Below are 111075 nucleotides of genomic sequence, written 5' to 3'. Positions count from 1 at the left end.
GCTCCGATCGTAGAGTGCGCGAACGCCCTCGCCCACCGCATAGGCCAGATAGTACAAAACCGCTGTCTTCATCATGTCCAGAAGGAAGCCGGATGTCGTGATGATCGCCAGCCAGGTCAGGCCGGGGCCCAAAGCCGAAAGAACGCCCAGGACAACGGATACAACAAGTGGAACGAGCGGCGACAACCAGCCCTTACGCCCGATCCCCAGCAGAAATGTGATCACCAGCAATATCATGACGTCCGCCCCCTCGCGGATGGCGCGAGGCCAAGTATTGCGCCCAGCCGCCATCGCAAGAATGTCTAGCAGCGTCGGAAATACTTTCCAACCACTCCACTTGACCTGTAAATCGCGCCGGAGGGCGCGGCATCGGGCGGCTACCGCAGTGCCGCGTTCCCAGCGGGACATCAATGGCGACGCCTTGTGGCAGCCGCCAAGCCATGTTTTGCCTGCGGCTCTACGCGGCCAAGGCGGCCGTCACTTCAACCTCTGCCTCGACTCCGACCCCGGCAACCGGCGTCGTGCTGCCGGCGCTGTTGCCAACCACGTAGAGCCGACGGGCAGGATCATAGCTGATCGAGACATGTTCGCCCGGAGCAAGATCATGCAGCCGCGCACCGGGCACGAATCCGAATTTCGACCCGTCCGGCAGGGTCACGAAGCCGTCTTTCCTCCGCCGGCGGCCGCAGGATCGCGCTTCGGTCCGGATGCTGTTGCGGACGCCCAGGGGAAACAGGGTCCTGGTCGGAAAGCGCTTTGTCATGAACACTCCCCCCGGTGCTGCGCGACGGCATCTGGCCTCGCTTTACGAACGTCAACCGCAGGGTCGTGGAAAAGCCGGCCGCGCGCATCCCCCAAATGGGTGATTCCAGCGGCCGTTCAGGCCAGGCAACCTATTGGCCGAACTTGGGCCGGGCCGTTTCGATGGCGCTGCAGCCATTCCGGGAGTGGCCGCTTTCCGATCGGAAACAGATCGCCAGTAAACTTCAGCATTTCGCGCCTGACACCGCGGGGCTGGCGGGCGCAGGAACCGGCCGAGGCTCGCATAGTTCTTGCGCGGGCCCTTGACCCGCCACGCCTCGGCCCATTCGTCCGGCCCGCGAAACAACAGGCGCCCGAGATAGAGATCGGCGCCGCAATCATGCCGCACGCTCTGCGAGGCGCGCCCGTCAAGGCTGATGAATGCGGAGCCGTCGGCGCGGAGGACCGCAACGGCGTCCGTGCGCCTGTCCAGCCTGTAGCTGCGGCTCGCCGGCAGCGTGCGCTCGCCGATCTGGATGTCGCCGGTTTCCTCGAACGCATCCGCCGTCACGACAGCCTGCCCTGAAAACACGAAGCGTGTGCCGGCCAGGAAGTCGATCACCGTGCGGCGAACGCGCCAGGCGCCCATCAAGGCATCGTGCCTTGCCGGCGTATCTCCTTGTGCGGGGCCATCGTTCATGAAGACGTCCTATGGTCATCCACCAGCGTTCGCGGAATGGCGCGTCCGGCGGCTTTCACCGGGTGATGAAGAGTCAGGTCGCCGCCACTGCCCCGGAATGTCGCGAAGTGACCCGACAAGACTAGCAGATAATAATCGGCTCCGCGCCGTTTTCGACCCTCCAGCGGCGGCCGGCGCGCGCGGGTTCTACGTTACCTTCGTATCTGAAAAATTCACCAAGTACTGTTGGAAAATAAACTTCCGGTCCGCCTTTGAGCGCGGCCGTTCTGTCTGTATCTTTACCGTGAGGATTTCTGCTTTTGTTCTTTCATTGCCGGTTTCGCCAAACAACAGGGCGGCCGGGCGGAGGAAACACATGGCTCAGGTCGAGACGGCACCAGGCATCGCTCCCGCGCCGCTCCAGGCGGACCCCGCGAAAAAGCGTCTCGACTGCGACATCGTCATGGCCGGCGGCGTCACGTCGGGCATCATCTATCCCGGCGCGGTGGCAATGATCGCCAGGCGCTACGCCTTCCACTCCATCGGCGGCACGTCGGTGGGCGCTATCGCGGCCGCGATCACCGCGGCGGCGGAATATGGCCGCCGCACCAACCTCAACCCCGGTGCCTTCGGCGAACTCGAACAGATGCCGAAGGAGCTTGGCCAATACGCCGATGACGGCCACACGCGGCTCTTCCACCTGTTCACGGCCGAACCGGAGACCAGGCGGCTGCTGAGCCTGATAGGCCCCCTCTTCAGCGGCGGGAAAGGCCGCGCCGGGGCCCTGCTGTCGGCGTTGTCGTCATGGCAGATCGCGATCCCCACCGGCCTTGCCCTGTTCGCCGGCCTGGCCGCCGCGTTCGTGCTCGGCCAGGGCGGCCATGGGCTGCTCGCCCTGGCGGCCGGGGTCGCGGCGTTGGCGCTGGCGCTGGTCATCCTGACCGTGATGTTCGTGGTCATGCTGTACTGGGCGTGGCTGCCGGCATGGCGCGCGAATTTCTACGGCATCTGCACCGGCCTGTCCTCGCCGCGGCTCACTGCGCCGGCGGGAGCCAATCCCTTCGAGGGGCTGACACCGTGGATCCACCGCAAGGTCCAGTCCGCCGCCGGGCGGCCGCTCGACGACGTGCCGGTGACCTTCGGCGATCTGTGGAGCGCTCCCGATCCCGATGGGAAGAAAACCGAGCCTTGGGAAAACGGCACCGTCGTCAACCCCGCCAGTCCGCGCTCCATCGACCTTGTCATGGTTGCCAGCGACATCAGCCGCAACCGCTCCGCGCAGCTTCCTTTCCTGGAAACGCCCTCGACCCTCTATATCGAGAAGGCCGTGCTCAGCAGCTATTTTCCGTTGCCGATCGTCGAGTGGATGCTGAAAAATGCCGGTTCGCCCGAGAACAACGTTGAGCAGCGTGATGACGTGATCCGCTTGCCGAAACCGCAGGACCTGCCGATCGTCTTCGGCGCGCGGCTGTCGCTCAGCTTTCCGTTCCTGCTGGCCGCCCTGCCGCTGATGACGCCGGACTACGCCCACAAGCCCAAGGGCAAGCCATACCGGCTGCGCAGGGTGTGGTTCTCTGATGGCGGCCTGACCTCCAACTTCCCGGTGCATTTCTTCGACAGCCCGGTGCCGACGCGGCCGACCTTCTGCCTCAACCTGATCGACTACGAGGCCGACGTTCCCGTCCAGCACGGCGACAGCGATGCCGACATGACAGAGGAGGCGTCGCCCGATGCCGACCAGCCGGTGGCGCAGGCCCGCTCGGCCGAACGCGAGATTGCCAGCCGCCCGAAGATCGTGCCGCAAAGCGATCCAAAGCCCGGAGACGCGGTCTGGAAAATGGTCTCGATGGCGACCGGCAACAACATGACGCCCGCCCCCTTCACCTCCTTTGATGAATCGAAGGGCGCCGGGCTGCTTTCCTTCATCTTCACGCTGGTCAACACGGCCCGCTTCTGGAGCGACAACGAAATGGTCATCGCGCCCGGCATCCGCGAGCGCGTCGTCAACATCGCGCTACGGCCGGACGAAGGCGGCCTCAACCTCGACATGCCCGCCAACACGCTGGACGATCTCGACTATCGCGGCCGCGCCGCGGGGCTGTTGATCGCGGCACGGTTCGATCCGCTGGCGCCGGCCGACCCGAAGACCGGCAAGGCGAACGTCAACGTCTTCGCCAATCACCGCTGGGTGCGGTTCCGCAACTTCATGGCGTCGTTCGAGGACAGTTCACGGCGCTTCGCCGCCTCTCGGCGCAAATCCGACGCGGCGGCGGTCGAGCAGCACGAATCCGTCCTTGACACCATGATCGCGGGACAGGCCCCCGAAAAGATCGGTTATCCGGTCCTCGTCGCGGCACGCGATTTCTTCCGCCGCTCGATGGACGCGCTCGAACAGCTGGCGCTGACCATGGCGGCCGCGACGCGCGCCGACAAGGCCATCGCCTTCGACCAGGCGCGCGGCCCAGACGGCAAGAGCCCAAGGACCGCGGCACCCCGCCCCAGCATGCGCGCCAGGCTGCGCCCGCTCGCCAATGACGATCCGCGCGCCGAAATCGCCGATCTTCCCGACCAGCGATAGCAGCGGCGATCCGGCTTGCCCGCGCCAGCGCCGCCGCACCGCGCCCCGCCTGGCCTTGATTCACATCAAGGTGGCCCTGTGCCCGAACTGGCAGGGAAATTATATCAGGTGAGCCTCCCGAGGCACCCGCCATCCCAAGGGCGCGCATCGGCACTCGGATGCCCCCTTGCACAACAGGTCGCATCATCATGTACAAGCATCTGCTAATCGCCACCGACGGATCGGAACTGGCCGAGAAGGGCGTTGCCCATGGCCTCGAACTGGCCCGTGCTCTCGGCGCCGCTGTTACTTTCGTCAATGTCACCGAACCGTTCCCGATCCTTGCCTGGGGCGGCGCCATGGCCGGTTATGCCGCCGGGGACGAATTCGCCGCCTATGCGGAAAGCGCGCGGCAGTACGCCAAGGAGATGCTCGGCAAATGCGAGGCGTCCGCCGATGCCATGGGCGTTCACGCCAAGGTCCTTCATGTCGAAAACAGGAAGCCCGCCGAGGCGATCCTGGAACTTTCGCGGACCCATGGCTGCGACCTGATCGTCATGGCCTCGCACGGGCGCCAGGGTCTGGGAAAGTTGCTTTTGGGCAGCCAGACGGCGGAAGTGCTGTCCTACACCGAGATTCCGGTTCTGGTGGTTCGCTAGAAAGACCTGAGCGCGGCGGGCGGGAACCCATTCGCAAGATTGTCGGCGGATCGGATCGGCCTCCGCTATAGTCGGGGCCACCACCGAGCCTGAAAACCCTCCGGAGGCATGATGAGCCGCCTGCACGTTGAAAATCACCTTGTCTCGCGCATCGGCTGGCTGCGCGCGGCAGTTCTTGGGGCCAATGACGGAATCGTTTCGACGGCGAGCCTGATCGTGGGCGTGGCTTCGGCCGCTGGAGGCAGTTCGCAGGCGCTGGTCGCCGGCATCGCCGGGCTCGTGGCGGGCGCCATGTCGATGGCGGCCGGCGAGTATGTCTCGGTGAGTTCGCAGTCGGACACCGAGAATGCCGACCTCGCCCGCGAGCGGGAGGAGCTCAGGAGCGAGCCGGAGGCCGAACGCGAGGAACTGGCGCAGGTCTATGTCAAGCGCGGGCTGGAGCCGGGCCTTGCCCGCCAGGTGGCCGACCAACTGATGGCCAAGGATGCGCTGGCCGCGCACGCCCATGACGAACTGGGCATCAGCGAGATGACCACGGCGCGTCCGATCCAGGCAGCGCTGACCTCGGCGGCGAGTTTCAGTGTCGGCGCGGCGATGCCGCTGGCCATGGTGCTGGTTGCACCGCCCTCCATCCTGGTGCTGGCTGTTTCCGTCGCCTCGCTGCTTTTCCTCGCATTGCTTGGCGCCATCGGCGCCAAGGCGGGTGGCGCCAACATACTGCGGGCGACACTGCGCGTCACCTTCTGGGGCGCCTTCGCCATGGCCCTGACCGCCGGCATCGGTGCGCTGGTCGGCAAGGCCGTATAGGCCATCCGCCGGACCGGCCGACCAAAGGCGTTCGCAAGAGCCGGTTCCTGTAGTGAAGAGTATCGTCAACCGGTGGATATCGACTCCCGCATGACCGCATCAAGCCGACCCGACCTCAGCGATATCCATGCCGGCGACTGGGTCGATCGCCGGCTGCCTGCGGCGTGGCGGCCCTACACCAGGCTCGCGCGGCTGGACCGGCCCGTTGGCGTGTGGCTGACGCTGTTTCCCTGCCTTGCCGCGCTCATCCAGGCCTCGCATGGATTTCCAGCAGCCTGGCAATTGATCGTCTTCTGCCTCGGCGCCCTGCTGATGCGAAGCGCCGGCTCCACCGTCAACGATATCGCCGACCGCAACTTCGATGCGCATGTCGAACGCACCCGCTTCCGCCCCCTGGCCAGCGGCCAGCTCCGCACCCGCCAGGCCATCGGCTTTCTGGTTGCCGAACTGGCGCTCGCCGCCTCGCTGCTGTTCTTCCTCAGCCCCTATACGCGCCTGATCGCGCTCTGCGTGCTGCCGCTCGTCTTCATCTATCCGCTCTGCAAGCGCTTCACCCATTGGCCGCAGGCCGTGCTGGGCGCGGCGTTCAACTGGGGCATGCTGATGGCGTGGGCCGAGGTCACCGGCCACGTGCCTGTCGGAGCGGTCATCATGTGGATCGGCGCCATCGCCTGGCAGATCGGCTACGACACCGTCTATGCCTATGTGGATGTAAGGGATGACACCCGCCTCGGCCTGAAATCGACGGCGATCCTGTTCGGCCGGAACGGCAAGGCCTGGGTGGGCCTGTTCTACGCCCTCACCGTCGCGTCATGGTCGCTGGGCGGCTGGCTGTCGGGCATGTCACTGCCCTACGCCGCCGGAATGGTCGTCGTCGCCGCGCATCTCGCCTGGCAGACATGGCGTATCGACTTGCGGCGCCCGGAGCTGAACTTCCGACTCTTCCTGTCGAACATCCTGACCGGCGTGCTGCTGGCGGGCGCGGCACTGGCCGGGACATTGTAGGCCAGCGCACCTGTCGGCCCCTTAGCCTCTCAGCTCTCGTAGAGACCGCTTTCCACCGCCACGCGGCGATAGGCGGCGCCGGCCGTAAAGCCGCCGTCGATGAGGAAATCCTCGCCGGTGATGAAACTCGAATCCTCGCTGGCCAGGAACAGCACCAGCTTCGCCACTTCCTCCGGCGTGCCGCTGCGCTTCATCGGAGTCAAGTCGATCATCGGCTTCAGGTGCGGCGCGTTGGCGTTGAGCCCGGTGACGATCAGTCCGGGGCAGACGCTGTTCACCCGGATGCCCCAGTCGACATATTCCATCGCCGCCGTGCGGGTGAGCCCGCGCACGCCCCATTTGCTGGCCGTATAGGCCGGGTCGTAATGGCCGGAAAAGGCGCTGTTGGACGAGATGTTGACGATGCTGCCGCCGCCGTTTTCGCGCATCAGCGGGGCCGCCGCCTGGATGCCGAGGAAGGTGCCGGTAAGGTTGATGCCGATCAGCCGTTCCCAGGCATCGAGCGGCGTGTCGTTGAGCGACTTGCGGTTGATGATGCCGGCATTGTTGACGAGAACGTCCAGCCTGCCCTTCCAGCCGCGCACCGTCTCTATGGCGCCTTCCCAGGCCTGCTTGCTGGACACGTCAAGCGCCACGAACCGGGCCTCGTGCCCATCGGCGATAAGCGACTGCACCAACGCTTCGCCTTCCGCTTCCAGCACGTCGCAGACCAGTACGGCGGCGCCCGCCTGCGCCAGCAGCCGCGCCTCCGCCTCCCCCTGTCCACGGCTGGCGCCGGTGACAATGGCTACTCGACCTTCAAGACTTCTCATCTGCGTTTTCCTGCTGTCCGACAGAGCAATTCCAGGAAAAGTGTGAAGCGGTTTTCCGTCCGGAATTGCGTCAAAAAAGATGGTGCGGGTCAGGCCCGCGCCGCGATGGTGCGCTGCGTCTGGATGCCGAGCCCGGCGACGCCGAGCCGCATCGTCTGGCCGGCCTTGAGGAACAGCGGCGGCTTCTGGCCCAGACCGACGCCGGGCGGCGTGCCGGTGGCGATGATGTCGCCGGGCTCCAGCGTCATGAACTGGCTGATGTAGCTGACGAGATGGGCGACGCCGAAGATCATCGTCCTGGTCGAGCCGTTCTGCCGGCTGACGCCGTCGACTTCCAGCCAGAGGTCGATCGCCTGCGGGTCGGCGATCTCGTCACGCGTCACCAGCCACGGGCCGATCGGGCCGAACGTGTCGTGGCTCTTGCCCTTGGTCCATTGGCCGCCGCGCTCCGACTGGAAGGCGCGTTCGGACACGTCGTTGACCACGCAATAGCCGGCGACATGGCCAAGCGCCTCGGTCTCGTCGACATATTTGGCCCGCTTGCCGATGACCACGCCAAGCTCGACCTCCCAGTCGGTCTTTTGCGAGCCCCTGGGGATTTCGATGTCGTCATCGGGGCCGCACAACGCCGTCGTCGCCTTCATGAACAGGATCGGCTCGGCCGGCGGCTCCTTGCCGGTTTCCCTGGCATGGTCGGCATAGTTCAGCCCGACGCAGATCATCTTGCCGACCTTGCCGACGCAGGCGCCGATGCGCGGATTGCCCTCGACCAGAGGCAACGTCTCCGGATCGAGTGCGGCGAGCCGCGCCAGCGCCTCGTCGCCCAGCGCCTCGCCGGCAATGTCGGCGACCACGCCCGAGAGATCGCGCAGCAGGCCGTCCCCGTCGAGCAGGCCCGGTTTCTCCTGCCCGAGCGGGCCGAAACGCAGAAGCTTCATGTCATGTCCTTGCTGTCGGAACAGGCCGTCGGCCCATCCCCTGCCCGTGTCATTGGAAGTTGGTTCAGTAGAAATCCGGCGCCTTCTTCAGCGTCGCCCATTGCGGCCCGTCATGGCCGGCCACCACCAATGCGTCGGTCTTGGCCTGCACGGCGCGCAGCTTCTTCACCGAGCGCACGGAATCGATGGTCGAATGCAGCGCGCCCGGCAGCGCGCGCTCCTCCCAATGGTCGAGCGTGTCGGCGGCATCGACGGCCAGCAGCACCGACTGGCCGCTGGAGGTCCGCACCAGGATCGACTGGTGGCCGATCGTGTGGCCGGGCGAGCGGATCAGGATGATGGAGCCGTCTCCATAGAGATCGTAGAAATCGCCCCAGGCATCCTCGAGAATCAGCCACTTCAAATTGGGATTGTCGAAATCCTTGCGCACATAGGCGAGCACCGCGAACCAGTCCGGCGTGAAGGCATATTCATATTCGATGCGCTGCACGACATGGGTGGCGTTCGGGAAACGGCCGACGGCGCCGACATGGTCGAGATGCAAATGCGAAAGCACGACATGCTTGACGCTGTCGACGGAGAATCCGAGCTTTTCGATCTGCGCCACGCAGCCCTGCTCCGGCGTCAGCACCGGGGTGAAGAACTCCGCCACCTTGCCCCAATGGCCCTTGGCATCGGTGGCGCATTCCACCGGCGTGCCGCCGTCGATGATCACGTTCCCCTTGGGGTGGGTGATGAAATAGAAGGGAACCGGGATCTCGAAATCGGCATCGCCGCCCTGGTTGAGATAGATGTCGTGATACTTGCATTTCAGAATGCCGGTATCGAACATGTAGAGACGGATATCAGTCATCATTTCCTCCCGATCGGGTTTTCAGGCGCGCCTATAGCCAGCCAGCGTCGCATCGTCGACATCGGCCAGATTGACCACGATGTTGTCGGGCGTGCGTGTCGTCAGCCAGACCAGGTCCTCGGTCGTGCTCATATTGACCTCGACATGCGGCATGTGCGGCGGCACGAAGACGAAATCACCCTCCTCCATATCGAGATATTCCGCATAGTCGTCGCCGAAATAGATGCGGCCCTTGCCCTGCAGCACATAGCCGCCGGTCTCGGCCTCGCCATGGTGATGCGGCAGCGAGCGATAGCCCGGCTTGTTCGACACCTTGCCGAACCAGATTTTCGTCGCCGGCGTGTGCTGCGGGCTGACGCCGGAAATGCGCACCGCGCCGCCGGACTGGCCGGTGCCGGCATGTTCCTGATCCTTGCGGGTGACGACGGGGACAAGCTTCGCGCTCATGTCTGCTCCTTGTATTTCGGTCTTGGTGGGTTTCCGGTCCGCGACCGGAAGGTCACTTGATGAAAGGGTATTTCTTGCGGTCGATGGTCGAGGCCACGGCCAGGATGATGACGAGGCCCTTGACGATCTCCTGCGTGAAACTGCTGACCTCGGTGACATCCATGCCGTTGGACAGGATGGCAATGACGAGAACGCCGAGGATGGTGCGCTGCGGCCCGCCAATGCCGCCCGAAAGGGCCGTGCCGCCCATGACGATGGCCGCGATGGAATCGAGCAGCATGTTGGCGCCCGCGGCCGGCGTGCCCGCCCCGACCTGCGCGGTGAGCAGCACGCCGGCCATGCCGCAAAGCGCGCCGGACAGCATGAAGGCATAGACCTTGTAGCGATTGACCGGCACGCCGGAATTGGCGGCCACGATCTCACCGCCGCCAATGGCGAAGAGATAGCGACCAAGCACCGTCTTGAAGGCGATGAAGGCAAGCGCCGCCGCGCTCAGCAGCGCCACCAGGATGATGGTCGGTACGCCGGGAATGAGCTCCGAGTTGACGAAATTGGTGAGGCTGAGATCCATGAACATGATCGACGAGCCCCCGCAGATCATGTTGGCGATGCCCGACAGGATCGACAGCATGCCGAGCGTGACCAGGAAGGACGGCACTTTCAGCGAGATCAGCGTCACGCCATTGATCAGCCCGACGGCAATGCCCGTGCCGATGCCCGCCGCGATCGCCACCACCGGGCCTGCGGCGTCGATGGTAAGCGCGGCGACGATGCCCGAAAGCGTCACGATCGAGCCGACCGACAGGTCGATCGAGCCGATCATGATCACCATCGTTCCGGCCAGCGCCACCAGAAGCAGCACCGAGGACTGGCGGCCGATGTTCACCGCATTGTCGAAGGTGGCGAAGTTGGGATTCTGCAGCGCGAAGAAGACCACCAGCGCGAGGATGACCAGCACCGGATAGAGCGCGATCGCGTTCCTGGCGATCCATCGGCGCCATGCCGGCGAAGCGGTTGCGATTGTGGGTTGGGACACTTTGGCTTCCATCTGTTCACACCATGTGCGGCACGACGGCCGTCTCGGCGGGCTTGTCATGCGCGGGCGCGTTGATCTCGGCCGAGATCGAACCCGACCTCAGCGTGACGATGCGGTTGGAGAGGCCGATGATCTCCGGCAGATTGTCTGAGATCAGCACGATGGCGACGCCCTGCTTGGCCAGTTCGCGAAGGAGGATGTAGATCTCCTCCTTGGCGCCGACATCGAGGCCGCGGCCGGGATCGTCGAGCACGAACACCTTGATGCCGCGCGCCAGCCATTTGGCGAACACTACCTTCTGCGCATTGCCGCCCGAAAGATTGCGGATCTGCACGGCGCGGCCAGGCGTGCGCACGCGCAGCCTCTTGATCCAGCTGTCGGTGACCTCAGCCTGGCGGCGGCCCGACAGCACCGGCCATTTGCCGATGCGAAACGAGCGGATCGACGGCAGCGTCAGGTTCCACTCGATCGAATGCATGCCGATGACCCCAGCGATGTTGCGCTCGGCCGGCACGAAGCCGACATCGGCCGCCAGGGCATCCGCGCGCGATCCCGGCTTCAGCCGCTTTCCCTTCACGGAAATCTCGCCGCTGGCCGGCCGGATCGCGCCGGTAATGGCATTGCCCAGCACCGTCTTGCCCGAGCCGAGCACGCCGGCAATGCCGACGATCTCGCCGGCCTGCACCGACAGCGAGACATTGTGGAGTTGCCCAGGCACGTTGAGGGAGCGGACATCCAGCACGATCTCGCCGATATCCTCGCGCTGATCGGCCTCCTTGTAGTAACCCGCCGAGCGCGGCCGCCCGACGATCGCCTCGTGCAGCATGTCGGGCGTCGCCTCGCTCACCCGCCAATGACCGTTCACCGCGCCGTCCTTCAGCGCCGTGACATGGTCGCAGACGGCGAACACATCCGACAGACGGTGCGAGACCAGGATGATCGAGGCCTTGTCGCGCCAGCGCCGGATGGAGTTGAACAGGATCTGCGTCTCCTTCTCCGACAGCGCGCTGGTCGGTTCGTCCAGCAGCACGATCGGTTCGACCGGATAGATCCGACCGAGCGCGAAGGCCTTGGCGATCTCCACCAGTTGACGCTCGCCGAAGGCCAGATCGCCGGTCACCGCCATCGGGTCGATGGCGATGCCGAGATCGGCAAGCACATCGCGGGCCAGCGCCGCCATCGCTGCACTGCTAAGGATGCCCGCCCGCGCAAACCCCCGCTCGCGTCCAAGCAGCATGTTTTCATAAACGCGCAGATTGGCGATCAGCCCCTGCTCCTGGAACACGGTGGCGATGCCGGCGCGCGCGGCCGCCAACGGCGAACCCGGGTCGACGGTGGCGCCGTTGACCCTGAGTTCGCCGTCCGTCTGGAGGACGGTTCCATTGATGATCGAGATCAGCGTCGACTTGCCGGCGCCGTTCTCGCCGATCAGCCCCAGCACGCTGTGCCGCGCCAGCGTCAGGTCAACGGCGCGCAGCGCCGCCACCGGACCATAGTGCTTGCTGACACCGCTGAGCGCGAGTGCCGGAACGACCGTGTTCATGGCTTGGTCAATCAGGGCTTGGGTCAATCAGGGCTGGCTGCAATCGTACCGCCGATCAGGCCTTGACCGGCCCGGTCTTGTAATGCGCGGCGTAGAGCGCATCGACCTTGGAGAATTCGCCCTTGTCCTTCGCGCCGGCATAGGCGGCGTTGAGGCGCTCCTTGCCATCGGGGAACGGACCCCAATAGGTCTCGGGTTCGATGGCGGTGATCTTGTTTTGCGGATCCCAGGTCTCGGGGTTGAGCGTGCGGCTCATCAGAGCCCAGTCGAACGGCTTGGAGCCCTCGCCATAGATCGCCTTTTCGATGCCGCCGGCGTTTTCGGCCGTGGCGAGCGCCGAGCCGGTGAACAGGAGCCGCTCGCCCAGCGTCGGCTTCCAGCCATTGAGCGCGTCGAAGGCCAGCACCGCGGTGAAGCCCGCGCCATAGGGCGGCAGCGAGGTGTGCGTGGCCACCATCTGCTCGCCCTTGGCCACTTCGCGCAGGCCTTCCGGCAGGCCGTCGACACCCGACACCTTGACGTTCTTGAGGTTGCGCTCGCGCAGCACCGAGAGCACGCCCAGCGCCATGTTGTCGTTCTGCGCGAACACGCCCTTCATGTCGGGATGGGCGGTGACCATCGACAGCATCACCTTGCGGGCCTGCTCGCGGTCCCAGTTGGCATGCAGCCCGCCGACGATCTTGATGCCGGGGAATTGGGCGGCAGCCTGCATCAAGCCGGCCGTGCGGTATGAATCGGTCGGTGTCGCGAGACCGGCGATATGAACGATCTTGCCCTCGCCGCCGACGCTCTTGAACAGCGCCTTGGCCACTTCATAGGCGCCCTCGACCGAGTTCGGCGTGACGAAGGAGACGTAGAAATCGCCGATGTCCGGCGGCGTGAACCAGGCCGGCGATTCCCAGCTCGGCACGTAATGGATCGAATTGTCCTGGCAGAATTTCGCCACCGTCGGCAGCGAGCCGGCCGGCTCGACGCAGCCGATCAGCATCTTGGCCGAGCTCGCCGGCAGGCTGCGCACCTGCGACAGCTGGCGAGCGGTGTCGTTCTGGTGGAACAGCTCCTGCTTCTCGAGGCCGAGCGACTCGGCTGCGGCGCCAAAGGCGCGCGTCCACACCGACCAGTAGTCGTTCGACGGCGTCGATACCTGGTTGGCGATCTTGCCGCGAATGACGGTCGCGGCCTGCGCCATGCGCGTCACCGCCGGCGTCATCGCCAGCGAAATGCCGGCGGCGCCCATCAGCTTCATGAAGGTCCGGCGCCCCACGCCGTCCTCCAGCGCATGCAGGGTCGCAAGCATGTTCAGTTCCTTGTCGCTCATCAGGTTTCCTCCCGTTTGCAGAATTTCAATTAATTCTCACATTACGATAATTCATAATTTTTTTGATTGTCAAGCGGCACAATGAGAGCCTGCGGAGGCTCGCGTTCCGGCCAGGGCACACCAGCCATGATCAGAACTCGCGGCAAATCAGCCTTTTCATGGAATTATCGGGAGCTCCGGAATCAATCCGGCAGCTTTGCCAGCCTTTCACGATGCCGGCATCCCGGCGCTTGACAGCGCATATTTCAAACAATTATCGTATTATGATAAATTACAGGAGAAATGATGCTCGACGGGAAAGTAGCAGTGATCACCGGCGCGGCGCATCCGGCAGGCATCGGTTTTGCCGTCGCCAGTACATTCGCCGCCTCCGGCGCCCATGTGGTGATCGTCGACCTCGACCAGGCCGCCTGCGAACAGGCGGCGGCGACCATCGCCGCCGAAAAGCCGGCACAGGGCCTGCCGCGCGCCATCGGCATGGCGGCGGATGTTCGCGACAAGGCCGCGCTGCGCGACGTCGTCGCGATGGCCAAGGCACGCTTCGGCCGGCTCGACATCGTCGTCAACAATGCCGGCATCGCGCAGGCCCGGAAGGTGCTGGAGATATCGGACGAGGATTGGGAGGCGACGCTCGACATCAACCTGCGCGGCATGCTGAACATGGCCCAGGCGGCGATCCCCGCCATGGAGGATGGCGGCGCCATCATCTGCCTCGCCTCGATCGCGGCGCAACGCGGCGGCGGGCTGCTGGGCGGCCCGCACTACGCGGCGTCCAAGGGCGGCGTGCTGGCGCTGGCCAAAAGCATGGCGCGCGAGCTTGGCCCTCGCAACATCCGCGTCAACTGCGTCAACCCCGGCATCATCATCACCCAGATGAACGCCACCGCTTTCGACGAGCCGACGCAGCGCCTCTTCATCGAGGGCATCCCGCTCGGCCGCTTCGGCGCGCCGCGGGATGTCGCCAATGTCTGCCTGTTCCTGGCCTCGCCCTTGTCGGGCTACATCACCGGCAGCGCCATCGACATCAATGGCGGCATGCATATCCATTGATCTTGGCCATGATCATGGCGGGCCAAGCACGCCGCTTGGCGTTGTGAAGTTGACGCCCGGCGGCGGTGCTCCCATACACTGTCGTTACTGATTTGAAACTTTGGGGATATTTGCAGGCGGTTGCGGCACTTTCGCCGCCGGCCAGCGCAGCCGGGAGTTCGCTCTTCCTATGGACAGCCTTACGCGCATGGTCGCCATTTTCGACCTGTTTGACGGCGACCGCACGGCGCTGACCGTGGAGGAGATCGCCGCCGAGCTGAACTGCTCGGTGCCCACCGCCTATCGCTACTTGAAGACGCTGAGCTCCGCCGGCCTGATCGCGCCCGACATCCAGCGCGGCTTCACGCTGGGCTCCCGCATCATCCAGCTTGACCGCCAGATCCGCCTCAACGACCCGCTGCTGCACCGCGCCGGCGACGTGATGGACGACCTCATCACGCGGGTGAAGGGCAATTTGATGGTCTGCGCCTATTATGGCAAGAACGTCGTCTGCATCGCGCAGGCGTGGCCGGACCGCACCGTCTTGACCAGCTACGATCGCGGCCGCCCGATGCCGCTGCTGCGCGGCGCCGCCGGCAAGGCCATCCTCGCCCATCTGCCCGACCACCGGCTGCGCAGCCTGATGCTGGCCAATGCCGCCGAGATTTCCGCCGCCGGCCTCGGCAATGACTGGGCAAGCTTCCGCAAGACGTTGAAAGCGATCCGCCAGCAGGGCTATTCCTTCTCGGCCGGCGAGGTCGACAGCCGCAATGCCGGCATCGCCGCGCCCATCTTCAACACAGAAAAGCGCATCCTGGGCAGCCTCGTCATCGTCGTGCCCATCGCCGACCTCGCGCAGGACCAGATCCCCGTCATCGCCCGCCAGATCATCGACGGCGCCGGGGCGATTTCCGGCTAGACCACGCGCGTTCCCGTACCCTTCCCGCACGCGTCCCGCATTGGAGACGCCAACATCATTGACGGATCGGCTTCACTCGATTATAGAACCGATTAGTTCCAGAACTTATTGGTTCCATAAATGGCTGTTGAATTCTCCCTCGACCACACATTCGCGGCCCTCGCCGATCCGACCCGCCGGGCCATTCTTGCCCGGTTGCTCGACGGCGAGGCCTCGGTCGCCGAACTGGCGCAGCCCTTCGCGCTGACCGTGCGCGCCGTCTCCAAACATGTCGGCGTGCTCGAGCAGGCCGGCCTCGTCACCCGCAGCCGGGCGGCGCAAAAGCATCTCAGCCGCATCGAGCTTACGCCCCTGCGCGACATCGACCGCTGGCTGGACGATTACAGAAAGCTCTGGGAAGGCCGCTTCGACCGCATGGAGGATCTGTTGCGGCGCGAGGCGGACAAGACGCCATGAGCGCCTCCGGGCCCTTGGAGGCAGCCGCCGACCGCAGCTTCGCCATAGAGCGGACCTTCAACGCGCCGGTCGGACGTGTCTTCCGGCTGTGGACCGACCCGGCTCTGGTGGCGCGATGGTGGGGGATCAGGGACTGCACCATTCCCCATTGCGTGCTGGACGTGCGCGTCGGCGGCCGCTGGCGCATCGACATGCGCACGCCGAGCGGCGCGCTCTACCGCAATCAGGGCAGCTATCTCGAAGTCATCGAAAACCAGCAACTGAGCTACAGCGACGAGCCGGACCCCGAAATCCGCGAATGGGCCGGCAAGCCACCGGGGCAGAGCCGCCACACCGTCATCTTCACGCCCCAGGGCAAGCGAACCCATGTCCATTTCGAGGTGACGCTGGCCAGCCGCGCCGACCGCGAGCGCTTGCTGGCGCTGGGCATGCGCGGCGGCTGGACGCAGAGCTTCGACCGGCTGGAGCAGCTGATAGAGGGAGCCGACCATGCTGGCTGAGACCGCCCGAAGCCCGACGACGCAATCCGTCCTGTCGAGGGACGGAACGCCGATCGCCTTCGAGCGCCGGGGCTGGGGCCACCCGCTCATCCTCGTCGACGGCGCGCTCTGCTCGCGAACCATGGGGCCGAGCGGCCCGCTGGCCAAGGCGCTGGAAAACCATTTCACCGTTTTCCGCTACGACCGCCGTGGCCGTGGCGACAGCGGCGACGCCGCGCCCTACGCCGTCGAGCGCGAAGTCGAGGATATCGACGCCGTTTTGCAGGCCGCCGGCGGCGAGGCCTATGTCTGGGGCATGTCGTCGGGCGCCATGTTGGCGTTGATGGCAGCAAGCCGCCTGTCCGGCATCGCCAGGCTGGCACTCTACGAAGCGCCGCTGATCGTCGACGACAGCCGCGCGACCACGCAGGCCGACTGGGCGACGATCGCTGCCGCCGTCGCCGAGGGCCGGCGTGGCGATGCCGTGACAGCCTTCCTCAAATCGGTGGGCATGCCCAGCCTTCTGATCCTGTTCATGAAGCTGACGCCGATCTGGCCGAAGCTGAAGGCGGTGGCTGACACCTTGCCCCATGACGGCGACATGGTCGCCCGCGATCAACTGGGCAAGCCGCTGGACCCGGCACGCTGGGCCTCGATGACCACCCCCACGCTGGTGACCGATGGCGGCAAGAGCCCCGCCTGGATGCGGCATGGCAACAAGGCGCTGGCCGAAGCGCTTCCCAATGCAAGCTACCGGACGCTGCCCGGCCAGAATCATATGGTGAAGGCCGCCGCGCATGTGCCTGTGCTGACAGGCTTTTTCAACGGGCGGGACAGGCGCGCAGGGTGAACGCATCCGCGCCAGGAAAATCGCCAGACAGAAGGAAATCCAATCATGCGGCTTCGCCATATTCTCATCAAGGTGGACGACCAGGACAAGGCGCTTGCCTTCTACACCTCTGTCCTGGGTTTTGAGAAAAAGAACGACTATCCCGGCGGCCGCGCCCGATGGCTGACGGTCGTGGCGCCCGACGATGCCGACGGCGCCGAACTGGTGCTCGAACCCAACAGCGACGCGCCCGCGCGCGCCGCGCAGAAGGCGCTCCATGATGCCCATTTCCCGGCGGCGCTGATCACCACAAGCGATATCCACGGCGAGTTCGACCGTCTCACCGGGCTCGGTGTGAAATTCCTGGGGCCGCCACAGCGCATGGGGCCGGTAACCGCGGCCTTCTTCGACGACACGTGCGGCAATTTCATTGTCATGGCCGAGCCGTCCGGCTGACCAGTCTCGGGGCTGCAATCGCTGCTCGCCGCATCAAGCTTGCGAAGTCGCCACAGCCCATGGCATCTGTCCGACAAACGGACCGATCCCCAGCATGGCCCAACGACCACCACAGCCCGGCAGGCCGCCCGCCAGCAGGCCACTCACAGGCAAGCCGCCCGGCGTCAGCCTCAACCGCGCTCTGTCGAAGCTTGGCCTGTGCTCGCGCACGCAGGCGGAAGTGCTGATCGCGGAAGGGCGTGTGCGCGTCAATGGCAAGGTGATCGGCAATGCGGCCCTGCGCGTCGACCTCAACCGCGACCGCATCGTCGTCGACGGCGAACAGGTGATGGCCGAGCGCAAGGTCTATCTCATGCTCAACAAGCCGCGCGGGCTGGTCACCACCCGCGACGACCCGCAGCAGCGCGACACCGTCTATGCCTGCCTCGAAGGGCTCGATTTGCCCTTCGTCTCGCCGGTCGGCCGCCTCGACAAGGCAAGCGAAGGCCTGCTGCTGATGACCAACGACACGCGCTTCGCCAACCGGCTGATGGACCCGGCCTCGCACATGCCCAAGACCTATCACGTGCAAATCGGCTCGGTGCCCGACGAGCCGATGCTGGACAGGTTTCGCGCGGGCGTGACCGTCGACGGCGAGACACTGACCGCCAATTCGATCGGGCTGCTGCGAAGCGGCGGCCGCACCGCCTGGCTGGAGATCGTTCTGGACGAGGGCCGCAACCGCCACATCCGCCGCCTGCTCGCCGCCCACGGTATCGAGGTCAGGCGCCTCATCCGCATCGCCATCGGAAGCCTGCGGCTGGGCGACCTCGCCAAGGGCACGGCACGCCACCTGACGTTGGAGGAACTGGCGCTGCTGGGCGGTTGAATGGACAAAGGTAGCGCCATGTGGGCCATAGAACTCGACGTCGGCGTCAACCGTCCCGTCTTCCGGCTCTGACCTTCGCGTCAATTGGCGCACTTTGTATTAATCTTGCGACCTTACAGACTTGGCGTAGGATTTCGCCACCCCATCCACTCACCCGCAAACCATCAGCAAGACATGAGCGCCTCACTTCCCTTTCTCGGCTTTCCCGATCGCCTCGCCGATGGCGGCACGCCCCGTGCCGTGATCTTCGGAGCCGGTCACGGCACCACCTATCCCGGCAAGGACAGCAGCGGATATGCCTTGGCCGCGAACGCCATCCGCGACGCCAGCCAGGGCGATGCGGGGCTTGTCGGACACTGGGATTTCGATCTCGACGGCCCGCTGTTCGACGGCAAGCCGGTCAGTTGCATCGACGCCGGCGACCTTCCCACAATCATGCATGACAATGCCGGCAACCGGGCCCGGATAGAGGCGAAGACGCGCGAGATCCTGTCCTTGCACGCCGTGCCGATCCTGCTCGGCGGCGACGATTCCGTGCCCATTCCCTTCCTTGCCGGCTTTGCCGATCACGGGCCGGTCTGGATCCTGCAGATCGATGCCCATATCGACTGGCGCGACGAAGTGTATGGCGAACGCCTGGGGTACTCCAACCCGATGCGCCGGATCAGCGAGATGCCGCATATCGCCGGCATGGTGCAGGTCGGCATTCGTGGCGTCGGCAGCGCGCGCCTCAGCGAAATCGAAGCGGCGAGGCGCTATGGCAGCCACCTTGTCACCGCCCGCGAGGTCCACGCCCAGGGCGTCGAAGCAGCGCTGCGGCATATCCCGCAAGGGGCCCGCGTCGTCGTCACGCTCGACTGCGACGGCCTCGATCCCGGCATCATGCCGGGCGTTGCGGCGCGCTCGCCCGGGGGCCTCACCTACACGCAAGCGATCGACCTGATCGCGGGCCTCGGCAAGCGGGCGAAGATCGCGGGATTCGATTTGGTCGAGCTCTATCCTCCCGCCGACATTGACGGGGTCTCGGCGCTGACCGCCGCCCGCCTTGTCGTCAACGCGGTCGGCGCCATCGTCCGGCAGGCTTGAAACCTTCGCGGCGTCGACGGCATCTCGGCCTGTCAACTGGTCAAGCCCGCCACCGGTCAAGCGCAGGGTATCGCCGACGCAAGTCCGGCCGTGACGAAGGAGCTCAGGCCTTGTTGGTGATCCAGATGGTTGGCGCGCCAACCACGCCCGCGCCCTCCATCGCCTTCTTCAGGTCCGGGCTCTTGATGAAGGCCTGCGCGTCCGCGACGCTGGCGAAATCGTGGGTCACGGTGACGTCGTTGGGATTGTCAGCCGCTTGATAGACAACCTGGGCATTGACGCCCTTGGCTTTTTGCGTCGGCCCAAAAGCATCGTAGCCCTTGCGCCAGGCCTTGTAGTCGGACACGGTATGCCGCACGAACAACGTCGTCATATTCCATTCCTCCCAGGCTTGTTTTCTCGTTTCGCCCAGCATTCTCATGATGGGCGGTTCAGCCTATGCCTCGCCGGTGCGCTTGGCAAACCGGGATGCTCTGAGAGTGGGCCGGTCAGCCAGCCTTGCTGAAAACGACCGAGCCGTCATCCTTGCGAACTTCCACCGCGACAACACCGTCCTCAGCCTTTCGCGTGTCGAAGGTCGTCATGGCGTGGTCCCTCGCGGCCTTCTCGGCATCGAAGGGCGTCTTCTCCACAATGCCTGTTTTCCCATACCATATGACGGTGAAGGCCATGGCTGATCCCTGTGCTTTGCACCAGCATACAGGAGATCGGGGACGGCGTCCTATCTCTGGTTCCACTTGCGGATGACCGGCTCGCCCAGATCATGCTCATAGCCGAGCACGCTGATGCTGGTCGTATCCAGCACCAGCAGCGCGCCGCCTTCCGGCGGCAGCCCGACCCAGCGCGCGCCGAGCACGCGCAGGAAATGCGCGCTGGAGAAGATCAGGATGTTGCCGCCGGCGTCGCGCAATTGCCGGATGATATCATCCGCCCGCGCGCCGACATCGGCGGCGCTCTCGCCTTTCGGGCAGCCATCGCGAAACACGTTCCAACCCGGGCGCTCGGCCAGGATCTGCTTGGTCGTAAGCCCCTCATAGGCGCCGTAATCCCACTCCTGCAGGTCGTCTTTCTTGACACTTTGCGCGCCAAAGCCGGCGAGCACGCTGGTGTTGTAGGCGCGCTGCGACGGGCTCGACCACACCGCCGAGAACGACAGGCCCTTCAGCCGATCCGCCACGCCGCGCGCGGCCGCCTCGCCGGCTTGCGTCAACGGCATGTCGGTGCGGCCGGTGTGCTGGCCAGACAGGCTCCACGCCGTCTCGCCATGCCGAACCAGATGGATCTGTGGATATGCGCTGCTCATTGCTGGCCTTTCGCTGGTGAGTGTCCAGCCAAGCTGTAGCCGCCCGCGCCGTGCCGCGAAAGGGCGCAGCGTCAACAGCAGCGGCGCCAGGAAGCCCGTGCCGCGATGCGGTGGCGCCGCATGGACGAGGACGAGGCGGCACACGGATAGACGGGTGCACCCTGGCGCCTTGTTAGCCGCCGCGCTTGCCTTCAGTGTCGACGACTTCGCCGTCTTCCTTGGTGAACGCGCCGATCCGCGCATTGGGCAGGATGTCCAGCACCTTCTCCGATGGCCGCGCCAGCACCACGCCGAGCGGGCTGACCACGATCGGCCGGTTGATCAGGATCGGATGCGCCAGCATGAAATCAATTATCTCGTCGTCGGACCATTTCGGGTCGGCAAGGCCGAGTTCGCCATAGGGCGTGCCCTTCTCGCGCAGCAGCGCGCGCGGGGTGATCCCCATCGCCGCGATCAGCTCGACCAGTCTTTCACGCGACGGCGGCGTCTTCAGGTATTCGATCACCTCCGGCTCTTCGCCCGACTGCCTGATCATCGCCAGCGTGTTGCGCGACGTGCCGCAGGCCGGGTTGTGGTAGATGGTGATGGTCACGGCGCGGCCCTTTCTGTCGACATGGTTTTGCTGACGGCTGGACCCTGCTCGTACCAGCCCCGGCTGCGGTTGACGATCCACACCACCGACAGCATGACCGGGACCTCGATGAGGACGCCGACGACGGTGGCGAGTGCCGCGCCCGAATTCAGCCCGAACAGCGCGATCGCGGCGGCCACCGCAAGCTCGAAGAAATTGGACGCGCCGATGAGCGCCGATGGACCGGCCACGCAGTGCCGCTCGCCGGAAATGCGGTTGAGCAGGTAGGCAAGGCCGGAGTTGAAATAGACCTGGATCAGGATCGGCACCGCCAGCAGCGCGATCACCAGCGGCTGCGCGATGATCTGCTCGCCCTGGAACCCAAACAGCAGCACCAGCGTCGCCAGCAGGGCAAACAGCGACAGGGGCTGCATGGCGGCCAGCAGCGCATCGAGAGCCGCCTGCCCCCGTGCCGCCAGCAATCGGGCGCGGAGCAGTTGCGCGACGACCACCGGCAGGACGACGTAGAGCGCCACCGAAAGCGCCAGCGTGCCCCATGGCACGGTGATCGCCGACAGGCCGAGCAGCAGGCCGACGATGGGCGCGAAGGCGACGATCATGATGGCGTCGTTGAGCGCCACCTGCGACAGCGTGAAGTTGGGCTCGCCGCGCGTCAGGCTGGACCAGACGAACACCATCGCGGTGCAGGGTGCGGCGGCAAGGATGATCAGCCCGGCAATGTAGGACTCGACCTGCGCGGCCGGCAGCCACGGCCGGAACAGTAGGCCGACGAACAGCCAGCCCAGCAGCGCCATGGAAAACGGCTTTACCGCCCAGTTGATGAACAGCGTCACGCCGATGCCGCGCCAGTAGGTGCCGACGCTGGCCAGCGAAGCGAAGTCGACGCGCAGAAGCATCGGCACGATCATCAGCCAGATCAGCACCGCGACGGGAATGTTGACCCTGGCGATCTCGGCCGAAGCGATGGCGCCGAACAGGCCCGGCAGCAGATGGCCGAGCGCGACGCCCGCCACGATGCACAGCGCCACCCACACGGTCAGGTATTTCTCGACGAAGCCGATACCGGGCCGGGCCGCTTCGTTCGCGCTCGGAGCATGATCGGTCATGATGGCTTTCCTTGCCCGTCGCGGCTCAGCACTTGCAGGTCACCGCATCGATGACGGGCCGGCACAGCTCCGGCGCGCCGTTGCAGCAGTCTTCCATCAGGTAGGAGAGGAGGTCGCCGAAGCCGGTCATATCGGCGACGTAGCGCACGATCCTGCCGTCGCGTTCGGGGCGGATCAGTCCGGCATGGACCAGCACCTTGAGATGCGCCGACATGGTGTTCTGCACCGTATCCAGCCGCGTCGCGATCTCACCCGCCGGAATGCCCGGCGGACCGGCCCGCACCAGCAGCCGGAAGACATCCAGCCTTGTCTCCTGCCCCAAGGCGGCCAGCGAGTTGAGCGTGTCTTTCTTATCCATATATCCGAATCCTTGGATTTATGGATAGGTTTATATCTCCTTCGCGACGATCCGTAAAGCTCGATCTCCGGGCGACGTCACCCCCTCAGCATGGGATCGAGAACAGGCAGGCTAACGATCGAGGCCATGGCGATGAGGCTGTAGCAGGTCCAGCGAAAACCGCGTTCGCTTGTACGGCCAAACAGCCGCGAGCCGAGATAGAGGCCTGCGCCGTAGAGCGGCCCTGTCACAAACGCCAGGACGATGACGGGCCGCGTGATCAGGCCGCCGCCCAGATAGCTTGCCATGGTCAGCGCGGTAGACACCCCGAAATACAGGACAATGTTGGCGCGCACGACCTCGCCATTGCTTGCGCCGCCGAGCCAGTATGCCACCACCGGCGGGCCGCCGACCTGGGCCGCGCCGGAAAAGAAGCCGGAGAGCCCGCCGACCCCGATCGTCAGCGGCAAGGCGGGGCGGCCATGGTAGCGCCAGCCCGACATCAGCAGGCCGAGCAGCAAGGCGACGAGCACGACAATGATCCAGCGCAGCGCCAGCGGGTCCATCCGGGTCAGCGCATAGGTTCCGAGAGGGACGCCGACCAGCGCGCCGAGCGTCATCGTGCCGACGCTGCGCCTGTCGGCCATCAGCCAGGCCTTGGGCAGCAAGCCAAGCGCGGCAACCGCATCGATGATCAACAGCAATGGCGCCGTCGATTGCGGCCCGATGATCGAGCTTGCGAGCGGCATGAAGATCAAGGCCGCGCCGAAGCCCGAGAAACCGCGCGCCAGGCCGGCGATGAAGGCCACCACCAGAAGGAAAAGGATTGCATTGCCGGACTGGCCGGCGACCGACAGATCGGTCATGCTCGTGGCCCACCCGGATCGATGGTCCCGCGGCACTGCGCCGGCTGGCTGATGTCGTTGGCATGATCGGCGCGGATCATTGCGGCTCTCCGGTGATGGACACGGCGACCTTAACGCAGCATTCTCACAGCTCGACACCGAACAATTGCCGGGTGACACTGCAAAAATGCACGATATCGACTGGAACGATTTGCGCCATGTGCTGGCATTGTCCCGTGAAGGATCCTTCGCGGCCGCCGGCCGCCGGCTGGGACTCGATCCGACGACGGTTGCGCGTCGCCTGCGGGCGATCGAAAGCCAGATGGGCACACGCCTCTTCGAGCGCGGCGCCGAAGGCGAGATGCGGCCAACGCAGTCCGGAGAGATCGCGGCCCGGCGGGCGGAAGCCGTGGAGGCCGAGATCGGCGGGTTGACCTTGGCGGTAAAGGGCGCCGACAGCGAGGTCAGCGGTACCGTGCGCATCTCCGCCGTGCCGATCCTGATCAACCGCGTGCTCATTCCCGCTATTTCGGACCTTGCCGCCCGCCACCCAGGATTGCGGCTGGAACTCATAGCGGAATCCCGCGATGTCAGTCTGACCCGGCGCGAAGCCGATATCGCGCTGCGGCTGGCGCGGCCCGGCGAGGAAAGCGGCAGCCGGGTCATCGCCCGGCGCATCGGCATGCTCGCCTACGCCGCCTATGCCTCAAAGCCGGAGCCCGACCTCCCATGGCTGACCTATGAAGACGGTATGGCGCACCTGCCCCAGGCGCGCTGGATTGCCGGGGTCGCCGGCAAGGACGGCTACGCCCCGGTCTTCCTCAACGATGCCGAAGCGCTGCTGCAAGCGGTCCTCGCCGGGCTTGGCCGCTCGCTGCTGCCCTGCATCGTCGCCGATCAGATGGCAAATCTGATCAGCGTGCCCGTCGACGGCCATTCGTTTCCAGCGCGCGAGCTGTGGCTGCTCACCCACCCCGACCTTCGCCACCTCGCGCGCATCGCGGCGGTCATCGCCTGGATTGAAGCGACGATCACCCGACTAGAGGTCGCCGGTCCCGCGGCCAGCCAGATCCCTAGGCCGCCTTCCTGACCTCGATGGTCAGGTGTGACAGCGAGCGGAAGCGGGACAGGCGCGCGCGGTAGTAATCCTCGCCGCGCCGCGTTGGCGTGATCACCGAGACGATGGCGCCGAGATGGCCCGGCCCGAGCCGCCACAGATGCAGGTCGGCCAGCTCGTCGCCTTCGCTTTCTATGGTACGTCGCAGATTGTCGGCCATGCCACGGTCCGGGTTCATGTCGAGCAGCACGGCGCTGGTGTCGCGGATCAGCCCGAGCGCCCAGCTGGCGATGACCACCGCGCCGATGATGCCGGCCAGCGGATCCATCCACAGCCAGCCGAAGGCGCTGGCCAGTATCAGCCCGACGATGACCAGCACGGACACGGCCGCGTCGGCGACGACATGGATGACGGCGGCGCGCATGTTGTTGTCGCGGGCGGCCTTGCCGTGGGCGTGCTCATGCTCCTCGAAGAGCAGCGGATAGCTGTGGCCGCCAATGGTGACATTGGCCTCGAAGGCATGTGGCTCCGGAATCTCCGCGATGGATTCCAGACCGTCCCCAATATCCTTGAAGGCGAAGGTCTGCCGCGCACCATCCGGCCGCACGGTTTCGACCGAGACACTTGACGCCATGAGTGCGGGCCCGGATTGCGCGCGCAGCCGGAAACGCGGCGGCACGCCGTCCTCGAAGACCTCCAGCAGCACATCGCCATCCGCCGCGGCGATGATGCGCGTTTCGTCATGCCCATGCTCATTGGCGTGGCTGTGGCCGTGCCCATGGCTGTGCCCATGCCCATGCGCGTGCCCGTGCCCGTGCCCCTGATCGTGATCGTGATCGTGATGACCGCCGCCGCTGAGCAGCCAGGCGCTGGCGATGTTGACGGCGAGACCAAGGCAGGCAACGGGGATCGCCTCGGCGAAATGGATGGGCACCGGCGCATAAAGACGCACAACGGATTCATAGCCGATCAGCAAAGCGATCATCGCCAGGATGATGGCGCTGGTGAAGCCGGCGAGGTCGCCGAGCTTGCCGGTGCCGAAGGTGAAGCGCGGGTCCGCGGCATGCCTGCGCGCATAGGTGTAGGCAAGCGCCGCCAGCAGAAGCGCGCCGGCATGGGTGCTCATATGCAACCCGTCGGCGACCAGCGCGATAGAGCCGAACACGAGCCCGCCGATGATCTCGGCCACCATCATGGCCGCGCAGAGCCAGATCACCGCCCAGGTCCTGCGCTCGCTCTTGCTATGCTCCTCGCCAAGGAACATGTGGCTGTGGATGGCGGCTGTGCTCATGGCGGAACTCACTTCACATAGGTGCGGATGACATCGAGCAGCTGGTCGACGGCCTCATTGTTCAGCGCGCCGGGAAAACGCTCGGCATCGACGAGATGCGTGCGTGCATGATCCTCGATCACCTCGCCCATCAGCCCGGTCATCGCGCCGCGCGCCCCGGCGAGCAGATGCATCACCGTCTCGCAGCCGGCCTCGCTGTCGAGCGCCCGCTCGATCGCCTCGACCTGCCCCTTGATGCGGCGCACCCGCGCCAGGAGTTTCTGCTTCTCACGGATCGTGTGCGTCATGAGGCCAACTTAGCATACCCCCCTACCCTATGAAAGGCATGTTAAAGGCGGCGCGGACATTGCGGGATTTCCGAGCAGGCAAGGGGTGGCCACGTCCGCGAACCGGATAGACAGGTGGCTGAATGGACCAGTCGCATGGGGAGCAAACCCACAAGGCTCCGACCAACCCAGCGGGAATTACCGTCAAAGCTCTCTTAGCGTCGTGAGCGGACCAATCCCGCCGAGGACGCACTCGGTAACGCTCCAGGCGCCTACGAATGTATCGCGGTGGCAAACAAGTAAATGACGAGCGTCAGCGCCTGGAGATAGTGAATAGTCATGGCGCCTAGGTGCAAGCGAGGGCGCCATAAATCAACCAGGTGACGAAAATAATTCTTTGGAGAGCGACACGATGCTCATCCGAGGCAATCGACGACATCCAGTCAAACATCGTCCTGCGTCGCATCTCGGAGCAGCTGCAACGCGGCGGCATCGACGGCGTGGGCCGGGCACCACCGGCCTTCCGCCAAAGCCTGCAACAGCAGGCGTGGTGGCGTGAAGCCTTTCGTCGCGGCTTAGTCGCTTTCGACGGTGACGTTGATGAAGTCGCGATAGACCTCGACGTGGATCAGGGGCGTGCCATTCAGAATTGCCCGCCTGGCGGCATCCGTGAAAGTTCCGTTGTTCAGCATGCGCTCCAGCCTTGCGCGGTTACCCTTGTCGAGAAAGAAAGAGTCGCCCTCGTCCTCGTCGTCCCCCTTGCCGTAGACATAGAGGTTGGCGCGATCCTGACGAATAATGGCGGCGGCGCTCGTCAATCGTTCGCCCGCCGAGTTGAAATGGTCGGCCGCGCTCAGGCGCGCCGTGTAGCTTTCGATAGGGGCGGCAACTGCGGCGCCAGACGCGGCAAACAAGATGGCGGCGGTCAAATACAGCGGTTTCATGATTCCATCCCAAAGTGCAAAAACCGATCATGTAGACGGCAGTTCAGGAGATGTCGACGGCGACGGATTGCAACCATTCATGCTCCAGCGCATGGCGCGGGAATTCGATAGACGACGGAGACATATTTCGCATTCGAACGGCGCGCGACGACGGAGCCGCCGAGGCGTTCGGCAATCCGCCTGCTCGCGGCGTTCTCCACGGCCACTGGATATTCGAAGTGGGAGGGCTGGAGGTTTTCCGAGGCCCAGGCCGCCACGGCGGCGACGGCCTCGCGGCCAAAGCCCTGCCCGTGGACATCTTCCCTGATCCATATCCCCAGTTCCGGTGCCTCCGTCCGGGCGCGATGAAGGCCGACAAGGCCAAGACATCGGCCATCCGCCAGGCAGCGCACGACGAAATGCAGGTCGGTTCCGTCATCGATCGACGGCAGCCACGTCAGCCACACCTGCGCAAACGCCTCTGCCGACGACGGCACCTCCCACGACATCCAGCGGGTGATCGCCGGCGTGATGCAGGCCAGCACCTCATCGGCATCGGCAGCCGTGAACAGCCTCATGACCGAACGAGCGGATTTGATGCTGACCGCACGCGCGTCCCAATCACGCCCGACATCATGCATGGCGCCGCCCTAGCGTTGCACGGAGACGATCAGGATCATCGGCCGTTCCTTCTCGACATCGAGTTCCGGCTGTTTCCTGATCTGCTCTTCGGTCGGCCGCCACTCCACCACGCGGTCGATGCGGAAGCCGGTGCCGATCAGCGTGTTCAGCGTCGTGCCGATGGTGCGGTGGTGTTTGATCACGCCCTTGGCCAGCCAGTCGGTGCGGCGCTCGCCTTCCACCGAATAGCCGTCGATCGGCCAGGTCTGGCGCCCGGTCTCGTCCAGCGCCCAGCCTGGATTGCTCGGCGCCATGTAGATCGGATGCTCGATGGTGAAGACGAAGCGGCTGCCGGGCACCAGCGCGTCATGCACCACCCGCATCAGCCGGGCGAAATCCTCGACGTAGTGGAAGGTCAGCGAACTGTAGGCGAAATCGAAGGAACCGGCTGGCAGCACCAGCGTGTCGAGATCGGCGATGGCGTAGGACACGGCTGGATTGTCCGTCTCCTTGCGCGCCCGCGCCAGCATGTTCTCTGAGAGGTCGAGGCCAACCACGCTTTGCGCGCCCTGCCCCGCCGCCCAGCGGCAGAACCAGCCGAACCCGCAGCCGAGATCGACGACGCGCTTGCCCGCGAGTTCCGGCAAGAGCGCTGTGATCGCCGGCCATTCGGCCGCGCCGTCCAGCCCGTAGAGCGAGCGCGGCAGCTGGCCATAGCCCTCGTAGAAATCAGCCTGATCGTAGATATTCTGTGCCATTTGTCTTCATCCATTGTGTTCGCGGATGGACGAGGCGGAAACGCCGAAAACCTCGTCCGTGACCGGCGAGGCTGCAAGCGCTGCTTATTCCTGTGTAAGCCTGATCCGAACCGGGATCATGCCTCAAAGCCAGCGTGCCCGCATCCCGCCTGTTGGGATGCCGGCCGCCTGGGCGACGATGTGGGTGTCGTGTTCGCGCATGGGACGGAAACAACAACAGAACCGGTGCGCCGTCAACCAGCCCCCCTCACATCGGGCGCTTGTCGCCGAGCTTGCGAGGGGTGCGCGGTGGCGTGGCGGTGGTCTTGTGCGCGGCGGCGATGCGCAGGATGCGCTCGAAGCGGCTTTCCTCGGGCGCCATGACCTTCGGGGCAGTTTTCGGGGCGAGCGGCTTCGGGACGAATGCACTCATGGATCGATCTCCTTGCCGGCTGTCCGCCGTGGTGGCGCGCCGGGACATTGCCCCGGCGGTATTTCTTGAAAGCCCTGTTCTACGAACCCTAGTGCTGCGATTCAGGGCAGGCCCGGCCTTCGCAGGCCGGCCTCACCTGAATCCGGTTAGTAGCCGCCCATGCCGCCGCCACCGCCGCCCGCTGGTGCCGCATCCTTCGGCGGAACGTCGGTGATCATGGCTTCCGCGGTGATCAAAAGGGCCGCGATCGAGCCGGCGTCCTGCAGTGCGGTGCGCACCACTTTCGCGGGATCGACGATGCCTGCCTTGATCATGTCGACATAGACCTCGTTCTGGGCGTCGAAACCCTGATTGTGATCCTTGCTGTCGGTGAGCTTGCCGACGACGATCGAGCCTTCAACGCCGGAATTCTCGGCGATCTGGCGGATCGGCGCTTCCAGCGCGCGCAGCACGATGGAAATGCCGGCGGTGACATCGGCATTGGCGCCGGTCAGGCCGGCAAGCGCCGACCTTGCGCGCAGCAGGGCCACGCCGCCGCCGGGCACGATGCCTTCTTCAACGGCCGCGCGCGTTGCGTTCAGCGCGTCGTCGATGCGGTCCTTCTTTTCCTTTACTTCCGACTCGGTGACGCCGCCGACGCGAATGACGGCAACGCCGCCCGAAAGCTTGGCGAGACGTTCCTGCAGCTTTTCCTTGTCGTAGTCGGAGGTCGTCTCCTCGATCTGGCCCTTGATCTGGGCGACGCGCGCCTGGATGGTCGCCTTGGTGCCGGCGCCGTCGATGATCGTGGTGGTGTCCTTCTCGATCAGCACGCGCTTGGCGCGGCCGAGCATCTCGATGGTGACGTTTTCAAGCTTGATGCCGAGATCCTCGGAGATCATCTGGCCGGCGGTCAGCACGGCGATGTCTTCCAGCATCGCCTTGCGGCGATCGCCGAAGCCCGGCGCCTTGACGGCCGCGACCTTGAGGCCGCCGCGCAGCTTGTTGACGACCAGCGTGGCCAGGGCCTCGCCTTCGACATCCTCGGAGATGATCAGGAGCGGCCTGCCGCTCTGCACCACCGCTTCGAGGATCGGCAGCATCGCCTGCAGATTGCCGAGCTTCTTCTCGTGGATCAGCACATAGGGCTCTTCCAGCTCGACGCGCATCTTGTCGGCGTTGGTGACGAAATAGGGCGAGAGATAGCCGCGGTCGAACTGCATGCCTTCGACGACGTCGAGTTCGGTCTCGGCGGTCTTGGCCTCCTCGACGGTGATGACGCCGTCATTGCCGACCTTGTCCATCGCCTTGGCGATCATCTCGCCGACGGTGGCGTCGCCATTGGCGGCGATGGTGCCGACCTGGGCGATTTCGGCCGACGACTTGACCTTCTTGGCCTTGGCCTTGATTTCTCCGACGACGGCGGCGACGGCCTGGTCGATGCCGCGCTTGAGGTCCATCGGGTTCATGCCGGCGGCGACCAGCTTGGCGCCTTCGCGCAGGATCGAGGCGGCCAGCACGGTTGCCGTGGTGGTGCCGTCACCGGCGAGGTCGTTGGTCTTCGAGGCCACTTCGCGCACCATCTGCGCGCCCATGTTCTCGAACTTGTCGGCAAGCTCGATTTCCTTGGCGACGGTGACGCCGTCCTTGGTGATGCGCGGCGCGCCATAGGCCTTGTCGATGATGACGTTGCGGCCCTTGGGGCCGAGCGTGACCTTCACCGCGTTGGTGAGGATCTCGACGCCGCGCAACATGCGGTCGCGCGCGTCGGTGGAGAATTTGATTTCCTTGGCAGACATGGTGTTTTCAATCCCGTTTTTGTGGTTGGGCCCGTTCATATGGAGCGGACCGCTCGCGGGAGCCTGGCAAAAGCCGGCTCCCTGGAAGATCAGGCGGCCTTCTTGGCTTCGACGGTCTTCTCGATGATGCCCATGATGTCGGCTTCCTTCATGATCAGAAGGTCTTCGCCGTCGATCTTGACCTCGGTGCCCGACCATTTGCCGAACAGGATGAAGTCGCCGGCCTTCACGTCGAGCGGCACAAGCGCGCCGTTTTCGTCACGTGCGCCGGGGCCGACGGCGATGACTTCGCCTTCTTGCGGCTTTTCCTTGGCATTGTCGGGAATGATGATGCCGCCCTTGGATTTGGTATCACCTTCAGCGCGACGAATGACGACGCGGTCGTGGAGTGGCCGAAATTTCATGAGGTCTTCTTTCTGGGGCCGGCACAGGCGGCCACGCCCTCCGTATATAGGCGCATTGGCACTCGATAGATAGGAGTGCCAAAAATTATTCCCGACCGGGTTTAAATATTTCAAAGTATTTTGTCGGCGCGACGATTCCTGATATTTACCAAAATCCAAATATTGCGAAAATTGAATTTTCCACGATAAGCCCCTATTTATAGGAAAAGTTCGTTTTCACAAATTCAAGCACAAGGGAGATTTCGCCAATGGCCGAAGGCAATCCGAGTATCATGGAAAAAGCTGAAGCCCGCTTCGCGGACAAGCAGAAGAAGACGGCCGAGCGCAACAAGGCGACCGCCGAATACATGTCCGAGGCAAGGGCCCGGGAGATCAAGACCGCGAAGCTGAGGGAATTGCGGCTGGCCAAGGAAGAGGCCGACCGCGTCGCGGAAGCCCTGAACCCGACGCCGAAGAAGAAGCGGGTGACCAAGAAGGCCGCCGCGATGGAGGCGAAATCATGAGCCTGACCTTCCCCAACACCAGCCGCAGCTATGACTCTGCCGGCAAGCGCATCCGCTTCGTCGGCCATGACGGCATGTTCCAGATTTCCTTCTCGGTCGCCGCCGACGCCATGTCGAAGATGCAGCCGGGAACCGCCGCCAACGAGGCCGGCTATCTCGCCGCCTTCGACACGTCGAGCCGCTCCATCCACGACGTGGCCAGCAAGGCCTACGCCCGCACCCGCAAGAGCATGTATGTGCTGACAGCCGACGATTTCGGCTAGCAGCCGATCGACCCCTTGAGCTAAGCAATCGCTACAACTCGAGGGGGGCCGTGGAATTGGCGTCTGCAATCATCAAGGCGCGCGCGGCAAGGCCCAGGCGCTACACCGGCGGCTGCCTTTGCGGCGCCGTGCGTTTCGAGGCGATCGGCCCGGTCGAAGCGCCGCACACCTGCTCATGCCGCACGTGCCAGCGCCACACCGGCGCCTTGACCGCCGCCTGGGTGGAATTGCCCAGCTATAGCGTGACATGGACCGGGACAGGCGGCATGCCCTCCGTCTACCGGTCATCCGAATTTTCGAGCCGCGCTTTTTGTCGCGCCTGCGGCAGCACGATCGGCGCCATCGACGACAAGCCCGTCATTGCCTTGCTGCTGGGCATCTTCGACAAGCCGACCGCCAGGGAATTGATGCCCGCCTATCACTCATACCGGGGCGGACGGCCGAAATGGTGGCATGTCGAGGCGACCACCGAGTAGCCGCGGCCAATCGCGTTTGGCTCAGATTGTGAACACGGTCCGCCGCCTGCTGTCGTCCCTGGGCCAGGCCTGTCCCACCTGCGACAGCGGAACGACCGTGGACGCGATCTCAAAACCGCCGGGAATGGTGGCCTGCAGAAGACCGCCGACGGCCAGGACCAGCCGTTCAAGCGGGATGCTGCCAATGCCGCTGCCCATCAGTTCGATCGCCGAGGACCGCAGCGCCGCACTTGGCAAGGTGATGTCGGCGCCGCTCATCGAGCCAACCTGGACATAGCGGATCGGCGTCGCACCTTTGCCATGGCGCGCGCCAGCAGCGATCAGGCGTTCAGCACTCTTGCCCCACAGGTAATCGATCACCACGTCCACTCCCTCGGCGAACTGCTCCTTCAAGGCGGCATCCAATGCCGCGTCGTCATCGCCCAGCGCAATCGTCACGTCGGCGCCAAGTGCAGGCAGGGATTTCAGCGCCTCCGCGTTGCGGGCGACGGCAATCACCTTGCCGGCTCCCAGATATCTGGCGATCTGGATGGCGAGCCGGCCCGACGTTCCCGTTGCACCGTTCACAACAACGCTTTCGCCCGCCCTCAATTTTGCCCGCTCCGTGTAGGCAGCCCAGGATGACATGCCGGGGTTGGCGATCGCCGCCGCCGAGACATCGTCAAGCTGGTCGGGCAGCGCGAGGCACCGCGTCGCCGGGACGACCGCCTTTTCCGCCATGCTGCCATAGGGCGCGCGCGGCATGAGGAAATAGACGCGGCGGCCATCCTCCAGCCGCCCTGTCCCGTCGATGCCGACGACGAACGGAAAAGTTCCGGAGGAACTGTAATGCGTGCCGGAGGCCCGGCTCTTGACGACCTGGCTGATGGCGGCGGCCGTCACCGTGACGATGCATTCGCCCTCGCCCGCAACCGGATCGCTGAACGTGCCATAAACCGGCGGCTGCCCGGCCGCCTGGACGATTGCTGCTTTCATCGGATGGGTTTCCTTCGGATTATTATGTGCTAAATACACATATATCGAGGTGGATCATGGCGTCAACAAAAACAGTGCAAAATACACATATTAGTGACCAGTTGCGCAAACTGCACGGCGCGTTGCTCGACATTGTCGGCATCATGAACCGGCCGCAGCGCGATGAATTCCTGATCGAGGCAGCCGGCATCCGCCTCGATCGGGCGCTGTTTCCACTGCTCGTCGGGGTGGAACGCTTCGGCCCGATCGGCGTGGTCGAGCTCGCCGACCGCGTCGGCCGCGACTACACCACCGTCAGCCGCCAGGTGGCGAAGCTCGAAAGCCTGGGCCTGGCCGAGCGCAAGCCCGGCGCCGACCGGCGCGTGCGCGAAGCCGTCATCACCCCAAAGGGCAAGGCGATGACCGACCTCGTCGATGCCGCCCGCGACCGGATCGGGCGGGGCATCTTCGAAAGCTGGGACGCCCGAGACATCGACGAGCTGGTGCGGCTGATGCGGAAATTCGCCGACGATTTCACCAACCTTCCGGCGGACCCGTCAGCCGAGGCGTAGGCTGCTCAGGCAGAAGCGCCGTCATCCGCCCGATTGCCGGGGTGGGCGCGTTCCCGCGCGGCGGCCACATGCTCCAGTATATGATCGGGCGCGTCTTCCGAAACGCCTCCCTTCAGCCCTTCCGCCGCGCCGCGGGCCGCTTCTTCGGCACGCGGAAACATGATCGCCTCATAGGCGGCGACCGCCTGGCGCCAGTCGCCGCCTTGCGCCAGCGCCATGGCAAGGTCGGCACCGTCGGCCATCGCCGTGTTGGCGCCTTCGCCGCCGAAGGGCGACATCAGATGCGCGGCGTCGCCAATCAGCGTTACGCCCGGCCGGTTGGCCCAGCGATGGCCGACCGGCAGCGCATACATCGGCCTGACGGCCAGCAGCTTCGCCTCGGTGATCAGGGCACGCAATCCCGGCGCGAAATCGGCGAAATGACCCGCTATTTCCTGCCTGGTGCGATCGGGATCGGCGGCGTCGAGCTTGAGTGCGCTCTCCGGCGCCCGCAGCGCCGCGTAGACACGGATATGGGCATTGGAACTGCGCTGGCCGACCAACGTGCGCGACCTGCCCTTGGCGAACATCTTGCCGTGCCCGACCAGCGCGGCAAGCGCGGGATGCCGGCCATCGGCATCGTCGATGCCCAGTTCCGTGAAGATAACGCCTTCATAATGCGGCACCGCATCGGAGACGAGCGGCCGCACCCGCGACCACGCGCCATCGGCGCCAACCACGAGATCGAACGGCTCGTTTTCTCCCCCATTGGCGAACACGGCATAGCGGCCATCGTCCAGTGGCCGCACGGCCTCGACCTTCTGCCCCCAGCGCACCGTGCCCCGCGGCAGCGCGTCGAGAAACAGCTGGCGCAGCTGGGTGCGGTCGATCTCCGGCCGCTCGCCCTCCGGATCATGGTCGGAGAACAGCAATTTGCCCTCGGGGCTATAGACCTTGCCGTCCTGGTCCTCATAGCGCGCGACATTGCGAAAGACATTCTCCAGGCCGGCAAGGCGCAGCGCCCGCAGGCCGGTGTCGGCGTGCATGTCGAGCGAGCCGCCCTGCGGCCGGGCCAGCGCATGCTCGTCGCGCTCGAACACTGTCGAAGGAATGCCATGGAGTTGCAGGATACGAGCCAGCGTCAGGCCGCCTGGCCCGCCGCCGATGATGGCTGTCGATGGGATTGCGGTTGTGGGTCGTTGCGACATGGTCGCCTCCTGTGCTACAAATTACATAGGGGTCTATACATCTAGATAGGACCCAATGCAAATACTCCGGCAACAGTTAAATAGGCAACTATGCAAATAGACGAAACATCCGAGCCCTGGCAGCCCCGGGCAATGCCGGCCATGCTCATCGCCACCGCCGCGCGCTTCCTGTCGCGCATCGCCGACACGCGGTTCCGCGAACTCGGCATCAGCGTCAGCCAGTTGCCGGTGCTCGCCGCCCTGAAGGATGGCGCCCGCCTGTCGCAGAAGGAGCTGACGCGGCTGGCCGGCGTCGAGCAGCCAAGCATGGCGCAGCTTCTCGCCCGCATGGAGCGCGACGGCCTGATCCGCCGCGACCCGGATCCCGCCGACGGCAGAAGCAGCCTGATCTCGCTCAGCGAACACGCTATCGACAGGATCGAGCCGGCGCGTGCCGTGCTGGCCAGGGGCAACAGCGAAGCGCTGACCGGATTCAGTGAAAGCGAGGTGGAGACGCTGGCCGCACTGCTTCACCGCGTCATCGAGAATGCCCGCGCCGGCAGCGACGCGCCACCATGCCACGATGGCGCCGCATCGGCCGAAACGGGGCCGAAGTCCGAATAACGGTCCAGCCAGCGATCAAGTCTTGCGATCGGCCTTTTCGCGCCGCTTGATATCCCGCACGTTCATCTGCACGACCATGTTGTCGGCATCGCGCGTGCTCAAGCCGACCATCACCCGGTGCTTGAGCACGGCGGGCTGGCCGGTGAACACATCGACGATGGTCCAGCTGTGCTCTTGCTCCCTGCGCAGTGCGTATCGGTTTGGCATCGTGGCGTCCTGGTTGGTTCGGCCTCTTGGGGGCAGGCCCGCACGATTGGCGTCAGGCCTGCAACATGAAGAACACAGCGGCAAGGACGATGACCGTCCAGACGACGATGGAGAATTTCAGGGCAAAGCCGGCATGCTCGGCCAGAAGCGCGCGCATGCGGTCAGCCATCCATCCCGGCCGGGCCGGCGCCGCGGCAGCGACCGGCGCCTTCACGCCGAGTTTTCCAAAAACAGGCAGCAGCGATGGCTCACGCAAGAAATACCTCGGATGTCGGGAAAGGCCGGAACGGCTCCGGCCATCTCAATAACACCTTTTCTCGAATGCCCTGCATGCCAAATGAAAATGACCGCGCCGGCGAACGGCGCCGGTATGCGGTCAGCCTCAAGCGGCGGCGGCGCGGCGGCCTTTCGGACGGGTGTCCGGCTTGAAGATGCGGAACGTGTTGCGGCCCGCCGCCTTGGCGGCATAAAGCGCCGTGTCGGCCTTCATGAACAGGTCGCACATGGCACCCGCATCGACAAAGGCGACGCCGATCGAGGCGCCGAGCTTCAGCGAATGGCCACGGACATTCACCGGCTCGGCCATGGCGTCGATAGCGCCGCGCGCCAGGTCCGAAACCGCGCCACGGTCGAGATGCGGCCCGAGCAGCACGGCGAACTCATCGCCGCCGACGCGGGCGACCAGGTCGGCCCCCTGGCAGACAGCGCCAAGGCGCGCGGCGGCTTCCTTCAGGCAGTCGTCGCCGACGACATGCCCGTAAGTGTCATTGACCGCCTTGAACCCATCGAGATCGATCAAAAGCAGTGCCCCGACCGTGCCCGGCCCCGCCTGTTCGGCTTGCGACAGGCGCGCCTGGAACTGGCCGCGATTGGCAAGCCCGGTCATCACGTCGAATTCCGCCAGGTAGCGCATCCGGTCCGACAGGATCTTTTCCTCGGTAATGTCCTGCTTCATGCCGAAGATGCGCACGGGCACGCCATCCTCGCATTCGACGGTGGCGGTAATGCGGATCCAGCGGTTGCGGCCGGCAAAGGTGGTGATTTCGCAGTCGAGCGCGAAACCGCTGCGCTCCTCGATCGCCCGGCTGCGCATCACCTCCAGCGCCTTGCGGCACTCCGGCGGATAGCAGGCCAGCGTCCGCTGGCGGTCGGGAAGCGCGCCGCGCGGCAGGTCGAACAGATCATAGACCACATCGGTCCAGTGCAGCGTCTCGTCGGGCAGGCTGCATTCCCACACGCCGATGCGCGCGGCGGCGGAGGCGCGGTCGAAGATCTTGCGGCTGTGCGCCAGCGAAACGGCCTGTTCGCGTATCATCTCGGCCTGTGCCGACAGTTCGCCCTTCAGCCGCGCGATGATGGCGGCATCACGCTGGCGGGCAGGCTCGGATACGCCCTCGGCGCCCGAAGCGCCTCCGCGCAAGCGCGACGCGTTCGGCCGCGCGGGGCCCTTTGGGCTGTACGGCATGTAAGGCATGTCCAGGCTCTGTCTGTCGCCGCCTTGCTTGGCGCGGCAAAAGCCACATTCGCCCGGAAGCGATTAATATTTTCTGATGGGCCGATGGGCTTACCAGGAATTGATGGGGACGCGCTGCTTACCTCGGGTTATGGCGGCGTGTCTCAACCACTCTTCTCCCGTCTCCGCCCGATCTCATCAGCCACCAGTTCCTGCAGCTGCCACAGATTGCGGTCGCGGATGCCGAGGTCTTCGAGGTGGCGGATTGTCTCGAACAGATATTGCGCGCCGGAACCCCAATGCCCCACGGCCCGGGCCAGCGTAGCGGCGATCGCCGGCTTGTCCAGCCGGACGTAGCGCGGGCTGGCCGGATTGACGACGAAGCCAAGCGCACGCGACACGCCGCCTTGCGTCCTCACCCGCAGCCAGCGCGGCACGTTGACGGCGGGCAGGATGGTCATCTCGCGGCGCAGCAGCGCGTCGAGATTATCCGCCACCGGCGCCGCGATCTCGAACACCATGCCTTGGCACTGGCCGCCCCGATCGAGCGCCATCATCAGGCCGGGCTGCTCGACCGTGCCCCGGTAGCGCTTCACGGTGAAGCAGAACGACCGGTGCCAGCCCGCCGCCACCGCCTTCTCACCGCCCCGGACTTCACCCACCGGATTCCACAGCAGCGAGCCATAGGCGAACAGCTTCAGCGGCCCGGGTGGCGCGGAGGCCAGCACCTCGCCGCGCACGCGGACATAATCGGCGTCGGTCATGTGGATCATGCCCGGCGTCGGCCCGGCATCCTCGACGACGCGCAGCGTGCGGGCGACAAGTTCCTCGGTCAGCGCCATCGGCGCCCTGCGCCGGCTAATCTTGATGTCGTCGCTCATCGGATTCACCGGCCCTTCATTGCTTCGACAGGTGGAAGATGAACATCGAGAACAGCTCGGACTGGCTCGAGATTTTCAGCTTCTGGTGGATGTTCTTGCGGTGGTTCTTCACCGTCCCCTCGGCGATGTTCAGTGCATCGGCGATGGCCGCGCTCGAATGTCCGCGAAGGATCAGCGAGGTGATCTCGATCTCGCGCGGCGTCAGCACGCCGCCAGTCATCCTGTTCAGCGTCGCGTTCATCGGATCGACCGGTTCGCCCTCGCTCTCGCCGGTGCCCAGGCGCGCATGGCTCCAGTTGCGTTCGACCAGCAGGCGGATCACCGGTTCGGCGTCGTGGATGATCTTGAGGTCGCGCCTTCCGAAGGCGGGCGATTCCATGGGACGGGTGAAACTGATGACGATGGCCGTGCTGCCCGCGGGCCGACACACGATGCCGACCTCGTCGCGTATTTTGGTCAGGCCGTAATGCCGGCGAAAATATTCCGAACTGTAGAACTGGTCCGGCGCCATCCGCCGCAACTGCCGGACCCCGATGGCCTTGGGGTCCGTCGCCGCCCGATAGAAAGGGTCGAGCAGATAGGGTCCGTTCGCATAGGCGGTGATCACGACCGCGGCGCGCACGGGATCGATGTTGTGGTAGAGGCAGACAGGCTTTTCCGTGCCGGAATAGGCGAAGATCATCACGATATCGAGGTCGATGATCGCCTTAAGCGCCTCCTCGATACGCTGCGGGAAGTCCGGCGTGCCGACCTCCTGGATGGCCGCGGCAATCTTCCTGTTCCATGGCGCGAAGCCTGTCGTCACCGCGATCCTCCCTTCCTTCGGAAGCACTTTGCGCCCCTGGCCAGGGCCATGGCAATTTTCCTGCCCGTCTGTCCCTAACGGGATATTTTGTTGCGTGAAGCCCACGCCTAGCCTCAGGGGCGAAAATACTGGGGCGGGCATAGATGTCGACTGTCAATGAAGCCGGCGCGACCTTCGCGTCTGGTCTGGAAAAGCTTGGTGCCAGGGCCGTGCATATCGGCATGATGGACCCGGCCGGCGAATTTCGCGACAAGCTGGTTTCCGCCGACAAGGCGGTGAAGCTCGCCGCCAAGGGCTATCCGTTCTGCGAGGTCCTGTATTTCTGGGACATCGCCGAAAAGACCTTCATCGACGGCGCCTTCATCGACCGGCCGGCGGTCCTCGATGCAGCCAGCCTGCGCAAATATCCGTTTGCCGAGGATGCCGCGCTCTGCATCGCCGATTTCTCCGGCGATTTCGGCAAGCGCTCGCCGCGCAATCTGTGCAGCCGGCTTATCGCCGAGGCGGCGGAGCTTGGCTTCGACGTGTTCTCCGCCTTCGAATACGAGTTCTTCCTGTTCGACGAGACGCCCGAAAGCCTGCGCGCCAAGGACTATCGCGACCTCGTTTATTTCGCGCAGGGCAACCGCACCTATTCGCTGCAGACATCAGCCATCCATGGCGACCTCCTGCAGGGCCTGCACGACACCATGACGACGATGGGGATCGGCCTCGACGCCATCCACACCGAGCTTGGTCCCGGCTGTTTCGAGGCGCCGCTGACCTACGCCAAGGGCCTGAAATCCCCCGACGATGCGGCCCTCTTCAAGAATTTCGCCAAGGGGTATTTCTCCCGCCACGACCTGACCGCCGGCTTCATGTCAAAACTGTCACCGGCTCTGCCTGGCCAGTCCGGCCACCTGCATGTCTCGATGCGCGACAAGCAGGGCAATGCGGTGTTCGCCGATCCCGGCGCGCCGGATGGCATAAGCCGGCTCGGGCGTCATTTCATCGGCGGCCTGGTGACGCTGATGCCCGAACTGCTGGCCATGTGCGCCCACACCGTCAACGCCTACAAGCGCCTGGTGCCCGGCGCCTGGGCGCCGACCTCAGCCAATTGGGGCGTCCAGAACCGCACGGCGGCGGTGCGCGTCATCAATGACGAGCCGGAATCCACCCGGGTCGAGTTCCGCGTGCCCTCGGCCGACGCCAACCCCTATCTGGCGCTGGCGCTGTGCATCGGCGCCGGCCTCCATGGCATCCGCAACGAGATCGAGCCGCCGGCCGGCAGCGGCGAGAACTTCTATGCCGCGACGCCCTCGCCGGAGGCCGCCTTTCCGTCCGATCTCGGCCAGGCGACGGAGCGGCTCAACGCGAGCGCCGTCGCCCGCGAGATCTTCGGCGACGACTTCATCGACAGCTTCGTCACCGGGCGGCGCTTCGAATTCGGCGAGTACCAGAAACAGGTAAGCGAATGGGAGATCCGGCGATATCTCGGCATCGTCTGATCGGAGAATTTTGGGCTGATAAAGAGAAAGGGAACAGGCAAATGAAAAAACAAACAGCAGACATCACGGCACGGGCGGGCGTCGATCGCCGCGCGGTGCTGAAGGGCATGGGCGGCCTTGGGCTGGCGGCCGCCGGCGCCGGCATCTTCGGCATGCCGAAAGGCGCGTCCGCCGCCGACAGCCTCAACTACATGTGCTGGGAAGGCTACAACGCGCCCTCGATCCTGGAGCCGTTCCAGAAACAGAAGGACGTCTCGATCTCCGTCGACCTGATCACCGATTCCGCTGGCGGCTTCGCCAAGCTCGCCGCCGGCGCGTCGAAGGATTTCGACCTCGTCTCGTCCGACAGCCCGTGGATCGCGCGCATGGGGCCGGCCGGCATCTGCCGCTACATCGACGACAAGGATTTCGCCGACCAGTACGCCGAATTCTACCCGCAGTTCCGCGCGCCTTTCGCGCCGCTGCGGTTCGAAGGCAAGGCAACCGGCCTGCCGACGCGCTGGGGCTGGGTCGGACCGACCGTGAACACCAAGTTCGACAAGCTCGAGACCTGGTCGAGCTACGCGCCGGTGTTCGACGCCGCCTACAAGGACAAGATCTGCCTGCTCGACTGGGGTGACTGGCCGATCATGCCGCTGGCGCTCTATGCCGGCGTCGACCCCTATGTCCCGCTCGACCAGGCCGCACTCGATGAGGTGCGCAAGGTGCTGCGCGCCGCCTTCAAGAACACCCGCGCCATCGTCGCCGACCTGGCTATCGCCCAGAAGGGCCTGATCGACGGCTCGTTCCGGGCGCTGATCGGCGGCGGCACCTACGCAACCTCGTCGCTGCGCATGAAGGGCCACGACTACATCCAGTCGATCGTGCCCGAGCCCAGGAACGGCCTCAAGCAGGGCATCATCTGGATGGAGGCGACGGGCCTGATCGAGAACGGCCGCGACTCCAAGGTCGCCGCCGACTTCCTGAAATACATCGTCTCGCCGGAAGTGGCCAAGCAGCTGTCGATCACCGAGGCCACCTGCAACCTCGTGCCGAACGCCAAGGCCGAGGCGCTGTTCTCGGACGCCGAGAAGAAGGCGCTGCAGATGGACTATATGTGGACGGCCTGGGACAACAGCCATTTCCACACCGTCGCGCCCAACATCGACGACATGCTGGCCATCTGGCAGGAAGAACTGGCCGCGCGCTAAGCGTCGCCTGCAAGGCCCGCGCGTTCCGGCGCGCGGGCTCCATGATCATTTCACCCACATTCAGGGCGGGCGAGTTTTGACAACCGCAATCATCAACGCGCCAATCATCAATGCACCAATCATCAATGCATATGGCATCGTCAAGGATTATGGCTCCATGCGGGCCCTGCACGGCGTGTCGCTCGACATCGGCGCCGGCGAATTCGTGGCGCTGGTGGGCCCGTCCGGCTGCGGCAAGACCACGCTCCTGAAGATCCTAGCCGGCTTCGAGGACCCGACCGCCGGCGTGCTGGAAATCCAGGGCCAGGATATGCAGGGCGTGCCGGCCGCCAAGCGGCCGACGCGCATGGTGTTCCAGAAGCTGGCGCTGTTCCCGCACAAGACCGTCTCGGACAACATCGGCTTTCCGCTCAAGCTGCAGAAGGTGGCCAAGGCCGAGATGGACCAGCGCATATCGGCCATGCTCGATCTCATGCATCTCAAGCGCGAGTACCTGAACAGATATCCCGTCCAGCTTTCCGGTGGCGAGCAGCAGCGCGTGGCGCTTGCCCGCGCGCTGATCTCGCGCCCGAGCGTGTTGCTGCTCGATGAGCCGATGAGCGCGCTCGACGCCAAGCTGAAGAAATCGCTGCAGGCCGAATTGAAGAAGCTGCACCGCGAACTCGGCACCAGCTTCGTCCTCGTCACCCATGATCTCGAGGAAGCCATGATGCTGGCCGACCGCATCTGCGTCATGCGCGCCGGCGAAGTGGTGCAACTGGGCACGCCCTCCGACATCTACTACCGGCCCGCCAACATGTTCGTCGCCGGCTTCATCGGCGAGACCAATTTCCTGCCGGTCGCCGTCTCACGCGACGGCGGCGAGACCAAGGTCACCTCCCCGCTCATAGGCGACGACGCCGCGGTCATCGCCGCCGAACAGGTCTCTCCCTTCCTGGGCAGCAGCCAGACAGCCCTGCTGGTGCGTCCCGAAACCATCCGCTTCGTCACCGGCGCGGCCGAGCCAGGCGAATGGGTGCTGAACAGCACCGTCGAGGAATATTTCATCAAGGGCGCCTCGACGCAGTATCGCGTGCGCGTGCCGGGCCTGGACAAGGCCGTGGTCATGGACCTCGCCGGATCGCTCGAGCTGCCGGCAAAAGTGTCCGACAGCGTCAGGATCGGCTTCCATCCCACCCGCTGCTTCCTGCTTTCGGAGTGAGCCGTGCGAACCGATAGCAAGCGCTGGGGTGATCCGGTTCTGGTGGCAACGGTGGCGCCGCTCACCATCGTCATGCTTTTGTTCTTCATCATTCCGCTGGTGATGACCGTGGTGCTGTCGTTCCAGACGACGCAGTTCTATCGCCTGTCCTGGACCTGGGACCTGAAAATCTGGACCGAGGTGTTCTCCAAGCCGCATTACTGGACGATCATGGCGCGAACCGTCGCCATGGCGCTGGTCTGCGTGGTCGTCTGCGTGCTCATCGCCTTCCCCGCCGCCTATGCGCTGGCGACCAGGCTCCGGGCCTACAATGCGCAGATCCAGATCCTGATCATCTTCGCCTTCCTGACCGACGCTGTGCTGAAGACCTTCGGCTGGATCCTGGTGCTGGACAAGAGCGGCGTCGCCAACTGGCTGCTGGCGCATCTGGGCCTCGGTCCGGAAGCCCTCAACCTCCTGTTCACGCCCACCGGCACGATGATCGGCATGGTCTATGGCCTGGTCGTCTATCCGATGTTCACCATCTACCTGTCGCTGGCGCGCATCGACCGCGATCTCGTTCTGGCCGCCTATGATTCCGGCGCGTCGCGGCTGCGCGCCTTCTTCGAGGTAACGCTGCCGCTCGCCCGCCCCGGCCTCTATTGTGGCGCGGTGCTGGTCTTCGTGCTCAGCCTGGGCGCCTTCCTCGAGCCCAAGGTCCTGGGCGGCGGCACGGCGCCGCTGGCTTCGGAACTGATCCGCCAGAGTTTCGAGACGCGGGTCAACTGGCCGCTGGGTGCGGCGCTGACGCTGGTGCTGATCGTCATCGGCGCGCTGTCGCTGGCGCTCGCCGCCGCCGTGCTGATGCGCGGTACCAGCGGGAGGGCTGTCCAATGATCCCCGAACGGCTGAAGGACAGGTTCGTCGACGTCTTCCTCGTCGGCACCGTGGCGCTGCTGATCCTCTTCTTCTACGTGCCGATCGTCACGCTGGTGGTGTTTTCCTTCACCAGCAGCCGGGTGCTGACCTTCCCGATCGAAGGCTTCTCGCTCGAATGGTATGGCGAACTGTTCCGCAAGCCCGATTTCCTGCCGGCGGTCGCCAATTCGGCGATCGTCGCCGCCATCTCGACGATCTGCGCCACCGTGCTCGGCTCGGCCGGCGCGGTGGCCTGGATCCGCTATCGCTTCCGCTTCCAGAACATTTTTCGGGCCATCAGCTTCCTGCCGCTGCTGTTTCCGCAGCTGCTGCTGGGCGTGGTGATGCTGCTATGGTTCTCGGTGCTCGGCAACTGGCTGGGCTTCTCGACCGGCTTGGCGACGGTGATCATCGGCCACATCGTCTACATCACCCCCTTCGCGCTGGTGATCGTGGCCGTGCAGGTCCATGGCTTCGACGAGACGCTGGAGGACGCCGCGCGCGACGCCGGCGCCACCGGCTGGGAAGTTTTTCGCGAGATCACCTTCCCGCTGCTGTGGCCGGGCATCCTCTCGGCCGCGACCTTTGCCTTCCTGCTGTCCTGGGGCAATTTCTACGTCTCCTATTCGCTGGCCGGCACGGCGCGGACGCTGCCGATCTTCGTCTACAGCGGCATCGCCGTCGGCTCCTCGCCGATCTATCCGGCGCTGGCGACGCTCAACTTCATCCCGGCGCTGGTCCTGGTGTTCCTGGCCGATTTCCTGCGACGCCGGGCGCTCAAGCGACAGAAGCTGGTAACCGCCTGATTTCCTGTCAATTCCCCAAGCCAATCCAAGGTAATGATCCCATGACCGCTTTCACCCCGGCCGTCTCCGCCAACTGGAGCTTTCCGACCTCCGTGCGCTTCGGCAATGGCCGCATCGGCGAACTGGCTGACATCGTGCGTGAGCTCGGCGCGAAGCGGCCGCTGGTCGTCACCGACGATGGCCTGAAGTCGCTCTTTCCGGTGCAGCGCACGCTTGACGTGCTGAAGGCGGGCGGGCTGGACGCCGGCTTCTTCCACAACGTCAAGCCGAACCCGACCGGCGGCAATGTCGAAGACGGCGTGGCCTTCCTGAAGCTCGGCCAGCACGATCTCGTCATCGCCATTGGCGGCGGCAGCGCGCTCGACGCCGCCAAGGCCATCGCGCTGATGGCGACGCAGTCCATCGCCATGTGGGATCTCGAGGATATCGGCGACAACTGGAAGCGCGCCGACACCTCCCGCCTAATTCCCGTCATCGCCATACCGACGACCGCCGGCACCGGCTCCGAACTCGGCCGCGCCTCGGTCATCACCAACGAGGCTGAGAAGCGCAAGGTCATCGTCTTCCACCCGCGCATGATGCCGGATGTGGTTCTGATGGACCCGGAACTGACCACCGGCCTGCCCGCCCACATCACCGCCGCCACCGGCATGGACGCGCTGTCGCACGCCCTCGAAGCCTATTGCGCGCCGAGCTTCCATCCCATGGCCGAGGGCATCGCGCTAAACGCCCTGCAGCTGATCAAGACCTGGCTGCCCATCGCCGTGGAAGATGGCAAGAACATCGAAGCCCGGGCGCAGATGCTGATCGCATCCGGCATGGGCTGCGTCGCCCTGCAGAAGGGCCTCGGCGCGATCCACGCGCTCGCCCATCCGCTCGGCGCGCTGCACGACACCCATCACGGCCTGCTCAACGCCGTGCTGATGCCCTATGTGGTGGAGGCCAACGCCCCGGTGCTGCAGGAAAAACTGGCGCTGCTCGCGCGCTTCCTCGACCTGCCGACCCATGATGCGCGGGCGGTGGTCGACTGGATCATCGACCTGCGCAAGCGCCTGAACATCCCCGCCACGCTGCCAGGCATCGGCCTGACCGAGATCGACGAAGACCGCGTCGCCACGATGGGCGAGACCGACCCCAGCGCCGGCGGCAACCCCATCAAGCTCGACCGCGAGAAGCTGCGGACAATCCTGCGGGCTGCGATTGCGGGGTAAGCCGGTAGCAGCGCATTGCTCGAAGGCTTGACGGGGCGTCGCGCTGAAATCGCGGCGCCGCACGCTCTTAGGTCTTCGTCGCCACGCTGGTTCGTTCTTTGTTCTTTGCCGAACACACGTAAGAACGCTAAGCTCTGCGGATGAGCGTTAGTCCGAAACCACTTGCAAAGAAAACCAGAGCCATAGCGTCGTCAGGCGCAAGCCAGCGCGACAATTTTTCCGACCCCACCAAGCGACTGCTGGCCCAGCGTGTCGGTTGGCTATGCTCCAATCCGGATTGCACGAAACCTACGGTGGGACCGCAAAAAGGCGGTCCCGGCACCATGAACGTTGGGATCGCTGCGCACATAACAGCCGCGTCTGATGGTTTCGCCCGGTATGACGCCCGTCTGACACGGGAAGAACGAAAAGCGCCAAACAACGGCATATGGCTATGTAGCGACCATGCCCACCAGATTGACCACGACGAAAAGGCATTTCCGGTTGAATTGCTCCACAAATGGAAGAAGGAGGCGGAGGAGCGGGCGTTTGACCAGCTGCTAACGGGTGGTGGTCGCGCTCGCGTAGAGTCTATGGGCACCGAGCTTGCGGAGGCCCTTGAGTATATTCGCCAGCAGCTTGGCATTCCGCAGGGTGAAGACTTGCCCGCCCTGGTGGAGAGAGCACGTTCTGCCGCACAACTTCACATCGAGACGTTTGCCCACCAGGGTCCCGCGCATGCGGTATCGCTTTCTTTGACGGCCGCCTCGTCGCGAGGAAAATCATTCACCCACGTTGAGATGGCAGCAGCGCTCCGGTCCTGTGGCATTCTGGAACTTGTGGCCGAACCGGGTCAGGGCAAGTCGACCACATTGATTCAGGTCGGTGCCAAATTACTGGAAAGCGGTCCTGTGCCGCTGTTGGTCCCGCTTGCCGAAGTCATCCCGAGTGCGGACGACCTCTTTTCATGGATAGCTGGCCGCCAAGTTTTTGCAGGCGTGAGATCCGAGCACCTGAAGTTTCTCGCGGCACACGGCGAGTTGGCATTCCTGTTGGATGGCTGGAACGAGGTGACACCGGCTGCCCGGCTGGCTCTCATCAGAACCCTTCGGACCCTTCGGCGTGAATTCCCGCTTCTAGTCGTTTGCATAACCACGCGCCCTCAGGCTGTAGCGGTACCGTTTGTGGCTCGGACAATTCACATTGAGACGCTCTCCGACGAGTTGCAGGAAGAACTGGCCTCCCAACATGGAAGTGTCGGGCAGGATTTGCTTGATCGCGTTCGCAGAACGTCGGGCGTTCGGGACCTTGCCCGGGTGCCTTTTTATCTTCAGGCTCTCCTGCATGTAGGAGATGCCGGTGCCTTGCCTACAACCAAGGAAGGCACGATTTCGCTGCTGGTGGAGCAGCACGAGGATATTCCCGAACGAGAGGAGCAACTACGACAAACCATGCTGGGGCAGCACCGTCGTTATTTGGGTGACTTGGCCGTCTCTATGATGCGAGCGCGGACGACGGCGCTGGATGAGACGGCAGCCCGACAATCCCTGCGGATAACCAACACGAATTTATTGATGGAAGGGCTGGTTCAGAACGCCCCGGAACCTGCGAGCATCCTCGAGACCCTTGTCGCCACGCACGTCTTGGTTCATGGCGAAGGCGAGACGTACTCATTTCAGCACCAACAGTTCCAAGAGTGGTATGCCGCCGGGCATGTCGCGGCAATGATGTGTGGGCTTCCCAAGGAGGCCGGGATCGACAGCGCCTTTGCCCAAGAAATTCTGAACGACCGCATGTGGGAAGAGGCAATTCTGTTCGCCTGTGAGCGGCTGGCTGCGGATGAACTTGGTGTCGCCATAGTGGGACAGGTGGCGAGGCTCGCGATATCGGTGGGACCGATGCTCGCAGCTGAAATCGTGTACCGGTCAGGCGATGCCGTTTGGGACTTGGTGGCGCCCGACGTGGAGACTTTTGCACGTGCATGGCACCAGGCCAATCACGTGGATTTGGCTGTCGGATTCATGATGAAGACTGGCCGGGGTGCTTTTGCCGACTTGGTTTGGCCGCTAGTTTCCAACTCAAGCGAACAGATCCAAAGCGAGGCCCTCCACATGGGCGATCGTATCCGGCCGTCTGTCTTCGGGACCCACCTGCGGGACGATTACGAGCATCTGGAGGAGCGGGTGCGGGGAAGGCTCGTCTCCGGCCTCATCTTCGGGGGCGGCATTGAAGGTCTCGAGGTCGCGTCCGACCTCGCAAAGAGAGACCCTAGCGTGGCCGTAAAATCAGAGGCGATTGAGGCCCTACTTTTTCGTGGCGCCACCAGACAGGCGAGTTCGGTACTCGATGGCGCGGATGTTGAGGTTTGGCGGCGGGTTGCCGAACAAGACTATTTCGATGGGCTAACCGCACCTCATGTCTTTAGCCGCCTGAAAGAGCTGCAGGAAGAGGATGCCAATTCCAACCGCAACCCGGCCCGTAACCTCCATCGCGTTGCCCGCAGGGCGGAAATTTCGGGGGATGTCACAGACCTCGCTGCAATCCTCCGTGACGAAAATCTCGACCTCCGCGCAGACCACATCGCAGCCGCATTCCATCAGGCGAATAGCGTGTTTCCCGACGTCGTTGCGGCAGCGATGAAGGAACGGATTTTGGCCGGCTTGTCGTTGCCCTTCCGGGTCCAAGGACATCTTTCTCCGCAACCAGTCAGCGAGGAAGCGGCCTTATCGAAAATGGTCGCTGGCAGTCAGAAAATCGACGAGCAGACGAGCGGTGCTCTCTTCCTCGTGGGTTCGAGCATTATTACCGGGATGATAGGCGACTTTCTCGCGCTGAAGCGGAAGGTCTATGTGAGCGGCAGGCCTTCGTCATTCGACTGCGCACCTCTGGGGCTACTTCGGGACAAAATCTCCGGGACGCGCCCGGAAGCGTTTGTAGAAGCAATCGTGTCGTTTTCAGCCAACCAAGAATATCGCGACATTGAGGCCCTCGCCAACCTCATAACCGTGCACGGCAAACACGGAACGAACGAGAGACTGGACGACGTTTCGGTCGAAAGCCGTCGCAGGCTCGTTCAGACGTTGAACGGGTGGGCGGCTTGTCTGCTGAGTTCGGGCCCGCCTTCTCGGCACGACATGGCCGAAGTCGTGGATGCCATGCGGCGAGTACCTGACCCATCGCAAATGAAATGGGTCTCAACATTCCTGCATGAAGACCTTCAGCAGCGGGACGCTCTCAAGGCGTCGGCCAAGGACGGTCGCAACCAAGCGGCGCTTAACGAGTGGCGCATCAGCCATGCCCTGTCGTACCGGCAGGCGCTCTACGAAATTGGCTCAGACGAGGCGTATGAAGTCGCAAAATCGCTCTTGCGGCATCCGGAGTTTGGCCACGACGCAGCTATTGCGCTCCGGCTCATCGCAATGCCTGCCCTCCTGGAGCAGAGATCCAATGTCTGGCCTGATCTGGATCGCGCTCAGACCGCACGTGAAAGGCGATCAAGCCAGCCTGATCTGTCGTTTGATGCCGCAGAGAGCATGCTGGAAGTAGCGGAAGAGTTGGCAGCGGGCGAACCACCTTTTGGGCGCGCTGTGGCGGTGGCTGCGATCGCGGTGGTGATGCCGCACAAAGCTCGGCCAGAGTTAATGGCGAAACTTGCCGGTTTCGAGGTGATGTCACACATCAAGCTCGACCTCTTTAACGGGATGATTGTCGGCGGACTTGTCCCCTCGGCCGACTTAGTCCTTCAGGAATTTCGCAAGGTGTTGGCTGACAAGGATAACAGGTGGTGGGATGACCAGACCTCCTACGCGGTGTTGAGTTGGCTGAAAGTGTTTCCGAACACCGATCGTCCGGTCTCCGTTTTTGACGCTTTGTGTCTCATTCCCGAAAAGAACATTTCGAGATGGCGGATCAGGGATATCCTGCCTCAACTGAGGCTCCTCGACGATGAAACCAGAGCGGGCATCCTGCGTGAGTTTGCCGTGAGATATCCAACGTTGCTGTCGGAGCATGGGTGGTTCGACCAGGTGCGAAAGCTAGGATTCCGCCCAGCAATTGACTTGCTTCTGCAGGGGGTGGAAGGCGATCTCGGCAAGGGCTTCGACCTCAGCGCGGGTCACTTCTTATTACCTGAACAACTTGCCTACGCCATGGCGGAGGGCGACCTTCCCTATGCTTTCGAGAAGCTGGCTGCAGCGCGCTCCGAGGGCGCAAAGGCGCTGGTTTTCTCGGTCATTTTGAAGACCTCTTCTGTAGAGGGACTAATCGCCGCCACTGAGTCCCCGGTGGGTCGGCAGACCGTACGCCGACAGGGAGAGCGCGGTGTACAGGACATGATTTATGCCAAAGAGCCTCACAGAGCTGATGGCACGTCCTATGAGCTTAGGCCGCGCAATGCTTCTGAGGTTAGGAAGCGACTGTTTGCGTTGACCATCTCTCCCGACAAGGATCAGGCGGCGTTCGCCGTGGATTACCTGACTCGCATCGACGCGCTGCGAAAGGACCATGGCGCAGTTGAGGATGAGCCTAGGCATCCTGATATCGGGAGTGGGCGGCCGTGGCCACTAAGGCGAAGGTGAACTGACCCCAATGCAGACCTCGTCATGAGATCAGCGGACCGGCAGCTTTCGGGACGGAGCACCTGGTCGCTGAACGACCGACCTGCGGCCCAAAGCCTACTCCCCCACCCCACCAGCCCTTGACGAAAATCCGCACGCCTGTTTGAGACTGAGCTTGAGACTGGGGCAAATGCGGACATTTGCGCCGTGGGGAGACAAGCCGGCGATGGCCAACCTTTGAAGCGCTTCTTTCACCTGCTCGCCGCCGTCATCCTGGCATCCGCCCTCACTGGCTGCACCAGCGTTTCCTATTACGCGCAGTCGATCGAGGGCCATGTGCGGCTCATGGCGGCGCGGAAGAGTGTCGGGGGGCTGATCAACGATCCTTCGACGCCCAAGGCTTTGCGCGCCAAGCTGACGTCGGCCAGCGCCATACGCCGCTTTGCCACGGATGAGCTGGCGCTGCCCGACAACTCAAGCTACCGCTCCTATGTCGATGTCGGCCGGGACGATGTGACCTACGCCGTCTTCGCCGCGCCGCAATTCGCGCTCGCGCCGGTGACATGGTGCTTTCCGGTTTTCGGCTGCGTTCCCTACCGGGGGTATTTTTCGCTGAAAGCCGCGGCCAAAACCGCCGCCGAACTGCGTGGAAAGGGGCTGGACGTCTATGTGTCGGGCATCACCGCCTATTCGACGCTGGGCTGGTTCAGCGACCCATTGCTCAGCACCATGCTGCGCCAGGACGACACCTCTATCGCCAGCCTCGTCTTCCATGAGCTGGCGCATCAGAAGATCTATGTGAACGGAGATTCCGCCTTCAACGAGGCGTTCGCGGTTTCCGTCGAGACCACCGGCACCAGGAAATGGCTGCGCGCAACGGGAAACCGCGCCGGGTTGCGCCGCTACGAGGCCGACCGCCAGCGCAGCGCGGATTTTCTCGCGCTAGTGGCGAAAACGCGCGACGAGTTGGGCCAGGTCTATGGCAGTCCGCGCAGCGCCGAGACGATGGCGGCCGCGAAGGCAGCCACGATCGACAGGCTGCGTGCGCGCTACCGGCACATGCGCGACAACAGATGGGCGGGATACCGGGGATATGACGGCTGGTTCGACAGCCCGATCAACAACGCAAAGCTCGCCGCGACCGCCGTCTACGGCGAACAGGTTCCGGCGTTCCTACGCCTGCACGAATTGTGCGGAGGCGATTATCCCAGGTTCTATGCCGCCGTGCGCAGGATCGCGGCCCTGCCCCAGCCTTCGCGCGCCGAGGCGCTGAAGACGGCGACTACGTGTGATGGACACTGACGAGCAAGCAGCCCGCCGCACCGGCCCAACCGGGCAATGGCGGCTCGGGCGGTCAATCGCATAGGGCGCTCTCCGTCCCGGCTTCGCCGAGCCACCCCGCCCCACCTTCGGCGGGGGCGAGGAAAAGCCAGCCATTCGGGTTCATGGCGCCTTGTGCCGCTATCCTCCGGCAAGGCGCGGAAGCAGGAAGATTTCCGCGCCTTTTGGCAATTCCTTCGACCAGGTGTCGCGATAGATCGTCCCGTCGATGGCGACGGCGATGCCGCGGTCGAGCAGCGGCGCGAGGCCGGGATACTGTTCAGCCAGCTTCCTGAACAGCTCCCTGATGTCCTTGGCCTCCACCTCGACCTTGTCCTTGCCGCCGGCAAGCTGGCCGAGCGCGCCCCAGAGCGTGACTTCGACCATCGGCGCGCCCCTGCCCTAGCGTCCCCGTTCCGCCTCGATCGCCGCCAGGATGCGCGGCGGCGACATCGGAATATGCGTCATGCGCACGCCGGCCGCGTTCGAAACCGCATTGGCGATCGCCGCCAGCGGCGGCACGATCGACGTCTCGCCGACGCCGCGCACGCCATAGGGGTGGTTGGGGTTGGGAATCTCGAGGATCTGCGTGTCGATCATCGGCAGGTCGGAGCAGACCGGGATGCGGTAGTCGAGGAAGCCCGCGTTCTGCAGGCGTCCGTCCTTGCCGTAGATATACTCCTCGTTGAGCGCCCAGCCGATGCCTTGCGCCGCGCCGCCCTGGTACTGGCCCTCGACATAGGTCGGGTGCACCGCCTTGCCGGCATCCTGCACCACGGTGTAGCGGATCACCCTGGTCGAGCCGGTCTCCGGGTCGACCTCGATGTCGCATATATGGGTGGCGAAGGAGACGCCGGCGCCGTCGGCGACAAGCTCGCTGTGGCCGGCGATAGGCCCCCCGGTCTTGCCGGATTCAAGCGCGATCTCCTTCAGCGACAGCTTGCCGAGATTGCCGTGCTTCTCGCCCTTGGCGACCGCATGGCCCTGTTCCCAGACCACCTCGTCGACGGAAATGTCCCACATCTGCGCGGCGCGCTCGCGCAGGATCTTGATCGCGTTGCGCGCCGCCGAGATCGTCGCCATCGAGGAGGAGAAGGTGCCGCGGCTGCCATCGGTCATGTCGTTGTAGCCCAGGCTCGACGTGTCCGCGACGATGGCCTTGACCTGCGAATAGTCGATGCCGAGCTCCTCCGCCGCGACCAGCGACAGTGACGCGCGCGAACCGCCGACATCGACCGTGCCGACCGCCAGAGAGACCGAGCCGTCCATGCCGATGTTCAGGTCGGTGCAGGTCTGGCCGCCGAAATTGAACCAGAAGCCGCAGGCCATGCCCCTGCCCTGGTTCTTGCCGAGAGGCGCCTTCATGTGCGGATGATTCTTGGCCGCCTCCAGTGTCGGGCCGATGCCGATCGGCCCATAGACCGGGCCGTAGGACGACCTTGTGCCTTCCTGGGCGGCGTTCCTGATGCGGAACTCGACCGGGTCCATGCCGATCTCCTTGGCCAGCTCGTCGACAGCACTTTCCACCGCGAACGCCGCCATCGGCGCCGAGGGCGCGCGATAGGCCGCCGTCTTCGGCCGGTTGACCAGCACCTCGTAGCCGACCGTCTTGACGTTATCGAGCTTGTAGCAGGCGAAGGCCGTCATGGCGCCGACCTCGGCCCAGCTGCCGGCATAGGGGCCGCTCGAGTAGCGCAGGGTCGCCTCGGCGGCGGTGATGGTGCCGTCCTTGCGGGCGCCGATCTTGACGTCGATCGAGGTGGCGCTGGTCGGGCCCGAGGCGCGGAACACCTCGTCGCGGGTCATCACCAGCTTCACCGGGCGCCCGGCCTTGCGCGACAGGGCAAGCGCCACCGGTTCGGCCCAGACATGGGTCTTGCCGCCAAAGCCGCCGCCGATCTCCGAGGAGGTCACGCGCAGCTTCGAGGCTTCCATGCCCAGCAGCTGGGCGCAGTGCTGGCGGTAGACGAAATGGCCCTGCGTGCAGACCCAGAGATCGGCGGTGCCGTCTGACGAGACGCTCGCCACGCAGGCATGCGGCTCGATATAGCCCTGGTGCGTCTGCTCGGTCTTGAAGGAGCGCTCGACGATGAAATCGGCTTGGCCGAAACCCTGGTGGACATCGCCATGGCCGAACTGGCTGCGCTTGGTGACGTTGGAGGGCTTTACCGGCTTTTCCTCGAGCCCTTCGGTGAAGATGGCGTCGTTGATGAGCGGGGCGTGGTGCCGCATCGCCTCGTCGACATCGGTGACATGCGGCAGAAGCTCGTAGTCGACCTCGATCAGCTTCAGCGCCTGCCTGGCCGTGCGGGCATCGACAGCGGCCACCGCGGCCACCGCATGGCCGTCATAGAGCGCCTTGGCGCGCGCCATGCAATTGTCGAGGATGTCGTACATGGCGGCATCGCCATTGGTGAGGTCGGGCAGGTCGGCGGCCGTTATCACGGCCTTCACGCCGCTCAGCTTTTCCGCCTTCGACGTGTCGATGCTCCTGATTTTCGCGTGCGCGTGCGGGCTTCTCAAGATCCGCCCGACCAGCTGGCCGGCCATGTTGAAGTCGGCGCCGTAGCGGGCGCGGCCCGTCACCTTGTCGATGCCGTCCGGGCGGATCGGGCGCGTGCCGACGGATGCGAATTTACGCCCGGAAAAACGCGGATCGAAATTCATCTTCAGGCTCCCTTCATCACATGTGCCGCGTCCTGGACGGCGCGCACGATCTTGTCATAGCCGGTGCAGCGGCACAGGTTCCCCGCCAGGCCGAAGCGGATCTCCTCCTCGGTCGGGTCGGGGTTCTTGGCAAGAAGATCCTTGGCCGCGATCAGGAAGCCCGGCGTGCAGATGCCGCATTGCAGGGCCGCGTGTTCGAGGAATTTCTGCTGCAGCGGGTGCAGCTTTTCGCCATGCGCCATGCCCTCGACGGTCTCGACGCGCCGGCCCTCGGCCTCGGCGCCGAGCACCAGGCACGAACAGACCAGCCGGTCGTCGAGGATGATGCTGCAAGCGCCGCAGTCGCCAGTGCCGCAGCCCTCCTTGGCGCCCGTCAGCCCCAGGCGGTCGCGCAGCACGTCGAGCAGCGTCTCGTCAGGCTGGCAGAGATATTCGATGGCGTCGCCATTGATCGTCGTGGAAACCGCTATACCAGCCATCATTTGCCTCCTGCGCGTGCATAGGCGGTCGTCGCGGCCCGCTTGGCCAGCACGCCCGCAACCTTCCGTCTGAAATCGATGGTGCCCCGCTTGTCGTCGATGGGGCGGCAGGCGCCGGAGCAGACCTTGGCGAGCCGCTCGAGAGCCGCCTCGTCCAGCGTCCTGCCGACAAGGGCCTCGGCGGCCTCCTCGACCAGAAGCACGGTGGGCGCGGCCGCACCCAGCGCCACGCGGGCGGCCGTGATCACGCCATGCGCGTCGAGCGTCAGGTTCACGCCGGCGCTGACGACCGCGATGTCCATCTCGGTGCGCGGAATGAAGCGCAGATAGGCATCGCCCGAACGCGGCGCACGGTTGTCGAGCAGGATCGCCTCGATGATCTCGCCCTTGGCCAGCGACGTCCTGCCCGGCGCGGTCGGCACGCTTTCCACGGCGATCGTGCGCTTGCCCGCCGGCCCGACGACCACCGCGCGCGCGCCCGCCGCAACCAGCGCCGGGACGCTGTCGGCGGCCGGCGAGGCGTTGCAGAGATTGCCTGTGATGGTGCAGCGTCCCTGCACCTGCTTGGAGCCGATCAGCTTGGCCGCTTCGACGACGCCGGGCCATGCTTTGCGCAGGGCCGCGTTCTCGCCCAGGGCGGCGCAGGGCACCGCGGCGCCGATGCTGAAGCCGTCGGCCGTTTCCCGGATCTGGCTCAAGCCTTCGATCGCCTTGATGTCGACGATCAGGTCTGGTTCCACAAACCCGCCCTTCATCCTGACCAGGAGGTCGCTGCCCCCGGCGAGAATGGCGGATGTGCCGGCCGATCCGGCCAGCAGGCCAACGGCATCTTCGATTGAAAGCGGACGTATGTAACGCATCGTCTCCCCTTGTAGGCCATAGCGATTTCGCCGACCGTTATAAACAATCACCTCATAAAGGCCATCCGGTTACTTGGCCAAGGCGATTGGGCCAAGCACCCGGCCGGAGCGACCCGCAATCGGTCATCGCGCTTGCCGAGACCGCCTCTCGAAAGGGAACCGACCTCGCCTTTGGGAGTGGGTCAGATCTTCACGAACCGATAGACGAACCGATCGGTCTCGCCCTTGATCGAGGGATCGAACACCTTGACCGAGTGCGAATCGTCGGTCTTCGCGAGAATGCTGCTTTGCGCGTCCAGTACGAAGCCGGCCGCCTCCACCTCCTCGCGGACGGAAGCAGGGTCGATCCGATGCAGCGACTGGGTGTCGCTCGTTCCTGTCCCGGCGGCGGCGGCGTGGTCGACGATGACGTAGGAACCGCCGGGCTTCAGCCGCTCATGCACGGCGCGATTGAACCGGGCCGCCGTCGCGCCCTTCTTCTGCATCAGCGCGGTGTGGAGATCGTGGTAGAACAGGTGCAGCCACAGCACATCCGCTGGCTGCGTGACCTCCGGCATTGCCACGAGGTCCGCCGAGACGGCCTCGACGTTCTCTCGGCCGGGCTCCTTCGCGAGCGTCCGCATGAGGCCGACCGGATCGTTCTTGAAGTCGGCGACTTCGGCGGGCACGAAGCTGTAGACGCGTCCTTTTGGTCCAACGATGTCGGAGAAGAGGCGCGTCCAGCCCCCTTCGCCCGGGTAAACGTCAATGACGGTGGAACCCGCTTCCACACGTGCGAACTTGATCAACTCGGATAGCTTGGATTGGTCGTACATCAGAAATCTCCCTAAGGTTGGATATACCACGAGCGGGCGGTCTGGATGTTCTTCTCGATGCTCATGGGAATGTCTCCATTGCGCAAGGATCGCATCGCGCTCGATCCGATCCGTGCATCGTGGCCTTGCCGGTTGGCATGTCGTGTCCGTCAGTCGAACTTGACCAGGTCCTTGAAGATCAGCCGACCCCAGCTGTTGCCGCGCGCCTGGACCAGCAGTCCGCCTTCCGACAGCCCGCCAAGTTTGATCGGCGAGAAACCGAGCTTTTCCGCGAGCGCACCAATGTCCGCCGCGGCGGCGTCATCGTCGCTCGCCAGGAACACGACTCTCCTGCCGCCATGCACGGCCGGGTCCTGGTCAAGGACGGCGGCGCCCAGATGGTTGAAGCCCTTGACCAGCCTCGCACCCGGAAAAGCCTGCGCGATGAACCTGGAAGAAGGTTGTCCTCCCAGTGTCTCGGGAGGCACGCCGTAGGCATTGGTCACATCGACGATGGTCTTCCCCTGCCAGGTGGCGAGCGCCTTCGCGACCTCCGCGTGCGCCTCGAAACGGACAGCCAGGAAGATGATGTCGGCCTTGACGGCTTCCGCCAGCGTTTTGGGAATGATCGTGGGTCCGATCGCGGCCGCGTCGGCTGCAAAGCTTTCAGGGTCGCGCGTGGTCGCGACGGACACGTCGATGCCCTTGCGGGCAAACGCCTTGGCCAGGGCCTTGCCGATATTGCCGAAGCCGATGATTGCGTATCTCATATGTATTCTCCTTGGGTTGTCGTGCCCTGCGACGCTCCGAACGATCAAATGGAGCGCCCGGACGGGTGTCGTGGGTCAGAGTTGCGCCAGGCCGCCATCGACGGCGACCTCGCTGGCGGTCATGAAGCTGCTGTCCGGCGAGGCGAGGAAGGCGGCCACCGCCGCGATCTCCGCGGGATCGGCCATGCGCTGCAGCGGAGTCATTGAGGCGAAGACCTTCTGGCCCTCCTCGCCCAGCGCTTCCTTCGCGAGTTCGGTCGCCGTCGCCCCGGGCGACAACACGTTGACCCTGATGCCGGTGCCCTTCAGGTCCGCCGCCCAGGTCCGCGCGAGATTGCGCACCGCCGCCTTGCTCGCGCTGTAGGCGGTGAATCCAGGGGCGCCCGTGGTGCCGGCGCTCGACCCGGTCAGGATGATCGAACCGCCCGGCCCCATCAGCGGCAACGCCTTCTGGACCGTGAAGATCGTGCCTTTCACATTGGTGTCGAAGGTTTCGTCAATGTGCCCGGCGGTGATCTGGCCGAGCGGAAGCGGACTTCCCGCCCCGGCATTGGCGAAGACGACATCGAGGCTTCCGCGCTCGGCCTTCACGGCCGCGTAGAGCCGGTCGAGGTCGGCCTCATCCGAGACCGAGCCCTTCACCGCGCGGGCATTGTGCCCGAGGTCCGCCACGGCGACGTCGAGTGCTTCCTGGCGGCGGCCGAAGATGAAGACGAAAGCGCCTTCCTCGACAAAGCGCTTTGCCGCCGCGCGGCCTATGCCGGTGGCGCCGCCGGTGATGACGGCGGTCTTTCCATTCAGTCTGGTCATGACGTGCATCCTTCCAGGCTCGCGCCTTGGTCATTCGGGAACGCCCCGAGACGATCAAGATGGGTCCGCCGGGGTCAGGCGTTGAGTGAGGAAGCACGCACACCGGTGGTGCGAAATCGATCCGGCGTGGCTATAACCGCGCCCACGACGATAAGGTTCCGCCGGCCGGACCTCGCTCGTCGACGAGGGAAGTGATGGTCGCCTTGTTCTGTTGTACGATATGTAAGGGCCTTGGAAGGCGCACCGCGCGGTGCGGGATTGCACCATGATCGACTGGGCACCATGATCGACTGGGATGACGTTCGCCACTTTCTCGCCGTGGCACGCGGAGGCTCGGTGCGCGCCGCCGCCAAGAGCCTCGGCGTCAATCACGCGACCGTGCTGCGGCGCATCGCCCAGCTCGAGGACCGCCTCGGCGCGCACATGTTCGAAAAGCTGCCTTCGGGCTACCGCCTCACGGCCGCGGGCGAGGAGGTCCTTGAGCTCGCGGAACAGATGGAAGCGTCGTCGCACCAGTTGGAGACGCGCGTCCTGGGGCGCGACCAGGGCGTGCGCGGGCTGCTGCGCGTGACGCTGGCGCCGCCGCTCGCGACACACCTGCTGATGCCCGACTTCGCCGATTTCGCGCGTCTGCATCCAGACATCGAGATGGAAATCCTGTCGTCCGGCGAGCTGGCAAATCTGACCAACCGAGAGGCCGACGTCGCGATCCGCGTCGTCTACGACCGCAAGACCCTGCCGCTCAATCTTCATGGCCTGAAGGGACCGGAGCTGTTCGGCGGCGTCTACATGTCGCGCGATCGGCTGGCCGCGTGGCGTGCGGGCGCGCCCGATCCCATCCGGTGGATCGTCATAAGCGTCCACGGCATCCCGGACTGGGCCAGCGAGGGCGAGGTTCGCGCCACCGGGGTTCCATTCCGGACCACGGACAGCGAGGCGCAGATCGCCGCTGTCCGGCAAGGGCTCGGTATGACGACGCTGCCGTGCTTCATCGGCGATGCCGACCCCCTGCTTGCCAGGGTGCCGGGCACCGACCTGCACATGTATGGGACGGTCTGGCTTCTCACGCAGGGAGAGACGCGCAAGACGAAGCGCGTGCGGCTGTTCACCGAGTTCGTATCCCGCAGGCTAGCCGCATACGCGCCGCTTCTCGCGGGACTGTCCTGATCGCGGGACGTCGGTGTGGCGGCCGCCGGCCAGATGATGGAATGGCGGTTTCAGGAGCAAGGAACCCTTGGCGCGAACAGCGGCGGAGCCTGCAAGTACAACTGGCTGAGCGTGTTGCCGTCAATCCCGGTGCAAGAGCAGCCTATGAGGCACGACCGAATTGCATAGCCAGCGACCCACAATGTGATAGGATGGCTCATGTTTTTCGACCGGGCGTGAATTCCGGTCGACCTTCCTGCCGAGTGATGGCTCGCTTCGCGAGCTTTCGGCCCTTGAGGGCCAATTTCATGGCATCCGTTTCAGCATCCCATCTGGAAGCGGCCAGCACACTCGCGGTGGTCGTTGCATCGAACGAACCGCTTCTGTCCTGACCGATGATCTCAGGGTCATTGTTGTCAGTGCTTCTTTTTGCCGGGCCTTCCAGATCGATCCCGCGACCGTTTCAGGCAAATTGCTTTCGGAGATCGGCGCGGGCGAATGGGATATGCCCAAGCTGAACTCGTTGCTGAAGGCAACCGCCTCGGGCAGCGCGAACATCGAGGCTTACGAGATCGACCTGAAGCGGGCGAACCAGAAGACCCGCCAGTTGGTCGTCAACGCGCGCGTGCTCGAAGACGGCGATCCCGACCGGGTTCGCCTCCTGCTGGCTGTAACCGACGTCACCGATGCTCGCGCGGACGCCCGTCAAAAGGACGATCTCATTCGCGACAAGGCAATGCTGATCCAGGAAGTGCAGCACCGGGTCGCCAACAGCTTGCAGATAATCGCGAGCGTGCTGATGCAAAGCGCGCGCAGGGTCCAGTCCGAAGAGGCTCGCGGCCATCTGCATGACGCCCATAACAGGGTCATGTCTATCGCGGCCGTGCAGCGGCACCTCGCCCAGTCCGGCGCGGAGAACGTTTCCCTGCGGACTTATTTTACGCAGTTGAGTGAAAGCCTTGGCGCGTCGATGATCTCGGACAGGAACCGGCTTTCAATCGTCGTTTCCGTCGACGACAGCGTGGTGAAGTCGGACATTTCGATCAGCTTGGGACTGATCGTCACGGAACTGGTGATCAACGCACTCAAGCACGCCTTTCCACGGGAGCGGTCCGGAAAGATCTCGGTCGACTACCGTTCGCACGGTGAGGACTGGACCCTGTCGGTCCGCGATGACGGGATCGGCATGGGCGACAGCGCCTCGAAGGCCGGCCTTGGCACCGGCATCGTCGAGGCGCTTGCCAGGAACTTGCAAAGTGACATCAGCGTCACCGACGCGGATCCCGGAACGCTTGTGTCTGTTACGCACATTGCCGACGTCATCGACAATGTACCGGCGGCAGCATAGCCAGATGACCGATGCACAATTCGGTCCCGCGCGGTCCGGAGACATCGCGGCGAACCGAAAGGCCGTTATTCTGATCGTCGAGGACAACGCCATCATCAGGATGGGCGCGGTCGATCTCGTCGTCCATGCCGGTTACGTGGCGCTTGAGGCCAGCAACGCCGAGGAAGCAATTCGGCTGCTGGAGGCACGAACGGACATCGTTCTTGTGTTCACGGACGTCGGCATACCGGGCACGATGGACGGCATCAAATTGGCCCACTACATCCGTAACAGATGGCCGCCGGTCAAGCTGATCGTCTCCTCCGGCCTGTCAGTCATCGAAAAAGGCCAGCTACCTGAAGGAAGTCACTTTTTTCCCAAGCCCTATAGCGACGGCACGATTGTCGAACAGCTGCGCCGGATGCTGTAACCGATTGACACGCGCCAGGAATCCCAGCGTCTGGCGCATTCTCGGCATATGATCTCGGGCTTCACATCCAGTTGAATGGATTGGATGGAACAAAGTACGGGTCGAAGCCGTAGTGTGGGACTGCCGAGGGGAACATCCGGATGAGCAACGGCGCGGTTCTGATCGTCGAGGATGAGCAGCTCATCTTGCTCGACATCGAGTCGGCGCTGGAAGAAGCCGGCTTCGAAGTCGTGGCAGCCTCAAATGCCGCCCAGGCCCTGGCGGCCTTCGACGCCGAGCCGGGCAAGTTCAGGGGCCTCGTCACCGACATACGCCTGGGGGCGGGCAAATCCGGCTGGGAAGTTGCACGGCATCTGCGCCAGGCCAACCCGACAATACCGGTGATCTACATGAGCGGCGATAGCGCCATCCACTGGGGCGCCGAGGGTGTTCCGGAAAGCATCATGATTACAAAGCCCTTCTTCCTGCCGCAGATTATCACCGCCTTGTCGACGCTGATGAATCAGCAGCATCCCGACAACAGCTGACTTCCCACACTTGGTGATGCCGCGTGCCGACCGCTACATGATGGCCTTTGCGGACCGACCCTTTGCCGACCGACCCTAGGCCGCACGAGGCGCTTGCACCAAAACGTAACCCGCCTGCCGGGATAGCTTCCTGGGTGCGGGGCAACCTCCAGGTGGCCGCATCGGATGTCTGCTTTTGGGCGGCGGCAAGATTGGCCGATACGTCCAAGTTGGGGCGCAAAACCACACTCTTGCCGCCAATCACCGCCCCGGCGCCGCGCTCTGTTCGCTGCGCCGCCAGGCGGCGGGCGAGATGCCGACGGAGCGTTTGAACTCGCGGCCGAAATGATAGACGTCGCAGAAGCCGCAGGCTTCCGCGACCTCGGCCAGCGGCTGCTCGCCCTGCACCAGCATCGACTGCGCCTGCATCAGGCGCTCGCGCATCAGCCATTGGTGCGGGCTGGTGCGCAGGTGCTTCTGGAACAGCCGCCGCATCTGCGAGGCGCCGAGGCCGGTGATGCCGGCAAGGTCGGCGGCCGTCCAGGCGAAGCCCGGCTCGGCGCGCATCGCGTCGAGCGCTGACGCCAGCGGCTTGGGCAGATCGTCATTGCCGGCGCCGTTCACGGCGCGGTCGACCATCAGCAGGAATTCGGCCACCAGCTGGTTGAGCCGCAGGTCGAGACCGGCGTCGCGCCGCCGCAGCGCCGCGAACAGCCGCTCGAACCAGGGCGCGGGACTGGCGGCTTCGATGAAGGCGGCGCGCGGCATGCCCTCGCCGAACAGCTTGCGCCGCAGGATCGCCGGGTCGGGTCCGTCGAGCCGGAACCACAGCAGCGTCCAGGGGTCGGCGGGATCGGCGGAATGCACATGCGGCGCCTCGTTGGCCATCCACACCAGCTGGTTGGGACGTATGTCCAGCCGCTGCCCGAGCGTCTCCACATGGCCCCTCCCCGACACGCAGTAGAGTATGTCCTGGCCAGGGTGAAACGCCCGTTCGATGCGGTAGTCGCGCGCCGCCGCCACCTTGCCGGCGCGCAGCACGCTGAATGCCGTGCGCGTCCATCCGGCCGCCGGCACATAGTGGAAACTTTCGAAGAACGCGGACTTTTCCATGATGCGCGTTTTATACAAAACAACCGCCCACCTGTCCATTTTGTTCACCGCCAGGGGCCGCTATTGTCGCTTTCAACAGGCCGGGGTTTTCGGCGGGCAATAGCCGGAACCCCTTGATATCATGGGCTTTCGCGGCGCTCGGCGCTGGCGGCGGCCCTGTTCGCGAAGGGAGGCGGAACAATGCTCGCGATGACCAGGAATGAAGCGGAAATCTACGCCCGCGACGGATACATCATCCGTCGGGGTCTGCTCAGCGTGCCGGAGGTGGAGGACTTCCGCGATCACGCCCGCAGGCAGCTCGAGGAAGAAAACAAGAGCGGCGCGGTGATGGCCAAGGGCGACAAGGAGGGCAAGACCACTCTCCTCAAGATGTGGACCAAGGCCGAGGACGACAAATACGGCCTTCTGGCCCGCGACGAGCGCATGGTCGACCTGGCCGAGGACGCGGTCGGCAAGCCGATCTACCTCTACAGCCACAAGATGACCATGAAGCAGCCCAACGAGGGCGGCGCCTGGGAATGGCACCAGGATTTCGGCTACTGGTACAATTACGGCTGCCTGGCGCCCGAGATGATGAGCATCTATGTCGCGCTCGACAAGGCGACCCGAGAGAATGGCTGCCTGCAGGTGCTGAAGGGCACGCACAAGCTCGGCCGTCTCAACCACATCCGCGAGAACGACCAGACCAATGTCGAGCAGGAGCACCTTGAAGCGGCGCTGAAGCGCTACGAGCACGTATATGTCGAGATGGAAGCCGGCGACGCGCTGATCTTCGACGGCAACCTGCTACACCGGTCCGACGCCAACCGTTCCGACACGTATCGCTGGGGCTACATCTGTTCCTATAACGCCGTCGAGAACGCGCCGTTCAAGAAGGTTCGCGAATACGGAAATTTCGACGAGTTGCGCAAGGTTCCGGCCGGCTCGTTCCGCAAGGCGTCCTGACGCGGCCAACAACGGCGTGGGCGGCGACGCCCACGTCCCGGTCATCATCCGCGGAAGCCGCGCGCTCTCGAAGATCATGACCGAACAGGGAGATAGAGCCCGATCCTGAATCAGTTTGGGATGGCTCTGAAAGCATCGGCCGGGCGGGAGCTCAGCTCGGTCGATGAAACGAAAGAGTGGCCGCGCTGGTGAGGACCGGCGGGCCACGCTCAGGGAGGATATTGCATGGCCCATGCGGTCAGGACCGGCGCGCGCGCGCCAGCCACCGACCGATTCACGCTGGCGCGGCTTTTGCGGGCGCGCGAGGCAGGTGTGTTCATCGCCCTGCTCGTGCTTTGCCTGTTCCTGTCCTTCGCCACCGATGGATTCCTGACATCGCTGAACCTGCTCAATGTCGGGCGCCAGATCTCCCTGCTCGGGATCATGGCGGTCGGCATGACGTTCGTTTTGATCGCGGGCGAGGTCGACCTGTCGGTCGGCTCGACCTACGCGTTTTCCGGTCTCGCCACCGGCATGCTGATCATCGCCGGCTGGGCGCTGCTGCCCGCCATCGGCGTCGGCCTTCTCACCGGCGTCGCCATCGGCCTCATCAACGGCGTGCTCTCCACCTATGGCCGCCTGCCCTCGCTGATCGCCACGCTCGGCATGCTCTCCATCGTGCGGGGTGCTGCCCTCATCCTGACCAACGGCCAGCCGGTGACGGTCAATCTGCGCAACGGCGCGCTGCCCGAAGTGCTGCAGACCTTCTCCTTCATGGGCCAGGGCTATCTGTTCAGCATCATCCCCATGCAGCTGGTGTTCTTCGTCGTCATCGCCGTCATGGCCTGGCTGGTGCTGTCCTTCTCCAATTTCGGCTTCCGCGTCTATGCCGTCGGCGGCAGCGCCAAGGCGGCGCGCGTTTCCGGCATTTCCGTCAACAAGGTCAAGATCGCGGCCTTCATCCTGATGGGCGTGCTGGCCGCCTTCGCCGGCATACTCAGCATGGCCTTCCTGCCGAGCGGCCAAGCCGGACGCACCGGCGTCGGCCTGGAGCTCGACGTCATCGCCGCCACCATCGTCGGCGGCGCCTCGCTGTCGGGCGGCGAAGGCACCATCCTCGGCACTATCCTTGGCGTGCTCATCATCGGCGTCATGCGCAACGGCCTCGTCCTTATGGGCGTGTCGCCCTTCGTGCAGGAGCTGATGATCGGCCTCGTCATCATCATCGCCGTCGGCATCGACAAATGGAGCACGCGCCGCACGGGCTGATTCCAAAACCTGAACAACCAGAACCAAAAGGGAGGACTATCCATGAACATCAGACACGTCATTCTGGCGGCGGCCATCGGCCTGCTTCCGCTCTCGGCGCATGCCGAATCCAAGCTTGCGGACTTCGCGCTTGCGCCGCGCATCAAGGCCAAGATCGACGCGGGCCAGCCGCTCGACATCTACGTTTCCTACCATGACGTCTCCAACGAATTCGCGCCCTTCATGAAGGCCGGCGTCGAGCGTGCCGCTAAGGACGACAAGGTCGGCGCCCAGTTCATCGGCCCGGTCGGCGCCGATGCCGACGGCCAGATCTCGGAGATCGAAACGCTGATGGGCAAGATGGACGGCCTGGCGATCTCCTCGGTCTCGACCGACGCGCTGGCCCCGGTGATCGATCGCGTCATCGCCGCCGGCATCCCGGTCGTGACCTTCAACACCGACAACCCCGAGAGCAAGCGCCTCGCCTTCGCCGGCCAGGACCTCGTCCAGTCCGGCCGCGAGGCCGGCAAGCTGATGTCGAAAGTGCTGGGCGGCAAGGGCAAGGTGATGATCACCACCATCGACGCCGCCGCGCAGTGGTCGCTCGACCGCGAAAAGGGCGCGCGCGAGGCGCTGAAGGCCGAGCCCGGCATCGAGGTGGTGTCGACGCTCAACACCGGCACCGACCCGCAGAAGATCTATTCGGCGATCGAGAACGCCATGCTTGCCAACCCGTCGATCACGGGCGTGCTGTCGCTGGAGTGCTGCTCGACGCCCGCCGCCGGCACCTGGGTGGAGCGCAACAAGGCCGCCGACAAGGTCAAGGTGGTGGGCTTCGACCTGCTCGACCAGACCGTGCAGCTGGTGCAGGACGGCAATGTCGACGCCACGATCGACCAGGCACCGGAGAAGCAGGGTTTTGCCGCCGTCGACCTGCTGGTGAAATTCCTCAAGGGCCAGCCGATCGACAATGTCGATACCGGCGTCGGCATCTACACCAAGGAAAACATCGCCGAGGTCGTCAAGAAGAAGTAACAGCCAGCTTGGCACGGCCGCCGGTTCCCCATGAGCCGGCGGCCGCTTGCACCAGACGGCGAGCCCCATACAGCCAGCCCCAGACAGCCAGCAATGACAAAGCAACAGTCCCCTGCCCCCATCGTCGAGATTTCCGGACTGACCAAGCGGTTTCCCGGCGTGCTGGCGCTCGACCGCATTTCCGTGGCGTTCCGGCCGGGCGAAGTGCATGCCGTGATCGGCGAGAACGGCGCCGGCAAGTCCACGCTGATGAACATACTGGCAGGCGACCTGCAGCCCGATGGCGGCGAGATACGCATCGACGGCAGGCCGGCCACCATCGCCTCGCCGCTGGCCAGCCGCGCCGCCGGCATCACCGTCGTCTACCAGGAACTGGCGCTCTGCCCGACGCTGACCATCGCCGAAAACATCATGATGTCCGACATGGCCGGGCGCCCCGTCGTGTCGCTGGTGCCGCGCGACGAGATGCGCCGCGAGGCGCGCTCGGCACTCACCCGCCTCGGCATGGGCACGCTCGATCCCGACACCAAGGTCTCGCGCCTGTCCGTGGCCGAGATGCAGCTTGTCGAGATCGCCGGCGCCATCCGCCAGCGCGCCCGCGTGCTGGTGCTCGACGAACCCAATTCAGCGCTTTCCAAGCGTGAAAGCGACCGCCTGTTCGAGATCGTCAAGCAGTTGCGCGCCGATGGCGTCACCGTCATCTATGTCTCGCACCACCTCAAGGAAGTGCTGGACCTTGCCGACCGTATCACCGTGATGCGCGATGGCCGTACCATCGAGACCATGGACAATGACGGCCTGTCGGAAGACCGGCTGATCCGCGCCATGGTCGGCCGCGAGCTCGACACCGCGGCGCAGTGGTCGCTGCGGGCCGAGGCCCGCTCGCATGAAGCACCCGTCGTGCTCGCCGTCGAAAGGCTGAGTGCTCCGGGCCTGGACGAACTGAGCTTTCACGCCCGCGCCGGCGAAATCCTCGGCATTGGCGGCCTGCCGGATTCCGGCAAGGACATGCTGGGCGAGGCACTGTTCGGCCTGTGCGGCCGAGGTGGCCGCGTCACCATCGACGGCAAGGAATTGCGCGGCGGCGACCCGCGGGCCTCGATCCGCAACGGCATGGCGCTGGTGCCGGCCGACCGTCGCGGCGCCGGCGCGCTCTTGACCATGAGCGTCGCCAACAATGTCGTCTCCGCCTCGCTGCCGCGCTTCTCCATGGCGGGCTTCATGCGGCGCGCCGCCGTCCGCCGCGAGGCGCGCGCGCAGGTCGCACGGCTCGATGCGCGCATTTCACATCTTGGCCAGAAACTGGGCACGCTTTCGGGCGGCAACCAGCAGAAGATCATCCTCGGCCGCAGCCTCGTCACCAACCCGCGCGTGCTGGTCCTGCACGAGCCGACGCGCGGCGTCGATGTTGGCGCCAAGGCCGAGATCTACGCCATCCTGCGCGGCATCGCCGGCGAAGGCGTGGCGGTGCTGATAATCTCGTCGGAGATTCCCGAATTGATCATGAACGCCGAACGCGTACTGGTGCTGCGCAATGGCCGCGTTTCCGGCGAACTGACCGGAGCCGGCATCAACGAGGAAGCGATCCTGGCGCGCGCCATGGCGTCCTGAACGAGGGATTGATGAATAAACCCGACACCGCACCCAAAATTACCATCGTCGGCAGCTTCGCCGTCGGCCTGACCATCCGCGCGCCGAAACTGCCGATCTTTGGCGAGACCATGCTCGGCACCGATTTCGACATGGGCGCCGGCGGCAAGGGCTCGAACCAGGCGGTGGCGACCTCCCGTCTCGGCGCCAGCTCCTCCCTGGTCGCCATCATCGGCACCGACAAGCTGGCCGGCATCGCCACCGACCTCTATGCCGCCGAGGGCGTCGATGCGAGCCTTGTGACCACGAGGACGGAGCGCGCCACCGGCGTCGGCTTCATCATCCTGAACGACAAGGGCGAGAACTTCATCGTCCTCGACATGGGCGCCAACGAACTGATGGACGCGGCCGTCGTCGACAGCGCCGACCAGCGCATCGCGCAAAGCGATGTGGTGATGACGGTGCTGGAAGTGCCGACCGCCGCCGCCGCGCGCGCCATGGAGCTTGGCCGCAAGCATGGCGCCCGCACCATCCTCAATCCGGCTCCGGCGCGCCAGCTTCCCGACGCGATCTTCGCCAATGTCGACTATCTCACCCCCAACGAGAGTGAATTGCGCATCCTGCTCGGCCTGCCCGCCGACGATCCGCGCTCCTCGCGCGAACTGGCCGGCGAACTGCGCCGCCGCGGCGTGCGCAACGTCGTGGTGACGCTCGGCCGCAGCGGCGCGCTGGTCCTCACCGACGAACTCGACGTGATGGTGCCCGCCGTGCCGGTCGACGTGGTCGACACGACCGGCGCCGGCGACGCGTTCAACTCCGGCTTCGCCGTGGCGTTGGCCGAAGGCCGCGACATCGTCGATGCAGTGCGCTTCGGCGTCGTCTGCGGCTCGATCGCCTGCACGAGGCTCGGCGTCATTCCCGGCCTGCCCGAGCGGGCCCAAGCCGACGCGCTGTTCGCAAAAGCTCTCGAGACAACATGGGCCCCCAAGGCAAAACAAAAGGAAACGACATGAACCGTAACCGGCTGCTCAACGCGGAACTGTCGCACGCCATCGCCTCGATGGGCCATGGCGATCTGATGATCGTGTGCGACGCGGGCTTTCCGATCCCGTCGAGCGCCTGGCGCATCGACCTCGCCATTTCGCCGGACGTGCCGGACCTGGAAACCGTGCTCGGCCCGATCGCGGCGAACCTGATCGCCGAGCGCGTCGGCTATGCAGACACGCTGCCGGTGCACAATGCGCCGCTGCTGGCGAAACTGAAGCGGCTGTTCCCCGACGCCGATTTCGAGACCACCACGCACGAGACCATCCTCGGCGAGATGGCGAAGAAGGCCAAGGTCATCGTGCGCACCGGCGCCTTCGATCCCTGGGGCAACATCCTGCTTTACTCCGGCGTCGACGTGCCGGCATGGTTCTCCAAGCCCGGCGTCGTCGCGCCCGACTACTACGCGAAGAAGCTGAAGGGCTGACATGCCGCGCATCTTCGACTTCGGCGGCCGCGAGGTCGAACGCTCGGTGACGGTCGCCAGCCTGCGCGCGCTGAAGGGCAGCGGCCGCCATGTCGCGCAGGTGACCGCCGAGACGGCTGACGAAGCGGCGGCGGCGGAAGCCGCAGGGATCGAGATGGTCGTGTGCCGCGCCGTCAACGTCGCGCGGGTGCGGGAAGGGTCGCGCCGCGTCTTCGTCACCGCCGCCCTCGGCTTCGCCGACGCGGTGACATCGGACGAGGTCCTGCGCACCGCCTTCACAGCCATCACCACCGGCGCCGACGCCGTCATTACCGGGCGCGGCCATGACACGGTGCGCATGCTCGCCAACGAACAGATCCCGGTGATGGGCCATCTCGGCTTCGTGCCGCGCAAATCCACCTGGGTCGGCGGCATCCGCGCCGTCGGCAAGACCGCCGACGAAGCGCTCGAACTCCTGGACCGCTTCCGCCGGCTGGAAGACGCCGGCGCCTTCGCCGTCGAATGCGAGATCATTCCCGCCAAAGTGATGGCCGAGATCAACCGACGCACCGGCCTTGTCACCGTGTCGCTGGGTTCAGGTCCAGCGGCGGACGTGGTGTTCCTGTTCACCTCCGACATAACAGGCGAAAGCGCCCGCCTGCCCCGCCATGCCCGCGCCTGGGGCGATCTGGCCGCACTCCACAAGGCAGTGCGCGACGCCCGCGTTGAAGCCCTGTCGGGCTTCCGCAAGGAGGTCGCGGGCGGCAGTTATCCGGACAATGCCGAGGTCGCCGGCATCGCCGATACCGAGTTGGAACAATTTCGCGCGCGGCTGGAAGCCGGCGAAGGCGACAAGCCTTGAGCTAGCGGAATGGGCGTCCCACATCCGATCTCCCCCTTGTGGGGGTGAGGCGTGGTCCGCGCAGCGGACGGAAGGCCAAGTGCTTGGCTTTCCGACAAGGGGCGCTGTCCCGCTAACGTCTCAGTTGATCGCCAGCACTACGACACCACCGCCGCCGGCATCACCAGCCCTTCCAGCAACGCATCGCGAAACAGCGCGATCGGGCGGCTCAGCCGTCCTGCCGGCGGACGGTGCAGCATCCAGGCGCGCACCCGCGGCTTGAAATCCGCGCAGTCGATGATCTCCACCGCATCCCGCCAGGGACTGTTGGCGAAGGCCCCCGGCGTGACGAGGCCGATGCCGTGGCCGCGCGCCACCAGCGGCATTCTGAGGTCCGCGCTCAGCGCCTCGACCCCGACCTGGAAGGGCAGCCGCGCCGCTTCCAGCGTCTGGCGGATGAAGGCACGGAAGCCACAGCCATTCTCGTTCATCACCCAGGGAAAGCGCGAAAGCGTGGCGAGATCGGCAGGCTTCGGCACGCCGAGACCGGGTGCCGCGATCAGCAGCACCGACTGCAGGCCGAGATCCTCGCTTGCCAACTCGTCGGGCGGCTTGACGCCATCGGCAAGGCACACCGCGACCGCGTCGAGTTCGCTGCGCACCGCCTGCTCCACCAGCCTTGGCGACCAACCGGATCTGATGCGAAGGGTGAGTTGCGGAAACGCGGCGCGCAGCCGGTCGAGCGGCAGCGCAAGGGCGGTATCCGACAGATAGGGCATGATGCCCAGCCGGAACTCGCCGCTCAACTCGCCTTGCGGCGACACGCCGGCCTTCAGGTCCTCAATCGAACGCAGCACGCGGCGGCCATGCTCATAAGCCTGGCGCCCGGACGCGGTCGGCTTCAAGGGCTTCGACTGGCGGTCGAGCAGCGCGGTCGCCAGCCCGTCCTCAAGGTTCTGGATACGGCGGGTCACGCCGGGCTGGGTCAGATTGAGCCTCGCGGAGGCGCCAACGATGGAGCCGGTTTCCACCACGGCGATGAAGGCCTCGAGATCATGGATATTCATGCGTATCTCGCATAATCATTATAGAATTGATTGAATTGTAGCATGATAACCCTTCGGCATAAAGTCCCAATCCAATATGCAAGAGGACTATCATGACCGACACCAATGACGGCCAGTTGGCCGAGCGGCTGCCCGCCGGCACCATCACCGGCCCGCGGACGCTGTTGTTTGCCGCCTCGGTCGGCATCATCGTCACCAATTTGTTCGCGCCGCAGACGCTGGTCGGATTGATCGGCCCGTCGCTGGGCGCGGATGCGGCGAGCGGCGGGCTGGTCGCAATGGCCACCTTGCTCGGCTATGCCGCCGGCCTGTTCTTTCTCGTGCCGCTGTCCGACCTCGCGGAAAACCGCGCGCTGATCATGCGCATGCTCCTGACCGCCGCCCTTGCGGCCGTCGTCGCCGCCTTCGCGCCCACCACCGCTTCGCTGCTCATCGTCCTCTTCATCCTCGGCGCGGCCTGCTCGGCCATCCAGATTCTCGTCCCCATCGCCGCTTCCATGGCACCGCCCGGCCAGGATGGCCGCGTCATCGGCGATGTCATGAGCGGGCTGATGGTCGGCATCCTGCTGGCGCGGCCGTTGGCCAGCCTCATCGCCGACGCCTGGGGCTGGCGCGCCTTCTACGGCGCCAGCGCATCGGCACTCGTCCTGCTCACCATCGTTCTCGCCCTCACCTTGCCGAAGCGGCAGCCCACGGCGAAGTCGGGATACCCGGCCCTGATCGCCTCGCTCCTCCAGTTGCTGCGCGACGAGCCCGTGCTGCGGCGTCGCGCGCTGACGGCAAGCCTTGTCATGGCGGCGTTCAGCCTGTTCTGGACTTCGGTGGCGCTGCGTCTCGCCCAGCCACCCTTCGACCTCGGCCAGCGCGGCATCGCGCTGTTCGCTCTGGTCGGTGCGGGCGGTGCTGTCGTGACGCCGCTTTTCGGCCGCGCCGGCGACCGGGGCTGGACAGGACCTGCGACCATCGCCTGCCATCTTGTGCTCATCGGCGCGCTGGCGCTCGCCGCATGGGCGGGCGCCGCCGTCTCCACAACCTCATGGTGGCCGCTAGTGCTGATGGGCGTCAGTGCCGTGCTGCTCGACATCGGCGTCACCGGCGACCAGACGCTGGGACGCCGCGCCATCAACCTGCTGCAGCCCAAGGCGCGCGGCCGCCTCAACGGCCTGTTCGTCGGCATCTTCTTCATCGGCGGCGCCATTGGATCGATGCTGGCCGGCATTGCCTGGACATGGGCCGGCTGGCCGGCGATCTGCGCGATCGGCGCTGGTTTCGGCGTCGCCGCTTTGCTGGTGGACTGGATCGCAGGCCCGTCAGCGTCGAGACCCGGGTGAAACGGGTGGAATGTCAGGCCGGCTCCAGTTCCTGGAACTGCTTGCCCCAATCGCGCATGCTTAACAGCACGGGCGCCAGCGAATGACCAAGGTCTGTCAACGCGTATTCCACCTTGGGCGGCACTTCCGGAAAGATCGTGCGGCTGATGATACCGTCGGCTTCCAGTTCCCGCAGTTGAAGCGTGATCATCCGGGCGGTCGCGGACGGTGTCAGCCGGCACAGCGCGTTGAAGCGCAATTTGCCTTCCAGCAGATGGAACAACAGCACAGGCTTCCACACGCCGCCCATGACCGACAGCGTCGCCTCCACCGCGCAGCCCGTGCGGCCAGCCTTGCGGCGCCGAGGACGGATCTCGACACTATCATTCATGATAGTACATGCTCCATTTGTGCGTATTGTGCCTGATCGAACAATGCTCCAAATGCGTCGGTATCGCAACAAGGATCGGCGTGATGCAGAGCTACAGGACAACCGGCGAAATCAACCCAATCCTGACGCTGGTCGAGGGCCCTGACCCTGTCGCCGGGGCGAACGAACTGCTGATCGACATCAAGGCCGCGTCCCTCAACTACCGCGACCTGATCGTCGCCCAGAACAACAAGGGCGTTCTGCCGCTCTCCGATGGCGCCGGAATCGTGTCCGCGATCGGCAAGGGAACACAAGGCTTCGCGATCGGCGACCGGGTCGTCATCGGCTTCATGCCAGGCTGGGTGGAGGGAGAATTTTCCGCCGCCAAACAGGCGACATCACTGGGTGGTGCAACCGTCGACGGAGTCCTGGCGCAGCGCATCGCCGTGCCGGCCAACGCGGTGGTCCGCATTCCCGAAACGATGACGTTCGAAGAGGCATCCACGCTTCCCTGCGCAGGCGTCACCGCATGGTCGGCGCTGTTCGAGCGTCGCCCGATCCAGCCGGGCGAAACGGTGCTCCTGCTTGGAACCGGCGGCGTTTCGATTTTCGCGCTCCAGCTTGCCAAGCTGGCTGGTGCGCGCGTCATCATCACCTCGAGTTCAGACGAAAAGCTTGCGCGCGCACGCACGCTCGGCGCCGACCATGTCGTCAACTACCGAACCAACCCGGATTGGGTGAGCGAGGTCCTTGGCTTGACGGGTGGACTGGGTGTCGACCTCGCGGTCGACGTCGCCGGTCCCAAAACCCTCAACGACACGCTGAAGGCAACCCGGCATGGCGGCAGGATATCGCTGATGGGAGTGTTGACCGGGTTCGCGGGTCCGATAGACACCGGTTCCATCCTGAACAAGCGGATCACCCTGCAGGGCATTTACGTCGGGTCGGTGGCCGCGCTCAGGGCGTTGTGCGGCACCGGCATCAAGCCTCAGGTCGATGAGGTCTTCCCCTTCGAGAGAGCGGAAGCCGCCTATGAAAGCCTGCGCGCCGCCGGGCATTTTGGGAAGCTTGTCATCAGGGTTGGATGACAGGTTCAACCGACCGGATGGACGACCTGCCAGCCTCTACTTGGCCAGGTCCTGCTGAATGATCTGCGCGGAGCCTGGAACAAGCTGGCCGGCATGGTCGTAGCGCAGCACCACCGTCCAGTTGAAGACGCTGCCCGGCCATTTGCCATCCGGCAGCAGCGCGTCGGGATCGGCGCCGAACGCACGCAGCAGTTTCGCCAGTTCGCCATGATGCCAGGCGATCAGGATGGACTTGCCGTGCTGTTCGCTGGCCAGCGCCTCGAACAGCGGTTTGACGTCCTTGTCGGCGAACCTCTGGTCGATCGGCAAGTTGAGCGCCTGCGACAGCGGCGTCAGCGTCAGGCGCTCGCGCGCGCTGTTCCTGGAATCGGCGCTCGCCACCAGCATATCCGGGCGAAACGGCACGCCGTTCAGCACCAGATGCTGGAAATAGCCGACATAGGCCTGCGCATGCGCCTGCCCTTGCGGCGACAGCTCCGGGCCGCTGTCCGGTTTTTCGCCATGGCGAATGATAACCACGGTCGCATCCGCGAGCCCGCTGGTATCAAGGCTTTTCGCTTGCGCGGGCAGCATGGTTGCCAGCAGGCAGAAAATACCGACGACAACAGCTTTCATGGCAGATCCTTCCGATCCGGAATGGCGATTGATGTGGCGCCATGAATCCAGACCTTGGCGGCGCAAAAGAGGCAGTGTGGCCTGCTGGTCAGGAAATCTTAAACGGCGGCGGTGCAATGATCTCGGACGATGTTCACCCGGCTGGGATGGAGCCTGTCGCATGGCAAATCTCGAGACGCGTCGCCTGGATCGGGATGGCGTTGAGGACCGCTCGTCCGGCCGCCTCGGCAGGGCCTTGGCGCTTGTCCGTCAGCGAGGCCTGCTGGAGCCGGTCAGGCTGGTCCGCCGGCATGGCGTGAGCGCGAGCGTCGGCTTTGTCATGCGCAATCTCCGCCATTTGCTGGCCGACCATCTCGCGCGCAAATGGGACCGCCAACACGGCGTCGACACCGCCGGTTCGATCCAGCTCGACGCGCTCGATGTCGTCGGCCCGCATCGCGCCAAGGGCAACGAGGCCGTCTGCACCTCGCCGAAATCCTTCGACTTCATCATGAAGTCCCTGCCGCATGATCTTCAAAACCATACATTCATCGACATCGGCTCGGGAAAATCGCGCACACTTCTGCTGGCCTCGCGCTATAAGTTTCAGAACATCATCGGCGTGGAGTTCGCGCGCGAACTCGTCGAAATCGCCTGGGGCAACATAGCGACCTTCAGGGATGCGTCGCAAAAATGCCGGGCGTTGAGCGTCGTCCAGGCGGATGCCGCGGCTTATGAATTTCCCGAAACGCCGCTGGTCGTCTATTTCTACAATCCGTTTTCCAGCGAGGTCTTCGAGATCGTGCTGAATAACCTCGTCTCGTCGCTCGCGCGGCATCCACGCGACTGCTTCATCGTCTACGGCAGTTCGAGCCATCGCGCCATCGACTGGGCACGGCCGGCGATCCGCGGCACCGGGATGTTCACCGAGCTTTCCGTACCGCCAATGCCCGGCTTCCTCGATGCGGTCCGGACCATCGACTACGCGGTGTTCCGGGTCCGAGCCTAGCGTCCGCCCCTCGCCCTGCGCACGAAACGCGCGACGGTCCGCGCGGCGAATGGCGTGCCGGCGGTGAAGCGCATCAGCGGGCCGTAACTGCCGACGGCGCTGGCGCCGACGAAATGCAGGCCGGGAATGCTGGATTCGAGCCCAGCCGACAGGATCGGCATCCTGTGCCTGCGTGCGACCTTGGTCAGCATGTCCTGGGAAAACAGTCCGAGCCTGGCGATATCGATCTCGTAGCCCGTGCCCAAGAACACATGGTCGTATACGGCCGAGCCCTTCTCGAACCGCAATTCGACGCCATTGTCCCTGGCGGCGGCGCTGACGATCCTGCTGCCGGCCTTGATCCTGATGCCGTCGAAATCCGGCCGCAGCCAGCCCGTCGCGCCGGCGCCCAGGCTGCGCCTGTTCAGCCCGGCCCGGGCAACTTCCGGAAAATGGTGCACGAAGCCAGGAACCTCGACCAGCCAGGAGATCGGGAACGGTCCGACCCTGGACGGCGACGCCAGCCGCTCCGACAGGAAATCGCGCAAGCTCCAGGCCTGTTTTCCCGACAGTGCCCGATGCCCCAGCCAATGGATGTCGCCACGGCAGACCAGTTCGACATCGGCGCCGCTTCGCTTGAGGAACACGGCGGTCTCGCAGGCGCTCTGCCCGCGCCCGATGACGGCGACCCGTTTGCCGGCAAACGCGTCGAAGCCGGTATGCCCGCTGGCATGGCTGACCAGATCGCCGGGAATGCCCTTGAAGACATCCGGTATCATCTGCTGGTTCGTCAAGCCGGTGGCGACGACGACGCGCCTTGCACGAATGCCATCGCCGTCGGCAAGGGCAACGCGAAACCCGCCATCAGCCGTCTCGACCCGGCTCACCATGCGCGGATCGAGGTCAGGCACGGCCTGCGCCTGGATCCACAGCCCATATTTGACGAAATCCTCGAGCATCAAGGGCTGCTCCGGCGAGATGCCGAGCTTGGCCGCATAGGAGTCGAGCGACAGCGGCCCCTTGTCGTGGCCGATATAGGTGGCATGCCAGGGGGAGCGCAGCCGCATGCCACCCGGCATGTGGTCGCGCCAGAACGACATCGCGCCGCCGATGGTTCGCGTCTCGACGCCTGCCGCCTTGAGCGCCGAAGCCACGCCCAGCCCGTAGGGCCCGGCGCCGATCACCGCCACTTCGCAATCGGTCCTGGGCATGGCAGCGGTCATGTCTTGAGGTCTCGCGGGCCTGTTTTGTCGAGCGCCTGATCGCGACTGTCGGCCGGTCGGGCACCCTGCCGTCCTAAACGCCGCCAAGTTAACAATGCGCAAATGAGGCGCGTTCCTGCGGCAAGCCGGTAGATTAACCGGCACTGTCGGTTAACAGAGCAATTCAGGGAAAGTGTAAAACGGTTTTCCGCCCGCAATTGCGTCCAAACGAGATTGATCGGTTGGGCGTTTCCGCGAAACACCCGGCCGATCAACTTTCAGCGGATTCGAAGTATACGGCGCGTCAGAACGCGCCATGCCGTCAATGGTATGTCGATCAAACCCGGTACGGGATCGCCGGCCGAAAATGTCGCCCATGCCCTCACCGTGCCAAACGCGCGCAAATAGGCCGGGATGTTCAGCCGGCCGCCCGTGATCAGCTTGCCCGCCGCGACAACATCGCGAACCAGATACATCCAGGATGTGTTCGGCCGCGCCGAGACGGCTTCGACCCTCCCGCCCGACCGGACAGCCCAGAGCATGGCGCCAAGATCGACGCCGGCGGCGGCGGCCAGGCCAAACCATGTCCAGGGCCGTGGATTGACGTCGAGTATCTTCATCGAGCCGTCGCGGGCGTCACGCTTGAATTCAATCTCGACCAGCCCGTGATGACCGATCGAACCTAGAATTCGGCGCGCGGCCTCGACCAGTTGCGGTTCGTCGACGATTTCGACGAAGGTGCTGGTATAGCCGAAGTCGACGGGAAACTGCCGCGTGCGCCGCGCGGTGAATTCCGCCACCGGCGCGCCCCGGTTCCACAGCCCGGCATAGGAAAACTGGCTCTCACCGCCTCCCGGTATCATTTCCTGAACGACGACATTCTCGATGCCGACCTGCCCGGTTGCCCATCTGTAGGCGCCCAGGAACGCTTCCTGATTGTCGGCGCGAACCGCCTTGGCACGGGCAAAACGGCTGCGCCCGCCCATGTTCGGCTTCAGCACGACGGGAAAGCGAAGTTCGGCGCTGGCGGCCTGCTCCAGCGAGGCAAGTTCATAGGTCAACGGCACGGCAAGACCCAGTTCGCGGGCCCGGCGGTAGAGCAACGGCTTCTCGCAAACCCATTTCAGCCGCTCCCATGGCGGCAGCACCACGTCGAATACACCAGACAATTGGTCGATGGCCTGCGATACAAGGCGAACTTCGGCGTCGCCACTGGGGATCAGGACAAAGCCCTGCAATCCATGGGTCGCGGCCATGTCGAGCAGGAAGGCAATGGCGCCGTCTTCCCTCGGCCCGGGCCAGTGAATGGTTCGATGCGCGTAACGCGAAAAGCGCGGCAAGGGCGTGTCGGAACTGACCAGCCAGACAGGCACTTTCCGGCCGCCAAGGCTCCGGGCCAGGGCCAGCGTGCCATGCGCCCCGCCAAGAATAACCACCCCGGCGGGCCGGCTCGAAACAGGATCGTCCATCTCTAACTGGGGAAGCATCTGTCAATTCCGGCAATCAGCACTCAGTGGCAGGTTTCCCGAGGGTGCCGATTGACTGGCCCGCAAAATATAAGCGGCATCTAATCAAGTAAGCTGCCCGTCACTGATAATCTTTATGGTCCAGCCGTGGCATGGAAAACTGGGGAGCACAACCTCCCGCCAACAACATCCGGCAATGCCCGAATGGATGCAAGCTTAGCCGAACAGCGTCCTTGCCGGTACAACCTCTCGCGCCAATGCTTCGGCGTGGTGAACAAATTCCCATCTTCCGCCGCCCTTTGTACCCTGCTCGGGAATTGTGCGGTCCAGCAGCGCGAAACGGTGGACAGCGGCACGCCAATCGCCCAAGCTGACCTTGGGGGAGACGGCAGCCTTGCCGATCCATGACAGATAGCCGGATTGGACCATCGTGACCAAAGGCTGGAAACTGTACGACAAGCGATTGGCCTGGGCCTTGGTCGCGCCGGCACTGCTGTTGCTGCTCCTGCTTCTGCTGCTGCCGATCGCGATGATGACGGTCTACACCTTCTTCACCTTCGTCACGGCCGGCGTCGAGCAGGCTACGCTGACCTTCGACAACTGGAAGGAATTCCTCACCGACAGCTACTATCACGGCTTCCTTTTGAAGACCGTGCGCGTCGGCGCCATCACGGCGGTGATCTGCGGGGTCGTCGGTTATTTCCCGGCCTATTTCATCTGGGCCACGACCTTCAAGCACAAATGGCTGCTGTTGCTGCTGCTCATCGTGCCGTTCTGGATCAGCTTCACCATCCGCACATTTTCCTGGATCCACATCCTCGGCGAACAGGGGCTGATCAATGTCGTGCTGATAAGGCTCGGCGTCATCAACGAGCCGCTGCCGATGCTCTACACCGAGGGCGCCGTCATCATGGGGCTGCTGCATTTCCTGCTGCCCTACATGATCCTCAACGTCTATGTCAGCCTCGAAAGCATCGACCGCACGCTGATCGCCGCCGCACGTTCCATGGGCTGCACCAGCGCCCAGGCTTTTCGCGAAGTGACCCTGCCGCTGTCGCTGCCGGGGCTCGGCGCCGGGCTGCTGCTCTGCTTCGTGCTTGCCGCCGGCAGCTATGTCACGCCGCAGCTCCTGGGAGGCAGCCGCGACGCACTGTTCGGCAACCTGATCTACGACACCATCATGAGCCAGCTGAACTGGCCGATGGGCGCCACGCTGTCCATCGTGCTGTTCGTCCTGCTCGGCTTGGTCGCCGCCGCCTATAGCCGCTACATGGGCCTGTCCCAGATCATGAAGGGCCTGAGTGCATGAAGGATTTGGGTGCATGACGGCTCGGCGCCACGACCGCGAGGGCAGATGGGCCTGGCGGCTGACCGGCTTCGTCACTGTCTGCGTCTACATCTTCATGTTCGCGCCGATCATCGCCACGATCGTGCTCTCCTTCAACGATTCCATGTTCGGCGGCTTTCCGATGACCGGCGTCAGCCTGCGCTGGTATGCCAAGCTGTTGACCAACGAGCCGGTGCTCGCCGCTTTCCAGACATCGATGTGGATCGCCCTGGTGACCGCCGCGGTGACGACACTGATCGGCATCATGACGGCCTTCGCGCTGGTCCGCTTCGAATTCGCCGGCAAGCAGGCGATCAACACGCTGGTCATCCTGCCGGCGCTAGTCCCGGAGACCATCCTCGGCGTCGGCCTGCTGGTGATGATCAAGTCGATCGACCAGCCGCGCTCGATGCTGCTGCTGATCCTCGGCCATATCCTGCTGACCCTGCCCTATGTGGTGCTGATCGTTCAGGCGCGCATGGTCGGCATCAAGCGCTCCTATGAGGAAGCAGCACTTTCGCTCGGCGCGTCGCGGCTGTCGACTTTCCGCGAGATCACGCTGCCGCTGCTCATCCCCGCCGTGCTGGCCAGCGTGCTGCTCGCCTTCACCATCTCCTTCGACAACACTTCGGCCAGCCTGTTCTGGCGCCCGGCCGGCGTCGAGACCATGCCGACGCAGATCCTGTCGATGCTGAAGATCTCGATCAGCCCTGAAGTGAATGCGCTTGGCACCGTCATGATCCTGGTGACGGTCGGCATTCCCTTGATAGGCGGGCTCATCCTGCAAAGCCTCACCCGGTTCAGAAAAAAAGCAACGTGAAATGGGAGAACTGCAATGAAACTGACCAACACAAAACGGCTTGAGCGGCTTGGCGAACGTTACGCCAACGGCGACATCAGCCGGCGCTCTTTCCTGAGCCTGACCGCGGCGGCGGCCGCCGCCACCGGGTTGTCCATGCCCTGGATGGGACGCGCGCTGGCCGCCGTCTCGGAAGTGCGCTTCGACGGCTGGGGCGGCGTGGTGCAGGAAGCCATCGATAAATACGCCTTCCAGCCCTATACGGCGAAATCCGGCATCAAGGTCGTGCAGGGCACGTTCGGCGACGAGGACGAGATCATCACCAAGATCAAGACCTCGAAGCCCGGCGACTTCCAGGTCATCCATTCTTCCGGCGTCAACTACTACATCAAATACGTCAATGCCGGCTTCAACTCGGAGATCAACGAGGCCAACATTCCCAACATGGCGAATGTGCTGGCCGCCATGATCGACCCGTTCCGCAAGATCACGCCGAAACTGTCGGCCGTGCCCTACGATTACGGCACCACCGGCATCGCCTACAACACCAAGGTGATCACGCCCGACGAGGCCAAGGAAAAGGGCGCCAACCTGCTCACCGACAAGAAATATGCCGGCAAGATCGGCGGCTATGCCGACATGACGACGCGCGTCTGGTACGCCGCGCTGCAGACCAAGCAGGACCCCAACAACATCCAGGACATGGATGCGGTGTGGGCCAAGGTGCGCGAGACCCGCGACCTCGCCAAGAAGTTCTGGAGCTCCGGCGCCGAACTGATGGACCTGTTGTCGAGGAACGAGATCGTGGTGACCGACGCATGGTCGGGCCGCGTCGCCGCCCTTCAGCAGCAGGGCCAGCCGATCGGCTATCTCGATCCTGCGGGGTCCTATGCCTGGATGGAGGACATGCTGATCCTCAAGGGCTCGCCGATGGCGGAGTGCGAGGAGCTGATCAACTTCATGCTCGATCCGGCGACCTCGATCGCGGTTGCCGAAGGCCAGAACTATCCGCCGTCGCTCGACCCGACCAAGGTGAAGCTGACCGACAAGATCGCCGCCCTGCCCGCCTTCGACCCGACCGGGTCGATGAAGTCGCTGACCTACGCCGATCCGCTCTACTGGGCAAAGAACGAGGACGCCTGGAACAAGCAGTGGGACAGGGTGTCCAAAGGTGCATGACGGCAAGCTCCACGAACCCCGGCCGGCAGCGGCCGGGGTTGAACGCGGCGAGCTTGCCCAGGGCATGGAGTCCGCGGGCATGCCGGCGGTCGAGTTTCGCGACATCGACATCTTCTACGGCAAGTTCGCGGCGGTGCGGAACTTCTCGCTGGCGATCGGCAAGGGCAGCTTCGTCACGCTGCTCGGACCTTCCGGCTGCGGCAAGACCACGATCCTGCGCTCGATCGCCGGCCTCGTCGATATTTCCAGCGGCCAGATCTCGATCGGCGGCAGGCGCGTCGACGATATCCCGATCTACAAGCGCAACATCGGCCTTGTCTTCCAGAACTATGCGCTGTTCCCGCACAAGAACGTCTTCGACAACGTCGCCTTCGGCCTGAAATACCGCGACGTGCCGAAACCCGAGATCGTCAGGCGGGTCGGCAAGGCGCTGGAGATGGTGCGGCTTCCCGGCAGCGAGAAGAAGCTGCCCTCGCAGCTTTCCGGTGGCCAGCAGCAGCGCATCGCGCTCGCCCGCGCCATCGTCTTCGAGCCGGAAGTGCTGCTGCTGGACGAGCCCTTGTCGGCGCTCGACGCCAACATGCGCGAGGACATGCGCGTCGAAATCAAGAAGATCCAGAAAGAGACTGGAATCACGGCGATCTTCGTCACGCATGACCAGGAGGAGGCCCTCTCCATGTCCGACCGCATCGTGGTGATGAATGCCGGGGTGGTCGAGCAGATCGGCACGCCCGGAGAGGTCTACGAACGGCCGGCCACCGCCTTCGTCGCCAATTTCCTCGGCAAGGCCAACATGCTGCCGGGCAGCGTCACCGCCATGGACGGCGCGATGGCGACGATCGCCCTTGCCACCGGCTCCACCGTCAGGGCGGCTTCCCCCAAGCCGCTTTCGCCGGGCAGCGCCGTCACCGTCGTCGTGCGCCCGCGGAAGCTGACGGTCGGCGCGGCCGCCATCGCCAACCGGCTGGCGGGACGCATCGTCTCGACCTCCTATCTCGGCGGCAACGCTGTCTACGAGATCGACATTGGCGGCAACACGCCGGTGCGTGCCAACACGCTCATCGACGGCCAGCCGCTGCGCGAGGGCGAAGCGGTGGATGTCGGCTTCGATCCCAAGGGATGCGTGCTTCTCGATGCGCAGGGCGTGCGGATCGAATCCTGAGTCGTGCGCTCACGCCTCGGCTCAAGGAAGGAGCTCCGTCTCGACTGGACCAAGACGGAGCCCCAATGCATGTCGCCCAAAGTTGCGCGGCGGTTTTGGGAGATGACATGCATGAAGAGTGAGGCTTTCGCCTTGAGATAGGGCCTGGCCGGCAAACACACCCCCTGCGGAACCGGCCAGGCGCGGAAGCCGGCCCTCCCAGGAGAAGCCGGCATCCGTTCGTTTTCGGGCGCGACGCCCGGAACGGTCAGGCGACTATTCGCGTTCGCCGGTGAAATTCAGCAGCAGCTGGAAGATGTTGATGAAGTTCAGGTACAGCGAGAAGGCGCCGAACACGGCGAGCTTCTGGCGCGATTCCCCGTCGAAGTTCTCGGCATACTGTTCCTTGATCGTCTGCGTATCCCAGGCGGTCAGGCCGACGAACACGGCGATGCCGATCACCGAGATGGCGAATTGCAGCGCGGTCGAGCCGAGGAAGATGTTGACGATGCTTGCGATCACCACGCCGATCAGGCCCATGATCAGGAACGACGAGAACTGCGTCAGGTCGCGCTTGGTCGTGTAGCCATAGAGGCTGGTGGCGCCGAACATGGTGGCGGTGATGAAGAAAGTGCGCGCGATGCTGGTTCCGGTGAACACCAGGAACACCGAGGCCAGCGACAGGCCCATGACCGCGCAGAAGGCCCAGAACATCAGCTGCGCGCTGGACGCCGACATGGTCTGCATCTTGAACGAGAACAGCATGACGAAGGCAAGCGGCGCCAGCATCACCACCCACTTCAGCGGGCTGGAGAAGATGGGCACGTAGAGCGCCGGCGTCGAAGACACCATGAAGGCGACGAGGCCGGTGACCACGAGGCCAAGGCCCATGTAGTTGTAGACGCGCAGCATGTGCTGGCGCAGGCCCTCGTCGAAGACGGCTCCTGTCTGGACGCCAGCGCCCATGCGGTAACCCAGGTTCGGGGCATTCATTCGGTTTCTCCTTTGCGTATTCAGTAAAGTGTCTTGGCGAGCGTTTCGGCGGCGCGGTCGAGGTCGTGGACATCGCTTCGCGCCACCACCGCGTAGGCGACCTCGCCGATCTGGAAATAGGCCGAGGATATGTCGCCCGAGGGCGCGATGGCCGGCTTGACCACGTCGAAGGTTCCCGGCCGGATCGCGAACAGCGACACCAGGCCCATGTCCTTCGTATCCACCGCCATCTCGACGCTGGGGCCGAAGCGCGACGGATAGATCTGCACGTCGCGCACCGTCCAGTCCTTGGGCAGCGACGGCATGACGATGGCGGTCGCGGCTCGGATCTCGCCGGCATTGTAGTTGGGCGCTTCCGTCTGCGAGGCCATGCTTTCGCGCATGATCGTCGTCTTGTGGGCGCGGATCGCATCCTCCAGATAGGCGGGCGGCTGCGGCGAGGCGACGACCTTGGTCACCGACATCGGCCCGACAATGCCGTTGGCCAGCCAGCCGGCGGCAACGAAGGCGGCGACCGCCGCCGCGCGCTGCAGCACGCCGAAGAACCGGCCCCGCGCCAGTCCGCGCTCCAGCCGCCGCGCGGCATCCGCCGTCGCCGGCCGCGCCGTGCCCCTGGAGCCGGCAAGCGCCACGCGCAACTCGTCGCGGGTCCTGAGATCCGACATCACGCGCGCCGCAGCTTCCGGACGGGCCGACAGGAATGCCTCCACCTCGATGCGGCGGGTGACGTCCAGCTGGTCGTCGACATAGGCGTCGAGGTCGGTATCGGTGACGGGATCGATAACTCCGGTCATGACGGGCCTCCAACGATCCTGAGGTGGTTTTTTCCCTGCGACGGCCTGGCGTTTTCCATCTCCCGCAGTGCCGCGCGCGCCCTGCCGATGCGCGACATCAGCGTGCCCAGCGGCACGCCGGTGGCGTCCGCCGCCTGCTGGTAGGAAAGACCGTCGATCGCCACGAGATGCAGCGCCGAGCGCTGTTCTTCCGGCAGGTTCAGGAACGCGTCGCGCACCTGCGCCAGCCGCACTGAATGTTCCTGCGGCGCGGGCGAGCTTGTATCGGCAAGGTATCCCGCCTGCTCGTTGCGCGCCGCTTCCGACCGCTTCGAGCGCGTGCGGTCGATGAAGGTGTTGTGGACGATCGACAGGAGCCATGCCCGCAGGTTTCCGCCGGAGCGGAACGTGCCGCGCCGCTCATAGGCGCGCACCAGCGCGTCGTGGACGAGGTCCTCCGCATCGACGCTGTCGCGCGTCAGCGACCGCGCATAGCGGCGCAGCGACCCGAGCTGTCCTATGATGTCAAAGCGTGGCACCGACCGTTTCATGTCCTGTTTACGGACCGAGATGGGATTTTAATCCCCGCCACGCCAGATTTTTTTGAAAGGTATCGATCGGCCGGCAGCGCGCTCAGCGAGCCACCCGGAGTGCTGGGATAGCGCCAACGCCGCGGGGCGCGTCGAGATTCAGGTCAGGCCGAGCCGAAAATATCGGCGCGCCCTAGAACCAGCCCCGAAGCTTGAACCACACCAACGGCAGGATGCCGCTGATCACGATCAGCGCCAGGCCGTATGGGTAGCCGTAGGTCCAGTCATACTCCGGCATGTACTTGAAATTCATGCCGTAGATGCCGGCGATCAGTGTCGGCGGAATGCCAACGATCGAGACGATGGTCAGGATCTTGAAGATGTCGTTCTGGGCGATGCCGATCAGCCCGACCATGGCGTCGAGCAGGAACTGCACCTTGTCGGAGAGGTGGACCTCGTAGTCGTCGAGCGACGTGATATCCAGCTTCAGGCCGTTCATGCGCGCGTTGACCTGGTCATCGCCCCAGTCCGCCGTCATGCCGCAGGCGAAATCGATGGCGCGCCCCAGCGCCAGCAGCGCATCGCGTTTTTCCGACAGGTGGTCGCCCATGCGGCCGACCTGGCGCAACTGGGCACGGATGAGCTTGTTGGAGCGGATCGCCTTGTGGCCCTTGGTGTCCGGCACGTGGAAGGCGGTCGTCGACAGCGTGCGCAGTTCGCCGGCCGTCTGTTCGAGAGCGTCGGCGAGGCGGTCGACCATCCCCTCGCAAAGCTCGACGAACACTTCGAGGCTCGTCGCCGGCCGATGGCCGGCCTCGGCAAAGCGCCCGGCGACCAGATCGAAAGCCGGCAGCACGCCGAAGCGCACGGTAATGAGACGTTGACGCGACAGCACGAAGCCGATCGGCGCCATCTGAAGCGCGCCATCGACATGCGTGACCATCGGCATGCTCATCGACAGCACGCCGTCGCGCGCCTTGAGCCGGCTGGTGCTTTCGATCTCGCTGAGCGCCGCGCGGCTGGGCACGGCGACGCCGGCCAGTTTCTCGACCTTGGCGATCTCGGCGGGATCGGGGTCGCTGAGATCGAGCCAGATCGCTTTCGCTTGCGAAACCTTGCCTTGCGGGTAGACGCTCAACATTGCGGGGATGCCATCATCGGAGGGGCGTGCTTATCATGCCGTCGCCGCGTGGGCGCGTGTGGTGACGGGACGTGTTCTGTCAACCTATCGCGCAGCCGTGATCCATCAAGCGCTCGGCCGCCATTTTGTCCCAGTTGGCCAGGATGTAGAAACCCGGCCTGCCGTCGGCCAGTTCGGCGCCGACGACCACGACATTGACCCGGTACATGGCGCTGCGCGCCCTGGGCAGGCCGGAGGCGATGAGGCCGATGACGTTGGTTGTATCGAGTTCCGGCTTGTTGACAGCCTTGACCCAGTAGCGCTGGCCCATCAGCGCCTGCGGAAACAGCTGCCATCGGCCCTCCTCCTTCGGCCCGTAGAGGGCGAGCTTGCGTTCCACCGACGGAGCCACGCAATCGACATGGATGTGGAACTGGTCCTGCGAGCGCGCGATGCCGGAATTGACCACCAGGGCGACCGCCGTCCGCGGCAACTCGCGCCCAAGGCGTGCCTGCACCATGCCCCGGGTTTCCCACGCCCGCTGCCACAGCTGCGCACTGTCGTCGCCGCGCACGGCCGGACTTTCCACGCCGGCCGCCGGCTCGAGCGGCATCAGCAGGAACTCGCTTTTGTGCAAGGGCGATTTGATGATGGCCGAGCCCGGCGCATCGTCGCTGGCGAGCGTCACCTGCTCGCAGGGAAAGGGCATGCCGACCGTTTTCGCCGCCAGCGTGCAGGTCCGAACCACCTCCCACAGCGCGCTGCGGTGCAACGGCGTGGAGCCGCCATGGTCGGCCAGCACAAGCGCGAACGCCACCAGCGGCAAGGCGATGCAGAGCCGGCCAAGCGAAAGCTTCACGGGCGGTTTCCCCGGGAGATCGGACAGCGCATGGATGGCATGGCGAGCATCATGGCGTTACGAATTCGTCGGCGCGGTGGCGGTCGGCGCCGACGCAACCGGTGCGGCCGCGACCGTTTTTGCTTCGCTGTCCCTGGCCGGCGCGGCCGGATCCGGTGTCAGGGTCGTGCTGCTCAGGGCGTCCTGCAGCGCGGCGCGGGCATCCTTCAGGTCAAGCTCTTTCTCGGCGTCGCGCACGGCGTCCTCGAACTGCTTGCGGAAATCGCCGGTGACCTTGTTGACCGTCTTCATCGTGCGCCCGAGCGTGCGCATCACGTTTGGCAGTTCGCCCGGCCCGAAGACGACCATCGCCACAACGAAGATGACCACGAGATGGTCCCACCCAAGTCCGAACATCGACAAGTCCTGTAAGGCTTTCAAGAATTCGCGGCGCACCCGGTCGGGCCGCGCCAGTTCAGTTCATCATAGCGTGTCGCCAGCGCCATTCCAGTATGCCGCCGTGCGATCACATTCACACTTGCTTCAAATCATGTCGGATGTCTGGCGTTCACCGCATATGGATACCGCATTTCCCAGCGGCCGGCGGTTCTGGCCGTGCAAGGAACGTGGATGACGTTCATCCCATCCGCAACGCCGGTAGAAATGCAACGAAACCGTGTTATGAGAGGAGCGTCAATCATAACACGTGGCGGCATTCCGCCCAGAAGGAGATCATGTCCAGTACCGATGGCGGTATTTACGATTTACTCGGAATACTTGCCGTACTTGCCCTCGTCGCCGCCAATGGTTTCTTTGTCGCGGCTGAATTTTCACTTGTGGCGGTTCGCCGCAGCCGCGTGATCGAGTTGGTCAATGCCGGCCGGCTGAACGCAAATGCCCTCAAACGCGCCGTCGACAACCTCGACGCCAACCTCGCGGCTACACAGCTCGGCATCACCATATCCTCGCTGGCGCTCGGCTGGGTTGGCGAACCCGCGCTCGCCCATCTCATCGAACCGCTGCTGAACGCGCTGCCGGGATCTCTGGCGACGTTCGGCTCGCACGCCATAGCCGTCGTCATTTCCTTCATCATCATCACGGCGCTGCACATCGTGCTGGGAGAGCTGGCGCCCAAGAGCCTGGCGCTGCAGCGCAGCGAGGGAACCGCGCTCTGGGTGGTGCGCCCGCTCGGCATCTTCCTGTTCCTGCTGCGGCCGGCGATCATCGGCCTCAACGGCCTTGGCAACCTCGTGCTGCGCCTTTGCGGATTGCGGCCCGGCACCGGTGAGGAATCGCTGCATTCGCCCGAGGAGCTGAAGCTGCTCGTCGCCGCCAGCCAGGAGGCCGGGTTGCTGCACCACGCCCAGCAGGAACTGGTCGAGCGCGTCTTCAACATTGGCGATCGGCGCATCGGCGACATCATGACGCCGCGGCGCGACGTCGACTGGATCGACGCCGACGACAGCGCGGATGATATGCTGCGCACCATCCGCGACTGCCGCCACGACCAACTCCTGATCGGGCGCGGCGACATCGACGAGCCGCTCGGCATGATCCTGAAGAAAGACCTTCTCGACCAGGTGCTGCACGGCCAGGCTCTCGACCCGATGGCCGTCATCCGCGAACCGGTGATCGTGCATGAGGGAACGCCGATCTTCCGCGTGCTCGACCAGTTCAAGCGAGCGCCGGTGCGGCTCGCCATCGTCATCGACGAATATGGCAGCCTCGAAGGGATCGTTACCCAGACCGACCTGCTCGAAGCCATCGCCGGCGACCTGCCGGACATGGAGGGCGAGGACCCCGACATCGTCGAGCGCGACGACGGCTCGCTGCTGGTCGACGGCATGATGCTGGCGCATGATGCGTTCGCGCGGCTCGGCTTCCGGCCGGGATCGGCGGATGGCGATTTCCACACCATCGCCGGCTTCGCCCTGTTCCAGCTTGGCCATCTTCCCGAAGCCGGCGAACATTTCGCCTATGAGGGCTGGCGCTTCGAAATCCTCGACATGGACGGACGGCGCATCGACAAGCTCCTCGTGCGCCGCTAGGCCGCTACATCCACTGTTGCAGCCATTTGAGGCCGAAGGCGCCGGGCGCCAGTATGCCCGTCGCCCAGATGATCGCCGACGAGATGTTGGCGATCTGGAACGTCAGGGCGGGCATCTCGCAGATGCCCGCCACCAGCGGCACTGAAGCGCGCAAAGGCCCCGAAAAACGGCCGACGAAGACACCGAGGCCGCCCCAGCGTTCGAAGAACCGGTGGCCGCGCGGCAACAAGTCGGGGTAGCGCGTCAGCGGCCAGTAGTGCGAAACCCGATGGCCGAGCTTCGTGCCGATCCAGAACGACAGCCAGTCGCCGAGGAAGGCGCCGACGATGGCCGCGAGCCACAGCGGCCAGAAGGCGATGCCGCTTTCACCGATCAGGAAGCCGACGCCGAGCAGAATCACGGTCGCCGGGAGCAGCAGCGAGATGAATGCCAGCGACTCCCCGAAGGCCAGCAGCAGCACCAGCGGCACGCCCCAGGCTTCGTGCTCGCGAATGAAGGCGACCGTCGCCTGCGTGATCTCGGAGAGGCTCATTATTGCTTGTCCCGCCTTCCCTTGAGATTGGCGCCCCCCTGAACACGTTGCTCGCAACAGGCGGAGGCGCATCGATGCGCGAAACTGTCTTTCAGAGGCGCCCCTTCGGCGCAAGCTTCCATGTCGACGCGGCAACGCGAACGATGCCGCCCGGTAAGGTCCGCTTTACGCTGATTGCCTGCAATTCGAGGAATGGGGGTTCCCGGGCATTAACCTTTTATTAAACATTTAATTGACCCCGGCCGGCGTTTTCGCGTTAACTCCTCGTTAACAAGAGCGTTGAGGCGTGGTGGTGACGGTGATGTTGCGCTGGTTTCTCGTAGGTGTTTTTTCGGCGTGTCTGGGTTTGGCGTCCCTGGCACATGCGGGATCGGCGGGATCCGCCAAACCGTTCTTCGATACGGATGCCTATCCTCCGTCCTTCAAGACTTACGCAATAGCGTTTGAATCCAACAAGTTACGCGCCAGCGCGATCAGCACGGCGACATCCGCTCCCGTTGGCTCCAAGACCAGCATTCCCTATGGCTGGGTGGATTTCTGCAGCCGTCGGCCGGCCGAATGCAAGGTTTCGGCCCTGCCTGCCATGGACCTGAAGCTGACGCCCAAGACCTGGGCCATTCTCGACCGCGTCAACCGCGAGGTGAACGGCTACATCGTGCCCGTAAGCAACCTCGAACATTGGGGCACGATGCAGGATCACTGGGACTATCCCGTTGATGGCAAAGGGGATTGCAAGATCTACGCGCTGTTCAAGCGCAAGCTTTTGCTCGATGCCGGCTTTCCCAGGCAGGCGCTGCTGATGACGGTCGTCCACGACCTCAATGGCGAAGGCCATGCCATTTTGACGGTCAAGACCGACAAGGGCGACTTTATCCTCGACAACCTCGTCAACAACATCCGTTCATGGGACGCGACAGGCTATTATTTCGTCAAGCGCCAGTCGCAGCAGAACCCCAACATCTGGGTCTCGATCAATTCGCGCGGCGACGCTGCCGTCAACAAACATCAAAAGATCGTGAACTGATCCCAGCCTGAAAAGGGTCATTCACGCGGCGAGCGGGACCGTCACAGGTCCCGCTTTTTTCTTGGGGTGTCTGCCTCGACCTGGCCGTCCGGCACCTTGGCATTGCGTTTCTCGCCCGCATGATGCGCAGGCCTCACTTGGCTGAACAGCCCGGAGTTCGGCAAGACCGGCGCTTCGGAGATAGGGCGGCTCATCGCTTCATGAACGATGAGCCGCCCTGCTCCGGGCGGCAGGTTCGGGTTCCTGCCGCTCCTCTAAGGGGGCAGGCTTGGGGTCCTGCCGCCCTAGCCCCTGACCGGCTTATTGCCGGAAGGCATTCCGTCGGGGTTCATGCCTTGTCCGCGATAGGGCGCCTGTTCGTCGCCCCATTTCCGCCTCATGACGGCCGGGGATGGCCTAGAACCTCACGCTGACATCGGCCTTGACCGCGTGGTCCTTTGCCCTGCTGGCCAATTGGCCGGTGTAGGAAACACCCAGCGTGGCCATGGGCGTGACGGCAAAATCCAGGCCGGCCTCGATGACCGCGGCATTGCTGGCGATCGGCACGCCGGCGACGGTGAAGGCATCGCCGCCGTCGAAGGCAACCGGTGCAAGCGGTGTGACATCGCCGAAGGCATGACGCCAGCCCAGCATGCCGCGTGCCGTGGTCGCGACACCGCCAAGCGCGAATTCGGCCTGCCCGCGCAGGCCAAGCGTGGTGAAGGTGGCGTCGGTGGTGTTGCCGGCGCCGCTCAGGGCGGCCGCGCCGCCGCTTTCGGCAAAGGCGCCGCTGTGCATGCTGACATAGGCGAGGTTGGCGAACGGCTCGAAGGAGCCGCGCAGCGTGTCGACCCGGTACCCGGCCTCGCCGAACATCTGGGCGGTGCCGGCATCGTACTTCGCCGTCAGGCTGTCCTCGAAGCCGGGGAAGGCAACGGCGCGGCCGATGTCGAGACGGCTCCAGCTGTAGGCGGCGCCGCCGCGCAGTCCGAATGCGCCCCACTGGCCGCCGCCATAGAGGCCGAGGTGATAGTTGCTGCTCGAACCGGACGAGGCGCGGTCGTCGACCTGGAAACTTGTGTGGCTGTAACCGGCCAGCATGCCGATCCGCCAGCTGTCGTCGAGCGCGGCATCGGCGCCGAACAGCAGGCCGCCGGTCGACCGGTCAAGCCCGGCCGCGTTGCCGTCGCCCCTCGCCGTGCCCCACGAACCAAAAGCCTGGCTCCAGACGGCGAAGCGGTCGCCGGGAGACGGCGCGGCCTCCGGACCACCCTCGCCATAGGCCAGCACCGGCGACATTGTCCTTGCGCCGACGCCGTTGAAAGCGGAGCGGATGCGGTCGTTCGCGATGTCGCGCACGAAGCGGCTGTCTTCCAGCAGCACGCCCTTGGCCGATGCATGGATTTCACCGGAAAGCCGGTCGAAGGCAAAGCGGGCATCCGCCGCGCTCAGCGTCAGCACACGGTCATAGAGCGGATTGCCCGAGCCGAGACCCTCCACGCCGCCGCCGGTGGCGACCTGGTTGCGGGTCAGGCCGACATTCTCGAATGTCGTGCCGTTGCGCGCCAGCGTCAGCTTTACATCGTTGTCGCCATAGGCCAGCGACGCGTCGAGGAAGGCGAGGTTGGACGTGACGTCGGCGAAGGTGCCGTAGACGCCTCCTTGCGCGGTCAGGATCGTGTAGCTTGTCTGGTCGGCGTAGTTGCCGCCGCTCGCCAGGCTGACGACCTTTCCACCATAGAGATAGGCCGAGCCCGTCACGTCGACCCGGTCCGAATTGCCGGCCGCGTCCACCTTCACTTCCAGCGTCGAACCTTCCTGCATGGTCAGGTTGCCGTCGACCGACAGCGTGCCAATGGTCTTTCCGCCGGTGATGGTGCCGGACACCGTTGCCGTACCCACCGTGCCGTTGCCGCCGAGGCGACCGTTCGTTCCGACATCCACCTCGCCGATGCTGCCATCGACCAGAAGGGTGCCCTGGCGCACCTCGGTACCGCCCCAATAGGTGTTGTCGCCCTCAAGAACGAGCGTGCCCAGGTCGGATTTGACCAGTCGTCCGGCGCCGTCCAGCGTGTTCGAGATCGTGGCGGTGTAGCCGGCGCCGGCCGCTGTTCCATCGCCCACCCGGATAACGGCCTCTCCAGCCACCAGATCGATGAACTCGCCCGTCAGATGATATCCGTCGGTGGCGAACTGCATGCCCCTGGACTGTATCTGCCCGGTCGAATTGTCGACTGTCACCATGCCGGCGGCGCCCTGGAACACGGCAAAACCGGGAAACGGATCCATGGACCCGTTCACAATGCCATTTGCGTCCGTGAAGGTGCCGCCATGGCGCGTCCACCGCCCCGCGCCCCCATTCACGACCGCGTTGTTCCAGAGCGTGCTGTCGCCTCCGTCCCAGAACGCGATCTCGCCATGGCCGACATCGTCGGCCACCAGATTGACCTGATGCGCGACCGAAGTCTGCAAGGTCAGTTGGTCCGGCCCATAGCCATCGGGCCCCGAACCAATGACCAGACCATCGTTGGTGAGCGTGCCGCCATAGTCGAACAGGCGATAGACGCCAGGGCCGAAGCCTCCAAGGTCCTCGACATCGAGCGTACCGTTCAGCGTCAGGTTGCCATTGATGTTGAACAGGGCGGGGGCGGCGCCGGGAGCGCCCAGCGCGGCGTGTATGGTGGCGAACCGGGTCATGCTGAGCGAATCCATGGTCAGCTGGGAGCCGCTCTGGCCGTAAAGCGTGGCATCGGATACGCTTACGTCACCCAGACGCCCCGTCGTCGTCCCGCCGCTCGAGAGACTGCCGGCTGCCATGTGCGTCCTCAAGCCGCTATAGTCGCCGCGGACGACCACGTCCCCGGAAAGGCCGAGCAAAAAGCCGGCATAGCTCTCATTGTCACCATCCAGGAACAGCTTGTTGCCGCCGGTCTTTTCCAGGCTGGACTGGGCGCCCCCGATCAATTCGCCAGAGACGAACGAATCCTCGCGTGTGCCGTTCAGCAACAGCGTGTTATCGCCCAGATCGATCGTACCCGAGGCCTTGATGCCGCCGACCTCCTGGTTGGCCAGCAGGTTGAGCCGGGTATTGCTGGCCAGGACATGCATGGACCTGGCGGCCAGGACATTCTCTGCCCCGGCCGTCAGCGAGCCTTCATCCAGATTGGTGTCGCCGCCAAAGGACGCCGCGCCCATGAGGACCAGTTCGCCGGCGCCCCGCTTGTAATAGCCGCCGGCAAGCGCGGAGCCAGTGATGGCGCCGGATTGAGTCGCGGTTTCGCCGGCGGCGACCTGGAGAATTGTGGTCCTTGCATCGGTAGGGCTGAGGATATTGTGCACATTAACGCCGTCCCCGTAGGTGAGGCGCCCTAGACCGATGAAGGAAACAGCGCCCGAACCCAGCGCCTGGTCGTGCTCCGCCACCAGTTCGCCGCCGTCTATCAAGGTACCGCCGCTATAGGTATTGGCGGCAGTCAGTACGACCCGCCCCGGTCCCGAATTGATCAGTTGGCCCGCCCCGGACACCACGCCATCCAGAATTGCAACGCTCCCCTCTTTGGAGGTGTCGAAACGACCTTTGGCGCCGGCAACGACGATGTCGTTGGAATATGATGCACTGCTGAAGATTAGTGTGGCGTCGTTCGCGAGCGTTACGGCGCCGGTGCCCAGGGCGTTGGCCCCCAACACGAAAGCCTGGCCGAAAACATCGGTGCCTCCGCTATAGGTGTTGTCGCCGCTCAGCATGGCACGGCTGGTGAGCACCAGGCGCCCCGTGCCGCTGATGGCGCCGTCCAGGTTGACCTGATTGTTGAGGCTGATGCCACCGATCTCCACCACACCGTCCAACTGGATGGCATTGGACAGACTGAAGGTAACAGACGAATCGGCTATGAGACGGGTCCCATCCGCCATGGTCAGCATGCCGGTTCCCAGCGCGGTCTGCGTTTTCAGCCTCAGGCTGCCCATGTTGAGATCGGTGCCGCCCGAATAGGTGTTGTTGCCCGAAAGCGTCAGCGAGCCGAAGCCCGCCTTTATGAACTTGTGCGCACCGGAAATGACCCCCGACTGGGTTGCCGCTTCGTCGACGCTGACGGCGCCGATCATGTCCTCGGTCATGACGATCGGCGTCGCCCGATCATCGCCATCGCCGTAGGTGATCGTGCCGGCCCGTGCCGGCATCGCCACCGCGATCGCCGCGAGTGATACGCCGCCAAGCAAAAGGCCGCGCGCCCAGCCGGGGCGCACGGGACGATTCGATTGGCTGTAAGGTCGCAGCGACATATCAAGGACTCCAGATGGATTTGCCGCGGCGCAAGGCTCCGCCGGCTCCGGACGCACGGGCGTCCGGAAGGTGAATCATGATGGTGATGCTCGAAGGTACGCCCCCCGCCCGTCGACCGGACGCCGCGATCCCGCAAGCCTGCCACCGGGACCAAAGCCCCGGCCAGGTCGGCCGATAAGCGCGAAGCCGATCGACCTTGCCCCGACCTATAGCTAGCGTCGCGGCGCGGCCGAAGGCCCAATCGATTGCAATTGTTCAGTTAGTTTTCACGCATGAACCGCATTGGCGGGTAGTACCGCGCCGCGCGATCCTTGCTTGCCAAAAGCCGTCGGGCGTCCCATACAGCGCCTGGGCAATCGCTTGCCGCGCCGCCGCTCGCGCCATCTTGCCAAGGATTTGTCCGATGCATGCGACGCACCACTCCCGGTCGAAGCCGTGACCGCCGCCGACACTCACGCGGTCTCCCTCGAAGACCTGGGCTGGACGGATTTCTTCGCCGATCAACTGAATCCCGATGAGTCGGATTTCGTGCCCATGCGCATTGCCACGGTCCATCGCGACCGGCTGACCGGCCTGTCGGGCACAGGGCAAGTCGATTTGACGCTGCCGGCGCAAGCCAACACCGGCGACTATGCCGTTGGCGATTGGGTGCTTGTCGACGCTCACGACTACCTTGTGCGTCGCCGGCTGACCCGCAAGACGGTGCTGGAGCGCCGCACGCAGGGCGGCAGGACGCCGCAGCTCGCCGCGGCCAATGTCGACACGCTGTTCATCGTCACCTCCTGCAATGCCGACTTCAATCCGGCCCGGCTCGAACGCTATCTGGCGCTGGCCAACGAGGCCGGAACGACACCGGTGATCCTGCTGACCAAGGCCGATACCGCGGAAGACGCTGAGAGCTACCAGAGGCAGGCCGAGGCACTGCAGCGCGGGTTGGCCGTCGTGATGCTGAACCCGCGCACCGCCGACGCGGCAACCGCTTTGGCGGCATGGTGCGGCACGGGGCGGACCGTGGCACTGATCGGCTCCTCCGGCGTCGGCAAGTCGACTCTGGTCAACACGCTGGCCGGATCAGGCCAGCAATTGCCGCAGCTGACCGGCGGCATCCGTGAACACGACGCCAAGGGGCGGCACACCACCACCTCGCGATCGCTGCATGCCATTGCCGGCGGCGGCTGGGTGATCGACACGCCGGGCATGCGCACCCTGCAGGTCAGCGATGTCGCCCATGGCATCGACACGCTGTTCGCCGAGATCACCGAGCTTGCCCCGCTTTGCAAATTCCGCGACTGCACCCACATCCACGAGCCGGGCTGCGCGGTGCAGACGGCGCTGAAGGCGGGCACGCTCGACCCGGAGCGCCTCGCCCGCTGGCGCAAACTGTCCGATGAGAACCGCGGCAACACGCCGGTTCAGTCAGGGCCGCGCGGTAGCAAGTCTCCTGCCGGTCGCGGCAAGAGGCGTTGAACGGCCGGGGCCGGTTCAGAGCCGGGCGGTGCGGAAAACCCGATCCCAGAATACGGATGTCACACCGAAATTGGCGTTATCGTCGACGTGATGATGCACGGCGTGGCGGCGCTTGAGCGTATAGAGATAACTGGGATGGCTGGGATGCCAATGGTGGATCATGTGATGGATGCTGACGTACCAAAGATATCCCAGCATCAGCCCGCAACTCACGGCACTGGCCACCACGAAGCCAGAGAGCAGCCACACCGGAAGAAACGCGACCAGTCCGTGAACGCCAAGGCTGAGCCAGGTCGGCGTGCCCACCGGACTGCGCTCCTCGACATGATGCCGGTCGTGCAGGTCCTTGATGTAGGGCACGTGATGCAGGACGAACCTGTGCAGGACGTATTCGGTCAGCGTCCACAGGACAAGACAGCCGACCACGATGGCGATCCAGCCCGGCGCCCGCTCCGCGCCGGCTTCCGTAAGACCGGCGGCGGCAAGCACCACGATCACGACTGGATAGACGACGAAGTCGCTATAATAACCGATAAGACCGAGTTGCATCGAGGACGCCCCAGCTAGCCTTTGACGCCGCCAACCGGCGGATGCCCCCAGATTGCCTGCCTCGCGCCTGAGTCGCAATGCGGACACCACCGACATAGCGTCGCGCCCCGTCAAGGCAAGGTCAATGCCCCCAGTTGTCTGCAAGCGCGATGCCCGGATCGGGCACGGCGGCACCATCAGATGACGTAGAACAGCCAGCCGTCGGGATGACCCGAGGCCGTCGACATGGTCGCAACCTTGACCAGCGACGCGACGATCGCCGCCATCATGACCAGGACCATGAAGGCAGCGGCAATCATCAGGTGGATCGATTTCATCGTGCAATTCTCATCGAGACGGCGCCCCCACCCCCAGGTCCAGCGCTTCTCCAACATGATCGTTGCGCCAACATTGCGCGGGCGCCCGTCGACGGCCTGAGCCCGTTGATCCAGAATCTCCGGATAGAGATCGATATCCGGCGCGGATATTGGCCGCCGAACCCGAAACGGCCCCCCAATGCCCTGGCGAGCAGCGTATCGGCCACGAACGCATTCCCGCCAATGCCGCTTGCGAGCGAGGCGCGCCATGGCCTAGCATGCGGTCAGCGCATGTCAGTCGGGGAGAAGAACTCGATGTCCGGCTCCGTGGTACGTGTGTCCATCTTGCGGTGCGATGCCGCGAAGTTCGCGCTTTTGCGAAGGATGATGCTGGACGCCGAGGCGGCCCTTCGCCCCGGCATCGAGGCAATGCCTGGGTTGCTCGTCTTCTACGCCGGCGCGGACGAAGCGACATCGTCGCTGATCAATACCAGCGTCTGGGATACGCTGGAGCACGCCCGGCAGCTCGATACCTTCCAGCCCATGCTGGATGCCGGCAAGCGGTTTGTCGCTGAAGGCGCGACGTTCGAGCGGCCCATCATGCACTACACCTCATTGTGGCGTTTCGGGCAGCTGGCGTAGACCGGGCGGGCCTCCCCTCTCGCCGCCGCGACGGGGCCGGCTAATATGCCGTCGCGCCGTCGCTGACGACGCGGCTCGCTTCCAGCCTGGGACGCGCCAGGAGATAGAACGCAGCGATGTGCGTGATCATCAGCAGCGGCACGTAGATGACGGGGATCGCGTAGGTGGCGCCAAACAGTCCCGCATGCGCCGGAAGATCGGCCTGGATGGCATGGTAATAGTCGACGAAGAGATCGAGCGTTCCCACGACATTGAAGGCGACGACGAAGCCCCGGAACAGCGGGCGTATCCGCACCGTCAGCAGCGCCAGCATGGCCAGCACGCCGGTCGCGAAGTCGCCACATGCGGCAAAGCTGGCGAAGCCCGCGGGCAGATCAGGGCTGACGACGCCCGGCAGGATGAAGACGAGCCCGAAGAAGCGGAAGCTGTGCAGCGTGGCGATGGCGCGTTGCGCCGCGAGCCCATCCATCGACCTTAGCCACGGCCAGACATACGCGCCGAAGCACAGCAGCCACGCGACATAGCCGAGAACGAGATGGATCTGGAAAAGGATCTCTGTCGGCATTCTGGTCTCCTGTCAGTTGTTGATCGACGCGGCTTCGCTTGGGCGACCTTGGCGGCCATGCTGTCGCGCCAGCGTGCGCAAACCTGCGGGTTTGATGGCCTTGCGCGGTGTCCGCGAGCCTCGGGCTGATACTTAAGCCCGCTTCCATCGTTCGACTATCCGCTATAATCTCCACAGCCCATGAAGCAGAACTACACAATTCGGCATGGCGCCCTGGAGGGCGTCGAAATGTTCCTGGCCGTCGCCGGGCGCCGCAACTTCCGCCGCGCCGCCGCTGATCTCGGCGTGACACCGTCCGCCGTGAGCCAGGCGGTGCGCGCGCTGGAAGCGCGCCTGGGCGCGGCACTGTTCGTCCGCACGACGCGCAGCGTCGGCCTCACCGAGGCTGGCCAGCGCTTTCTCGAGCGTGCCGGTCCGGCCTTCGAGGAGATCGTCGCGGCCGGCGAGGTCGCCGGGGATATCGGCCGACGGCCGACCGGGCTGCTGCGCCTGTCCGTGCCCCGCGCCGTCGTGCCTTTGATCCTGGAGCCGATGATCGACTCGTTCTGCCAGGCCTATCCCGAGATCGAACTGGAGATCGCCGCCAGCGACGAGATGGTCGATCTCGCGGCCGGCGGGTTCGATGCCGGCATCCGCCTCGGCCAATTCATCGCCCCCGACATGGTCGCGGTGCGGCTGACGCCGTCCTTTCCGTTCGTGGTCGTCGGCAGCCCCGGTTATTTCGAGCGCCATGGCCGCCCCGAACGCGTGGAGGACCTGCGCCGCCATGCCTGCCTGCGCCTGCGCCGCTCGAACGGCGCCATCGCGCCCTGGTCCTTCATCGACGGCAATGGGGCGATCGAGGCCATGGTCTCAGGCCCGCTGATCGCGCATGACTATCCGACACTGGTCGGTGCGGCGATGCAGGGTGTGGGCCTGGCGCAGATACCTCGGCCCGTCGCCGAAAGCCCGCTACGCGCGGGAAAACTAGAGCCGGTGCTGGAAGGCATCTCGGCCACGACGCCCGGCGTCTTCCTCTATCATCCCGGCAAGCGCCAGATTCTGCCCAAGCTGCGCGCCTTCATCGATCACGTCAAAGCTGGCGCCTGAGAAAGCCCCAGCAGTCAACGTCCAAGGCTGTCCATGCGAATAATGATGTTGAGCAGCCAGCCGCTGCCCGGATGTCCGACCGCCGTCGACATGGTCGCGACCTTGACCAGCGACGCGATGATCGCCGCCATCATCACCAGGGCCATGAAGGCGGCGGTAATCATCAGATGGATCGATTTCATGGGTGATACTCGTTCGAGGATGTGACGCCCCCACCCTCTTGTCTCGCCCTTGCCGCGCATCCGCCGATACGCACGGGCATTGCCTGGCCCGGAAGGACCGTTCGACGCCTTACAATGCGGGACGCAGATAAAGGGGCGAGATCTTGCCCCGGGGGTTGAGGCTGAAACCCCATTCCATCTTGGCGTTGGCGAACTGCACGTCATAGACATCCACGCCGTACGAGACTCCCTTGAATGAAAGGGTCTTGAGTTCGCCGGCCCGGTCCAGTTCGCCGCGAATGAAGTCTTTCTGCTCCACCGCCGCCTCGGCCAGGGCCGGCACCATCGCATCGAGATCGGGTTCGCCGCGCATATGCTGCTGGATCACACGGCGCAGGATTGCTTCACTGTCCGGCACCGGCGTGCGCTCCCGAGCGCGCTGCTGAAGTTCATCGTCGATGAGCCGCACCCGCTCCAGATCCACCTTGACGGCGTGATCCTCGAACCCGTTCTGATGGTGGATCAGGCCTTGCACCTGGCCATCCTTGTCACGCTGGAACGTGACCTGCACCGGCAGCACCTTCATGAAGAACGCGGCTTCGCCCTCGGGAAAGATCTCGATGTCCGGCTGGCCGGCTGCCCGGTAGAAGAGCTGGCCCCCACGATGGGAGACGATGAAGAAAGTGCCATCGTCGCTCTCGTAGCCACCGGCATAGTCATCGTACAGCCCAGTGTCGGCGGCAATCTCGGTTCTCGGTCGCATCTGTTCGTAACGGCGCCAGGCGACCGTATCCTTGAGTGGCTCGGCCATGTTCGTCTCCTTTGCCAGGTTGGTTAGGTCGTCGATCGATGCGGTGACGCCCGACCGTATCTTGGATTGCAGCGCCTCGATCACCTGCAATCCGCGCTCGGCACGCTTGCGCGCATCCACAAGCGCGTCGCGCTGCAGGGCAAGTATCCGCGCCAGGTCGGCATGATGCCCGTGCAGCAGCTTCGCAATGTCGCGCAGGCTGAGGCCAAGTGACTTGAGCGCCATGATCTCGCTCAGCCGGGCGATATCATTGCCGCCATACAGTCGCCACTGCTTGAACGTGCGGCGCGGCGAGATCAGGCCATGTTGCTCATAGAGCCGAAGAGCCCGAACACTGATGCCGATCCGCTCCGAGCATTCCAGAGCCGTGAGAAACACTTCTTCCTGAGCGCGACCGTGCATCGAAAACTCCTTGTGGAATCCTGCATACGGTATGACGCTAGGTTCGGCTCAAGTGGGAAATTCGGCCATTGCCGAAAAATCTTCGACCACGGGTAGCCGGCCTGAACAATGGGGCTATCCCCCGCCGAGGTCACCCCCTGAGCCCTTTCGAAAGGCTTCGTGGTGGCCGTTTCCGCTCGCGAATAGCGCATCCGGGTTGCGTCGGCCTCATCGCAAAGCTTGACCTTGCCGGCAATTTGTGGCGATGAAATCGTCATGACACCTGGCGCGATTTCATGATGAACCGCTTCGAAGGCCCCGGCGGCAAGGAAGCCCGTATCCGTTATCTCGACGGCGACTTCCAGGTCACCAGTCCCGGCTCGTTCGTGCGCTGCGCGGTCACCGGCGAGAGCATCCCGCTGGACGAGCTGAAATACTGGAGCGTGGCCCGCCAGGAACCGTATGTCAGCGCCACCGCATCGCTGCGCCGCGAGATCGAGGTGCATCCCGAACTGCGCAGCCGCCGCTAACCCTTGAGCTTGCGCTGGCGCCATGCGTCCAGCGTCTCGTTGATGATGCGCTGCGGCACATGGTCGAGCTCGAACACGGTGTCGATTTCCAGCACGTCGAGCCGTTCGAGGAATTCCCTGGAAACGCCGTGACGCAACCGGGCGGCATCCTTGGCCGTTGTGATCAGGCGGGCATTTTCGGCCCGCGCCGTCGTCGCCAGGTCGGCCAGTTCGTCCTCGCCATAGAAGTGATGGTCCGGAAACGGCCGCGCGAGCGCCACGTCGCCGCCGGCGTCACGCACCGTGTCGAAGAATTTTTCAGGATGACCGATGCCGGCGAAGGCCAGGAACCGCTTGCCCGCCAGGCCTTCAGTGTTGGTCGGTTCGGTATGCGCCTCGAATATCGGTCGCCCCGCGCGCGCCGCCTGGCGCACCACGGCATCGGCCGCCGTGCCCTCGCCCATCTTCAGCAGCGCGCTGGTGAAGACCAGCTGGTCGACGATCCTTGCCCGCAGCGGCCCACCCGGAATGACGCGGCCATTGCCGATGCCATAGCGCGCATCGACGACGACCAGCGCGAAATCGATGTGCACGCGGGCGCTCTGGAACCCGTCATCCATGATCAGGAAGTCACAGCCGTGCCGTTCGATCAACAGCCTGGCGCCGGCGGCGCGGTTTGGCGTCACCGCGACGGGTGCGTGTTCGGCCAGCAGCAACGGCTCGTCGCCGACATGCTTGGCGGCATCATGGTGCGGATCGACAATATGCGGCTGCGCGAAGCAACCGCCATGGCCGCGCGACAGGAAGCCGGGATTGAGCCGCATACGCTTGGCCTGCTTGGCCAGCGCGATCGCCACCGGTGTCTTTCCGGTGCCGCCGACCGTGAAATTACCGATGCACAGCACCGGCGCCTCGACCTTTTCGCGGCGCGCCGACCGCATGCGGCGGCCGGCAATGGCGGCGTAGGCAGCCGAAATCGGCGACAGCGCCCAGACCTTCCAGTCCGGCTTCTCCCACCAGAAGGGGGGCGCTTCGCTGGACACTACCGACCGTTGGCGCCCTTCAGGCGCGACTTGACGATCAGCGGCTGGATAAAGGGTTCGAGCGATTTCAGCGTGCGCGCCAGCGCGCCGCGCATCTCGTCGACGGTCGCCGCGCCCGCCGCCATCATTTCATGGCGGGCCACCTCGTTGGACAGCAGGAAATTGACCGCCCCCGCCAGCATGTCGCGGTCGCGCACCAGCTTGGCGCCGCCGCTGTCGATCAGGCGCTGGTAGGCTTCGCGAAAATTCTGCACATTGCGGCCGGCAAGCACCGCCGTGTCGAGCATCGCCGGCTCGAGCGGGTTCTGGCCGCCTTCGGATGTCAGCGAACGGCCGACAAAGGCGATCTCGGTCAAGCGCAGATAGAGCCCCATCTCGCCGATCGTGTCGCCAAGCAGGATATCGGTATCCGCGGACACCCTGTCGCCCTTGCTGCGCCGCGAGATTTTCAGCCCCATGCCGGAAATCTGCGCGGCCAAGGCTTCGGCGCGATCGGGGTGGCGCGGAACGATGATGGTCAGCAGCCCGTGATGGCGCTTGTGCAGCGTGGCGTGAACTTCCGCCGCGACGACCTCCTCGCCATCATGCGTCGAGATCGCCGCCCAGGTCGGACGGTCGCCGATCTGGCGCCGCAATGTCGCCAGCGCCTTGTCATCGACGGGCGGCGGCAGCGTATCGACCTTGAGATTGCCGGACACGGTGACCGGCCGCGCGCCCAGTGAGAGGAAGCGCTCGCCATCGACATCCGATTGGGCGACGACATGGGCCAGATTCTCGAACAATGCCTCGGCGATGTTGGCGCGCTTCTTCCAGGACTTGAAGGACCGGTCGGACAGCCTGCCATTGACCAGCACCTGCGGCACGCGGCGCGCGCCAAGCTCCAGGATGGTCATCGGCCAGATCTCGGATTCAGCGATGATCGCCAGGTCCGGACGCCAGTGATCGAGAAAACGGCTGACCGCGGGCTTGAGGTCCAGCGGCACATATTGATGGATCACACGGTTGCCCAGCCGCTCGTCGGCGACCTGCGCCGAGGTCACGGTGCCGGTCGTCAGCACGATGTTGACGCCGTAGTCGAGGATGCTTTCGACCAGCGGCACGACCGCTATGGTCTCGCCGACGCTGGCCGCGTGGATCCAGATCACTGGCCCCTCGGGGCGTTCGCGCCCGGCGACGCCGTAGCGCTCGCGGCGGCGGTTGCGATCCTCCTTGCCCCTCGACGTACGCCAGGCGACGTAAGGCCCGACCAGCGGATAGGCCGCGGCGCCCGCGAAGCGGTACGCCGACAGCATGGCTCGCGCCCAGCGCTCGCTCATTGGCGGCCATCCACGAGGCGATAGGCCTCGGCGGTCGCGGCGTTGAGCGCGGTGGTGATCTCGACGCGCTTGCGTTCCATCTCCTCTCCGTCGGCATCGGCGGCCACGAAGATCGGCGTGCCGATGACGATGGAGGAGCGGCCGAAAGGCAGGTTGATCGTGGTCTTGTCCCAGCTCCTTTCCAGCACCTTGCGGCGGCTGGTGGTGATGGCGACGGGCAGCAGCGGCCGGCCGGAGAGGCGCGCCAGGAGAACGATGCCGAGCCCGGCATCGCGCGGCGTGCCGTGGGGAATGTCCGCGATCATGGCGACGTTCTTGCCGGCGGCGAGCGACTTTTTCAGGGCAATCAGCGCCTTGGCGCCGCCCTTGTCGAGATGCCTGGCATTGTCACGCCCGCCGGAGCCCCGCACCGCCTCGATGCCGAATTTTTCCAGCATCAGGGCGTTGAGCTCGGCGTCGGCGCTACGCGACACCATGGCCACCAGCGGCTTGCGCTTCGGGTAGTAAGCTGGCGTGAGGAGATGCTGGCCGTGCCAGAGCGCGATGATGCCGGGTTCGAACTGCGCGTAGGCGCCGCCGGAAAACCGGGCCGATCCTTCAGCCAGGCGATTCGTCAGGCGCACGAGCCGCACGAACTGGGCAAACAGGCTGGCAATGGCGTTCTTGACGAACCGCGACTGCGCCAGCGGTTCGCGAATCTTGCGCCAGAACGCCTTGGTCGTGCGGCTGCGCCCCCTGCTCGAGGGCGCCGCCTCCGTCGCTGGCTCTTTCGCCAGATCATGCTCCATCGAATTCAACCGACAGCCTTGTTGTCGGGGTCCAGCAGACGGTGCAGGTGAACGACGAAGTAGCGCATATGGGCATTGTCCACGCTGGCCTGCGCCTTGGCTTTCCAGGCGGTGTGCGCGGATTGATAGTCCGGATAGATGCCGACGATCTCGAGCGCATCGAGATCCCGGAACTCCGTGCCGCCGAGCTTCTTGAGTTCGCCACCGAACACCAGATGCAACAGCTGCTTCTTACCGTCATCTGCGGCCATGTCGATCCTTCACATCGTGCAAGTTTGTGAGTGGTCTAGACCAAAGCCACTGATTTTGGAACCTTCGAAAGCGCTTTGTCTATACAAGGCTGTCCGCAAGCCGGCTTCCGGCTCTCGGCATCATGGTTCGTCCAGTTCCGCGATCAGGCCCGCCATGACGTCGAGCAGTTCGCCGCTGCCCGCAACGAGCGCGCCATGGCGAATGACTTCCCCGGCATAGAGCGGCGCGCGGCCGTGGCGGTCGAGCAACTGGCCGCCGGATTCGCGCAGGATCAGGTCTGCAGCCGCAATATCCCAGTCATGCGCGTTCGGCTTGACGAAGGTGGCATCCAGCGCGCCGTCGGCGATCATCGCCAGCCGGTACGCCAGGGATGGACTGTAGGGAGCCCACTTCAGCCGGGGCCGCCATTCGGCCGGCATCAGGTCGGCCATCGGCTTGGGGCCGGCAATCTCCACCATCTGTCCGGGCTTGCGGGCGGCGATGCGCTGGCCGTTCTTGAAGGCGCCTTCACCCGGCAGCGCCCAGTATGTTTCACCCATTGCGGGGCACTCCAGCACGCCGCAAAGCGTGTGGCCATCCTCGACCACGGCCACGCTGACGCACCATGTCCGCTGGCCCTCGAGGAAGCCGCGCGTGCCGTCTATGGGATCGACGACGAAGGTGCGGCGCGCCGACAGCCGGGCCGGATTGTCGGCGGTTTCCTCCGACAGCCAGCCATAGTCGGGGCGGGCCGCCAGCAACGCGTCACGCAGATAGGCATCGGCGGCATGGTCGGCTTCGCTGACCGGCGAGGTGCCGCCCTTCATCCACACTTGCGGGTTGTTGCCGAAGTAGCGAAGCGCGATGACGCCGGCCTCGCGGGCGGCTTCGCGCAGCAGCGACAGGTCCTCGTGAGCCCCGGCTGAAGTAACCGGGTCAAGCTCCGGCAAGGGTCATGCCTTCGATCAGGAGCGTGGGGGCGGCAGTGCCGAAATTGCGGTCGAGATCGCTCGCCGGAACCATGTTGAGGAACATCGTCTTCAGGTTGGACGCGATCGTCACCTCGGCGACCGGATAGGCAAGCTGGCCATTCTCGATCCAGAATCCGGAAGCGCCACGACTGTATTCGCCAGTCACCATGTCGACCCCCTGGCCGAACACTTCCGTGACGTAGAAGCCGGTCTTGAGCGAGGCGATCAGGTCCTCCGGCGACCGTTCGCCGGGTTCGATGGCGAGATTGGTCGACGATGGCGAGACGGAGGAGCCACCGCGCGATCCACGGCCGTTGGTGACCAGGCCAAGCTCGCGCGCGGCCGAAGTCGACAGGAACCAGTGGTTGAGCACGCCCTTCTCGACCATGAACAGTTTTTCACCCTCGACGCCCTCGCCGTCGAACGGGCGCGAGGCCTGGCCCCGGCGCCGGAGCGGCTCGTCGGTGACGGTGATCGAGGCCGCGGCCACCTGCTTGCCCATCATGTCGCGCAGGAAGCTGGTCTTGCGCGCCACCGAGGCGCCATTGATCGCACCGGCCAGATGCCCCGCGATACCGCGCGCGACGCGCGGATCGAACACCACGTTGACCGGCCCGGTCGCCGCCTTGCGCGCGCCGATCCGGCGCACGGCGCGCTCGCCGGCCTTGCGGCCGATATCCCGCGGCGCGTCGAGATCGGAAAAATGCTGGCGCGAGGAGAACTCATAGTCGCGCTCCATGCCGGTGCCCTCGCCCGCGATGACGCTGGCCGAGCGCGAAAAGCGCGAGGCGACATACTGGCCGAGAAAGCCATGCGAGGTCGCCAGAACCAGCCCGCCAAGCCCGGCGCTGGCGCCGCTGCCGGCGGAATTGGTAATGCCCTTCACGGCAAGTGCTGCTTCTTCGGCGGCAAGCGCGTCTTCCTTCAGCCGGTCGGCCGAGACTTCCGTGGCGTCGAACAGATCGAGATCGGGTGTCCTTTTGGCCAGCAGCGCGGGATCCGCCAGCCCCTGATAGGGATCTTCCGGCGACACCTTGGCCATCGCCACGGCGCGTTCCGCCAGCGCCTTGGGATCGGATGCAGCGGTCGCCGATACGCTCGCCACGCGGTTGCCGACGAAGACGCGCAGCGAGACATCCTCGCTCTCGGACGATTCCGTGCCTTCGACCTTGCCCATGCGCACGGACACGCCGGTCGAGCGGCCGCGCACCGCCACCGCGTCGGCGGCATCCGCGCCGGCCCGCTTGGCAGCCTCGACCAGGGCCGCGACGCGGTCGGTCAATTTTGCTGCATCGAGCGTGTCTGTCATGCTGATAATCCCGCTTTTCGGCCTGCTTCGGGTGCAGCCGCTGCTGCACCATCTATTGTTCCGGTCCGGCTTGTGCAATGGGAGAAGCGGTAATCACGATGCTTCGCTCGCTCGGTCGCGACCAAGCCCAGGCATCGCCGCCCGGTCCACAGCCTGTTCGGAGCATACGTCATGACGCCCTTCCACCTCGCCTTCCCGGTCCGTGATCTCGATGAAACACGCGCTTTCTATGGCGACGTGCTGGGATGCGCGATTGGCCGCTCCTCGACGACCTGGGTCGACTTCGACCTTTTCGGCCACCAGATGTCGGCGCATCTGCGGCCGCAGGCCTCCCAGGCCTCCCAGGCCGCCAGCGACGGCAAGGTCGACGGCATTGTCGTGCCGATCCCGCATTTCGGCGCGGTCCTGCTGATGGATGAGTGGGAGCGACTAGCCGCGCGGCTCGAAGCGCGCGACGATGTGGACTGGCTGGAACGGCCGATGGTGCGCTTCAAGGGCGAGCCCGGCGAACAGGCGACGCTGTTCATCCGCGACCCCTCGGGCAACGCACTGGAATTCAAGGGCTTTCGCTCGCTCGAGCAGATTTTCGCGCACTGAGCCGACGACCGCGGCCGGCGACGAAGCGTCTCGCCGCTACGAAACCGCCACCGGCGTCCAGATCACATCCTCGATCCTGTGGGCGCCCGTGGCCAGCATCACCAGCCGGTCGAAGCCGAGCGCGATGCCGCTGGCCCGCGGCATGATGGCGAGGGCGGCGAGGAAATCCTCGTCGATCGGGTAGCGCTCGCCATAGATGCGCTGCTTCTCGTCCATCTCGATGATGAAGCGCCGGCGCTGTTCTTGCGGATCGGTCAGTTCGCCAAAGCCGTTGGCAAGCTCGACGCCGCAGCCATAGAGCTCGAAACGCTCGGCGACGCGCGGATCGGCGGCTTTTGGCCGGGCAAGCGCTGCTTCGGCGACAGGATACTCGCAAAGAATGGTGGCGCGGCCCAGTCCGAGCACCGGCTCGACCTTCTCCACCATGACGCGGCTGAACAGGTCGGCCCAATTGTCGTCCGGCGCGGTCCGCAGCCCGGCGCGGTTTAAGGCGCCGTACAGGGCGTCGCGATCGGTGCTGCCGTCGGCGGCGATGGTGGCGAGCAGGTCGATGCCGGCATGGCGTATGAAGGCGTTGGCGACCGTCAGCCGTTCCGGTTCGGCGAAGGGATCGCAGTCGCGGCCACGGAAGCTGAAGCGCCTGGCCCCGGCCCGCTCCGCGGCAAGCGCCAGCAGGGCGGCGCAATCCAGCATCAGGCTCTCATAGCTCTCCCCCACACGGTACCATTCGAGCATGGTGAATTCAGGATGGTGCAGGGGGCCACGCTCACGGTTGCGGTAGACGGGGCCGAAACTGAAGATGCGCTGCTCCCCGGCGGCAAGCAGCTTCTTGCACGCGAATTCCGGCGACGTGTGCAGATAAAGCGGCGAGCGCGCCCCGTCCGGACCGACGACCTCCGTGGCGAAGGCCGCCAGATGCGCCTCATTGCCGGGGGAGACCTGAAGGGCGGCGGTCTCGACCTCGACAAAGTCACGGCGTGAAAACCAGTCGCGCAGGCTTGCGGCAATGCCGTTGCGAAGCATCAGGCGCGGGCGTCGGTCGGCGTGAACATGAGGCGTCCACCAGGGCGAAGCGTCGGTCATGGGACTGTACCAATTGTGAATGGGGCTGGCGGGAACGCCCAAGATGCGCTACGGCGCACACAGGACGGCTCTCGCGGCCGATTATGACAATCAACGATTTCAGGATGTAAAGCCGTGGTGAAGGTTATCGCCAGTTCGCTCCGCAAAGGCAATGTCGTCGACAAGGACGGCAAGCTTTATGTGATCCTCTTTGCCGAAAACATCCACCCGGGCAAGGGCACACCGGTGACGCAGCTCGACATGCGCCGTATTGGCGACGGGGTGAAGGTTTCGGAACGCTACCGTACGACCGAGCAGGTGGAGCGCGCCTATGTTGAAGAGCGCGAACACACGTTCCTCTACGCCGATGGCGAAGGCTATCACTTCATGAACCCGGAAACCTACGACCAGGTGGCGGTATCGGAAGCCGTGGTCGGTGACGCCGCGCCTTACCTGCAGGAAGGCATGCCGGTTCAGGTCTCGCAGTTCAATGGCGTTGCAATCGCTCTGGTGCTGCCGCAGCGCGCCACATTCGAAGTGGTCGAAACCGAGCCGACGACCAAGGGCCAGACGGCTTCGTCATCCTACAAGCCCGCCGTGCTCTCCAACGGCGTGCGCACCACCGTGCCGCCCCATATCGCGCCGGGTACCCGCGTGGTGGTGATGACCGCCGATGGCGCCTACGTGGAACGCGCGAAGGACTGAGGCCGGGCCGGCAAGCCAGACTGTCATGCCTGGCGCCAAGGTCTAGAGCGCGCGGCGCAGCGCCGGCGCTTCCTGCTGGATATGATCCCACGGACGGTTTGTGATCGGCCCGTGCGGCCGGTCGTGGCGGCGCGCCGCCACCAACTCCTCGGTGCGGCATTGCCGCCGCCGGCTGGAAGCCGCCGGTGCGGACCACGGCATCGAAGCATTGCAAATCGTGCAGGGTGAAACTTCCTGCGCTGAGCCAAGGTAGGGTTGCGACGCACATTTCCGACGCAAGACGGGCGGTTCAGAAGCTGAACCGCCCGTCTGTTTCCTCGCATCAAGCCGCCTCGCGAGATGGCCTGGATGTAGCCCCGCCTATTTGCAGGGCGGCTCGCCCGGATGGCCGCAAACCGGCTTCTTGCCACCTTGCGGTTGTGGCGGCCTCGGCTGTGCCTGCGGCTGCCGGTGCACCTGCTGCATCTGCTGCTTGGGCGGGGCGTGGAACTCCGGCTTCGGCGGCCTGGGCTGGCTCTGCACCTTCATCTGCGGGTTGCCATTGCCATTGTTGACCTTGAACTTCGGCTGGTTGTTGGCGCCACCGTTTCCGTTGGCGGGCAGCTTGCGGAACTTGGCGCCGTTGCCCTGGTTTCCGTTGCCTTGGCTTCCGTTGCCCTGGTTCCCATTGCTTTGGCCGTTCGCCTGGCCATTGCCCTGGTTGCGAAGCTTCCTAGGCTTGCCATTGGCCGGGTTCTGGCCCGAATTCTGGCCGTTCACCACCGATGGGTTGTTGGCTCCATTCACCGTGGGCGTACCATTGGCCCCCGGCACCTTGCGCAACTTGGCGTTCTTGCCATTTCCGTTCTGACCGTTTCCGTTCTGGCCCGAACCGTTCTGGCCTTGCCCGTTGGCACCGTTCTGCCCATTGGCAACGGGATTGCCGGTCACGGCGTTTCCACCGGCCGTGCCCTGCTTGTTCAGCTTCCTGGACTTGTTGTTGGGCAGGTTCTGACCATTGTTGGGCAGGTTCTGGCCATTGAGCACCGGCTTGCCATTGACCAGCGGCAGCGTCTTGCCGTCGGCTCCAGGCAGCGCGTGACCGGTCAGCTTGTCGGCCGGCAGTGTCTTGGACAGCGGCTGCTGGCCATTCTGCCCGGGCTTCAGCGGCAGGCCGCCCGGGTTCTGCCCCCCGTTTTGCCCATTGTTCTGCCCATTGTTCTGCTTCGACAGCACGGCTTCCTTCTTCTGCAGGAAGGCCGGCAGCGCCACCTTGGTCGCCAGTGCCGCCGCACCGACGCCCACGGCGGCCCCGGTCAGCTTCTGGCCGGTGGTGAGCCCACCGCCCTGGTTGTTGTTTTCGTTGATGTTCGTGTTGTTGATGATCGTGGTGTTGTGGATGTTGTTGAAGATGACATTGTTGGGCGGCGGGAAGATGTCATGCGGCGGGTTCACCCACACCGGCACGGGCACGAAGGCCGGCGTCGGCAGCAGGAACACACCGATCGGCGGCGGCGGCGGCGGCAGGTCGATGAAATCGCGAGGCCGCGGCTGCAGGAAGATCACGGCCACCGGCGGCGGCGGATCGAAGCCGAATTCCGGATCGTCGAAATAGAGCACCGGCCGGTCGACATAGACGATTTCCTCGGGTGGCGGCGGCGGCACGTCATAGGCATAGACGGCAAAGCTCTGCGGCGGCTCGAGTGCCGCATCGAAATGCTCCAGGCGATGGCGCGCGTCCCAGGCATGCGGGCCGTGCGGATAGCGCTGGAGATACGACCAGTAGGCATCCGGCGTATCCCGGAGCCAGGTCTGGCGCCAGGTGATCGCCTCGCGCCGCGCCGCCAGGATCGCGCGCACGCGCTTGGCCATCGGATCATGCGGATAGGCGACGATGAAATCCTCGTAGCCACCCATCGTGTCGCGATCGAGCGCCGCGACATAGGCGTCATGCGCGTCGAAGTCGCGGATCGCCTTGGTCCGGTTGGTCCTGACTTCGGCGGCGGACACCTGCTGCGCCGGAGCATCAGGGCCACGGTCGAAGAAGACGAAGGGATCGTTGATCTTGGAGGCATTCCAGGGCACTTCCGCGCCATTGGTCACCTCGTTGACGCGCAGCCGCGTCCGGTCGAACACATCGCCCAACGCCAGGCCGCCGTCGCGCATCATTTCGGCCAGTGCCTGGGCATAGGCGCCATAGGGC

General features: G+C 64.7%; 117 protein-coding genes and 1 pseudogene (2 of these 118 cut by a window edge). 52 read left to right on the top strand and 66 right to left on the bottom strand.

What is annotated here, in order from left to right; translation table 11 throughout:
* The 3 genes in view from ACO07C_RS25745 to ACO07C_RS25735 are tightly spaced (at most 51 nt apart) and all read right to left on the bottom strand, a layout consistent with a single transcriptional unit that may run on beyond the window.
* On the bottom strand, positions 1-408 hold the 5' portion of the coding sequence (locus tag ACO07C_RS25745; RefSeq protein WP_421916983.1) for a hypothetical protein. The gene continues 69 nt to the left of window position 1, outside the view; 408 of the gene's 477 nt are visible here — the first part of the coding sequence; its start codon is at positions 406-408; its stop codon lies off the left edge, out of view.
* Between the two features lie 49 nt (positions 409-457).
* Complete coding sequence (locus tag ACO07C_RS25740) at positions 458-763, bottom strand: hypothetical protein (RefSeq protein ID WP_421916982.1); 306 nt, start codon at positions 761-763, stop codon at positions 458-460.
* Between the two features lie 51 nt (positions 764-814).
* Entirely contained in the window at positions 815-1441 is a 627-nt protein-coding gene (locus ACO07C_RS25735) for a DUF6314 family protein (RefSeq protein ID WP_421916981.1), read from the bottom strand.
* 355 nt (positions 1442-1796) lie between these two features.
* Between ACO07C_RS25735 and ACO07C_RS25730 the strand changes: the two genes are divergently transcribed.
* The 4 genes from ACO07C_RS25730 (at position 1797) to ubiA (ending at position 6448) form a co-directional block, all read left to right on the top strand.
* Positions 1797-3998 (top strand): hypothetical protein, encoded by a 2202-nt coding sequence (locus ACO07C_RS25730; protein WP_421916980.1) that lies wholly within the window; start codon positions 1797-1799, stop codon positions 3996-3998.
* Positions 3999-4186: 188 nt separating this feature from the next.
* The gene (locus ACO07C_RS25725) at positions 4187-4636 is read left to right on the top strand and encodes a universal stress protein (protein WP_421916979.1); all 450 of its coding nucleotides are present in this window, start codon (positions 4187-4189) and stop codon (positions 4634-4636) included.
* 111 nt (positions 4637-4747) lie between these two features.
* Complete coding sequence (locus ACO07C_RS25720) at positions 4748-5443, top strand: VIT1/CCC1 transporter family protein (RefSeq protein ID WP_421916978.1); 696 nt, start codon at positions 4748-4750, stop codon at positions 5441-5443.
* 90 nt (positions 5444-5533) lie between these two features.
* A complete protein-coding gene (ubiA, locus tag ACO07C_RS25715) occupies positions 5534-6448 on the top strand; it encodes a 4-hydroxybenzoate octaprenyltransferase (RefSeq protein WP_421916977.1) in 915 nt (304 codons plus the stop codon).
* A gap of 29 nt (positions 6449-6477) precedes the next feature.
* On the opposite strand, the gene ACO07C_RS25710 is transcribed toward ubiA, so the two are convergent.
* From ACO07C_RS25710 to ACO07C_RS25680, 7 genes are all read right to left on the bottom strand, one after another.
* Positions 6478-7260, bottom strand: coding sequence for an SDR family NAD(P)-dependent oxidoreductase (locus tag ACO07C_RS25710; RefSeq protein WP_421916976.1), 783 nt, complete (start codon positions 7258-7260; stop codon positions 6478-6480).
* 89 nt (positions 7261-7349) lie between these two features.
* On the bottom strand, positions 7350-8198 hold the full coding sequence (locus ACO07C_RS25705) for a fumarylacetoacetate hydrolase family protein (protein WP_421916975.1): 849 nt from the start codon (positions 8196-8198) through the stop codon (positions 7350-7352).
* Positions 8199-8262: 64 nt separating this feature from the next.
* Entirely contained in the window at positions 8263-9051 is a 789-nt protein-coding gene (gene attM / locus ACO07C_RS25700) for an AttM family quorum-quenching N-acyl homoserine lactonase (RefSeq protein WP_421916974.1), read from the bottom strand.
* A gap of 21 nt (positions 9052-9072) precedes the next feature.
* Positions 9073-9498 (bottom strand): cupin domain-containing protein, encoded by a 426-nt coding sequence (locus ACO07C_RS25695; protein WP_421916973.1) that lies wholly within the window; start codon positions 9496-9498, stop codon positions 9073-9075.
* Positions 9499-9550: 52 nt separating this feature from the next.
* Positions 9551-10534 carry an ABC transporter permease gene (locus tag ACO07C_RS25690; protein ID WP_421916972.1) on the bottom strand — a complete coding sequence of 328 codons (984 nt, stop codon included), beginning with the start codon at positions 10532-10534 and terminating at the stop codon, positions 9551-9553.
* Positions 10535-10550: 16 nt separating this feature from the next.
* A complete protein-coding gene (locus tag ACO07C_RS25685) occupies positions 10551-12077 on the bottom strand; it encodes a sugar ABC transporter ATP-binding protein (RefSeq protein ID WP_421916971.1) in 1527 nt (508 codons plus the stop codon).
* 55 nt (positions 12078-12132) lie between these two features.
* On the bottom strand, positions 12133-13395 hold the full coding sequence (locus tag ACO07C_RS25680; protein ID WP_421916970.1) for a sugar ABC transporter substrate-binding protein: 1263 nt from the start codon (positions 13393-13395) through the stop codon (positions 12133-12135).
* Between the two features lie 282 nt (positions 13396-13677).
* Here ACO07C_RS25680 and ACO07C_RS25675 point away from each other — a divergent pair, with 282 nt between their 5' ends.
* The 8 genes from ACO07C_RS25675 (at position 13678) to ACO07C_RS25640 (ending at position 19517) form a co-directional block, all read left to right on the top strand.
* The gene (locus ACO07C_RS25675) at positions 13678-14445 is read left to right on the top strand and encodes an SDR family NAD(P)-dependent oxidoreductase (RefSeq protein ID WP_421916969.1); all 768 of its coding nucleotides are present in this window, start codon (positions 13678-13680) and stop codon (positions 14443-14445) included.
* 169 nt (positions 14446-14614) lie between these two features.
* Complete coding sequence (locus tag ACO07C_RS25670) at positions 14615-15343, top strand: IclR family transcriptional regulator (RefSeq protein ID WP_421916968.1); 729 nt, start codon at positions 14615-14617, stop codon at positions 15341-15343.
* Between the two features lie 120 nt (positions 15344-15463).
* Complete coding sequence (locus ACO07C_RS25665) at positions 15464-15799, top strand: ArsR/SmtB family transcription factor (RefSeq protein ID WP_421916967.1); 336 nt, start codon at positions 15464-15466, stop codon at positions 15797-15799.
* Positions 15796-16299, top strand: a complete 504-nt coding sequence (locus ACO07C_RS25660; protein WP_421916966.1) for an SRPBCC family protein — start codon at positions 15796-15798, stop codon at positions 16297-16299. The genes ACO07C_RS25665 and ACO07C_RS25660 overlap by 4 nt, the downstream gene beginning before the upstream one ends.
* Positions 16289-17128: an alpha/beta fold hydrolase gene (locus ACO07C_RS25655; RefSeq protein ID WP_421916965.1), complete on the top strand. Its 840-nt coding sequence runs from the start codon at positions 16289-16291 to the stop codon at positions 17126-17128. The genes ACO07C_RS25660 and ACO07C_RS25655 overlap by 11 nt, the downstream gene beginning before the upstream one ends.
* A 45-nt stretch (positions 17129-17173) precedes the next feature.
* On the top strand, positions 17174-17563 hold the full coding sequence (locus tag ACO07C_RS25650) for a VOC family protein (protein WP_421916964.1): 390 nt from the start codon (positions 17174-17176) through the stop codon (positions 17561-17563).
* 94 nt (positions 17564-17657) lie between these two features.
* The gene (locus ACO07C_RS25645) at positions 17658-18431 is read left to right on the top strand and encodes a pseudouridine synthase (RefSeq protein WP_421916963.1); all 774 of its coding nucleotides are present in this window, start codon (positions 17658-17660) and stop codon (positions 18429-18431) included.
* Between the two features lie 174 nt (positions 18432-18605).
* Positions 18606-19517 (top strand): agmatinase, encoded by a 912-nt coding sequence (locus ACO07C_RS25640; protein ID WP_421916962.1) that lies wholly within the window; start codon positions 18606-18608, stop codon positions 19515-19517.
* 103 nt (positions 19518-19620) lie between these two features.
* On the opposite strand, the gene ACO07C_RS25635 is transcribed toward ACO07C_RS25640, so the two are convergent.
* The 7 genes from ACO07C_RS25635 to ACO07C_RS25605 all read right to left on the bottom strand — a co-directional run bounded on the left by ACO07C_RS25635 (position 19621) and on the right by ACO07C_RS25605 (position 23721).
* Positions 19621-19890, bottom strand: a complete 270-nt coding sequence (locus tag ACO07C_RS25635; RefSeq protein ID WP_421916961.1) for a cyclase — start codon at positions 19888-19890, stop codon at positions 19621-19623.
* Between the two features lie 115 nt (positions 19891-20005).
* A complete protein-coding gene (locus ACO07C_RS25630) occupies positions 20006-20188 on the bottom strand; it encodes a hypothetical protein (RefSeq protein WP_421916960.1) in 183 nt (60 codons plus the stop codon).
* A gap of 50 nt (positions 20189-20238) precedes the next feature.
* On the bottom strand, positions 20239-20820 hold the full coding sequence (locus tag ACO07C_RS25625) for a histidine phosphatase family protein (protein WP_421916959.1): 582 nt from the start codon (positions 20818-20820) through the stop codon (positions 20239-20241).
* 172 nt (positions 20821-20992) lie between these two features.
* Positions 20993-21412: an arsenate reductase (glutaredoxin) gene (arsC, locus tag ACO07C_RS25620; protein WP_421916958.1), complete on the bottom strand. Its 420-nt coding sequence runs from the start codon at positions 21410-21412 to the stop codon at positions 20993-20995.
* The gene (gene arsB / locus ACO07C_RS25615) at positions 21409-22518 is read right to left on the bottom strand and encodes an ACR3 family arsenite efflux transporter (RefSeq protein WP_421916957.1); all 1110 of its coding nucleotides are present in this window, start codon (positions 22516-22518) and stop codon (positions 21409-21411) included. The genes arsC and arsB overlap by 4 nt, the downstream gene beginning before the upstream one ends.
* 25 nt (positions 22519-22543) lie before the next feature.
* Positions 22544-22876, bottom strand: coding sequence for an ArsR/SmtB family transcription factor (locus ACO07C_RS25610; protein ID WP_421916956.1), 333 nt, complete (start codon positions 22874-22876; stop codon positions 22544-22546).
* Between the two features lie 77 nt (positions 22877-22953).
* Complete coding sequence (locus ACO07C_RS25605; protein WP_421916955.1) at positions 22954-23721, bottom strand: sulfite exporter TauE/SafE family protein; 768 nt, start codon at positions 23719-23721, stop codon at positions 22954-22956.
* A gap of 166 nt (positions 23722-23887) precedes the next feature.
* Here ACO07C_RS25605 and ACO07C_RS25600 point away from each other — a divergent pair, with 166 nt between their 5' ends.
* Positions 23888-24790, top strand: a complete 903-nt coding sequence (locus tag ACO07C_RS25600) for a LysR family transcriptional regulator (RefSeq protein ID WP_421916953.1) — start codon at positions 23888-23890, stop codon at positions 24788-24790.
* Here ACO07C_RS25600 and dmeF read toward each other — a convergent pair.
* From dmeF to ACO07C_RS25560, 8 genes are all read right to left on the bottom strand, one after another.
* Complete coding sequence (dmeF, locus tag ACO07C_RS25595; protein ID WP_421916952.1) at positions 24774-26048, bottom strand: CDF family Co(II)/Ni(II) efflux transporter DmeF; 1275 nt, start codon at positions 26046-26048, stop codon at positions 24774-24776. The genes ACO07C_RS25600 and dmeF overlap by 17 nt on opposite strands.
* Before the next feature lie 8 nt (positions 26049-26056).
* Positions 26057-26335 (bottom strand): metal/formaldehyde-sensitive transcriptional repressor, encoded by a 279-nt coding sequence (locus tag ACO07C_RS25590; RefSeq protein ID WP_421916951.1) that lies wholly within the window; start codon positions 26333-26335, stop codon positions 26057-26059.
* Positions 26336-26889: 554 nt separating this feature from the next.
* A complete protein-coding gene (locus tag ACO07C_RS25585) occupies positions 26890-27258 on the bottom strand; it encodes a hypothetical protein (RefSeq protein ID WP_421916950.1) in 369 nt (122 codons plus the stop codon).
* A 77-nt stretch (positions 27259-27335) separates the two neighbouring features.
* Positions 27336-27878 (bottom strand): GNAT family N-acetyltransferase, encoded by a 543-nt coding sequence (locus tag ACO07C_RS25580; protein ID WP_421916949.1) that lies wholly within the window; start codon positions 27876-27878, stop codon positions 27336-27338.
* A 9-nt stretch (positions 27879-27887) separates the two neighbouring features.
* A complete protein-coding gene (locus ACO07C_RS25575; protein WP_421916948.1) occupies positions 27888-28616 on the bottom strand; it encodes a class I SAM-dependent methyltransferase in 729 nt (242 codons plus the stop codon).
* Between the two features lie 247 nt (positions 28617-28863).
* A complete protein-coding gene (locus ACO07C_RS25570) occupies positions 28864-29028 on the bottom strand; it encodes a hypothetical protein (RefSeq protein ID WP_421916947.1) in 165 nt (54 codons plus the stop codon).
* Positions 29029-29174: 146 nt separating this feature from the next.
* Entirely contained in the window at positions 29175-30806 is a 1632-nt protein-coding gene (gene groL, locus ACO07C_RS25565; protein WP_421916946.1) for a chaperonin GroEL, read from the bottom strand.
* 89 nt (positions 30807-30895) lie between these two features.
* Positions 30896-31210 carry a co-chaperone GroES gene (locus ACO07C_RS25560; RefSeq protein WP_227345960.1) on the bottom strand — a complete coding sequence of 105 codons (315 nt, stop codon included), beginning with the start codon at positions 31208-31210 and terminating at the stop codon, positions 30896-30898.
* Positions 31211-31458: 248 nt separating this feature from the next.
* Here ACO07C_RS25560 and ACO07C_RS25555 point away from each other — a divergent pair, with 248 nt between their 5' ends.
* Genes ACO07C_RS25555 through ACO07C_RS25545 form a run of 3 tightly spaced genes read left to right on the top strand, consistent with a single transcriptional unit; the run spans position 31459 to position 32452 of the window.
* Positions 31459-31713 (top strand): hypothetical protein, encoded by a 255-nt coding sequence (locus ACO07C_RS25555; RefSeq protein WP_421916945.1) that lies wholly within the window; start codon positions 31459-31461, stop codon positions 31711-31713.
* The gene (locus tag ACO07C_RS25550; RefSeq protein ID WP_421916944.1) at positions 31710-31976 is read left to right on the top strand and encodes a DUF1488 domain-containing protein; all 267 of its coding nucleotides are present in this window, start codon (positions 31710-31712) and stop codon (positions 31974-31976) included. The genes ACO07C_RS25555 and ACO07C_RS25550 overlap by 4 nt, the downstream gene beginning before the upstream one ends.
* A gap of 56 nt (positions 31977-32032) precedes the next feature.
* A complete protein-coding gene (locus ACO07C_RS25545) occupies positions 32033-32452 on the top strand; it encodes a GFA family protein (protein WP_421916943.1) in 420 nt (139 codons plus the stop codon).
* Between the two features lie 21 nt (positions 32453-32473).
* On the opposite strand, the gene ACO07C_RS25540 is transcribed toward ACO07C_RS25545, so the two are convergent.
* Positions 32474-33427, bottom strand: a complete 954-nt coding sequence (locus ACO07C_RS25540; protein ID WP_421916942.1) for a quinone oxidoreductase family protein — start codon at positions 33425-33427, stop codon at positions 32474-32476.
* A gap of 56 nt (positions 33428-33483) precedes the next feature.
* On the opposite strand from ACO07C_RS25540, the gene ACO07C_RS25535 reads away from it, so the two are divergent.
* Positions 33484-33978 (top strand): MarR family winged helix-turn-helix transcriptional regulator, encoded by a 495-nt coding sequence (locus ACO07C_RS25535; protein ID WP_421916941.1) that lies wholly within the window; start codon positions 33484-33486, stop codon positions 33976-33978.
* Between the two features lie 5 nt (positions 33979-33983).
* Here ACO07C_RS25535 and ACO07C_RS25530 read toward each other — a convergent pair whose 3' ends face one another.
* Positions 33984-35165, bottom strand: coding sequence for an FAD-dependent oxidoreductase (locus tag ACO07C_RS25530; protein ID WP_421916940.1), 1182 nt, complete (start codon positions 35163-35165; stop codon positions 33984-33986).
* A gap of 141 nt (positions 35166-35306) precedes the next feature.
* Between ACO07C_RS25530 and ACO07C_RS25525 the strand changes: the two genes are divergently transcribed.
* Positions 35307-35768: a MarR family winged helix-turn-helix transcriptional regulator gene (locus ACO07C_RS25525; RefSeq protein WP_421916939.1), complete on the top strand. Its 462-nt coding sequence runs from the start codon at positions 35307-35309 to the stop codon at positions 35766-35768.
* 15 nt (positions 35769-35783) lie between these two features.
* Here the strand turns inward: ACO07C_RS25525 and ACO07C_RS25520 are convergent, their stop codons facing one another.
* The 5 genes from ACO07C_RS25520 to ACO07C_RS25500 all read right to left on the bottom strand — a co-directional run bounded on the left by ACO07C_RS25520 (position 35784) and on the right by ACO07C_RS25500 (position 39141).
* Positions 35784-35975, bottom strand: a complete 192-nt coding sequence (locus ACO07C_RS25520) for a hypothetical protein (protein ID WP_421916938.1) — start codon at positions 35973-35975, stop codon at positions 35784-35786.
* A 52-nt stretch (positions 35976-36027) separates the two neighbouring features.
* A complete protein-coding gene (locus ACO07C_RS25515) occupies positions 36028-36231 on the bottom strand; it encodes a hypothetical protein (protein ID WP_421916937.1) in 204 nt (67 codons plus the stop codon).
* Positions 36232-36357: 126 nt separating this feature from the next.
* Entirely contained in the window at positions 36358-37449 is a 1092-nt protein-coding gene (locus ACO07C_RS25510) for a diguanylate cyclase domain-containing protein (RefSeq protein ID WP_421916936.1), read from the bottom strand.
* Between the two features lie 143 nt (positions 37450-37592).
* The gene (locus tag ACO07C_RS25505; RefSeq protein WP_421916935.1) at positions 37593-38309 is read right to left on the bottom strand and encodes a gamma-glutamylcyclotransferase; all 717 of its coding nucleotides are present in this window, start codon (positions 38307-38309) and stop codon (positions 37593-37595) included.
* A 16-nt stretch (positions 38310-38325) separates the two neighbouring features.
* On the bottom strand, positions 38326-39141 hold the full coding sequence (locus ACO07C_RS25500; RefSeq protein WP_421916934.1) for a LuxR C-terminal-related transcriptional regulator: 816 nt from the start codon (positions 39139-39141) through the stop codon (positions 38326-38328).
* A gap of 116 nt (positions 39142-39257) precedes the next feature.
* Here ACO07C_RS25500 and ACO07C_RS25495 point away from each other — a divergent pair, with 116 nt between their 5' ends.
* From ACO07C_RS25495 to ACO07C_RS25460, 8 genes are all read left to right on the top strand, one after another.
* The gene (locus ACO07C_RS25495; protein WP_421916933.1) at positions 39258-40601 is read left to right on the top strand and encodes a glutamine synthetase family protein; all 1344 of its coding nucleotides are present in this window, start codon (positions 39258-39260) and stop codon (positions 40599-40601) included.
* 41 nt (positions 40602-40642) lie between these two features.
* Positions 40643-41791: an ABC transporter substrate-binding protein gene (locus ACO07C_RS25490; RefSeq protein WP_421916932.1), complete on the top strand. Its 1149-nt coding sequence runs from the start codon at positions 40643-40645 to the stop codon at positions 41789-41791.
* Positions 41792-41867: 76 nt separating this feature from the next.
* The gene (locus ACO07C_RS25485; protein ID WP_421916931.1) at positions 41868-42992 is read left to right on the top strand and encodes an ABC transporter ATP-binding protein; all 1125 of its coding nucleotides are present in this window, start codon (positions 41868-41870) and stop codon (positions 42990-42992) included.
* A 3-nt stretch (positions 42993-42995) separates the two neighbouring features.
* A complete protein-coding gene (locus ACO07C_RS25480) occupies positions 42996-43868 on the top strand; it encodes an ABC transporter permease (RefSeq protein WP_421916930.1) in 873 nt (290 codons plus the stop codon).
* Positions 43865-44695, top strand: a complete 831-nt coding sequence (locus ACO07C_RS25475) for an ABC transporter permease (protein WP_421916929.1) — start codon at positions 43865-43867, stop codon at positions 44693-44695. Before ACO07C_RS25480 ends, ACO07C_RS25475 begins: the two co-directional genes overlap by 4 nt.
* A 41-nt stretch (positions 44696-44736) precedes the next feature.
* A complete protein-coding gene (locus ACO07C_RS25470; RefSeq protein WP_421916928.1) occupies positions 44737-45906 on the top strand; it encodes an iron-containing alcohol dehydrogenase in 1170 nt (389 codons plus the stop codon).
* A 323-nt stretch (positions 45907-46229) separates the two neighbouring features.
* Positions 46230-50462, top strand: a complete 4233-nt coding sequence (locus ACO07C_RS25465) for an NACHT domain-containing protein (RefSeq protein ID WP_421916927.1) — start codon at positions 46230-46232, stop codon at positions 50460-50462.
* Positions 50463-50678: 216 nt separating this feature from the next.
* Positions 50679-51743 carry an aminopeptidase gene (locus tag ACO07C_RS25460; protein ID WP_421917602.1) on the top strand — a complete coding sequence of 355 codons (1065 nt, stop codon included), beginning with the start codon at positions 50679-50681 and terminating at the stop codon, positions 51741-51743.
* Between the two features lie 159 nt (positions 51744-51902).
* On the opposite strand, the gene ACO07C_RS25455 is transcribed toward ACO07C_RS25460, so the two are convergent.
* The 7 genes from ACO07C_RS25455 to ACO07C_RS25425 form a co-directional block, all read right to left on the bottom strand.
* Positions 51903-52148, bottom strand: coding sequence for a MoaD/ThiS family protein (locus tag ACO07C_RS25455; RefSeq protein WP_421916926.1), 246 nt, complete (start codon positions 52146-52148; stop codon positions 51903-51905).
* Between the two features lie 15 nt (positions 52149-52163).
* Entirely contained in the window at positions 52164-54428 is a 2265-nt protein-coding gene (locus ACO07C_RS25450) for a xanthine dehydrogenase family protein molybdopterin-binding subunit (protein WP_421916925.1), read from the bottom strand.
* 2 nt (positions 54429-54430) lie between these two features.
* On the bottom strand, positions 54431-54907 hold the full coding sequence (locus ACO07C_RS25445; RefSeq protein WP_421916924.1) for a (2Fe-2S)-binding protein: 477 nt from the start codon (positions 54905-54907) through the stop codon (positions 54431-54433).
* Positions 54907-55767, bottom strand: coding sequence for an FAD binding domain-containing protein (locus ACO07C_RS25440; protein WP_421916923.1), 861 nt, complete (start codon positions 55765-55767; stop codon positions 54907-54909). The genes ACO07C_RS25445 and ACO07C_RS25440 overlap by 1 nt, the downstream gene beginning before the upstream one ends.
* A gap of 182 nt (positions 55768-55949) precedes the next feature.
* Positions 55950-56582, bottom strand: coding sequence for a class I SAM-dependent methyltransferase (locus ACO07C_RS25435; RefSeq protein WP_421916922.1), 633 nt, complete (start codon positions 56580-56582; stop codon positions 55950-55952).
* 149 nt (positions 56583-56731) lie between these two features.
* A complete protein-coding gene (locus ACO07C_RS25430) occupies positions 56732-57331 on the bottom strand; it encodes an NADPH-dependent F420 reductase (protein ID WP_421916921.1) in 600 nt (199 codons plus the stop codon).
* 75 nt (positions 57332-57406) lie between these two features.
* Complete coding sequence (locus tag ACO07C_RS25425; protein WP_421916920.1) at positions 57407-58141, bottom strand: SDR family NAD(P)-dependent oxidoreductase; 735 nt, start codon at positions 58139-58141, stop codon at positions 57407-57409.
* A gap of 282 nt (positions 58142-58423) precedes the next feature.
* Between ACO07C_RS25425 and ACO07C_RS25420 the strand changes: the two genes are divergently transcribed.
* The 4 genes and pseudogenes from ACO07C_RS25420 to ACO07C_RS25405 all read left to right on the top strand — a co-directional run bounded on the left by ACO07C_RS25420 (position 58424) and on the right by ACO07C_RS25405 (position 61571).
* Entirely contained in the window at positions 58424-59308 is an 885-nt protein-coding gene (locus ACO07C_RS25420; protein WP_421916919.1) for a LysR family transcriptional regulator, read from the top strand.
* Positions 59309-59595: 287 nt separating this feature from the next.
* A pseudogene (locus ACO07C_RS25415) lies at positions 59596-60635 on the top strand (sensor histidine kinase).
* A 4-nt stretch (positions 60636-60639) separates the two neighbouring features.
* Entirely contained in the window at positions 60640-61044 is a 405-nt protein-coding gene (locus ACO07C_RS25410) for a response regulator (RefSeq protein ID WP_421917601.1), read from the top strand.
* A gap of 140 nt (positions 61045-61184) precedes the next feature.
* A complete protein-coding gene (locus tag ACO07C_RS25405; protein ID WP_421916918.1) occupies positions 61185-61571 on the top strand; it encodes a response regulator in 387 nt (128 codons plus the stop codon).
* 240 nt (positions 61572-61811) lie between these two features.
* On the opposite strand, the gene ACO07C_RS25400 is transcribed toward ACO07C_RS25405, so the two are convergent.
* On the bottom strand, positions 61812-62663 hold the full coding sequence (locus ACO07C_RS25400) for a helix-turn-helix domain-containing protein (RefSeq protein ID WP_421916917.1): 852 nt from the start codon (positions 62661-62663) through the stop codon (positions 61812-61814).
* A gap of 180 nt (positions 62664-62843) precedes the next feature.
* On the opposite strand from ACO07C_RS25400, the gene ACO07C_RS25395 reads away from it, so the two are divergent.
* The 7 genes from ACO07C_RS25395 (at position 62844) to ACO07C_RS25365 (ending at position 69772) form a co-directional block, all read left to right on the top strand.
* The gene (locus ACO07C_RS25395) at positions 62844-63608 is read left to right on the top strand and encodes a phytanoyl-CoA dioxygenase family protein (RefSeq protein ID WP_421916916.1); all 765 of its coding nucleotides are present in this window, start codon (positions 62844-62846) and stop codon (positions 63606-63608) included.
* Positions 63609-63833: 225 nt separating this feature from the next.
* On the top strand, positions 63834-64856 hold the full coding sequence (locus ACO07C_RS25390; protein WP_421916915.1) for an ABC transporter permease: 1023 nt from the start codon (positions 63834-63836) through the stop codon (positions 64854-64856).
* A gap of 42 nt (positions 64857-64898) precedes the next feature.
* Complete coding sequence (locus ACO07C_RS25385) at positions 64899-65870, top strand: sugar ABC transporter substrate-binding protein (protein ID WP_421916914.1); 972 nt, start codon at positions 64899-64901, stop codon at positions 65868-65870.
* 93 nt (positions 65871-65963) lie between these two features.
* Positions 65964-67481, top strand: coding sequence for a sugar ABC transporter ATP-binding protein (locus ACO07C_RS25380; RefSeq protein WP_421916913.1), 1518 nt, complete (start codon positions 65964-65966; stop codon positions 67479-67481).
* 11 nt (positions 67482-67492) lie between these two features.
* Positions 67493-68473 carry a ribokinase gene (locus ACO07C_RS25375; protein WP_421916912.1) on the top strand — a complete coding sequence of 327 codons (981 nt, stop codon included), beginning with the start codon at positions 67493-67495 and terminating at the stop codon, positions 68471-68473.
* Positions 68470-68931, top strand: coding sequence for a D-ribose pyranase (gene rbsD / locus ACO07C_RS25370; protein WP_115142516.1), 462 nt, complete (start codon positions 68470-68472; stop codon positions 68929-68931). The genes ACO07C_RS25375 and rbsD overlap by 4 nt, the downstream gene beginning before the upstream one ends.
* A 1-nt stretch (position 68932) precedes the next feature.
* Entirely contained in the window at positions 68933-69772 is an 840-nt protein-coding gene (locus ACO07C_RS25365) for a 3-methyl-2-oxobutanoate hydroxymethyltransferase (protein ID WP_421916911.1), read from the top strand.
* A 137-nt stretch (positions 69773-69909) separates the two neighbouring features.
* Here ACO07C_RS25365 and ACO07C_RS25360 read toward each other — a convergent pair whose 3' ends face one another.
* On the bottom strand, positions 69910-70818 hold the full coding sequence (locus ACO07C_RS25360) for a LysR family transcriptional regulator (protein WP_421916910.1): 909 nt from the start codon (positions 70816-70818) through the stop codon (positions 69910-69912).
* A 92-nt stretch (positions 70819-70910) separates the two neighbouring features.
* Between ACO07C_RS25360 and ACO07C_RS25355 the strand changes: the two genes are divergently transcribed.
* Positions 70911-72149: an MFS transporter gene (locus tag ACO07C_RS25355; RefSeq protein WP_421916909.1), complete on the top strand. Its 1239-nt coding sequence runs from the start codon at positions 70911-70913 to the stop codon at positions 72147-72149.
* A gap of 13 nt (positions 72150-72162) precedes the next feature.
* Here the strand turns inward: ACO07C_RS25355 and ACO07C_RS25350 are convergent, their stop codons facing one another.
* Positions 72163-72519, bottom strand: a complete 357-nt coding sequence (locus tag ACO07C_RS25350; RefSeq protein WP_421916908.1) for a winged helix-turn-helix transcriptional regulator — start codon at positions 72517-72519, stop codon at positions 72163-72165.
* Between the two features lie 83 nt (positions 72520-72602).
* On the opposite strand from ACO07C_RS25350, the gene ACO07C_RS25345 reads away from it, so the two are divergent.
* Positions 72603-73586 carry a zinc-dependent alcohol dehydrogenase family protein gene (locus ACO07C_RS25345; protein WP_421916907.1) on the top strand — a complete coding sequence of 328 codons (984 nt, stop codon included), beginning with the start codon at positions 72603-72605 and terminating at the stop codon, positions 73584-73586.
* A 36-nt stretch (positions 73587-73622) separates the two neighbouring features.
* Here ACO07C_RS25345 and ACO07C_RS25340 read toward each other — a convergent pair whose 3' ends face one another.
* Complete coding sequence (locus tag ACO07C_RS25340; protein WP_421916906.1) at positions 73623-74201, bottom strand: phosphoglycerate mutase family protein; 579 nt, start codon at positions 74199-74201, stop codon at positions 73623-73625.
* A 160-nt stretch (positions 74202-74361) separates the two neighbouring features.
* Between ACO07C_RS25340 and ACO07C_RS25335 the strand changes: the two genes are divergently transcribed.
* On the top strand, positions 74362-75189 hold the full coding sequence (locus tag ACO07C_RS25335) for a class I SAM-dependent methyltransferase (protein ID WP_421916905.1): 828 nt from the start codon (positions 74362-74364) through the stop codon (positions 75187-75189).
* Here the strand turns inward: ACO07C_RS25335 and ACO07C_RS25330 are convergent.
* Together ACO07C_RS25330 and ACO07C_RS25325 are read right to left on the bottom strand one after the other, a co-directional pair.
* Positions 75186-76391 carry an NAD(P)-binding domain-containing protein gene (locus ACO07C_RS25330; protein ID WP_421916904.1) on the bottom strand — a complete coding sequence of 402 codons (1206 nt, stop codon included), beginning with the start codon at positions 76389-76391 and terminating at the stop codon, positions 75186-75188. The two genes, ACO07C_RS25335 and ACO07C_RS25330, sit on opposite strands and share 4 nt — an antisense overlap.
* Before the next feature lie 257 nt (positions 76392-76648).
* Positions 76649-77857 carry an ATP-grasp domain-containing protein gene (locus tag ACO07C_RS25325; protein ID WP_421916903.1) on the bottom strand — a complete coding sequence of 403 codons (1209 nt, stop codon included), beginning with the start codon at positions 77855-77857 and terminating at the stop codon, positions 76649-76651.
* A gap of 469 nt (positions 77858-78326) precedes the next feature.
* Between ACO07C_RS25325 and ACO07C_RS25320 the strand changes: the two genes are divergently transcribed.
* Genes ACO07C_RS25320 through ACO07C_RS25305 form a run of 4 tightly spaced genes read left to right on the top strand, consistent with a single transcriptional unit; the run spans position 78327 to position 82303 of the window.
* A complete protein-coding gene (locus ACO07C_RS25320) occupies positions 78327-79145 on the top strand; it encodes an ABC transporter permease (RefSeq protein WP_421917600.1) in 819 nt (272 codons plus the stop codon).
* A 13-nt stretch (positions 79146-79158) separates the two neighbouring features.
* Positions 79159-79983, top strand: a complete 825-nt coding sequence (locus ACO07C_RS25315; protein ID WP_421916902.1) for an ABC transporter permease — start codon at positions 79159-79161, stop codon at positions 79981-79983.
* 15 nt (positions 79984-79998) lie between these two features.
* Positions 79999-81141: an extracellular solute-binding protein gene (locus ACO07C_RS25310; protein ID WP_421916901.1), complete on the top strand. Its 1143-nt coding sequence runs from the start codon at positions 79999-80001 to the stop codon at positions 81139-81141.
* Complete coding sequence (locus ACO07C_RS25305) at positions 81134-82303, top strand: ABC transporter ATP-binding protein (RefSeq protein ID WP_421916900.1); 1170 nt, start codon at positions 81134-81136, stop codon at positions 82301-82303. The genes ACO07C_RS25310 and ACO07C_RS25305 overlap by 8 nt, the downstream gene beginning before the upstream one ends.
* 255 nt (positions 82304-82558) lie before the next feature.
* Here ACO07C_RS25305 and ACO07C_RS25300 read toward each other — a convergent pair whose 3' ends face one another.
* The 6 genes from ACO07C_RS25300 to ACO07C_RS25275 form a co-directional block, all read right to left on the bottom strand.
* Positions 82559-83275, bottom strand: coding sequence for a Bax inhibitor-1/YccA family protein (locus ACO07C_RS25300; RefSeq protein ID WP_421916899.1), 717 nt, complete (start codon positions 83273-83275; stop codon positions 82559-82561).
* A 20-nt stretch (positions 83276-83295) separates the two neighbouring features.
* Positions 83296-84069 carry an anti-sigma factor family protein gene (locus ACO07C_RS25295; RefSeq protein ID WP_421916898.1) on the bottom strand — a complete coding sequence of 258 codons (774 nt, stop codon included), beginning with the start codon at positions 84067-84069 and terminating at the stop codon, positions 83296-83298.
* The gene (locus tag ACO07C_RS25290) at positions 84066-84599 is read right to left on the bottom strand and encodes a sigma-70 family RNA polymerase sigma factor (protein WP_421916897.1); all 534 of its coding nucleotides are present in this window, start codon (positions 84597-84599) and stop codon (positions 84066-84068) included. The genes ACO07C_RS25295 and ACO07C_RS25290 overlap by 4 nt, the downstream gene beginning before the upstream one ends.
* Positions 84600-84771: 172 nt before the next feature.
* Entirely contained in the window at positions 84772-85719 is a 948-nt protein-coding gene (locus ACO07C_RS25285; protein ID WP_421916896.1) for a magnesium transporter CorA family protein, read from the bottom strand.
* A gap of 79 nt (positions 85720-85798) precedes the next feature.
* Complete coding sequence (locus ACO07C_RS25280) at positions 85799-86557, bottom strand: CDP-diacylglycerol diphosphatase (RefSeq protein ID WP_421916895.1); 759 nt, start codon at positions 86555-86557, stop codon at positions 85799-85801.
* Positions 86558-86614: 57 nt separating this feature from the next.
* Positions 86615-86953: a Sec-independent protein translocase subunit TatA/TatB gene (locus ACO07C_RS25275; RefSeq protein ID WP_421916894.1), complete on the bottom strand. Its 339-nt coding sequence runs from the start codon at positions 86951-86953 to the stop codon at positions 86615-86617.
* A 317-nt stretch (positions 86954-87270) separates the two neighbouring features.
* Between ACO07C_RS25275 and ACO07C_RS25270 the strand changes: the two genes are divergently transcribed.
* Positions 87271-88584, top strand: a complete 1314-nt coding sequence (locus ACO07C_RS25270) for a hemolysin family protein (protein WP_421916893.1) — start codon at positions 87271-87273, stop codon at positions 88582-88584.
* Positions 88585-88588: 4 nt separating this feature from the next.
* Here the strand turns inward: ACO07C_RS25270 and ACO07C_RS25265 are convergent, their stop codons facing one another.
* Positions 88589-89116, bottom strand: a complete 528-nt coding sequence (locus tag ACO07C_RS25265) for a DedA family protein (RefSeq protein WP_421916892.1) — start codon at positions 89114-89116, stop codon at positions 88589-88591.
* A gap of 346 nt (positions 89117-89462) precedes the next feature.
* On the opposite strand from ACO07C_RS25265, the gene ACO07C_RS25260 reads away from it, so the two are divergent.
* Complete coding sequence (locus tag ACO07C_RS25260; RefSeq protein ID WP_421916891.1) at positions 89463-90140, top strand: transglutaminase-like cysteine peptidase; 678 nt, start codon at positions 89463-89465, stop codon at positions 90138-90140.
* A 396-nt stretch (positions 90141-90536) separates the two neighbouring features.
* Here the strand turns inward: ACO07C_RS25260 and ACO07C_RS25255 are convergent, their stop codons facing one another.
* Positions 90537-94400 carry an autotransporter domain-containing protein gene (locus tag ACO07C_RS25255; RefSeq protein ID WP_421916890.1) on the bottom strand — a complete coding sequence of 1288 codons (3864 nt, stop codon included), beginning with the start codon at positions 94398-94400 and terminating at the stop codon, positions 90537-90539.
* A 436-nt stretch (positions 94401-94836) separates the two neighbouring features.
* Between ACO07C_RS25255 and rsgA the strand changes: the two genes are divergently transcribed.
* The gene (rsgA, locus tag ACO07C_RS25250) at positions 94837-95868 is read left to right on the top strand and encodes a ribosome small subunit-dependent GTPase A (RefSeq protein WP_421917599.1); all 1032 of its coding nucleotides are present in this window, start codon (positions 94837-94839) and stop codon (positions 95866-95868) included.
* A gap of 15 nt (positions 95869-95883) precedes the next feature.
* Here rsgA and ACO07C_RS25245 read toward each other — a convergent pair whose 3' ends face one another.
* Together ACO07C_RS25245 and ACO07C_RS25240 are read right to left on the bottom strand one after the other, a co-directional pair.
* The gene (locus ACO07C_RS25245) at positions 95884-96417 is read right to left on the bottom strand and encodes a sterol desaturase family protein (RefSeq protein WP_421916889.1); all 534 of its coding nucleotides are present in this window, start codon (positions 96415-96417) and stop codon (positions 95884-95886) included.
* Positions 96418-96593: 176 nt separating this feature from the next.
* The gene (locus tag ACO07C_RS25240) at positions 96594-96734 is read right to left on the bottom strand and encodes a hypothetical protein (protein ID WP_421916888.1); all 141 of its coding nucleotides are present in this window, start codon (positions 96732-96734) and stop codon (positions 96594-96596) included.
* A 294-nt stretch (positions 96735-97028) separates the two neighbouring features.
* Between ACO07C_RS25240 and ACO07C_RS25235 the strand changes: the two genes are divergently transcribed.
* Positions 97029-97355 carry a hypothetical protein gene (locus tag ACO07C_RS25235; RefSeq protein WP_421916887.1) on the top strand — a complete coding sequence of 109 codons (327 nt, stop codon included), beginning with the start codon at positions 97029-97031 and terminating at the stop codon, positions 97353-97355.
* A gap of 40 nt (positions 97356-97395) precedes the next feature.
* Here the strand turns inward: ACO07C_RS25235 and ACO07C_RS25230 are convergent, their stop codons facing one another.
* Complete coding sequence (locus ACO07C_RS25230) at positions 97396-97920, bottom strand: hypothetical protein (protein ID WP_421916886.1); 525 nt, start codon at positions 97918-97920, stop codon at positions 97396-97398.
* 180 nt (positions 97921-98100) lie between these two features.
* Here ACO07C_RS25230 and ACO07C_RS25225 point away from each other — a divergent pair, with 180 nt between their 5' ends.
* Positions 98101-99009 (top strand): LysR family transcriptional regulator, encoded by a 909-nt coding sequence (locus tag ACO07C_RS25225; RefSeq protein WP_421916885.1) that lies wholly within the window; start codon positions 98101-98103, stop codon positions 99007-99009.
* Positions 99010-99023: 14 nt separating this feature from the next.
* Here ACO07C_RS25225 and ACO07C_RS25220 read toward each other — a convergent pair whose 3' ends face one another.
* Both ACO07C_RS25220 and ACO07C_RS25215 read right to left on the bottom strand, forming a co-directional pair.
* On the bottom strand, positions 99024-99191 hold the full coding sequence (locus tag ACO07C_RS25220; RefSeq protein ID WP_421916884.1) for a hypothetical protein: 168 nt from the start codon (positions 99189-99191) through the stop codon (positions 99024-99026).
* A gap of 109 nt (positions 99192-99300) precedes the next feature.
* The gene (locus ACO07C_RS25215) at positions 99301-100383 is read right to left on the bottom strand and encodes a MerR family transcriptional regulator (RefSeq protein ID WP_421916883.1); all 1083 of its coding nucleotides are present in this window, start codon (positions 100381-100383) and stop codon (positions 99301-99303) included.
* Between the two features lie 275 nt (positions 100384-100658).
* Between ACO07C_RS25215 and ACO07C_RS25210 the strand changes: the two genes are divergently transcribed.
* Positions 100659-100892, top strand: a complete 234-nt coding sequence (locus ACO07C_RS25210; RefSeq protein ID WP_027054959.1) for a DUF2093 domain-containing protein — start codon at positions 100659-100661, stop codon at positions 100890-100892.
* On the opposite strand, the gene lpxK is transcribed toward ACO07C_RS25210, so the two are convergent.
* The 6 genes from lpxK to ACO07C_RS25180 form a co-directional block, all read right to left on the bottom strand.
* Positions 100889-101914 (bottom strand): tetraacyldisaccharide 4'-kinase, encoded by a 1026-nt coding sequence (gene lpxK, locus ACO07C_RS25205; protein ID WP_421916882.1) that lies wholly within the window; start codon positions 101912-101914, stop codon positions 100889-100891. The genes ACO07C_RS25210 and lpxK overlap by 4 nt on opposite strands.
* Complete coding sequence (gene waaA, locus ACO07C_RS25200) at positions 101914-103230, bottom strand: lipid IV(A) 3-deoxy-D-manno-octulosonic acid transferase (RefSeq protein WP_421916881.1); 1317 nt, start codon at positions 103228-103230, stop codon at positions 101914-101916. Before waaA ends, lpxK begins: the two co-directional genes overlap by 1 nt.
* Positions 103227-104018, bottom strand: coding sequence for a lysophospholipid acyltransferase family protein (locus ACO07C_RS25195; protein ID WP_421916880.1), 792 nt, complete (start codon positions 104016-104018; stop codon positions 103227-103229). The genes waaA and ACO07C_RS25195 overlap by 4 nt, the downstream gene beginning before the upstream one ends.
* 5 nt (positions 104019-104023) lie before the next feature.
* Complete coding sequence (locus tag ACO07C_RS25190) at positions 104024-104269, bottom strand: DUF4170 domain-containing protein (RefSeq protein WP_421916879.1); 246 nt, start codon at positions 104267-104269, stop codon at positions 104024-104026.
* A gap of 120 nt (positions 104270-104389) precedes the next feature.
* Positions 104390-105199: a 3'(2'),5'-bisphosphate nucleotidase CysQ gene (locus ACO07C_RS25185; protein WP_421916878.1), complete on the bottom strand. Its 810-nt coding sequence runs from the start codon at positions 105197-105199 to the stop codon at positions 104390-104392.
* Complete coding sequence (locus tag ACO07C_RS25180) at positions 105186-106529, bottom strand: TldD/PmbA family protein (protein WP_421916877.1); 1344 nt, start codon at positions 106527-106529, stop codon at positions 105186-105188. Before ACO07C_RS25180 ends, ACO07C_RS25185 begins: the two co-directional genes overlap by 14 nt.
* 171 nt (positions 106530-106700) lie before the next feature.
* Here ACO07C_RS25180 and ACO07C_RS25175 point away from each other — a divergent pair, with 171 nt between their 5' ends.
* Positions 106701-107126, top strand: a complete 426-nt coding sequence (locus ACO07C_RS25175) for a VOC family protein (RefSeq protein ID WP_421916876.1) — start codon at positions 106701-106703, stop codon at positions 107124-107126.
* Between the two features lie 36 nt (positions 107127-107162).
* Here the strand turns inward: ACO07C_RS25175 and epmA are convergent, their stop codons facing one another.
* A complete protein-coding gene (gene epmA, locus ACO07C_RS25170; protein WP_421916875.1) occupies positions 107163-108209 on the bottom strand; it encodes an EF-P lysine aminoacylase EpmA in 1047 nt (348 codons plus the stop codon).
* Between the two features lie 114 nt (positions 108210-108323).
* Between epmA and efp the strand changes: the two genes are divergently transcribed.
* On the top strand, positions 108324-108893 hold the full coding sequence (efp, locus tag ACO07C_RS25165) for an elongation factor P (RefSeq protein WP_421916874.1): 570 nt from the start codon (positions 108324-108326) through the stop codon (positions 108891-108893).
* A 360-nt stretch (positions 108894-109253) separates the two neighbouring features.
* On the opposite strand, the gene ACO07C_RS25160 is transcribed toward efp, so the two are convergent.
* On the bottom strand, positions 109254-111075 hold the 3' portion of the coding sequence (locus tag ACO07C_RS25160; protein WP_421916873.1) for a caspase family protein. It continues 599 nt past the right edge of the window; the window shows 1822 of its 2421 coding nt (coding positions 600-2421); its start codon lies off the right edge, out of view; the stop codon is at positions 109254-109256.

Source organism: Mesorhizobium sp., from assembly GCF_965229135.1.
Classification (GTDB): Bacteria; Pseudomonadota; Alphaproteobacteria; order Rhizobiales; family Rhizobiaceae; genus Mesorhizobium.
Note: the sequence above shows the minus strand (reverse complement) of the source record. Positions and strands in the feature narration are given on the sequence as shown.

What these genes read in the sequence shown, in the direction of transcription:
- ACO07C_RS25630 (WP_421916960.1), bottom strand. Translation starts at nt 20,188, where the DNA reads ATGGCCTTCACCGTCATATGGTATGGGAAAACAGGCATTGTGGAGAAG.
- ACO07C_RS25490 (WP_421916932.1), top strand. Translation starts at nt 40,643, where the DNA reads ATGAAAAAACAAACAGCAGACATCACGGCACGGGCGGGCGTCGATCGC.
- ACO07C_RS25685 (WP_421916971.1), bottom strand. Translation starts at nt 12,077, where the DNA reads ATGAACACGGTCGTTCCGGCACTCGCGCTCAGCGGTGTCAGCAAGCAC.
- arsB (WP_421916957.1), bottom strand. Translation starts at nt 22,518, where the DNA reads ATGACCGATCATGCTCCGAGCGCGAACGAAGCGGCCCGGCCCGGTATC.
- ACO07C_RS25395 (WP_421916916.1), top strand. Translation starts at nt 62,844, where the DNA reads ATGCTCGCGATGACCAGGAATGAAGCGGAAATCTACGCCCGCGACGGA.
- ACO07C_RS25300 (WP_421916899.1), bottom strand. Translation starts at nt 83,275, where the DNA reads ATGAATGCCCCGAACCTGGGTTACCGCATGGGCGCTGGCGTCCAGACA.
- ACO07C_RS25540 (WP_421916942.1), bottom strand. Translation starts at nt 33,427, where the DNA reads ATGAAAGCAGCAATCGTCCAGGCGGCCGGGCAGCCGCCGGTTTATGGC.
- ACO07C_RS25330 (WP_421916904.1), bottom strand. Translation starts at nt 76,391, where the DNA reads ATGACCGCTGCCATGCCCAGGACCGATTGCGAAGTGGCGGTGATCGGC.
- ACO07C_RS25585 (WP_421916950.1), bottom strand. Translation starts at nt 27,258, where the DNA reads ATGAAACCGCTGTATTTGACCGCCGCCATCTTGTTTGCCGCGTCTGGC.
- ACO07C_RS25670 (WP_421916968.1), top strand. Translation starts at nt 14,615, where the DNA reads ATGGACAGCCTTACGCGCATGGTCGCCATTTTCGACCTGTTTGACGGC.
- ACO07C_RS25465 (WP_421916927.1), top strand. Translation starts at nt 46,230, where the DNA reads ATGAACGTTGGGATCGCTGCGCACATAACAGCCGCGTCTGATGGTTTC.
- ACO07C_RS25675 (WP_421916969.1), top strand. Translation starts at nt 13,678, where the DNA reads ATGATGCTCGACGGGAAAGTAGCAGTGATCACCGGCGCGGCGCATCCG.
- ACO07C_RS25380 (WP_421916913.1), top strand. Translation starts at nt 65,964, where the DNA reads ATGACAAAGCAACAGTCCCCTGCCCCCATCGTCGAGATTTCCGGACTG.
- ACO07C_RS25405 (WP_421916918.1), top strand. Translation starts at nt 61,185, where the DNA reads ATGAGCAACGGCGCGGTTCTGATCGTCGAGGATGAGCAGCTCATCTTG.
- ACO07C_RS25640 (WP_421916962.1), top strand. Translation starts at nt 18,606, where the DNA reads ATGAGCGCCTCACTTCCCTTTCTCGGCTTTCCCGATCGCCTCGCCGAT.
- ACO07C_RS25725 (WP_421916979.1), top strand. Translation starts at nt 4,187, where the DNA reads ATGTACAAGCATCTGCTAATCGCCACCGACGGATCGGAACTGGCCGAG.
- ACO07C_RS25730 (WP_421916980.1), top strand. Translation starts at nt 1,797, where the DNA reads ATGGCTCAGGTCGAGACGGCACCAGGCATCGCTCCCGCGCCGCTCCAG.
- ACO07C_RS25435 (WP_421916922.1), bottom strand. Translation starts at nt 56,582, where the DNA reads ATGTACGACCAATCCAAGCTATCCGAGTTGATCAAGTTCGCACGTGTG.
- ACO07C_RS25350 (WP_421916908.1), bottom strand. Translation starts at nt 72,519, where the DNA reads ATGAATGATAGTGTCGAGATCCGTCCTCGGCGCCGCAAGGCTGGCCGC.
- ACO07C_RS25190 (WP_421916879.1), bottom strand. Translation starts at nt 104,269, where the DNA reads ATGGCCGCAGATGACGGTAAGAAGCAGCTGTTGCATCTGGTGTTCGGT.
- ACO07C_RS25550 (WP_421916944.1), top strand. Translation starts at nt 31,710, where the DNA reads ATGAGCCTGACCTTCCCCAACACCAGCCGCAGCTATGACTCTGCCGGC.
- ACO07C_RS25560 (WP_227345960.1), bottom strand. Translation starts at nt 31,210, where the DNA reads ATGAAATTTCGGCCACTCCACGACCGCGTCGTCATTCGTCGCGCTGAA.
- ACO07C_RS25475 (WP_421916929.1), top strand. Translation starts at nt 43,865, where the DNA reads ATGATCCCCGAACGGCTGAAGGACAGGTTCGTCGACGTCTTCCTCGTC.
- ACO07C_RS25600 (WP_421916953.1), top strand. Translation starts at nt 23,888, where the DNA reads ATGCACGATATCGACTGGAACGATTTGCGCCATGTGCTGGCATTGTCC.
- ACO07C_RS25570 (WP_421916947.1), bottom strand. Translation starts at nt 29,028, where the DNA reads ATGAGTGCATTCGTCCCGAAGCCGCTCGCCCCGAAAACTGCCCCGAAG.
- ubiA (WP_421916977.1), top strand. Translation starts at nt 5,534, where the DNA reads ATGACCGCATCAAGCCGACCCGACCTCAGCGATATCCATGCCGGCGAC.
- ACO07C_RS25735 (WP_421916981.1), bottom strand. Translation starts at nt 1,441, where the DNA reads ATGAACGATGGCCCCGCACAAGGAGATACGCCGGCAAGGCACGATGCC.
- ACO07C_RS25555 (WP_421916945.1), top strand. Translation starts at nt 31,459, where the DNA reads ATGGCCGAAGGCAATCCGAGTATCATGGAAAAAGCTGAAGCCCGCTTC.
- ACO07C_RS25410 (WP_421917601.1), top strand. Translation starts at nt 60,640, where the DNA reads ATGACCGATGCACAATTCGGTCCCGCGCGGTCCGGAGACATCGCGGCG.
- ACO07C_RS25740 (WP_421916982.1), bottom strand. Translation starts at nt 763, where the DNA reads ATGACAAAGCGCTTTCCGACCAGGACCCTGTTTCCCCTGGGCGTCCGC.
- ACO07C_RS25625 (WP_421916959.1), bottom strand. Translation starts at nt 20,820, where the DNA reads ATGAGCAGCGCATATCCACAGATCCATCTGGTTCGGCATGGCGAGACG.
- ACO07C_RS25400 (WP_421916917.1), bottom strand. Translation starts at nt 62,663, where the DNA reads ATGGAAAAGTCCGCGTTCTTCGAAAGTTTCCACTATGTGCCGGCGGCC.
- ACO07C_RS25635 (WP_421916961.1), bottom strand. Translation starts at nt 19,890, where the DNA reads ATGACGACGTTGTTCGTGCGGCATACCGTGTCCGACTACAAGGCCTGG.
- ACO07C_RS25655 (WP_421916965.1), top strand. Translation starts at nt 16,289, where the DNA reads ATGCTGGCTGAGACCGCCCGAAGCCCGACGACGCAATCCGTCCTGTCG.
- ACO07C_RS25650 (WP_421916964.1), top strand. Translation starts at nt 17,174, where the DNA reads ATGCGGCTTCGCCATATTCTCATCAAGGTGGACGACCAGGACAAGGCG.
- ACO07C_RS25605 (WP_421916955.1), bottom strand. Translation starts at nt 23,721, where the DNA reads ATGACCGATCTGTCGGTCGCCGGCCAGTCCGGCAATGCAATCCTTTTC.
- ACO07C_RS25240 (WP_421916888.1), bottom strand. Translation starts at nt 96,734, where the DNA reads ATGAAATCGATCCACCTGATGATTGCCGCTGCCTTCATGGTCCTGGTC.
- ACO07C_RS25610 (WP_421916956.1), bottom strand. Translation starts at nt 22,876, where the DNA reads ATGGATAAGAAAGACACGCTCAACTCGCTGGCCGCCTTGGGGCAGGAG.
- ACO07C_RS25590 (WP_421916951.1), bottom strand. Translation starts at nt 26,335, where the DNA reads ATGACGCACACGATCCGTGAGAAGCAGAAACTCCTGGCGCGGGTGCGC.
- ACO07C_RS25215 (WP_421916883.1), bottom strand. Translation starts at nt 100,383, where the DNA reads ATGCACGGTCGCGCTCAGGAAGAAGTGTTTCTCACGGCTCTGGAATGC.
- ACO07C_RS25665 (WP_421916967.1), top strand. Translation starts at nt 15,464, where the DNA reads ATGGCTGTTGAATTCTCCCTCGACCACACATTCGCGGCCCTCGCCGAT.
- ACO07C_RS25710 (WP_421916976.1), bottom strand. Translation starts at nt 7,260, where the DNA reads ATGAGAAGTCTTGAAGGTCGAGTAGCCATTGTCACCGGCGCCAGCCGT.
- ACO07C_RS25705 (WP_421916975.1), bottom strand. Translation starts at nt 8,198, where the DNA reads ATGAAGCTTCTGCGTTTCGGCCCGCTCGGGCAGGAGAAACCGGGCCTG.
- ACO07C_RS25220 (WP_421916884.1), bottom strand. Translation starts at nt 99,191, where the DNA reads ATGAAATCGATCCATCTGATGATTACCGCCGCCTTCATGGCCCTGGTG.
- ACO07C_RS25195 (WP_421916880.1), bottom strand. Translation starts at nt 104,018, where the DNA reads ATGGAGCATGATCTGGCGAAAGAGCCAGCGACGGAGGCGGCGCCCTCG.
- ACO07C_RS25510 (WP_421916936.1), bottom strand. Translation starts at nt 37,449, where the DNA reads ATGCCTTACATGCCGTACAGCCCAAAGGGCCCCGCGCGGCCGAACGCG.
- epmA (WP_421916875.1), bottom strand. Translation starts at nt 108,209, where the DNA reads ATGACCGACGCTTCGCCCTGGTGGACGCCTCATGTTCACGCCGACCGA.
- ACO07C_RS25315 (WP_421916902.1), top strand. Translation starts at nt 79,159, where the DNA reads ATGACGGCTCGGCGCCACGACCGCGAGGGCAGATGGGCCTGGCGGCTG.
- ACO07C_RS25290 (WP_421916897.1), bottom strand. Translation starts at nt 84,599, where the DNA reads ATGAAACGGTCGGTGCCACGCTTTGACATCATAGGACAGCTCGGGTCG.
- ACO07C_RS25255 (WP_421916890.1), bottom strand. Translation starts at nt 94,400, where the DNA reads ATGTCGCTGCGACCTTACAGCCAATCGAATCGTCCCGTGCGCCCCGGC.
- ACO07C_RS25430 (WP_421916921.1), bottom strand. Translation starts at nt 57,331, where the DNA reads ATGAGATACGCAATCATCGGCTTCGGCAATATCGGCAAGGCCCTGGCC.
- ACO07C_RS25420 (WP_421916919.1), top strand. Translation starts at nt 58,424, where the DNA reads ATGATCGACTGGGATGACGTTCGCCACTTTCTCGCCGTGGCACGCGGA.
- ACO07C_RS25390 (WP_421916915.1), top strand. Translation starts at nt 63,834, where the DNA reads ATGGCCCATGCGGTCAGGACCGGCGCGCGCGCGCCAGCCACCGACCGA.
- ACO07C_RS25720 (WP_421916978.1), top strand. Translation starts at nt 4,748, where the DNA reads ATGAGCCGCCTGCACGTTGAAAATCACCTTGTCTCGCGCATCGGCTGG.
- ACO07C_RS25225 (WP_421916885.1), top strand. Translation starts at nt 98,101, where the DNA reads ATGAAGCAGAACTACACAATTCGGCATGGCGCCCTGGAGGGCGTCGAA.
- ACO07C_RS25535 (WP_421916941.1), top strand. Translation starts at nt 33,484, where the DNA reads ATGGCGTCAACAAAAACAGTGCAAAATACACATATTAGTGACCAGTTG.
- dmeF (WP_421916952.1), bottom strand. Translation starts at nt 26,048, where the DNA reads ATGAGCACAGCCGCCATCCACAGCCACATGTTCCTTGGCGAGGAGCAT.
- ACO07C_RS25495 (WP_421916933.1), top strand. Translation starts at nt 39,258, where the DNA reads ATGTCGACTGTCAATGAAGCCGGCGCGACCTTCGCGTCTGGTCTGGAA.
- ACO07C_RS25335 (WP_421916905.1), top strand. Translation starts at nt 74,362, where the DNA reads ATGGCAAATCTCGAGACGCGTCGCCTGGATCGGGATGGCGTTGAGGAC.
- ACO07C_RS25365 (WP_421916911.1), top strand. Translation starts at nt 68,933, where the DNA reads ATGCCGCGCATCTTCGACTTCGGCGGCCGCGAGGTCGAACGCTCGGTG.
- ACO07C_RS25235 (WP_421916887.1), top strand. Translation starts at nt 97,029, where the DNA reads ATGTCCGGCTCCGTGGTACGTGTGTCCATCTTGCGGTGCGATGCCGCG.
- ACO07C_RS25575 (WP_421916948.1), bottom strand. Translation starts at nt 28,616, where the DNA reads ATGGCACAGAATATCTACGATCAGGCTGATTTCTACGAGGGCTATGGC.
- ACO07C_RS25230 (WP_421916886.1), bottom strand. Translation starts at nt 97,920, where the DNA reads ATGCCGACAGAGATCCTTTTCCAGATCCATCTCGTTCTCGGCTATGTC.
- ACO07C_RS25450 (WP_421916925.1), bottom strand. Translation starts at nt 54,428, where the DNA reads ATGAATTTCGATCCGCGTTTTTCCGGGCGTAAATTCGCATCCGTCGGC.
- ACO07C_RS25355 (WP_421916909.1), top strand. Translation starts at nt 70,911, where the DNA reads ATGACCGACACCAATGACGGCCAGTTGGCCGAGCGGCTGCCCGCCGGC.
- ACO07C_RS25265 (WP_421916892.1), bottom strand. Translation starts at nt 89,116, where the DNA reads ATGAGCCTCTCCGAGATCACGCAGGCGACGGTCGCCTTCATTCGCGAG.
- ACO07C_RS25530 (WP_421916940.1), bottom strand. Translation starts at nt 35,165, where the DNA reads ATGTCGCAACGACCCACAACCGCAATCCCATCGACAGCCATCATCGGC.
- ACO07C_RS25295 (WP_421916898.1), bottom strand. Translation starts at nt 84,069, where the DNA reads ATGACCGGAGTTATCGATCCCGTCACCGATACCGACCTCGACGCCTAT.
- ACO07C_RS25440 (WP_421916923.1), bottom strand. Translation starts at nt 55,767, where the DNA reads ATGCGTTACATACGTCCGCTTTCAATCGAAGATGCCGTTGGCCTGCTG.
- ACO07C_RS25210 (WP_027054959.1), top strand. Translation starts at nt 100,659, where the DNA reads ATGATGAACCGCTTCGAAGGCCCCGGCGGCAAGGAAGCCCGTATCCGT.
- ACO07C_RS25385 (WP_421916914.1), top strand. Translation starts at nt 64,899, where the DNA reads ATGAACATCAGACACGTCATTCTGGCGGCGGCCATCGGCCTGCTTCCG.
- ACO07C_RS25425 (WP_421916920.1), bottom strand. Translation starts at nt 58,141, where the DNA reads ATGACCAGACTGAATGGAAAGACCGCCGTCATCACCGGCGGCGCCACC.
- attM (WP_421916974.1), bottom strand. Translation starts at nt 9,051, where the DNA reads ATGACTGATATCCGTCTCTACATGTTCGATACCGGCATTCTGAAATGC.
- ACO07C_RS25580 (WP_421916949.1), bottom strand. Translation starts at nt 27,878, where the DNA reads ATGCATGATGTCGGGCGTGATTGGGACGCGCGTGCGGTCAGCATCAAA.
- groL (WP_421916946.1), bottom strand. Translation starts at nt 30,806, where the DNA reads ATGTCTGCCAAGGAAATCAAATTCTCCACCGACGCGCGCGACCGCATG.
- ACO07C_RS25270 (WP_421916893.1), top strand. Translation starts at nt 87,271, where the DNA reads ATGTCCAGTACCGATGGCGGTATTTACGATTTACTCGGAATACTTGCC.
- ACO07C_RS25340 (WP_421916906.1), bottom strand. Translation starts at nt 74,201, where the DNA reads ATGAAAGCTGTTGTCGTCGGTATTTTCTGCCTGCTGGCAACCATGCTG.
- ACO07C_RS25505 (WP_421916935.1), bottom strand. Translation starts at nt 38,309, where the DNA reads ATGAGCGACGACATCAAGATTAGCCGGCGCAGGGCGCCGATGGCGCTG.
- ACO07C_RS25525 (WP_421916939.1), top strand. Translation starts at nt 35,307, where the DNA reads ATGCTCATCGCCACCGCCGCGCGCTTCCTGTCGCGCATCGCCGACACG.
- ACO07C_RS25245 (WP_421916889.1), bottom strand. Translation starts at nt 96,417, where the DNA reads ATGCAACTCGGTCTTATCGGTTATTATAGCGACTTCGTCGTCTATCCA.
- ACO07C_RS25520 (WP_421916938.1), bottom strand. Translation starts at nt 35,975, where the DNA reads ATGCCAAACCGATACGCACTGCGCAGGGAGCAAGAGCACAGCTGGACC.
- ACO07C_RS25680 (WP_421916970.1), bottom strand. Translation starts at nt 13,395, where the DNA reads ATGAGCGACAAGGAACTGAACATGCTTGCGACCCTGCATGCGCTGGAG.
- ACO07C_RS25180 (WP_421916877.1), bottom strand. Translation starts at nt 106,529, where the DNA reads ATGACAGACACGCTCGATGCAGCAAAATTGACCGACCGCGTCGCGGCC.
- ACO07C_RS25445 (WP_421916924.1), bottom strand. Translation starts at nt 54,907, where the DNA reads ATGGCTGGTATAGCGGTTTCCACGACGATCAATGGCGACGCCATCGAA.
- ACO07C_RS25310 (WP_421916901.1), top strand. Translation starts at nt 79,999, where the DNA reads ATGAAACTGACCAACACAAAACGGCTTGAGCGGCTTGGCGAACGTTAC.
- ACO07C_RS25345 (WP_421916907.1), top strand. Translation starts at nt 72,603, where the DNA reads ATGCAGAGCTACAGGACAACCGGCGAAATCAACCCAATCCTGACGCTG.
- ACO07C_RS25275 (WP_421916894.1), bottom strand. Translation starts at nt 86,953, where the DNA reads ATGTTCGGACTTGGGTGGGACCATCTCGTGGTCATCTTCGTTGTGGCG.
- ACO07C_RS25285 (WP_421916896.1), bottom strand. Translation starts at nt 85,719, where the DNA reads ATGTTGAGCGTCTACCCGCAAGGCAAGGTTTCGCAAGCGAAAGCGATC.
- ACO07C_RS25470 (WP_421916928.1), top strand. Translation starts at nt 44,737, where the DNA reads ATGACCGCTTTCACCCCGGCCGTCTCCGCCAACTGGAGCTTTCCGACC.
- ACO07C_RS25695 (WP_421916973.1), bottom strand. Translation starts at nt 9,498, where the DNA reads ATGAGCGCGAAGCTTGTCCCCGTCGTCACCCGCAAGGATCAGGAACAT.
- ACO07C_RS25360 (WP_421916910.1), bottom strand. Translation starts at nt 70,818, where the DNA reads ATGAATATCCATGATCTCGAGGCCTTCATCGCCGTGGTGGAAACCGGC.
- waaA (WP_421916881.1), bottom strand. Translation starts at nt 103,230, where the DNA reads ATGAGCGAGCGCTGGGCGCGAGCCATGCTGTCGGCGTACCGCTTCGCG.
- ACO07C_RS25325 (WP_421916903.1), bottom strand. Translation starts at nt 77,857, where the DNA reads ATGCTTCCCCAGTTAGAGATGGACGATCCTGTTTCGAGCCGGCCCGCC.
- ACO07C_RS25375 (WP_421916912.1), top strand. Translation starts at nt 67,493, where the DNA reads ATGAATAAACCCGACACCGCACCCAAAATTACCATCGTCGGCAGCTTC.
- ACO07C_RS25660 (WP_421916966.1), top strand. Translation starts at nt 15,796, where the DNA reads ATGAGCGCCTCCGGGCCCTTGGAGGCAGCCGCCGACCGCAGCTTCGCC.
- rbsD (WP_115142516.1), top strand. Translation starts at nt 68,470, where the DNA reads ATGAACCGTAACCGGCTGCTCAACGCGGAACTGTCGCACGCCATCGCC.
- ACO07C_RS25175 (WP_421916876.1), top strand. Translation starts at nt 106,701, where the DNA reads ATGACGCCCTTCCACCTCGCCTTCCCGGTCCGTGATCTCGATGAAACA.
- ACO07C_RS25455 (WP_421916926.1), bottom strand. Translation starts at nt 52,148, where the DNA reads ATGGTCGAAGTCACGCTCTGGGGCGCGCTCGGCCAGCTTGCCGGCGGC.
- ACO07C_RS25645 (WP_421916963.1), top strand. Translation starts at nt 17,658, where the DNA reads ATGGCCCAACGACCACCACAGCCCGGCAGGCCGCCCGCCAGCAGGCCA.